108 protein-coding genes, 1 tRNA gene and 1 pseudogene (2 of these 110 only partly in view) are annotated in these 111132 nt (G+C 67.8%); 36 read left to right on the forward strand and 74 right to left on the reverse strand.

Going from position 1 to position 111132, the window contains the following annotated elements; all coding sequences use genetic code 11:
* From V5F74_RS10040 to queD, 3 genes are all read left to right on the forward strand, one after another.
* On the forward strand, window positions 1-144 hold the 3' portion of the coding sequence (locus tag V5F74_RS10040; protein WP_197022912.1) for an alpha/beta hydrolase. The gene continues 1017 nt to the left of window position 1, outside the view; 144 of the gene's 1161 nt are visible here — the last part of the coding sequence; its start codon lies off the left edge, out of view; the stop codon is at window positions 142-144.
* Between the two features lie 85 nt (window positions 145-229).
* A complete protein-coding gene (gene queE, locus V5F74_RS10045; RefSeq protein WP_029555100.1) occupies window positions 230-865 on the forward strand; it encodes a 7-carboxy-7-deazaguanine synthase in 636 nt (211 codons plus the stop codon).
* Window positions 866-900: 35 nt separating this feature from the next.
* A complete protein-coding gene (gene queD, locus V5F74_RS10050; protein WP_029555099.1) occupies window positions 901-1257 on the forward strand; it encodes a 6-carboxytetrahydropterin synthase QueD in 357 nt (118 codons plus the stop codon).
* A gap of 7 nt (window positions 1258-1264) precedes the next feature.
* Here queD and V5F74_RS10055 read toward each other — a convergent pair whose 3' ends face one another.
* The 6 genes from V5F74_RS10055 to V5F74_RS10080 form a co-directional block, all read right to left on the reverse strand.
* The gene (locus tag V5F74_RS10055; RefSeq protein ID WP_081837404.1) at window positions 1265-1825 is read right to left on the reverse strand and encodes an NADPH-dependent FMN reductase; all 561 of its coding nucleotides are present in this window, start codon (window positions 1823-1825) and stop codon (window positions 1265-1267) included.
* Window positions 1826-1919: 94 nt separating this feature from the next.
* A complete protein-coding gene (locus V5F74_RS10060) occupies window positions 1920-3065 on the reverse strand; it encodes a DUF1513 domain-containing protein (RefSeq protein ID WP_245279246.1) in 1146 nt (381 codons plus the stop codon).
* Window positions 3066-3069: 4 nt separating this feature from the next.
* Window positions 3070-4161: an imelysin family protein gene (locus tag V5F74_RS10065; RefSeq protein WP_029555096.1), complete on the reverse strand. Its 1092-nt coding sequence runs from the start codon at window positions 4159-4161 to the stop codon at window positions 3070-3072.
* 48 nt (window positions 4162-4209) lie between these two features.
* A complete protein-coding gene (locus V5F74_RS10070) occupies window positions 4210-5457 on the reverse strand; it encodes a di-heme oxidoredictase family protein (RefSeq protein WP_029555095.1) in 1248 nt (415 codons plus the stop codon).
* Window positions 5458-5459: 2 nt separating this feature from the next.
* The gene (locus V5F74_RS10075; protein ID WP_394007759.1) at window positions 5460-6947 is read right to left on the reverse strand and encodes a multicopper oxidase family protein; all 1488 of its coding nucleotides are present in this window, start codon (window positions 6945-6947) and stop codon (window positions 5460-5462) included.
* A gap of 24 nt (window positions 6948-6971) precedes the next feature.
* On the reverse strand, window positions 6972-8246 hold the full coding sequence (locus tag V5F74_RS10080; protein ID WP_029555093.1) for an imelysin family protein: 1275 nt from the start codon (window positions 8244-8246) through the stop codon (window positions 6972-6974).
* A 514-nt stretch (window positions 8247-8760) separates the two neighbouring features.
* Between V5F74_RS10080 and V5F74_RS10085 the strand changes: the two genes are divergently transcribed.
* Together V5F74_RS10085 and V5F74_RS10090 are read left to right on the forward strand one after the other, a co-directional pair.
* Entirely contained in the window at window positions 8761-9627 is an 867-nt protein-coding gene (locus tag V5F74_RS10085; protein WP_250168207.1) for an FTR1 family iron permease, read from the forward strand.
* 133 nt (window positions 9628-9760) lie between these two features.
* Window positions 9761-10237, forward strand: coding sequence for a winged helix-turn-helix domain-containing protein (locus V5F74_RS10090; RefSeq protein ID WP_394007761.1), 477 nt, complete (start codon window positions 9761-9763; stop codon window positions 10235-10237).
* Here the strand turns inward: V5F74_RS10090 and modC are convergent.
* The 4 genes from modC to V5F74_RS10110 all read right to left on the reverse strand — a co-directional run bounded on the left by modC (window position 10131) and on the right by V5F74_RS10110 (window position 13658).
* Window positions 10131-11345 (reverse strand): molybdenum ABC transporter ATP-binding protein, encoded by a 1215-nt coding sequence (modC, locus tag V5F74_RS10095; protein ID WP_394007763.1) that lies wholly within the window; start codon window positions 11343-11345, stop codon window positions 10131-10133. The two genes, V5F74_RS10090 and modC, sit on opposite strands and share 107 nt — an antisense overlap.
* Window positions 11342-12034 (reverse strand): molybdate ABC transporter permease subunit, encoded by a 693-nt coding sequence (gene modB / locus V5F74_RS10100; protein ID WP_394007765.1) that lies wholly within the window; start codon window positions 12032-12034, stop codon window positions 11342-11344. The genes modC and modB overlap by 4 nt, the downstream gene beginning before the upstream one ends.
* Before the next feature lie 111 nt (window positions 12035-12145).
* Window positions 12146-12943: a molybdate ABC transporter substrate-binding protein gene (modA, locus tag V5F74_RS10105; protein ID WP_394007766.1), complete on the reverse strand. Its 798-nt coding sequence runs from the start codon at window positions 12941-12943 to the stop codon at window positions 12146-12148.
* 190 nt (window positions 12944-13133) lie between these two features.
* Window positions 13134-13658, reverse strand: coding sequence for a DedA family protein (locus V5F74_RS10110; RefSeq protein WP_029555087.1), 525 nt, complete (start codon window positions 13656-13658; stop codon window positions 13134-13136).
* Between the two features lie 451 nt (window positions 13659-14109).
* Between V5F74_RS10110 and V5F74_RS10115 the strand changes: the two genes are divergently transcribed.
* Window positions 14110-15753, forward strand: a complete 1644-nt coding sequence (locus V5F74_RS10115) for a DEAD/DEAH box helicase (RefSeq protein ID WP_394007768.1) — start codon at window positions 14110-14112, stop codon at window positions 15751-15753.
* 148 nt (window positions 15754-15901) lie between these two features.
* Complete coding sequence (gene infA, locus V5F74_RS10120; RefSeq protein WP_012115181.1) at window positions 15902-16177, forward strand: translation initiation factor IF-1; 276 nt, start codon at window positions 15902-15904, stop codon at window positions 16175-16177.
* Window positions 16178-16472: 295 nt separating this feature from the next.
* Here the strand turns inward: infA and V5F74_RS10125 are convergent, their stop codons facing one another.
* The 8 genes from V5F74_RS10125 to V5F74_RS10160 all read right to left on the reverse strand — a co-directional run bounded on the left by V5F74_RS10125 (window position 16473) and on the right by V5F74_RS10160 (window position 26889).
* Window positions 16473-18077, reverse strand: a complete 1605-nt coding sequence (locus V5F74_RS10125; protein WP_394007771.1) for a GMC family oxidoreductase — start codon at window positions 18075-18077, stop codon at window positions 16473-16475.
* A 20-nt stretch (window positions 18078-18097) separates the two neighbouring features.
* On the reverse strand, window positions 18098-20299 hold the full coding sequence (locus V5F74_RS10130) for an alpha-ketoacid dehydrogenase subunit alpha/beta (protein ID WP_394007773.1): 2202 nt from the start codon (window positions 20297-20299) through the stop codon (window positions 18098-18100).
* Window positions 20300-20436: 137 nt separating this feature from the next.
* The gene (locus V5F74_RS10135; RefSeq protein WP_029555083.1) at window positions 20437-21189 is read right to left on the reverse strand and encodes an SDR family NAD(P)-dependent oxidoreductase; all 753 of its coding nucleotides are present in this window, start codon (window positions 21187-21189) and stop codon (window positions 20437-20439) included.
* On the reverse strand, window positions 21186-22028 hold the full coding sequence (locus tag V5F74_RS10140) for a shikimate dehydrogenase family protein (protein ID WP_029555082.1): 843 nt from the start codon (window positions 22026-22028) through the stop codon (window positions 21186-21188). Before V5F74_RS10140 ends, V5F74_RS10135 begins: the two co-directional genes overlap by 4 nt.
* A gap of 16 nt (window positions 22029-22044) precedes the next feature.
* The gene (locus V5F74_RS10145; protein WP_024277923.1) at window positions 22045-22749 is read right to left on the reverse strand and encodes an ABC transporter ATP-binding protein; all 705 of its coding nucleotides are present in this window, start codon (window positions 22747-22749) and stop codon (window positions 22045-22047) included.
* On the reverse strand, window positions 22733-24589 hold the full coding sequence (locus V5F74_RS10150; protein WP_029555081.1) for a branched-chain amino acid ABC transporter ATP-binding protein/permease: 1857 nt from the start codon (window positions 24587-24589) through the stop codon (window positions 22733-22735). Before V5F74_RS10150 ends, V5F74_RS10145 begins: the two co-directional genes overlap by 17 nt.
* Before the next feature lie 4 nt (window positions 24590-24593).
* Entirely contained in the window at window positions 24594-25466 is an 873-nt protein-coding gene (locus tag V5F74_RS10155; RefSeq protein WP_024277925.1) for a branched-chain amino acid ABC transporter permease, read from the reverse strand.
* 193 nt (window positions 25467-25659) lie between these two features.
* Window positions 25660-26889, reverse strand: coding sequence for an ABC transporter substrate-binding protein (locus V5F74_RS10160; RefSeq protein ID WP_029555080.1), 1230 nt, complete (start codon window positions 26887-26889; stop codon window positions 25660-25662).
* 300 nt (window positions 26890-27189) lie between these two features.
* Here V5F74_RS10160 and V5F74_RS10165 point away from each other — a divergent pair, with 300 nt between their 5' ends.
* The 4 genes from V5F74_RS10165 to V5F74_RS10180 all read left to right on the forward strand — a co-directional run bounded on the left by V5F74_RS10165 (window position 27190) and on the right by V5F74_RS10180 (window position 30490).
* Window positions 27190-28173: an NAD(P)H-quinone oxidoreductase gene (locus V5F74_RS10165; RefSeq protein WP_394008890.1), complete on the forward strand. Its 984-nt coding sequence runs from the start codon at window positions 27190-27192 to the stop codon at window positions 28171-28173.
* The gene (locus V5F74_RS10170; protein ID WP_024277928.1) at window positions 28170-28931 is read left to right on the forward strand and encodes an SDR family oxidoreductase; all 762 of its coding nucleotides are present in this window, start codon (window positions 28170-28172) and stop codon (window positions 28929-28931) included. The genes V5F74_RS10165 and V5F74_RS10170 overlap by 4 nt, the downstream gene beginning before the upstream one ends.
* Before the next feature lie 8 nt (window positions 28932-28939).
* Window positions 28940-29680, forward strand: coding sequence for an SDR family NAD(P)-dependent oxidoreductase (locus tag V5F74_RS10175; protein ID WP_394007778.1), 741 nt, complete (start codon window positions 28940-28942; stop codon window positions 29678-29680).
* Between the two features lie 69 nt (window positions 29681-29749).
* Window positions 29750-30490 carry a FadR/GntR family transcriptional regulator gene (locus V5F74_RS10180; protein WP_394007780.1) on the forward strand — a complete coding sequence of 247 codons (741 nt, stop codon included), beginning with the start codon at window positions 29750-29752 and terminating at the stop codon, window positions 30488-30490.
* A gap of 369 nt (window positions 30491-30859) precedes the next feature.
* On the opposite strand, the gene V5F74_RS10185 is transcribed toward V5F74_RS10180, so the two are convergent.
* Window positions 30860-31903, reverse strand: a complete 1044-nt coding sequence (locus V5F74_RS10185) for a hypothetical protein (RefSeq protein WP_029555075.1) — start codon at window positions 31901-31903, stop codon at window positions 30860-30862.
* Window positions 31904-32001: 98 nt separating this feature from the next.
* Here V5F74_RS10185 and V5F74_RS10190 point away from each other — a divergent pair, with 98 nt between their 5' ends.
* Window positions 32002-32700: a TIGR00266 family protein gene (locus V5F74_RS10190; RefSeq protein ID WP_394007782.1), complete on the forward strand. Its 699-nt coding sequence runs from the start codon at window positions 32002-32004 to the stop codon at window positions 32698-32700.
* 119 nt (window positions 32701-32819) lie between these two features.
* Here the strand turns inward: V5F74_RS10190 and phnN are convergent, their stop codons facing one another.
* The 8 genes from phnN to phnG form a co-directional block, all read right to left on the reverse strand.
* Entirely contained in the window at window positions 32820-33413 is a 594-nt protein-coding gene (phnN, locus tag V5F74_RS10195; RefSeq protein ID WP_394007784.1) for a phosphonate metabolism protein/1,5-bisphosphokinase (PRPP-forming) PhnN, read from the reverse strand.
* Entirely contained in the window at window positions 33410-34546 is a 1137-nt protein-coding gene (locus V5F74_RS10200) for an alpha-D-ribose 1-methylphosphonate 5-triphosphate diphosphatase (RefSeq protein ID WP_394007786.1), read from the reverse strand. Before V5F74_RS10200 ends, phnN begins: the two co-directional genes overlap by 4 nt.
* Window positions 34547-34655: 109 nt before the next feature.
* The gene (gene phnL / locus V5F74_RS10205; protein WP_394007788.1) at window positions 34656-35444 is read right to left on the reverse strand and encodes a phosphonate C-P lyase system protein PhnL; all 789 of its coding nucleotides are present in this window, start codon (window positions 35442-35444) and stop codon (window positions 34656-34658) included.
* 95 nt (window positions 35445-35539) lie between these two features.
* Complete coding sequence (gene phnK, locus V5F74_RS10210; RefSeq protein WP_394007790.1) at window positions 35540-36316, reverse strand: phosphonate C-P lyase system protein PhnK; 777 nt, start codon at window positions 36314-36316, stop codon at window positions 35540-35542.
* Window positions 36309-37190 (reverse strand): alpha-D-ribose 1-methylphosphonate 5-phosphate C-P-lyase PhnJ, encoded by an 882-nt coding sequence (locus V5F74_RS10215; protein ID WP_029555069.1) that lies wholly within the window; start codon window positions 37188-37190, stop codon window positions 36309-36311. Before V5F74_RS10215 ends, phnK begins: the two co-directional genes overlap by 8 nt.
* A 29-nt stretch (window positions 37191-37219) precedes the next feature.
* Complete coding sequence (locus tag V5F74_RS10220) at window positions 37220-38416, reverse strand: carbon-phosphorus lyase complex subunit PhnI (RefSeq protein ID WP_394007792.1); 1197 nt, start codon at window positions 38414-38416, stop codon at window positions 37220-37222.
* 3 nt (window positions 38417-38419) lie between these two features.
* Window positions 38420-39019: a phosphonate C-P lyase system protein PhnH gene (gene phnH, locus V5F74_RS10225; RefSeq protein ID WP_394007794.1), complete on the reverse strand. Its 600-nt coding sequence runs from the start codon at window positions 39017-39019 to the stop codon at window positions 38420-38422.
* A complete protein-coding gene (gene phnG, locus V5F74_RS10230; protein WP_394007796.1) occupies window positions 39019-39519 on the reverse strand; it encodes a phosphonate C-P lyase system protein PhnG in 501 nt (166 codons plus the stop codon). The genes phnH and phnG overlap by 1 nt, the downstream gene beginning before the upstream one ends.
* Before the next feature lie 152 nt (window positions 39520-39671).
* Here phnG and phnF point away from each other — a divergent pair, with 152 nt between their 5' ends.
* Window positions 39672-40469: a phosphonate metabolism transcriptional regulator PhnF gene (gene phnF / locus V5F74_RS10235; protein ID WP_394007798.1), complete on the forward strand. Its 798-nt coding sequence runs from the start codon at window positions 39672-39674 to the stop codon at window positions 40467-40469.
* Window positions 40470-40529: 60 nt separating this feature from the next.
* Entirely contained in the window at window positions 40530-41171 is a 642-nt protein-coding gene (locus tag V5F74_RS10240; protein WP_394007800.1) for a pyridoxamine 5'-phosphate oxidase family protein, read from the forward strand.
* 201 nt (window positions 41172-41372) lie between these two features.
* Here the strand turns inward: V5F74_RS10240 and phnE (V5F74_RS10245) are convergent, their stop codons facing one another.
* The 7 genes from phnE (V5F74_RS10245) to V5F74_RS10275 form a co-directional block, all read right to left on the reverse strand.
* A complete protein-coding gene (gene phnE, locus V5F74_RS10245; RefSeq protein WP_374252926.1) occupies window positions 41373-42233 on the reverse strand; it encodes a phosphonate ABC transporter, permease protein PhnE in 861 nt (286 codons plus the stop codon).
* Window positions 42230-43114, reverse strand: a complete 885-nt coding sequence (phnE, locus tag V5F74_RS10250) for a phosphonate ABC transporter, permease protein PhnE (RefSeq protein WP_394007802.1) — start codon at window positions 43112-43114, stop codon at window positions 42230-42232. The genes phnE (V5F74_RS10245) and phnE (V5F74_RS10250) overlap by 4 nt, the downstream gene beginning before the upstream one ends.
* Window positions 43115-43358: 244 nt before the next feature.
* Window positions 43359-44267 carry a phosphonate ABC transporter substrate-binding protein gene (gene phnD, locus V5F74_RS10255; RefSeq protein ID WP_029555061.1) on the reverse strand — a complete coding sequence of 303 codons (909 nt, stop codon included), beginning with the start codon at window positions 44265-44267 and terminating at the stop codon, window positions 43359-43361.
* Between the two features lie 92 nt (window positions 44268-44359).
* A complete protein-coding gene (gene phnC / locus V5F74_RS10260; RefSeq protein ID WP_029555060.1) occupies window positions 44360-45172 on the reverse strand; it encodes a phosphonate ABC transporter ATP-binding protein in 813 nt (270 codons plus the stop codon).
* Between the two features lie 732 nt (window positions 45173-45904).
* A complete protein-coding gene (locus V5F74_RS10265) occupies window positions 45905-47164 on the reverse strand; it encodes an amidase (RefSeq protein WP_394008892.1) in 1260 nt (419 codons plus the stop codon).
* A gap of 221 nt (window positions 47165-47385) precedes the next feature.
* Complete coding sequence (gene glyA / locus V5F74_RS10270) at window positions 47386-48675, reverse strand: serine hydroxymethyltransferase (RefSeq protein ID WP_394007805.1); 1290 nt, start codon at window positions 48673-48675, stop codon at window positions 47386-47388.
* Between the two features lie 162 nt (window positions 48676-48837).
* Window positions 48838-50184: an L-serine ammonia-lyase gene (locus V5F74_RS10275; protein WP_394007807.1), complete on the reverse strand. Its 1347-nt coding sequence runs from the start codon at window positions 50182-50184 to the stop codon at window positions 48838-48840.
* Window positions 50185-50335: 151 nt separating this feature from the next.
* Here V5F74_RS10275 and V5F74_RS10280 point away from each other — a divergent pair, with 151 nt between their 5' ends.
* Window positions 50336-51385: a GlxA family transcriptional regulator gene (locus tag V5F74_RS10280; protein ID WP_394007809.1), complete on the forward strand. Its 1050-nt coding sequence runs from the start codon at window positions 50336-50338 to the stop codon at window positions 51383-51385.
* Window positions 51386-51405: 20 nt separating this feature from the next.
* Here V5F74_RS10280 and V5F74_RS10285 read toward each other — a convergent pair whose 3' ends face one another.
* From V5F74_RS10285 to V5F74_RS10300, 4 genes are all read right to left on the reverse strand, one after another.
* Window positions 51406-53673 (reverse strand): fibronectin type III domain-containing protein, encoded by a 2268-nt coding sequence (locus V5F74_RS10285; protein ID WP_394007811.1) that lies wholly within the window; start codon window positions 53671-53673, stop codon window positions 51406-51408.
* A 381-nt stretch (window positions 53674-54054) separates the two neighbouring features.
* The gene (locus V5F74_RS10290; protein WP_394007813.1) at window positions 54055-56100 is read right to left on the reverse strand and encodes an NAD(+) synthase; all 2046 of its coding nucleotides are present in this window, start codon (window positions 56098-56100) and stop codon (window positions 54055-54057) included.
* Window positions 56101-56330: 230 nt separating this feature from the next.
* A complete protein-coding gene (locus V5F74_RS10295) occupies window positions 56331-56822 on the reverse strand; it encodes a YciE/YciF ferroxidase family protein (protein ID WP_250166168.1) in 492 nt (163 codons plus the stop codon).
* A gap of 212 nt (window positions 56823-57034) precedes the next feature.
* Window positions 57035-57529, reverse strand: coding sequence for an RrF2 family transcriptional regulator (locus V5F74_RS10300; RefSeq protein ID WP_394007815.1), 495 nt, complete (start codon window positions 57527-57529; stop codon window positions 57035-57037).
* Window positions 57530-57665: 136 nt separating this feature from the next.
* On the opposite strand from V5F74_RS10300, the gene V5F74_RS10305 reads away from it, so the two are divergent.
* Complete coding sequence (locus tag V5F74_RS10305) at window positions 57666-58124, forward strand: carboxymuconolactone decarboxylase family protein (protein WP_394007817.1); 459 nt, start codon at window positions 57666-57668, stop codon at window positions 58122-58124.
* Between the two features lie 26 nt (window positions 58125-58150).
* Here V5F74_RS10305 and V5F74_RS10310 read toward each other — a convergent pair whose 3' ends face one another.
* On the reverse strand, window positions 58151-58543 hold the full coding sequence (locus V5F74_RS10310) for a DUF4180 domain-containing protein (protein ID WP_029555050.1): 393 nt from the start codon (window positions 58541-58543) through the stop codon (window positions 58151-58153).
* Window positions 58544-58644: 101 nt separating this feature from the next.
* On the opposite strand from V5F74_RS10310, the gene V5F74_RS10315 reads away from it, so the two are divergent.
* Window positions 58645-59190 carry a hypothetical protein gene (locus tag V5F74_RS10315; RefSeq protein WP_394007819.1) on the forward strand — a complete coding sequence of 182 codons (546 nt, stop codon included), beginning with the start codon at window positions 58645-58647 and terminating at the stop codon, window positions 59188-59190.
* Between the two features lie 399 nt (window positions 59191-59589).
* Here the strand turns inward: V5F74_RS10315 and V5F74_RS10320 are convergent, their stop codons facing one another.
* From V5F74_RS10320 to V5F74_RS10335, 4 genes are all read right to left on the reverse strand, one after another.
* Complete coding sequence (locus V5F74_RS10320) at window positions 59590-60294, reverse strand: uracil-DNA glycosylase family protein (protein WP_394007821.1); 705 nt, start codon at window positions 60292-60294, stop codon at window positions 59590-59592.
* A complete protein-coding gene (locus V5F74_RS10325; protein ID WP_394007822.1) occupies window positions 60236-60979 on the reverse strand; it encodes an MBL fold metallo-hydrolase in 744 nt (247 codons plus the stop codon). The genes V5F74_RS10320 and V5F74_RS10325 overlap by 59 nt, the downstream gene beginning before the upstream one ends.
* A 4-nt stretch (window positions 60980-60983) precedes the next feature.
* The gene (locus V5F74_RS10330; RefSeq protein ID WP_394007824.1) at window positions 60984-61595 is read right to left on the reverse strand and encodes a glutathione S-transferase family protein; all 612 of its coding nucleotides are present in this window, start codon (window positions 61593-61595) and stop codon (window positions 60984-60986) included.
* A gap of 98 nt (window positions 61596-61693) precedes the next feature.
* The gene (locus V5F74_RS10335; RefSeq protein WP_394007826.1) at window positions 61694-62185 is read right to left on the reverse strand and encodes a thermonuclease family protein; all 492 of its coding nucleotides are present in this window, start codon (window positions 62183-62185) and stop codon (window positions 61694-61696) included.
* Window positions 62186-62299: 114 nt separating this feature from the next.
* Here V5F74_RS10335 and V5F74_RS10340 point away from each other — a divergent pair, with 114 nt between their 5' ends.
* Window positions 62300-63379 (forward strand): sensor histidine kinase, encoded by a 1080-nt coding sequence (locus V5F74_RS10340; RefSeq protein WP_051678717.1) that lies wholly within the window; start codon window positions 62300-62302, stop codon window positions 63377-63379.
* A gap of 2 nt (window positions 63380-63381) precedes the next feature.
* Here V5F74_RS10340 and cobT read toward each other — a convergent pair whose 3' ends face one another.
* Window positions 63382-64404 carry a nicotinate-nucleotide--dimethylbenzimidazole phosphoribosyltransferase gene (cobT, locus tag V5F74_RS10345; protein WP_029555043.1) on the reverse strand — a complete coding sequence of 341 codons (1023 nt, stop codon included), beginning with the start codon at window positions 64402-64404 and terminating at the stop codon, window positions 63382-63384.
* Between the two features lie 117 nt (window positions 64405-64521).
* The gene (locus V5F74_RS10350; protein WP_394007829.1) at window positions 64522-65382 is read right to left on the reverse strand and encodes a hypothetical protein; all 861 of its coding nucleotides are present in this window, start codon (window positions 65380-65382) and stop codon (window positions 64522-64524) included.
* Window positions 65383-65584: 202 nt separating this feature from the next.
* Here V5F74_RS10350 and V5F74_RS10355 point away from each other — a divergent pair, with 202 nt between their 5' ends.
* The gene (locus V5F74_RS10355) at window positions 65585-66181 is read left to right on the forward strand and encodes a superoxide dismutase (RefSeq protein WP_024277967.1); all 597 of its coding nucleotides are present in this window, start codon (window positions 65585-65587) and stop codon (window positions 66179-66181) included.
* A 392-nt stretch (window positions 66182-66573) separates the two neighbouring features.
* Window positions 66574-68202 (forward strand): ArnT family glycosyltransferase, encoded by a 1629-nt coding sequence (locus V5F74_RS10360; protein ID WP_394007831.1) that lies wholly within the window; start codon window positions 66574-66576, stop codon window positions 68200-68202.
* 101 nt (window positions 68203-68303) lie between these two features.
* Here the strand turns inward: V5F74_RS10360 and V5F74_RS10365 are convergent, their stop codons facing one another.
* The 5 genes from V5F74_RS10365 to V5F74_RS10385 all read right to left on the reverse strand — a co-directional run bounded on the left by V5F74_RS10365 (window position 68304) and on the right by V5F74_RS10385 (window position 74887).
* Window positions 68304-69713 carry an esterase-like activity of phytase family protein gene (locus tag V5F74_RS10365; RefSeq protein ID WP_029555039.1) on the reverse strand — a complete coding sequence of 470 codons (1410 nt, stop codon included), beginning with the start codon at window positions 69711-69713 and terminating at the stop codon, window positions 68304-68306.
* Between the two features lie 95 nt (window positions 69714-69808).
* On the reverse strand, window positions 69809-70804 hold the full coding sequence (locus V5F74_RS10370; protein ID WP_394007833.1) for a zinc transporter ZntB: 996 nt from the start codon (window positions 70802-70804) through the stop codon (window positions 69809-69811).
* Window positions 70805-70911: 107 nt separating this feature from the next.
* Window positions 70912-72303, reverse strand: a complete 1392-nt coding sequence (locus tag V5F74_RS10375) for a M20/M25/M40 family metallo-hydrolase (RefSeq protein WP_394007835.1) — start codon at window positions 72301-72303, stop codon at window positions 70912-70914.
* Window positions 72304-72414: 111 nt separating this feature from the next.
* Window positions 72415-72846, reverse strand: coding sequence for an ANTAR domain-containing protein (locus V5F74_RS10380; protein WP_156026210.1), 432 nt, complete (start codon window positions 72844-72846; stop codon window positions 72415-72417).
* 289 nt (window positions 72847-73135) lie between these two features.
* Window positions 73136-74887, reverse strand: coding sequence for a helicase HerA-like C-terminal domain-containing protein (locus V5F74_RS10385; protein WP_394007837.1), 1752 nt, complete (start codon window positions 74885-74887; stop codon window positions 73136-73138).
* 226 nt (window positions 74888-75113) lie between these two features.
* Here V5F74_RS10385 and V5F74_RS10390 point away from each other — a divergent pair, with 226 nt between their 5' ends.
* The 4 genes from V5F74_RS10390 (at window position 75114) to V5F74_RS10405 (ending at window position 77538) form a co-directional block, all read left to right on the forward strand.
* Window positions 75114-75494 carry a hypothetical protein gene (locus V5F74_RS10390; RefSeq protein WP_394007839.1) on the forward strand — a complete coding sequence of 127 codons (381 nt, stop codon included), beginning with the start codon at window positions 75114-75116 and terminating at the stop codon, window positions 75492-75494.
* Window positions 75495-75584: 90 nt separating this feature from the next.
* Window positions 75585-75992: a DUF4332 domain-containing protein gene (locus tag V5F74_RS10395; protein ID WP_024277975.1), complete on the forward strand. Its 408-nt coding sequence runs from the start codon at window positions 75585-75587 to the stop codon at window positions 75990-75992.
* Window positions 75993-76108: 116 nt separating this feature from the next.
* Window positions 76109-76184, forward strand: a tRNA-Thr gene (locus tag V5F74_RS10400).
* 163 nt (window positions 76185-76347) lie between these two features.
* Entirely contained in the window at window positions 76348-77538 is a 1191-nt protein-coding gene (locus V5F74_RS10405) for a tyrosine-type recombinase/integrase (RefSeq protein WP_394007841.1), read from the forward strand.
* Window positions 77539-77593: 55 nt separating this feature from the next.
* Here V5F74_RS10405 and V5F74_RS10410 read toward each other — a convergent pair whose 3' ends face one another.
* The 9 genes from V5F74_RS10410 to V5F74_RS10450 all read right to left on the reverse strand — a co-directional run bounded on the left by V5F74_RS10410 (window position 77594) and on the right by V5F74_RS10450 (window position 87730).
* On the reverse strand, window positions 77594-79216 hold the full coding sequence (locus V5F74_RS10410; RefSeq protein ID WP_394007843.1) for a type I restriction-modification system subunit M: 1623 nt from the start codon (window positions 79214-79216) through the stop codon (window positions 77594-77596).
* A complete protein-coding gene (locus tag V5F74_RS10415; RefSeq protein WP_394007845.1) occupies window positions 79213-80337 on the reverse strand; it encodes an AAA family ATPase in 1125 nt (374 codons plus the stop codon). Before V5F74_RS10415 ends, V5F74_RS10410 begins: the two co-directional genes overlap by 4 nt.
* A 3-nt stretch (window positions 80338-80340) precedes the next feature.
* Complete coding sequence (locus V5F74_RS10420; protein WP_394007847.1) at window positions 80341-81606, reverse strand: restriction endonuclease subunit S; 1266 nt, start codon at window positions 81604-81606, stop codon at window positions 80341-80343.
* The gene (locus tag V5F74_RS10425) at window positions 81596-84625 is read right to left on the reverse strand and encodes a type I restriction endonuclease subunit R (RefSeq protein ID WP_394007849.1); all 3030 of its coding nucleotides are present in this window, start codon (window positions 84623-84625) and stop codon (window positions 81596-81598) included. Before V5F74_RS10425 ends, V5F74_RS10420 begins: the two co-directional genes overlap by 11 nt.
* Window positions 84626-84634: 9 nt before the next feature.
* Window positions 84635-84853, reverse strand: a complete 219-nt coding sequence (locus V5F74_RS10430; protein WP_394007851.1) for a type II toxin-antitoxin system Phd/YefM family antitoxin — start codon at window positions 84851-84853, stop codon at window positions 84635-84637.
* 129 nt (window positions 84854-84982) lie between these two features.
* Window positions 84983-86074: a tyrosine-type recombinase/integrase gene (locus V5F74_RS10435; RefSeq protein ID WP_394007852.1), complete on the reverse strand. Its 1092-nt coding sequence runs from the start codon at window positions 86072-86074 to the stop codon at window positions 84983-84985.
* Between the two features lie 16 nt (window positions 86075-86090).
* Window positions 86091-86516, reverse strand: a complete 426-nt coding sequence (locus V5F74_RS10440; RefSeq protein ID WP_394007854.1) for a hypothetical protein — start codon at window positions 86514-86516, stop codon at window positions 86091-86093.
* A 38-nt stretch (window positions 86517-86554) separates the two neighbouring features.
* Entirely contained in the window at window positions 86555-86761 is a 207-nt protein-coding gene (locus V5F74_RS10445; protein ID WP_394007856.1) for a helix-turn-helix transcriptional regulator, read from the reverse strand.
* Between the two features lie 102 nt (window positions 86762-86863).
* Complete coding sequence (locus V5F74_RS10450) at window positions 86864-87730, reverse strand: hypothetical protein (protein WP_394007858.1); 867 nt, start codon at window positions 87728-87730, stop codon at window positions 86864-86866.
* 467 nt (window positions 87731-88197) lie between these two features.
* On the opposite strand from V5F74_RS10450, the gene V5F74_RS10455 reads away from it, so the two are divergent.
* Window positions 88198-88863 carry a tyrosine-type recombinase/integrase gene (locus V5F74_RS10455; RefSeq protein WP_394008894.1) on the forward strand — a complete coding sequence of 222 codons (666 nt, stop codon included), beginning with the start codon at window positions 88198-88200 and terminating at the stop codon, window positions 88861-88863.
* Between the two features lie 18 nt (window positions 88864-88881).
* On the opposite strand, the pseudogene V5F74_RS10460 reads toward V5F74_RS10455, so the two are convergent.
* From V5F74_RS10460 to V5F74_RS10470, 3 genes and pseudogenes are all read right to left on the reverse strand, one after another.
* Window positions 88882-90051 (reverse strand): annotated as a pseudogene (locus tag V5F74_RS10460) (IS3 family transposase).
* Between the two features lie 134 nt (window positions 90052-90185).
* Window positions 90186-91595, reverse strand: coding sequence for a mandelate racemase (locus V5F74_RS10465; protein WP_394007860.1), 1410 nt, complete (start codon window positions 91593-91595; stop codon window positions 90186-90188).
* Between the two features lie 25 nt (window positions 91596-91620).
* A complete protein-coding gene (locus tag V5F74_RS10470) occupies window positions 91621-92475 on the reverse strand; it encodes an IclR family transcriptional regulator (RefSeq protein ID WP_024278050.1) in 855 nt (284 codons plus the stop codon).
* Between the two features lie 294 nt (window positions 92476-92769).
* Here V5F74_RS10470 and V5F74_RS10475 point away from each other — a divergent pair, with 294 nt between their 5' ends.
* From V5F74_RS10475 to V5F74_RS10500, 6 genes are all read left to right on the forward strand, one after another.
* Entirely contained in the window at window positions 92770-93813 is a 1044-nt protein-coding gene (locus V5F74_RS10475) for an NAD-dependent epimerase/dehydratase family protein (RefSeq protein WP_394007862.1), read from the forward strand.
* Between the two features lie 12 nt (window positions 93814-93825).
* Window positions 93826-94584, forward strand: a complete 759-nt coding sequence (locus V5F74_RS10480) for a hypothetical protein (RefSeq protein ID WP_394007864.1) — start codon at window positions 93826-93828, stop codon at window positions 94582-94584.
* Complete coding sequence (locus V5F74_RS10485) at window positions 94581-95420, forward strand: fumarylacetoacetate hydrolase family protein (protein WP_394007865.1); 840 nt, start codon at window positions 94581-94583, stop codon at window positions 95418-95420. The genes V5F74_RS10480 and V5F74_RS10485 overlap by 4 nt, the downstream gene beginning before the upstream one ends.
* A gap of 11 nt (window positions 95421-95431) precedes the next feature.
* The gene (locus tag V5F74_RS10490) at window positions 95432-96256 is read left to right on the forward strand and encodes an ABC transporter permease (RefSeq protein ID WP_051678713.1); all 825 of its coding nucleotides are present in this window, start codon (window positions 95432-95434) and stop codon (window positions 96254-96256) included.
* A gap of 224 nt (window positions 96257-96480) precedes the next feature.
* Window positions 96481-97521: an ABC transporter substrate-binding protein gene (locus V5F74_RS10495; RefSeq protein WP_394007868.1), complete on the forward strand. Its 1041-nt coding sequence runs from the start codon at window positions 96481-96483 to the stop codon at window positions 97519-97521.
* Window positions 97518-98342: an ABC transporter ATP-binding protein gene (locus V5F74_RS10500; protein ID WP_394007870.1), complete on the forward strand. Its 825-nt coding sequence runs from the start codon at window positions 97518-97520 to the stop codon at window positions 98340-98342. The genes V5F74_RS10495 and V5F74_RS10500 overlap by 4 nt, the downstream gene beginning before the upstream one ends.
* Before the next feature lie 143 nt (window positions 98343-98485).
* On the opposite strand, the gene V5F74_RS10505 is transcribed toward V5F74_RS10500, so the two are convergent.
* Window positions 98486-99349 (reverse strand): transglutaminase family protein, encoded by an 864-nt coding sequence (locus tag V5F74_RS10505; RefSeq protein WP_029555024.1) that lies wholly within the window; start codon window positions 99347-99349, stop codon window positions 98486-98488.
* A gap of 335 nt (window positions 99350-99684) precedes the next feature.
* Here V5F74_RS10505 and V5F74_RS10510 point away from each other — a divergent pair, with 335 nt between their 5' ends.
* The 5 genes from V5F74_RS10510 to V5F74_RS10530 all read left to right on the forward strand — a co-directional run bounded on the left by V5F74_RS10510 (window position 99685) and on the right by V5F74_RS10530 (window position 101155).
* A complete protein-coding gene (locus V5F74_RS10510) occupies window positions 99685-99897 on the forward strand; it encodes a cold-shock protein (RefSeq protein WP_024278065.1) in 213 nt (70 codons plus the stop codon).
* A gap of 205 nt (window positions 99898-100102) precedes the next feature.
* Window positions 100103-100231, forward strand: coding sequence for a hypothetical protein (locus V5F74_RS10515; protein WP_394007872.1), 129 nt, complete (start codon window positions 100103-100105; stop codon window positions 100229-100231).
* A 9-nt stretch (window positions 100232-100240) separates the two neighbouring features.
* Window positions 100241-100546, forward strand: a complete 306-nt coding sequence (locus V5F74_RS10520) for a hypothetical protein (RefSeq protein WP_051678712.1) — start codon at window positions 100241-100243, stop codon at window positions 100544-100546.
* Window positions 100547-100573: 27 nt separating this feature from the next.
* Window positions 100574-100837 carry a DUF1488 family protein gene (locus V5F74_RS10525; protein WP_024278067.1) on the forward strand — a complete coding sequence of 88 codons (264 nt, stop codon included), beginning with the start codon at window positions 100574-100576 and terminating at the stop codon, window positions 100835-100837.
* 96 nt (window positions 100838-100933) lie between these two features.
* The gene (locus tag V5F74_RS10530) at window positions 100934-101155 is read left to right on the forward strand and encodes a hypothetical protein (protein WP_029555021.1); all 222 of its coding nucleotides are present in this window, start codon (window positions 100934-100936) and stop codon (window positions 101153-101155) included.
* A 43-nt stretch (window positions 101156-101198) separates the two neighbouring features.
* On the opposite strand, the gene V5F74_RS10535 is transcribed toward V5F74_RS10530, so the two are convergent.
* The 11 genes in view from V5F74_RS10535 to V5F74_RS10585 are tightly spaced (at most 8 nt apart) and all read right to left on the reverse strand, a layout consistent with a single transcriptional unit that may run on beyond the window.
* On the reverse strand, window positions 101199-102014 hold the full coding sequence (locus V5F74_RS10535; RefSeq protein ID WP_394007875.1) for a MipA/OmpV family protein: 816 nt from the start codon (window positions 102012-102014) through the stop codon (window positions 101199-101201).
* On the reverse strand, window positions 102007-103392 hold the full coding sequence (locus V5F74_RS10540) for a sigma-54-dependent transcriptional regulator (RefSeq protein WP_024281175.1): 1386 nt from the start codon (window positions 103390-103392) through the stop codon (window positions 102007-102009). Before V5F74_RS10540 ends, V5F74_RS10535 begins: the two co-directional genes overlap by 8 nt.
* An 8-nt stretch (window positions 103393-103400) precedes the next feature.
* Window positions 103401-105137, reverse strand: coding sequence for a sensor histidine kinase (locus V5F74_RS10545; RefSeq protein WP_394007877.1), 1737 nt, complete (start codon window positions 105135-105137; stop codon window positions 103401-103403).
* Between the two features lie 5 nt (window positions 105138-105142).
* The gene (locus tag V5F74_RS10550; protein ID WP_394007881.1) at window positions 105143-105631 is read right to left on the reverse strand and encodes a DUF2147 domain-containing protein; all 489 of its coding nucleotides are present in this window, start codon (window positions 105629-105631) and stop codon (window positions 105143-105145) included.
* A complete protein-coding gene (locus V5F74_RS10555) occupies window positions 105619-106053 on the reverse strand; it encodes an EamA family transporter (protein WP_394007883.1) in 435 nt (144 codons plus the stop codon). Before V5F74_RS10555 ends, V5F74_RS10550 begins: the two co-directional genes overlap by 13 nt.
* Window positions 106050-107258: a GNAT family N-acetyltransferase gene (locus V5F74_RS10560; protein ID WP_394007884.1), complete on the reverse strand. Its 1209-nt coding sequence runs from the start codon at window positions 107256-107258 to the stop codon at window positions 106050-106052. The genes V5F74_RS10555 and V5F74_RS10560 overlap by 4 nt, the downstream gene beginning before the upstream one ends.
* A complete protein-coding gene (locus tag V5F74_RS10565; protein ID WP_051678709.1) occupies window positions 107248-108168 on the reverse strand; it encodes an alpha/beta hydrolase in 921 nt (306 codons plus the stop codon). Before V5F74_RS10565 ends, V5F74_RS10560 begins: the two co-directional genes overlap by 11 nt.
* Before the next feature lie 7 nt (window positions 108169-108175).
* Complete coding sequence (locus V5F74_RS10570; RefSeq protein WP_029555013.1) at window positions 108176-108541, reverse strand: EamA family transporter; 366 nt, start codon at window positions 108539-108541, stop codon at window positions 108176-108178.
* Window positions 108538-109461: an arginase family protein gene (locus V5F74_RS10575; RefSeq protein WP_051678708.1), complete on the reverse strand. Its 924-nt coding sequence runs from the start codon at window positions 109459-109461 to the stop codon at window positions 108538-108540. The genes V5F74_RS10570 and V5F74_RS10575 overlap by 4 nt, the downstream gene beginning before the upstream one ends.
* 5 nt (window positions 109462-109466) lie before the next feature.
* Entirely contained in the window at window positions 109467-110876 is a 1410-nt protein-coding gene (locus tag V5F74_RS10580) for an aspartate aminotransferase family protein (RefSeq protein ID WP_394007886.1), read from the reverse strand.
* Window positions 110869-111132, reverse strand: partial view of an HAD-IB family phosphatase gene (locus V5F74_RS10585; protein WP_394007888.1) — the final stretch only. It continues 411 nt past the right edge of the window; only the last 264 of its 675 coding nucleotides appear in the window; its start codon lies off the right edge, out of view — the gene reads right to left on this strand; the stop codon is at window positions 110869-110871. Before V5F74_RS10585 ends, V5F74_RS10580 begins: the two co-directional genes overlap by 8 nt.

Consider the following 111132-nt stretch of genomic DNA (forward strand, 5'->3'; position numbering starts at 1 on the left):
GCCATTGCCGGCGCCAAGGGCACCGCAACCGCCGATACCGTGCAATTGCAGGGCGTGCGCATCACCGGCCTCGATCCGGCTCGGGCAGCACAGTCGGCCGGCCCTGCGCTGCCGGCCACCGCCCAGCCGGCTCCGGCGCAATAGGGCCAGGCCGGCGAGCCTTTCGCGGATGTGCCATGCCCGGCCGGCGCTTCCCTCGCGGGCGCGTTCGGTCTAAAGGCGTCGCCTCATGGCCTATTCAGTCAAGGAAATGTTCCTCACCCTGCAGGGGGAGGGGGCGCAGGCGGGGCGTGCTGCCGTCTTCTGCCGGTTCGCGGGGTGCAACCTGTGGTCCGGGCGGGAGGAGGATCGCGCCGCCGCCCAATGCCGTTTCTGCGACACGGATTTCGTCGGCATGGATGGCGAGGGCGGTGGCCGCTTTGCCGATGCCGCGGCCCTTGCCGAGGCCATCGCCGCCGTCTGGGGACAGGCCGGCGCCGAGCGCCGCTTCGTCGTCTTCACCGGTGGGGAGCCGCTGCTTCAGCTCGACCCCGCCGCCATCGCGGCGGTGCATGCGCGGGGCTTCGAGATCGCGGTGGAGACCAACGGAACGGTTGCCGCGCCGGAGGGGCTCGACTGGATCTGCGTCAGCCCCAAGGCCGGAACCGAGCTGAAGCAGCGCGCGGGTCACGAGCTGAAGCTCGTCTTCCCACAGGCCGGGCTCGATCCCGCCGAGGTTGCGGGCCTCCCCTTCGCCAATTTCTTCCTCCAGCCCATGGACGGGCCGGATCGCCGCGCGAACACCGATGCGGCGGTGGCTTATTGCCTCGCCAATCCGCGCTGGCGCCTGTCCGTCCAGACCCACAAGATGATCGGAATTCCATGACCACCCCTGACACCCCGGCGGCGCTGCCCGGCCGCGTGCGGATCACCCAGGGCTTCACCTTCGAGGCCGCGCACTTTCTGCCCAACGTGCCGGAAACCCACCGCTGCCGGCGCGTGCACGGCCATTCCTATCGCGTGGACCTCGCGCTGGAGGGGCCGGTGGACCCTGTGACCGGCTTCGTGGTGGACTTCTTCGACGTGGAGAACGCCTTCGGCCCGCTGCTGAAGCAGCTGGACCATTATTGCCTCAACGACGTCGAAGGACTGGAGAACCCCACCGCCGAGATCATCGCGGCGTGGATCTGGACGCGGATGAAGCCGCTCCTGCCCACGCTCGCGTCCGTGCGGGTCTACGAGACGCCCATGTCCTACGCGGAATATTCGGAGGGCTGAGCGGGCCTCAGCCTGCGGCATCCCCCGCCTGCGCCTTCTTCACGAAGGTCGCGAAGGCGGCAAGCTGCTTCTTCACGAAGTCCAGCGTGCCCTGGTCCGTGACGATGCCGTCGGCGATCTTGGTGTGGGCCTGGGCGACCATCACCTCCGGCACGTTCATGACGTGGGCGTTGAGCGCCACCAGCACCTGCCGCAGGTGATATTGCGCGCGCCCGCCGCCCATGGTGCTGGGCGAGGCGGACATGATGAGGGTGGGCTTGCCGGCGAGCGGCTGCGGCTTCAGGCGCGAGAGCCAGTCGATCGCATTCTTGAGGCCGCCCGGAACCGAGTAATTGTATTCCGGCGTGACGATCACCAGCGCATCCGCCGCCGCGACCTTGGCGCCCATGGCCGTCACCGGGGCCGGGAAGCCTTCCGCCTCGATGTCCCCGTCATAGATGGGGAATTCCGCGACGGAGGGCAGAATCGTGAGCGTCGTCCCCTCCGGCGCGATGCCGGCCAGTGCGCGGGCGAGCGCGGCATTGAGGGACCCCTTGCGAACGCTGCCGACAAGCACGACCCAGTTCATCGCCATTCTCCCGCTGCCCGCCATGGGCTCGCCGGGGATAATGGCGCAAAACCGGGAAGGTTGCGTGAGCCCAGGTGAAAACCACCGGTGAAAATCAGCCGATCCGCACCATGTGGTTGTCGTAGCGCGGCCCGCCGGTGCGCCGCGCGGTGATGGCGACGCCCTCGGGCGCGGCCTTCACCACGATCACTTCCCCATAGCCGGACGCGGCCACGAACATCCCCGCCTCCGCACCGGCCGCGAGGCCGCAGCCATCGGTGAGGGGCACTGCGCCGATATAGCGGCCGTCCGCCTGCCACACGGCGACCTGGTTTCCGCGCGGGGTGGCGCAGGCGACGAAGCGGCCGGACGGGTCATAGGCGACCGAGCCCACATATCCCCGCAGCGCCCGCCACGCCTCGTCCGGCGCGTCGAAGGGGGTGAGCGCGCCATCGGCGGCGATGCGGAAGAGGAGGGGGCGGGCCTCGCCGTCCTTCAAGAGGTCCTGCGCCGCCACCACGGTGCCGCCATTGCCGTCGCGGGCGAGGTGGCGGAGCGACAGGCTGGCGAGGTCGGCGGAGAGCTTGCCTTCGCCGCGCACGGCGCCGGTTGTGGGATCGACGAGGGTGACGCCGGAGCCCGTCACCTCCGCGTCGCGCGCCTCCGGCGTGTTGGGCTCGATGCCGCCATTGGCGATGACGAGGGCGGCGCCCGAGCGCATGAGATCATGCGGGCCGTCGCCGCCGCTCGGCCATTCATCATGGATGGCAAAGCCGCCATCGACCGCGCGCACGGCGACAACGCCCCGGCCCATGGCGCGAACGCCGTCCGCGGGATGCTCGATCTCGTTGGTCAGAAGCAGCCGGCCGTCCGCCGTGAAGCGGCCATGGCCGGAAAAGACGCGGCCTTCGCCCGGCCCGAAGCGTGCGACCACGCCGCCCTTGCGGCGGTCGAACACGAGGGCGATGCGCCCCGGCCGCCGCCCCACCGCCACCGCGAGCGGGCCGACGGGGCTCGCCTCGATGCCATGCAGCCGGGCGTCGGAGGGGGCCTCCGGTGTGGCCGCGAAGCTGGTGTCGAGGCCGACTGCGGCGAACCCCTCGCCCACGCCCGCCGTCGCCAGCCAGCCCTCGTCCAATTCGGCGGCACGCGGGCCGCCCGGCAGGGCCGCAGCGGCGAGGAGCGCGGCGCCGCCGAGCAGCAGGCCGCGCCGGCCGATGAGCGGGGCGTGGTCGAGGCGGGCGCGCATGTCCGTCGCCATGGCCTCAGTCGCCATCGAGGGCGTTGAAGCCCAGCGAGATGCCGAAATAGGACGCGATGGGCTTGTAGACAGCGAGCTGCGCCGCCTTGAAGGTCTTGATGGTCGCGTGGATGCCCTGCGCGCCCGATGCGGTGGCAGCAGCGGCGCCGATATCGGCGGGCAGCTTGTCGGCGGCGGCATCGGCGGCGGTGGCGGCCTTGTTGACCACGAATTGCGGCCGGCTCGGCATCTGCGTGCCCACGGCGACGAGGAGGGCGTCGGCGCTGTGGATCATGTTCGCGGCGACGCGGCCGGAGCGGCCGGAGCGCCAGCTGTCGGCGACCGTCGGCTTGGCGTCCGCAGGGCTGGCGCCCAGCACGGGCAGCAGCTTGGTGTCGGTCACGCGCTGGTAGGCGCCGGACAGGTCGGTGAGGATCATGCCGGGCAGGGCGCCCACATCCGGGAACAGGGCGGGATCGCCCTTGCCGGAGACGATGGCGCCCAGCGCGCCGGAGGACTTGTCGCCCCACGCGGTGCGGATTTCGCCGGTGATGGTGGCGAGATTGTTGGCGATGGCGGTGCCGAGCGCGCAGCGCCGTGCCGCCTCGGGGCCTGCGACCAGCGCCTCGGCTGCGCCTTCCTCATAGAGCAGCCGCTCCAGCGCCGGCAGGCCCTGCACCGCCGCGCTCGACTGCATGAAGCGCTCGGGCGCGAGGCGGGCGGGATCGCTGTCGGCGATAATCTCGGACAGCCCGCGGCTGATGCCGTTGCGCCGGTCCGGGAAGAAGGAGATGCGGTCGGCCCGGAGCGACAGTGTGATGGGGCCGAAGGTGACGAACTCCACCGCGTTCCACGCATCCGCGGCCTTGCCATAGGCCTCCTTGAGCGGGGCCATGCCGGCCGCCGAGGGGGCGGGGCAGAAGGCGGCCCAGGCCTTCGCCTGCGCGGCGGTGGCGGCGGCAAGCGCATCGTAGCGCGGCAAAAGCCAGCCCTCGATGAGCGGCACGGGATCGAGCTTCGGATCGGCCGCAACGGCGGGGCCTGTCCCAAAAGCGAGCATGGCGGCGAGGGCCGCGCCAGCAAGGCGGAAGGAAGAACGGTGCGTGGCTTCAATCATGACGTCGATCCGCAATATCAGGCCCACACCGGCAGCGGCCGGCAAAAATCACAGGGAAGAAACGTACCGCACCAGCGCCGCCCTGTCCTTGGGCGGAAGCGCGCCGAAGCGCCGCTGGGCCGTCGCCGCCTCGCCGCCGTGCCAGGCAATCGCCTCCTCCACCGTGCGCGCGCGGCCATCGTGCAGCAGGCCGGTGTTGGCGGCGAGCGCATCGGAGAGGCCGGCGAGGGGCGCGGTGCGCCAATGCGAGGCGCCCACACCGGGCTCCGGCATGGTGTCGCCGAGGTCCGGGCCCATCTCGTGCAGCAGCAGATCGGTGTACATGCGGGCCGCGCCGCCGTCGGCAGTGGGCAAGGACGGCCGGTGGCACTGGGCGCAGCCGGTTGAGGCGAACAGCGCAGCGCCACGCTTGGCCTCGGCCTTGGGCAGGTCTTCCGGCTCGGGCTGGGGCAAAGAGGCGACATAGGCGACCACCCGGTCGAGCACCGCCGAGCCGATTTCCAGTGCGTCGTCCGCATCCCCGGAGGTGGCATTGGCATTGCCGTGGAGGGCCTGCCGGCAGGCGGTCTGGGTGGGCGTGCAATCGCCCCACGGCTCGGGGTGGAAGCGGTTGGAGAGGCCGAGATCGAGGAAGAAGGCTTCCGCCGACTGGCCGGCGAGGGTCGGCTGCGAGGCCTTCCAGCCGAAGCGGCCGATGGCTGTGCTGCCGTCGGCCTGCGTCACACGCCGCGCCATGCCCTTCACGCCGTCTTTGCCCTTCGCCTGCTCGCGCTCCACCGCGAGGATGGCGGCATCGGGCACAGCGGCGAGCGCCCCGCGGCCCTTGAGGTCCGGCCCGACGCGGAGAGACAGGCCGCTCGCGGGATCGAGCGGGCCATAGCCCAGCGCCTCGGGGTGGGGCTTGCGGGCGATGCGGCCGTCCGGCAGCGGCGTGTCGGTGACGCCGATCATCCCCTCGCTGGGAATGCCCGGCACCGCATCGATCTGGAACCGGCGGCCATAGACGGGATCACCGCTGCCGTCCGGCCGTCCGATCATCAGCACGAAGCCGCGCTCCGCCGTGCCCTTCTCCAGACGCGCGGGGGCGCGGCGGTCGGCGGGATGGCAGGTGGCGCAGGAGCGGGCATCGAACAGCGGGCCGAGGCCGTCGTCGCCCCGGGTCGAGGCGGGGGCAGGCACCCAGGGGCGCTTGAACAGGGCCTTGCCGATGGCGAGGTCCAGCTTGTCCAGGGTCTCGGCAGTGGCCGGCGTCGCGGAGAGGGCAGCGAGCAGCGCGAGGAAAAGACGCACGCGCATCCTCACACCACCCTGATCCAGCCCATGAGACCGGAATCCATGTGCTCCAGGATGTGGCAGTGGAACACCCAGTCGCCGCTGGTGGCGCGGAAGGCGATCTCCACCGTCTCGTTGGGCTCGGTCATGACCGTATCTGCGAGATAGGGCGGGATGTCCTTCTTCTTGGAGGAGGACAGCACGCGGAAGACGTGCCCATGCAGATGCATGGGGTGGACGTGCTTGGTGACGTTGGTGATGGAGACGACGTAGCTCGCCCCGTCCTTCAGCGTCGCCAGCGGCGGCGGCAGGCGCAGGTCCGCGCCGGCGCCCCAGGAATTGCGGTTGATGGCCCAGAAGGTCTTGCTGCCGACGCAGGCGGAGGCAATCAGCGCCTTGGCCAGCGGATCGTCCGGCGGCAGGGGATCGCCGCTCACGATGGGGCCGGCGGCGGTCTGCACGAGATAATCGATGCGGCTGGCGCGCTTCACGTCCGGCAGCGGCACCTTGGCGGGGGGCAGAGCCTTGGGGCGGAAGGCGGTTTTCTTGCGGCCCGGCTTGCTCCCGGGAGCGTCCACGCCGACCAGCGTGGTGAGCAGATAGGGCTCGGCGGTGCGATAGTCGTAGACCTTCACCTCCTCGCCGGGGCCGGGCATGCGCACATGCACGTCGATCCGCATGGCCGGGCCCATGCGCCAGATCTCGTTCGGCAGCTTGGAGAAGGGGAGGGGCGTCAGCGCCTGACCGTCGATGGCGATGATGGCCGCGTCTTCCGTCTCGCAGCCGAAATCGATGGTGCGCGTGGAATCGGCGACGATCACCCTGAGCCGCACGTCCCCATAGGCCGGCGCCTCGACGCGGGGCGGCACGATGGAGCCGTTGGTGGCGCGCACCGTGCCGAAGGTGCCGGCGGTGGAGGCGCCCTCATCGGTAAACATCTCCAGCCAGCGGCCGTCCTTTTCGTCGAGCCGCCAGTCCTTCACCACGATGAAATGCTCGGCATCGAAGCCGAGCTTCGCCTCGGCCGGATCGTCCACCACGAGCAGGCCGACGAGGCCACGGCCCACCTGGCCCGTCTCGTCGCAATGGGGATGGAAGAAGTAGAAGCCCGGATCGGGCAAGGGCACGTTGTAGGTGAACGTGCTGCCCGCCGGGATCGGCGCCTGGGTGATGGGCGAGACGCCATCCGAGAGATAGGGCACGCGCACGCCGTGCCAGTGGACGGTGGTGAGGTCCGGCAGGCGGTTCTCGAAATCCACCATCAGCCGCGTGCCCACCGGCGCGCGCAGGGTGAGGAAGGGCGTGCCGTTATAGGCGCAGAAGCCCTTCGTCACCGGCTTGCCCGGCCCCAGCAGCGGCATTTCCATTTCCGCCGCCGAGAGGGCGAGCCGGCGCACCGGCGCGCTCTTCGGCAGGGTGTCCACGGAGGCCGGCACGCGGCCGAGGGCGGAGGGGGCGAACCCCACCGCCCCCGCAGCCGCCGCGCCGGCCAGCAGCGCCCGACGCGAGATCATCGCGTCCGTCCCATCGTCATGGTCTCACTTCTTCTTCACGTTCTTCGGGTCGTCCAGGCTCTTGGAGCCTTCCATCTTGATCTGGAGCTTGAGGGCCGAGACGCCGCGCTCGATGGCGTGGGCCTGGGCCACGAGGGCGTCCACGCCGTCCTGGATCAGCTTGGCGCCCTTGGTGTTCCCCTCTTCCAGCATCTTGTCGTAGGTGATCTCGCCGGAATCCGCCACGTCCTTCAGGGCCTTGAGGGCGGCAAGGGCGGCAGCCGACTTGGCGTCGATCTCGTCGGCGATCTTCGGGTCGGCGGCGCGGATGAGGTCGGCGACCGAGGGGCCGGTGACCTTGGAGCCGTCCGGCTTCACGAAGGTGCCGTAATAGACGTCGCGGATGCCCACTTCGTCGTAATAGTGCGCGTTCTGAGTGTTGTTGGAGAAGCAGTCGTGCGCCTCCTCCGGATCATGGAGGATGAGGCCGAGCTTCATGCGCTCGCCGGCGAGCTCGCCGTAGGAGAGAGAGCCGAGGCCGGTGAAGATGGTGGCAAGGCCGGCCTTGTCGTTCTTCTTGATGAGCGCGGCGCGGGCCTTGCCCTTGGCGCCCCACAGGCCGGTCATCTCGTCGAGATCGGCGACCAGCGTCTGGGTGGCGACCTTGAGATACTCGCCGCGACGATCGCAATTGCCGTTGGTGCAGTTCTTCAGATCATAGTCGGTGTAGGGGCGCTGGCCCTGGCTGGGCGTCGCGTTGTGGAGGTTCTGGCCCCACAGCAGGAATTCGATGGCGTGCCAGCCGGAGCCCACGTTCGCCTCGACGCCGCCGGCCGAATTCAGCTCGTGCAGCAGCTTGGGCGTGATCTTGGTGACGTCCACCGTCTTCTTGCCGATGCGGATGGACTTCGAGGCGATCACATTGGCGGTGTAGAGCGGGTTCTCGTCGGACTTCTCGCCGTAGCTCTTCTTGTCCACGTAGTCGATCAGGCCTTCGTCGAGCGGCCAGGCGTTCACATTGCCTTCCCACTCGTCGACGATCTTGTTGCCGAAGCGGAAAGCCTCGGTCTGCTGGTAGTAGACGCGGGCCGCCTTCCACGCATCGCGCGCCTTGCCCAGGCTGTCGGCGCTGGGGGCGGCGAGGAAGGCGTCGATGGCCTTCTGCATGTCCTTGGCCGTGGCGGCGGACGAGCCGTACATCACCTCGGCGAGGTCGGCGTAGTGGACAATCACATCACGCGGCTTCGGCGCATCCGCGAGCACGGGGCTCGCGAAGGCTGCGACTGACGCGATGACGGCGCCGAGAAAATGCGCGCGCATCGACCTTCTCTCCTTGAAATTCGAAAACCGGAACCGGGGCCATTGCCCCATCGCGGCGGAGAGTATGAGCCGGGCCGATGGCGGGCAAGCGCTTGAGACAATAATGGAATTGTTCCATGTCCAGAGTGCGGGGCCTCGACTTGTCTCTCCCAAGTCAAAGCGACGCACCCCTTAGTAGAAGACGTTACGTCACTCTGTATCTGTGCGTCCTTGGGCCGTTTCGTCGCGCCCGGCTGCAAACGCTGGACACGGCGGGTTCGCGGGCCGGATGCCGGCGCCCTTGAACTATAGTCTCAATGGCCGCCGAGCAGGCACGCAGCTTTTCATTTGAACAATTCCAAACCTCTGCCGTTGCGGTGACATGGCCTGCCAGCGGGTGATAAGGTTTCGTCATATTCAATTGGTTTTCGTTCCGACGGCGATCTCTCCCGAAGGGCGAAGGCCACGAGGGCAGCGTTTATGCCCGCTCGTGCGTGCCGGCAGCGGCCGTCGGGGACAAAAAGGACAGGCCGCGATGATTGCCGCGCTTCTGATCGTTTTTCGTGAAGTCCTCGAGGCCGGCATCGTCACCGGCGTGGTGCTCGCCGCCTCCGAGGGCATCCGCCATCGCGGCCTGTGGATCAGCCTCGGCATTCTCGGCGGCATCGCCGGCTCTGCGGTCCTCGCCCTCTTCGCCGATACCATCGCCTCCACCTTCGACGGCTCCGGGCAGGACATCCTGAATGCCGCCATCCTCTCCGTCGCGGTGGTTATGCTGGTGTGGACGGTCGTCTGGATGGCGAGCCACGGCAAGCACATGGTCATGGAGATGCGGGAAGTTGGCCGCGACGTGAAGGAGGGGCGCAAGCCGCTCGCCGCGCTGGCCATCGTCGTCGGCATGGCCGTGCTGCGCGAGGGCGTGGAGATTGTGCTCTTCCTCTATGGCATCGCCAGCACGGGCGCCGATTCGCCCGGAGCGATCGTGCTCGGCGGTCTCGGCGGTCTGGCGGCGGGTGCTGCCCTCTCGCTGCTGCTCTATCGCGGCCTCGTGGCGATCCCGCTCAAGCATCTGTTCAAGGTCACGTCCGTCCTCATCACGCTGCTGGCCGCCGGCCTCGCCGCGCAGGTGGTGGGCATCCTGCAGGATGCCGGCTTCATCCAGTCGCTGGCGGAGCCGGTGTGGAATTCGAGCTGGCTGCTGGCGGACGACAGCGCGCTGGGCCGCGTGCTGCGCACGCTCATCGGCTACCGCGCCGAGCCCACGGGCATGCAGGTGATCGCCTATGTGGCGACGGTGGCGGTCATCCTCGGCCTGTCGGCCATCGTCAACGGCCGCCTCGCGTCGGCCCCGCGCCGGCAGAGCGCCGGCCGCTCGGCCGGCGGCCACGTTTCCCGCGCCTGAGTGCTCGACGCGCTTTCCGGTGCCCGCCGGCGTTTCCGCGGTCTCCGCCTTCCGGTATGCTGACGCGCGATGTTCCGGGCTCCGGGACACGCGGCGCAGGCGGAACGCCGGGCGGCATCCGAGGAGAAGCACCATGAGCGGCGGAACGAGCAGCAAGGACAGCCGCACCAAGGCCGGACAGGGCCGGGACGGCACCCGCCTGTTCCTGCGCGTGGACTTCGCCGACGGCCGGCGCCTCGGGCCGGGCAAGATCAAGCTGCTGGAGGCGATCCGCGAGCACCACTCTATCCTAGCCGCCGCCAAGGCCATCGGCATGAGCTATCGGCGTGCCTGGCTGCTGGTGGACGAACTGGACCGCATGTTCGAGCAGCGCGTGATCGTCACCTTCCCCGGTCGCCGGGGCGCCGGCACCGAGGTCACGGCCTTCGGCGAGCGGGTGATCGCGCTCTATCGCGCCATGGAGCGGCAGGCGGCGAAGGCCACCAGCGGGGCGCTGGACGAGCTCACGTCCGCCCTTGCGGCGGATTACCACCCGAAATCAGACGCAGAGCCGGGGGATCCTGAGGCGGATTCGCCGCTGGCCGGGCCGGCCGTGAAGCAGGCGGGCTGACGATCTCCGCGCCCGGTGAGTGGAAGCCCATCGGCCGGCTATCCACCGTCACCGCCTTGATCATCGCCCATACCTGCATGCCGGGCTCAAGGCCCAGGCGCAGCACGCTTTCCTGCGTCACCAGCGAGCTGAGGCGGCCGGCGGACAGCGCCAGTTCCACCTCGGAGAACGGGCCTTCCGCCCGGGTGATGGCGGAGATGGTGCCGGAAATCCGGTTCGTCACCGACACGTCCATGGGCCGCGACAGGGACAGGGACACGTCACGGGAGCGGATGCGCGCCCGCGCCGGTGCCCCCACCGGGCGGCCCACCAGCGGCACCCGCAATTCGCCGTCCGCGAACGAGACGGTGGAGAGGCCGAGGTCCGGGTCGTGCGCCGTCACCGTGCAGTCGAGGATGGTGCCGATGTCGAAGCGGCCGATCACCGGCAGCAGCTCGGGCCGCGACAGCACGTCGGCGAGGGGGCCGCAGGCGATGACCTTGCCGTCCGAAAGCGCCGCCACCGCGTCCGCAAGGCGCAGCACCTCCTCGATGGAGTGGCTGACATAGAGGATGGGCAGGTTCAGCTCGTCCCGAAGCCGCTCCAGATAGGGCAGGATCTCGCCCTTGCGCATCTCGTCCAGCGAGGCGAGGGGCTCGTCCATGAGCAGGAGGCGGGGCTGGGACAGGAGCGCGCGGCCGATGGCGATGCGCTGCTTCTCGCCGCCGGACAGGGTGTGCGGCCGGCGCTTCAGCAGGTGGCCGACGCCCAGCATCTCCACCACGGCATCGAACTGGATGGTGCGCGGCCGCCGGGTGCGGCGCTCGCCGTAGCGCAGGTTGTTCTCGATGGTCATGTGCGGGAACAGCCGCGCGTCCTGGAACACGTAGCCGACCGCGCGCTGCTCCATGGGCAGGTTGACGCCCGCCTGCCGGTCGTAGAACACCGTGTCGCCGACGCGGATATGCCCGCTGTCCGGCGTCAGCGAGCCGGCGACCATCTGGATGATCGTGGTCTTGCCGCAGCCGGAGCGGCCGAACAGGGCCGTCACGCCCCTCTCGGGCGCCCGGAGATCCGCCTTCAGGTGAAAGCCGGTGGAGCGGGCGAGGGAAACGTCGATCTCGATCATATCTGGCCCAGCGCCACGCGGATGCGCTTGTCCGCCATCTCCGCCAGCATGAGGGAGCCGAGGGCGAGGATCACCGACACCACCGTGAGGCGCAGCGCCATGGCGTCGCCGTCGGGCATGTGGGTGGCGCTGTAGATGGCAAGCGGGATGGTCCGCGTCTGGCCTTCCACATTGGAGACGAAGGTGATGGTGGCGCCGAACTCGCCCAGTGCCGAGGCCAGCGAGATCAGGCAGCCGGAGAGCACGCCGGGCATCATCAGCGGCAAGGTCACGGTGAAGAAGGCATCGAGCCTGCTGGCGCCCAGGGTCCGCGCCGCCGTCTCGATGCCCTTGTCGATGCCGCCGATGGCGAGGCGGATGGCGTTGACCGTGAGCGGGAAGCTCACCACCGCCGCCGCCACCGTTGCGCCCGCCGTGGAGAAGATCAGCGAGATGCCGAACCACTCGTGGAGATACTGGCCGAGATAGCCGCGATTGCCGAGGGTGATGAGCAGCAGATAGCCCACCACCACCTTGGGCAGCACGAGGGGCAAATGGACAATGCCGTCGAAGATGCCCTTGCCGGGGAATTCGAACCGGGCGAGCACCCAGCCAATGAGAATGGCCGGCGGCAGGCTGCAGAGGGTGGCCCAGAAGGCCACCTCCAGGCTCAGCCGCACGGCCGTCCATTCTTCGGGAGTGAGCAACATCTCGAACAAATCCGCCTGCGAAAAGGCCTCGCCTCGCTCCAGATCAGGCTCGGTCTTTTGCCCCCAATAAGCAATTCCCGTTCCGCTGCATGCTGCCCCGCGCCGGGCGGATCAGTTCACCGAGAAGCCGTACTTCTTGAAGATGGCCTTGGCCTCGGGGTTCTGGATGAAGGCGAAGAAGGCCTTGGCGGCGGGGGTGTCCTGGCCCTTCACGAGGGCGAAGGGGTAATCGACGGGCGGATAGCTGTCGGCCGGGAAGGTCGCGACGATCTTCACGTTCTTGGCGATGGCGGCATCGGTGGCATAGACGACGCCGTAGGGCACCTCGCCGCGCTCCACCAGCGCCAGCGCCGCGCGCACGCTCTCGGCACCGACGATGCGGGGGGCGATCTTGTCCCACAGGCCGAGATTGGTGAAGGCCTGCTTGGTGTAGACGCCCACCGGCACGCTGTCGGTGAGGCCGGTGGCGATGCGGCCGTTGGGGCCGAGGAGGGCGTCCACATCGAGGCTCTTGGAGATGGTCACCGGCTTCGCCTTGTCGGCGGGGGCGACCAGCACCAGCTCGTTGCCGAGCAGCTTCACGCGGGTGGCGGGCAGGGTCAGGCCCTTGCCGTCGGTATAGTCCATCCACTTCAGGTCGGCGGAGGCGAAGATGTTGGCGGGCGCGCCGGCCTCCATCTGCTTGGCCAGCGCCGAGGAGGCGGCGAAGGAGAACTTGATGGCGTCCTTGCTGCCCTTGGCCTCATAGGCCTTGGCGATGTCCTGCATCGCGTTGGTGAGGCTCGCGGCGGCGAACACGGTCACGGTCTCCTGCGCGGCCGCGGGCAGCGGCGCGGCGGCAAACGCCGAGAGGACGAGACCAACGATCAGGCGGCGGGAGGCAAGAAAGGAGGCGGGAAATCCGGACATGGCAATGGCACCTCGGCAATGGGCCTGTGATATGTCCATCGATATACAGGATGCCGCTGCGAGACAATAGGCCCGCCCCTTCCGAAGGGGCACCTGCGGGCCGAAAGCGGTTCAGGATACCGCCAAGGCGCTGGCGTGGGATCGTCTTTGCTGCAGTGCGGCATGAAGCCGCGCACAGGCCGTGGCGCGCTCAGAAGCCCATCAGCTTCAGCGCGGCGGCGCCGGGTGCGAGCATGGCGAAGGCCCACAGGCCGGCGCTCGCGACGTTGGCCACCTGGAAGTGGGTCTGGCGCATGGCCAGCACGCCCGCGATCAGCGGCACCACGGCGCGCAGGGGGCCGAAGAAGCGGCCGATGGCGACGCCCCAAATGCCGAAGCGCTGGAAGAAGTCCTCGGCGCGGGCCACGAGGTCCGGCCGGCGCGAGAGCGGCCAGAAGTCCTTCGCGCGCTCCTTGTAGTGGAAGCCGAACCAGTAGGAGACCGCGTCGCCCAGCGCCGCGCCTGCGGCGGCGGCGAGCCAGATGGGGAAGAAGTGCAGCCCCGCCGCCTCGATCAGCGCGCCGATGGCGAGCAGCAGAACGGTGGCGGGAATGAAGAAGGAGATCAGCGCCAGCGATTCCCCGAAGGCGAGCCCGAACACCACGGCCGGCGCGAGATAATGGTGCTGCTCGACGAAGGCGGTGGTGGTGGCGACGATGGCGGACAGATCGAACATGTCTTCTCCTGCCGCAAGGATCGGTGTCGCGGCTCCCGGGCCCAAGGCCCCGCCGCATTCTACTCCCGCGGCGCCTGCTGGTTCCTTACCTTCTGGACGCACATTCGGGCGAAATGGCGCCACGGGGCGCATCCGGCAGCAGACAAAGCTGCGCCTGCCCAACCATTCGCCTTGAAATCGTCACGGGTCTCGTCCATATGCGGTGCATCGCGCCGATGGAGGCAGTTGCTTTCCTCCCCTTAGCGCGCTCGGGCCGCGTAGCGGAGACCGCTGGAGCTTCGATCTGGACGACGCCGTGACATGGCGTTTCGTCGGTGAGGCATCGCAAGCGGCTTTGCCCGATATCATCTTTTGCCCTGGACACCCCTGGCCACGCGGGATGTCGAAATCCCGCGAGCCGCGCCGCGCCCAAAAGGCTGCGCCGGTGCCGCTCGCATATGAAAGTCAGAGCTTGACCTCTTTTTCGAGCCTCGGCCTTGCCGAGCCCATCGTTCGCGCCCTTACCGAAGCGAATCACGTCACTCCCACCCCCATCCAGGCTGAAGCCATCCCGCAGGTCCTCAACGGCCGCGACCTGATCGGCATCGCCCAGACCGGCACGGGCAAGACCGCTGCCTTCGCCCTTCCCATCCTCGATCGCCTCGTGCGCCATCCCCGCCGTCCGGACCCCAAGTCCGTCCGTGCGCTGGTGCTCTCGCCGACCCGCGAATTGTCCGGCCAGATCGTCGACAATTTCGAGAAGTTCGGCCGCCACGCCAACATCTCGGTCACGCTCGCCATCGGCGGCGTGCCCATGGGCCGGCAGATCCGGGCGCTGGCCCGCGGCGTCGACGTGCTTGTGGCCACCCCCGGCCGGCTCATGGACCTCGTGGAAAACCACGCGGTGAAGCTGGATCAGGTCGAGGTGCTCGTCCTCGACGAGGCCGACCAGATGCTGGACATGGGCTTCGTCCATGCCATCCGCGCCATCGTGCGCCGGCTGCCGCACAAGCGGCACTCGCTGTTCTTCTCCGCCACCATGCCGCCGGCCATCGCCGAGCTGGCGGGCGGCATGCTGCATGATCCGGTGCGCGTCGCCGTCACCCCGGTGGCCAAGACCGCCGACCGGGTGGAGCAGCGCGTCATCCACGTGGACAAGCCCAACAAGGGCCAGCTCCTCGCCGAGGTGCTGTCCACCGAGGACATCGACCGCGCCCTCGTCTTCGCCCGCACCAAGCACGGCGCGGACAAGGTGGTGCGCGTGCTCGCCAAGTGCGGCATCGCCGCCGAGGCGATCCACGGCAACAAGTCGCAGAACCAGCGCGACCGCGTGCTCCTCGCCTTCCGCGAAGGCAAGATCCGCACCCTGATCGCCACGGACATCGCCGCCCGCGGCATCGACGTGACGGGCGTCAGCCACGTCATCAATTACGACCTGCCCAACGTGCCCGAGAGCTACGTGCACCGCATCGGCCGCACTGCGCGCGCCGGCCGCGAGGGCATCGCCATCTCCTTCTGCGATCACGAGGAGAGGGCGTATCTCAAGTCCATCGAGCGGCTCATCAAGCTGCAGATCCCGGCCACCGACCGTCGCGGCGCAGGCATGCGCTTCAACATTCCCGATGCGCCGCCGATCGAGCTGGAGGAGCGTGACGAGACCGCCGAGCGCAACGATTTCATCGGTGGTCGCGGCGGCCGTCCCGGCCAGCGTGGTCCCCAGCGTTCGCGCGGTCCGCGTCCCGAGGGCGGGCGTGGCCAGGGCCAGCGCGCCGAAGGTCGCGAGCAGCGTGAGCCGCGCGGTGAGCGTCCGGCCGGCGAGGGCCGTCCGGCCCGTGCCGCCCAGCCGCGTGCCGAGCGTGCCGCCGAGGGTCATCGCAATGGCCAGGGTGCCGGCAACGGCGCTGGCCGTCGCGACGGCCAGAACCGCAGCGGTGAAGGCCGTGGCGCGCGTCCCCAGGGCGAAGGCCGTGGCGGCGAGCGGGCGGGCGATCGTGGCGGTGAGCGCGGTTCGCGTCCCGGCAACGATCTCGGCGGCCTCGGCTTCATGAAGGCGGTGTCCAACCGGGGCGAGCGTCCTGCGGGCCGCCCCGCCGGTGCCAAGCGGCCTGTGAACTGAGCATCCGCTCGCGCGTCACACTGCGTTGAACAGGACACGCCGGGTCTTTTTCCCGGGCCGGCGTGTCCCACCTATGGGAAATCGGGCGATTTTGTGAGATAAGCCCGCCAAATTCGTCCCGCGTCGCGGGACAGCTGGAGACGACTATATGGCGAAGGAAGAACTGCTGGAGTTCGAGGGGACTGTGACCGAAGTGCTGCCGGACGGCAATTTCCGGGTCCGGCTCGACAACGACCACCAGATCCTGGCCTATGCGGCCGGCAAGATGAAGAAGAACCGCATCCGCACCATCGAGGGTGACCGCGTGGTGGTGGAGATGTCGCCTTACGATCTCGATCGCGGCCGGATCAACTTCCGCCACAAGGCCGAGGGCAACGCCCCGCCGCCCGGCGCACGCCGTCAGCAGAATTTCCGCCGCCGCTGATCCCTCGGGATCGCGGACAGGGCGTTCGGCGCCGGCCGGGGAAATCCCCGCGCCGGCTTTTGGCGTTTTCCGGCGGGCTTCGCCGAGCCCGCGCGGCGCCTGAGCGAAGGCAACACAAAAGCTCCGCGCCGCTTATCCTGACCGTCATCGCCCGCCTTGTGCGGGCGATCCACCCCTCCGCCGGAGGGGTGCCTGGATGGCGGAAAGCCGAAAGGCGCAGGGGTGGATCCCCCGGACGAGCCGGGGGATGACGGCTCCGGACTGGAGCCGAGCGCGGCGCCGAAGCGCGGCGCGATCAGCCCCTGCCGTCCGCCTTGATAAGATCGGCCGCCTTCTCCGCAACCATCATCACCGCCGCCGCCGTGTTGGCGGAGACCAGCGTCGGCATCACCGAGGCGTCCACCACGCGCAGGCCGGAAAGGCCGACGACGCGCAGGTGCGGGTCCACCACCGCCTGCGGCCCGGTGCCCATGCTGCAGGTGCCGACGGGATGGTAGATGGTCTGCCCGGTGCGGCGGGCGAACTCCACGAAGTCCGCGTCGCTCCGGCAGTCCGGCCCAGGGTTCATCTCGAAGGCGCGGTAAGGGTCCATGGCCGTCTGCCCGACGATGTCGCGGGCGATCCGCATGCCTGCGGCAAGGCAGGCGCGGTCTTCCTCCACGGCGAGGAAGTTGGGTCGGATGGCTGGCGGCGTCAGCGGGTCGGCGCTCTTCGCATGGATCGAGCCCACCGAATGGGGCCGCAACTGGGTGACGCCGATGGTCATGCCCGGCAGATGGTCCAGCGCCCGGTCGGCGGCGTTGGCGTAGCTCGCGTGCATGAAGAAGTACTGCACGTCCGGTCCGGCGAGCCCCGGCCGCGTCTTCACGAAGCCATGGGCGAGGCCCGTGCCCAGCGTGAGGATGCCCTTGCGGGTGAGGAAATACTGCGCCACCGCCTTGGCGAGGGCGATGCCTCGCGTCTGCTCGTTGAGGGTGATAGGCTCCTTCACCCGCCAGTTCATGCGGGTGGCGAAATGGTCCTGATAATTGTTGCCGACGCCCGGCAGCGCATGGACCACGGGAATTCCCGCCGCTTTCAGCACGTCCGGATGGCCGATGCCGGAGAGTTCCATGAGATGGGGTGACTGGACGGCGCCTGCGGTGAGCAGCACCTCGCCCGCCGTGAACGCCGTCTCTTCCTTCCCATCCCGCCGATACACCACCCCCGTCACACGTCGCCCGTCCAGCACGAGGCGCAGGGCCTGCGCGTGGGTGATGACCTTGAGGTTGGGGCGGGAGAGGGCAGGGCGCAGATAGCCGTCCACCACGGTCCAGCGCCGGCCGCCGCGCTGGTTCACCTGATAGTAGCCGAAGCCTTCCTGATCCTTCCCGTTGTAATCGGGATTGCGGGGAAAGCCGGCCTCTTCGGCCGCCGAGAGGAAGGCCTCGGAGAGCACCGGCCGCTCCGTCACGCGCACGATGCTGATGGGGCCGTCCGTGCCGCGCACGCTGGGGTCCGCATCCGGCTCGTCGAAGCGCTCGAACTTCTTGAAATAGGGCAGGACGTCGTCATAGCCCCAGCCGGTGGCGCCGCGCTGGGCCCAGCCGTCGAAATCCTGCTTCTGCCCGCGCACGAAGATCATGCCGTTGATGAGCGTGGAGCCGCCGAGGCCCTTGCCGCGCGGCACCACGATGGGGCGGTCGTAGGTGTTGGGCTCGGGCTCGGTGTTGAAGCGCCAGTTGAAGGCGCTGCCCGACAGGAGCTTGGAGAAGCCGGCCGGGATGGGCACCCAGAAGCCCTTGTCGGTGCCGCCCGCCTCCAGCAGCAGCACGCGGCGGCGCGGGTCTTCCGAGAGCCGGGCGGCGAGGATGCACCCTGCGGTGCCGCCACCCACCACGATGTAATCGAAACTGTCCATCGTCTTCGATCCGAATGGGACTAGAGGGCGGCGCCGGGCATCCCCGGCAGCGGCGTGCCTTTCGCGGCCATGGTGACGGCGAGGCCCGCGATGACCTCTTCCTTGCCGGCGAAGGCGGCGCGCTCCAGCACCTTGGAGATGGTGGGCGAGGCGATCTTTCCGGTCACGCGCTGCACCGGCTGGTCCAGCCAGTCGAGGTAGCGGCGCTGGATCTCGTCGGCGAGGAAGCCGCCGTAGGAGGTGGAGAGGGAGCCTTGCTCCACGATCAGCACGTTGTTGGTCTTTCGGATGCTTTCGCCGATGGTGTCCCAGTCGAGCCCGGCCCGGTCGAGAGAGCGCAGGTCGATGATCTCGGCGTCGAGCCCCAGCTCCTCCACCGCCTCGCGGCTGCGGTGGACCATGGCGGAATAGGTGAGGATGGTGAGTTCGGCCCCGGGCCGCACCACCTTCGCCTTGCCGAAGGGGATGATGTAGTCGAGGTCGCCGTCGGGAATGGCGCCGGAGGTCTGGTAGAGGTCCACATGCTCGATCACGAGCACGGGGTCCTCGCAGGTCAGCGCGGCATTCATCAGGCCCACGTAGTCGAACGGGGTGGAGGGCGCGACGATGCGCCAGCCGGGGGAGGTGGCGAACACGCCCGCCGGGTCCAGCGAATGCTGGGAGCCGTAGCCCGTGCCCATGGCGATCTTGGTGCGCAGCACCAGCGGCACCGGAACATCTGCCCCGAACATGTGCCGCGCCTTGCCGATCTGGTTGAACACCGGGTCGGCGGCCACCCACATGAAGTCGGGATACATGAACTCGATGATGGGCCGGTAGCGCCGGTCCATGGCGATGCCGCCGGCGAGGCCCGCGAACGCGCCTTCGGAGATGGGCGTGCCCAAACAGCGGTCGGGGAAGGCGGCGGCGAGGCCGCGCGTGGCGCCGTTGGTGCCGCCCTTCAGCTTGTGGATGTCCTCACCCATGATGACGAAGCGCTCGTCCGTCTCGAAGCGGCGATGCAGCACGTCGGCGATGGCGTCCACGAACTTGCGCTCGGCGAGGCGGCCGCGATAGGTCGCCTCCTCCTCGGCGCGCTTGCCCGAGAGTTCGGAGAGATCGCCGCGGATGCCCTCGTCCACGAAGGACACGTCCGGCCACATGCCGGGCATCACCCGGCGCTTGTTGCCCACGGTCTCGACGATCTGCGCGGCGGCGTCGGCCATGGCGGCCTGCGCGCGTTCGGTGAGGGCGTCGAGATCATCCTGCTTGAGCACGCCGCGCGCCACCAGCGCCGCGCCGGTGCGCTTGATGGGATCGCGGGCGCGCCAGGAAGCCTCTTCCTCCTTGGTGCGATAGCCGAAGGCGGAGCCGGGCAGGGCGCCGTTCTGGTGGAAATAGCGGTAGACGTCTGCCTCGATCACCGCCGGGCCCTTGCCCGCGCGCATGATCTTCAGCGCTTCCTGCGTGGCGAGATGGACCGCCAGCGGGTCCATGCCATCCACCTTCCAGGAGGGAATGCCGAAGCCGGTGCCACGGCCGGAGAGGCGGGTCTCGCGGGTCGCCTCCTCCACGGTGGTGGCGACGGCATAGCCGTTGTTCTCGATGAAGAAGAGCAGCGGCAGGTCCCACGCGGCGGCGAGATTCATGGTTTCCAGCACCGCGCCGATGTTCACCGCGCCGTCGCCGAAATAGGAGATGGCCACGTCGCCCGTGCCCGCGCGCTTGTGGGCGAAGGCGGCGCCCGCCGCCAGCGGCACGCCGCCGCCGACGATGGCATTGGTGCCGATGGCGCCCGCCTCCCCCCAGCGCAGATGCATGGAGCCGCCGCGTCCGTGGCCGAAGCCGGGCTCGAGGCCGAGGATTTCGGCGAGCGAGCGGTGGAGCAGGGCGTGGGTGTCGTCGCTGAGCGGCGCGGTCGGGTCGAGGCCGGGGGCGACGTAGGCGAGGGCTTTCGCAAGGAACTGGTGATGGCCGCGATGGGAACCGTTGACCTGATCGGTGGGGCGCAGGCCCACGATGGAGCCGGCCGCGCCGCCCTCCTGGCCGATGGAGGAATGGGCCGGGCCGTGCACGAGGCCTTCGCCGGCCAGCTCCAGCACCTTCTCCTCGAAGGCGCGGATGAGCGCCATCTGTGCCAGCAGCTCCTTGAGCAAAGCCGGGTCGGCGGCGGCCCAATCGGCCTCCGTGGACTTCAGTTCGACCCAGGGCGCGGCGGGATGAAGGGCAATGGTCTCGGGCATCTCTTGTCTCCGTGCCGCGGCGTCCTCCTGCGCTCGGAGTGGCGTCGGGACCGTCAATTAAAACGTTTCATTTCGATGCTTCCGGCACCTGCCGGGAGCTGTGTTCAGTACGCCTGCGGCACCCGCCGCAGACGTGTTCAGAGGTAGCCGTAGGCGGTCCAGCCGCCATCGACGGCCATGACCTGACCGGTCACGGCGCTTGCCTGCTCAGAGGCGAGGAAAACGGCCATGCGGGCCACCTCCTCGGTCTCGATCAGCCGGCCCATGGGCGTGCGGGCCTTGAGCCTGTCGAGGTCGAGGCGGCCGCGCTGGGCGAGGTCGTCGAGGAAGGGGGTGCGCACGTAGCCGGGGGCGAGGGCATTCACCCGCACGCCCTCGCGCGCCCATTCGCAGGAGAGCGCCTTGGCCATCATGGCGACGCCGGCCTTGGAGGCGCAGTAGCCGATGCGCTCCGGCGCGGCGACGATGCCGTACATGGAGGCCATGAGCAGCAGCGAACCGCCGCCCTGCGCGATCATCCGCCGGCCGGCTTCCTGCGCGGTGAGGAACACGCCGGTGAGGTTGATGGAGATGACCCGCTCCCACTCCTCCTCGCTCACCGAGAGGGTGGGGGCATTCTGCGAGACGCCGGCATTGGCGAGGCAGATGTCCACCGGACCGAACCGCACCTCGGCGGCGTCGAATGCGGCCACAATATCGGCCTTGCGCGTCACCGAGCCCTTGACGGCGAGGGTCTCGCCCAGCTCTTCCGCGACAGACGCGGCGGCGGGATCGAGGTCGAGCAATACGAGGGAGGCGCCCTCTGCCCGGAAGGCCCGCGCCACGGCAAGGCCGATGCCCGAGGCGCCGCCGGTGATGAGGGCGCAGCGGCCCGTCAGAGCGCCCGTCACGAGGCTGCTCCCGAGGAATGCGAGATGAGCGCGCGCATGCCGAGGAAGTCGGCCATCAGATCGAGCTGGCACACCAGCATGGGCTTGCCGGGATGGGTGCGGCAGCCCTTCGCTTTGGCGGCGGCGAGGATGGCGGTTTCCTCCGGCTGCATGATGACTTCGGCGACGATCTGGTCGCTGGTCAGCCGCGATGCATCGAGCGGCAGGGCATCGCCCGCCTTCAGTCCCAGCGAGGTGGCGTTGGCGACGATGTCGTGGCCTTCAGGGTCGGCGGTGCCGATATCCACCGGCGCGCCCGGGAAGGCCTCGGCGAGGCGTTGGGCGAGGTCTTCCGCCTTGGCCCGCGTGCGGTTGGCGATGGTGAGGCGGGCGACGCCGGCCTCCACAAAGGCGAAGGCAATGGCATTGGCCGCCCCGCCTGCACCCGCGAGATAGACGCTCTTGCCCTTCGGATCGATGCCGGCCGCGATGAGCCCGCCGACGAAGCCCTTGCCGTCCAGCATGTCGCCGACCAGCCGCCCGTCTTCCTCCCGGCGCACCACGTTGCAGGCGCCGATGCGGCGGGCGCTGTCGGAGACCTCGTCCAGAAGGTCCACGATGGCGGTCTTGTGCGGCACCGTCACCACGAAGCCGCCGAGGCTCTTCATGGCCTTCAGCCCGTCCACGAGGCGCGGCAGTTCCTCGGACGAAACGTGGAAGGGCACCATCACGCCGTCGCGGCCCTCGCGCGCCATGAGCGCGTTGAGCATCTGCGGCGTCTTCACGTGATGGATGGGGTCCGCGAGGATGCCGTAGACCTTGGTGAGGCCGGAAATCTCGCGGGATGTCGGGGCGGTCATGGGCAAAGGTCCGGTCTCAGATGCCGAGATAGGCGGTCTTGATGTGCGGGTCGGCGAGCAGGCCCGCGCCGGTGTTCTCGATGGCGATCTCGCCGTTCTCGATCACATAGGCGCGGTCGGCGATCTTCAGCGCGTGGAACGCCTTCTGCTCCACGAGGAGAACCGTGGTGCCGCTCTTGCAGATGCGGTCGATGACGTCGAACATCTGCCCGACGATGATGGGCGCGAGGCCCAGCGACGGCTCGTCCAGCATCAGGAGCTTCGGCTTCGCCATCAGCCCGCGGGCGATGGCCACCATCTGCTGCTCGCCGCCGGAGAGGGAGCCGGCGAGCTGGGAGAGGCGCTCGCGAACGCGGGGGAAGATGTCCAGCACCTCCTCGAAGCGCTCCATCATCCCGGCGCGGACGTTCGGGTGGTAGCCGCCCATTAGCACGTTGTCGCGCACGGTCATCACGGGAAAGAGCTGGCGCGCCTCCGGCACCATGATGAGGCCGGAGCCGACGATCTCGTCCGGGCTCATGCGGTCGATGCGCTTGCCGTCGAACTCGATGGAGCCGGAGGTGGGCTTCACAAGGCCGGAAATGGTGCGCAGCAGGGTCGTCTTGCCGGCGCCGTTGGAGCCGATGATGGTGACGACCTCGCCCCGCCCCACGTTCAGCGAGAGGCCCTGGAGGATGACGGTCCGGCCGTAGCCGGCGGTCACGTCAGAGACCTTGAGCATGGACGAAATCCTCCCCGAGATAGGCCTCGATCACCCGGCGCTCGCGCACGACGGTCTCCGGCGCGCCCTCGGCGATCACCTTGCCGCTGTCGATGACGACGATGCGGTCCGAGAGGCTCATGATGGCCTGCATGTTGTGCTCGATGGCGATGACGGTGACGCCGCTGTCGCGAATGGCGCGCACCAGCTCCACCATCTTCAGCGTGTCGGACTGGCTCTGTCCCGCCATCACCTCGTCGAGGAGGAGGATGGTGGGTTCGGTGGCCAGCGTGCGCGCCACTTCCAGCCGCTTCAGGCCGCCGATGGGCAGGGTGCCCGCTTCCACGTCCTTGAGCTCGTAGAGGCCGACCGTGCGGGCGACGCGCAGCGCCACGGCGCGGGCGTCATCCACGGAGCGATGGCGCAGGAAGGCGCCGATCATGATGTTCTCCAGCACCGTCAGCTTGCCGAACGGCTGGACGATCTGGAAGGTGCGGCCGATGCCGAGGCGGGCGAAGGCGTCCGGCGTCTTCGGCTGGTGCCATTTGCCGTCCTGTCCCAAGAGTTCCACCGTGCCGGCATTGGGCGCGAGGAAGCCGGAAAGCTGGGCGAAGACGGTGGTCTTGCCGGCGCCGTTGGGGCCGATGACGCCGAGGATCTCGCCGCGCTTCAGGGTGAGGGACACGTTGTCGGTGGCCACCAGACCGCCGAAGCGCTTCACGAGGTTGGTCGCCTTCAGCACCGGCTCGCCGACCGTGCCGCCCACCAGCTTGGCGGCGGGAGCGACGGTCTCCGGCCGGGTCCGCCCGCCGCCGGGCAGGCGGTCGATGAGGCGGGTGACGAACGGGCCGAAGGTGCCCACCAGCCCGCCGGGCAGGGTCAGGGTGATGACGACCAGCACGGTGCCGTAGACGAAGCCGTGCAGGCCGTTGGCCGAGGCCCCGAGCCAGCCGCGGGCGAGTTCCGCCAATGGTACGACGAGAACCGTCCCGAGGAGGGGCCCCGCCACCGTCCCGAGACCGCCGATCAGGGCGAACATGGCGATCTCGATGGCGGTGGCGAGGGAGAACAGCGTCGCCGGCTCCAGGAACGTCATGTACATGGCGTGGAAGGTGCCGACCGTCGCTGTGAGCGCCGCCGAGATGGCGATGGCCCACAGCTTGACGCCGTTGATGTTGATGCCCGCCGCCTGGGCCGCGCTGTCGCGTTCGCGCACGGCAGTGAGGGCATAGCCGAGCCGCGAGTTGCGGATGGCGTAGCTGACCGCGAGCGACAGGAGCAGCAGGCCGAAGGCGATGTAGAGATAGTTGATCTTCTCGCGGAAGATCATCCACGGCCAGCCGATCTGGAGCGGCACCACGAGGCCGGCCGAGCCGCCGGTGAGGCCGTTGAAATGGATGGCGAGCAGCCGCACGACCTCAAGGAAGGCGATGGTCGCCAGCGAGAAGAACGGCCCGCGCAGCCGGAAGCAGGGATAGCCGATGCCAACGGAGACCAGCGCCGCCAGCGCCGCGCCGCCGATCATGCCGATCCAGGGCGAGAGGCCGAAGCTGTCCAGAAGCAGCGCTGCCGTATAGCCGCCGATGCCGTAGAACACCGTGTGGCCCAGCGAGAGCTGGCCGGCATAGCCGCCGAGGATGTTCCACGCGGTCGCCAGCGCCCCGAACACGCAGATGGTGACGAAGACGTGGATCACGAAGGTCGAGCCCGACCAGGCCGGGATGATGACCAGCAGCGAGAGCGCGAGGAGCGCGCAATAGACCCGCGGATTGGCGAGACGCGCGAGGAGGGAAGGGCCGCCGGAGGCCGCCGGCGAGGACTTCCCGGCGGTGGAGGCGGGCGAGGAGTCTTGAAGGCTCATCGGATCACTCCGTGCCGCGGCCGAGGCCGAACAGGCCGGTGGGCTTGAAGATGAGAATGGCGAGGAAGAGCGCGAAATAGACGACTTCCTTCAGGTCGGGGGCGATGTAGTAGCCGGAGAGGCTGTCCACGAGGCCGATGATCATGGCGCCGAAGAAGGCGCCGTACATGGACCGCATGCCGCCCAGCACCACCACCACGAAGGCGGTGAGCACGAAGTAGGTGCCGATGGTGGGCGTCACCGGATAGAGCGGCATCACCAGCGCCGCGGCGAGGCCCACGCAGCCGGCGCCGATGCCGAAGGCGATGACGTAGATCTGGTCCACCTTCACGCCCATGAGCAGCGCCGCGTTGCGGTTCTGCGCGGTGGCGCGGATGGCACGGCCGAGCGCGGTGGACTGCATGAACAGGTGCAGCCCGGCGACCAGCGCCAGGGCGCACACGAACATCACGAGCTGTCCCTTCACCAGGGAGAAGCCGCCCACCATCACCGAGCCCTGCGCGGCTGACGGGGGGATGGAATAGAGGTCCGCGCCGAACACCAGCAGCGCGAGGTTCACGAGCGCGGTGGAGAGGCCGACGGTGGCGAAGATCTGGATGTGCTCCTCGGCCCCCAGTAGCGGCTGGATGAGGAAGCGCTGCACCGCTGCGCCGATGGCGAACAGCAGGATCACGATGGGCACCGCGGCGGCATAGGGGTGCAGGCCGAACTTCGCGGCCAGCAGATAGGCGGCATACATGCCCACCATCAGGAACTCGCCATGGGCGAAGTTCACCACCCGCACGATGCCGAAGATCAGGGTGAGGCCGACGCTGATGATGGCATACATGCTGCCGAGCAATATGCCATTGAGCACCAGCTGGATAAGAACGTCCATCGCGCTTGGCTCCAGTGCGCAGGTGGGTGAGGCGTGCCGTCGGGGCGCAGCGAACCGGCGCCGCGCCGGGGCAGGGGCGCGGCTTCGGCCGAGGGCGCAGCGGGCTGCGCCGGTCCGGTGTCGAAGGGCCCCGCCCGGAGCCAGACCGGGCGGGGCAGGGCGGCGCGGGAGGTCCGCCGCCTCAGTTTGATGCTCAGTTGGCGCCGATGCCGGTCTTCATCTTGGCGACAGCGGCGTCCGTCGGGAACACGGTGACGAGGTTGCCGCCCTGCCACTGCATCAGGAAGGGCACGGCGCGGGTGTTCTGGCCCTGCTCGGAGAACTTGGCGCCCCAGCCGGTCGCGGTCTGGCCCACCGGGATGTCCACCGCGAGGACGGCGGCGCGCACCTTGTCGGCATCCGTGCTCTTGGCGCTGGCGATGGCGTCGAAGAACACCTTGGCGCCCATGTAGTTGGCGAGCGAGTGGCCGGAGCGCGGATCGATGCCGTACTTGGCCTTGTACTTCGCCGCGAACTCGGTGATGCCGGGCGCCGCCTTGGGGTTGGTGTTGTACTGGGTGAAGTCCACGTCGAGGGCGCCTTCCATGTTCTCCGCGCCCACGGCCTGCATGGTGTCACGGGTGGAATAGCCGCCGCCGGCGCCCATCACCGCCTTGGGCTTGTAGCCCTGGTCCTTCATCTGGCGGAAGAACAGCACGGTGTCGTTCTGGTAGGAGGTCTGGAGCACCACGTCGGCACCCGCGGACTTCAGGCGCAGGATGACCGGGGTGAGGTCCACCGACTTCGCCGAATAGGGCAGCACCTCGACCACGTTGAGGCCCTTCTCCTTGGCGCGGGCCTTCTGATAGCCGGAGACGGTCTGGCCGTAGAGGCTGTCCTCGTGGATGATGCCGATCTTGAGATCGCCGGGCTTGGTGTTGAGCGCCGGGGCGATGGCCTCGATGATCGAATCGACCATGCGGTTGGCGAAGTCACGCGCCGTGGCGTTGGTGCGGAACACGTACTTGAAGCCGCGCTCGGTGATGGGATCGGAGATCGCGCCCAGCTCGAAATAGGGGATGTTGGCGAGCTCGGTCACCTGCGTCGCCGCCAGCGACAGAGACGAGGAATAGGTGCCGAAGATGGCCGAGACCTTGTCCACCGAGGTGAGGCGCCGCGCCTCACCGACCGCCTGGTTGGGATCGACCGCGTCGCCCTTGATGAACTCGATCTTCTGGCCGTTGAGGCCGCCGGCCGCGTTGCGCTCTTCCACCGCCAGCTCGAAGCCGCGGAAGCTCTCGTCGCCGAGCAGCGCGAGGGTGCCGGAGAAGGGATAGAGGGCGCCGAACTTCACGGTGCCCTGGGCCGCTGCGGGCTGGGTCGCAGCCAGCGGCACGGCAGCAAGCATTGCGGCGGCAATCGCCGCCCGCGCAAACAACTTCATGGTTTCCTCCCTCCGCCGACCCCGGTTCGGGCCGGGCGATTCAAACCGTTGCTCGGGCACGGTTTTCGTGCCCTTCGGCTGCGGTCCGGCGTGGTGGCCGGTCCGTCTGGCGAGGCGGATAATGCAGATAACCAAGTTGCCTGACAAGTACGACCTATGTATTTTCCTCGCCGACCAGAACGCGCCGTGATGAGGGCGCCGCCGGGACCGGGCGCGGCCGCAAGGACCGCCGCCGACAGGTGCCGGAAAGCCTCGCAGAAGGCGCAAGGGAGGAAGCCGGTGGCAGAGATTTCGAGCACGATGCGACAGGTCCGCTTTGCGGGCGCTGGCGGTCCCGAAGTGGTGACGGTCGAGACGGCGGACGTGCCGCGTCCCGGCCCCGGGCAGGTGCTGGTGGAAGTGGTGGCGGCGGGCGTGAACCGCCCCGACTGCCTGCAGCGCGCCGGCAATTATCCCCCGCCCCCCGGCGCCACTGATGTGCCAGGCCTCGAGATCGCCGGCCGCGTGGTCGCGCTGGGCGAGGGCGTCACCTCGCCGAAGATCGGCGACGAGATCTGCGCGCTGGTGATCTCCGGCGGCTATGCGGAATACTGCATCGCCGAGGCGCCGCTGTGCCTGCCGATCCCGAAGCCGCTGTCGCTTCTGGAAGCCGCCGGACTGCCGGAGAACTATTATACCGTCTACGACAACGTCTTCACCCGCGGCGGGCTGAAGGCGGGCGAGACCATCCTCATCCATGGCGGGTCGAGCGGCATCGGTTCCACCGCTATCCAGCTCGCGCACCATGCCGGCGCACGCGTCATCGCCACGGCGGGTTCGAAGGAGAAGTGCGACTTCTGCCTCTCGCTGGGGGCCGATGCGGCGATCAATTATCGCGACACGGATTTCGTCGCCGAGGTGAAGGCGCTGACCGACGGGAAGGGTGTCGAGGAGATTCTCGACATGGTGGGCGGCCCCTATGTGGCGCGCAACCTCCAGGCCCTCGCGGTGGAAGGCCGCCTCGTGCAGATCGCCTTCCTCCAGCCGAGCGAAGTCACCATCGACCTCATGCCGGTGATGCTGAAGCGCCTGACCTTCACCGGCTCCACGCTCCGCGCCCGCCCGGTGCCGCTGAAGAAGGCCATCGCCGACGCCCTCATGCGGGACGTGTGGCCGCTGCTCGACGCCGGCAAGGTGAAGCCATTCATCCACGCCACCTTCCCGCTGGAACAGGCGCGGGACGCCCATGCGCTGATGGAATCGAGCGCCCATCTCGGCAAGATCATGCTGGAGACCGGCCGGTGAGCGCGCGGGTTGCTTTCGTCACGGGCGCCGGCCGAGGGATCGGCCGCGCCCAGGCGGATGCGCTGGCCGATGCGGGCCTCGCGGTCGCCTATGTGGACCATGATGCGGCGCTGGCGAACGAAGCTGCCGAAGCCGCCGTCGCCCGCGGCGTCGCCGCCATCGGCCTTGCCGCCGATGTCTCCGACTATGCCGCCGTCGCGGCCGCCGCCGAGGCTGCAACTGCGGCGCTCGGTCCGGTGGAGGTGCTGGTGAACAATGCCGGCATCTCGCCCAAGAGCGGGGCGGATGGCCGCCGCTCGGAGGCCTGGGAGATGCCGCCGGAGGAATGGCGGCGGGTGATCGACGTGAACCTCACCGGCGCCTTCAACTGCGTGCGGGCGCTCTCGCCCGGGATGAAGGCGCTGGGGCGGGGCCGCATCGTCAACATCGCCTCGGTGGCGGGGCGCACCTATTGCGACATCGTGGGCGTCCACTATGCCGCCTCCAAGGCCGCCCTCATCGGCTTCACCAAGCATCTGGCGGGCGAGCTCGGCCCCTACGGCATCACGGTGAACGCCATCGCCCCCGGCCGCATCGACACGCCCATGATGCGCGGCACCGCCTCCACCGCCAACGAGGCGGTGCGCCTCTCCACCCCGCTGCGCCGTCTCGGCCAGCCGGAGGAGGTGGCGGCGACCTGCGTGTTCCTCACCTCCGACGCCTCGGCCTTCGTCACCGGACAGGTGGTGGACGTGGCCGGCGGCTGGCTGATGACCTGAGGCGCGTGATGATCGACTTCACCGGCAAGACCCTGCTGATGACCGGCGCCAACGGGGGCATCTCGCGCGCCATCGCGCGGGTGTTCTTCGACCTCGGCGCCAATTGCGTGCTCACCGATCTCGACCATGCGGGCGTCTCCGCCTTCGCGGCGGAGCTGGACCCCACCGGCGCCCGCGTTCTCCCGCTTAGGCAGGATGCGGCGAAGCCCGAGGAGGCGGATGCCGCGCTCAAGGCGCTGGCGGAAAAGTTTGGCGCGCTGGACGTGCTCGTCACCTCCGCCGGCCTTTACCGCGAGCGGCGCGTGGCGGAGATGACGGATGAGTATTGGCGCACCGGCATCGCGGTGAATCTGGACGGGGTGTTCTACACCTGCCGCGCCGCCATCCCCCATTTCGCGGAGGGGGCATCCATCGTGAACGTCGCCTCCATGGCCGGGCACAGGGGCAGCGTCGGCCACGCGGACTATGCGGCGGCCAAGGGTGCGGTGCTGAATTTCTCGCGCACGCTGGCCCAGGAGCTGGCGCCGAAGGTGCGGGTGAATGCGGTGTCGCCCGGCCTCATCGACACGCCCATGGTGCGCCCGCTGATGGCGGCCAACGGCGGGGCGCTGCTCGCCAATACGCCGCTGAAGCGGCTGGGCACGGCGGAGGAGGTGGCGCGGGTCGTCGCCTTTCTCGCGTCCGATTGGGCGAGCTTCGTCACAGGCGAGACAGTGCATGTGAACGGTGGTCTTTATATTGCTAGCTGAGCCGTGGGGCGCCGCACCAGCAGCGGGCGCAACAACAACACACGGCCGCCGGAGGTGAGGGAACACAGGATGGCGGACCCCCGCGAAACGCCCCGCGCGATGCCCCGCGACATTCTCGGCCGCGCGCCCTCGCTCGCCGACACGCTGGCCCAGCGCCTGCGCGAGGAAATCGCCTCCGGCCGTCTCCAGCCCGGCGAGAAGCTGCCCACCGAGCACCAGATGTCGGAGACCTACGGCGTCAGCCGCCCCATCGTCCGCGAGGCGGTGGGCCGGCTGAAGCACGACGGCCTCGTGACCAGCCGGCAGGGGGCGGGGGCCTTCGTCGCCGATCCCGGCGCCGCCTCGTCCTTCCGGCTGGAAATCGCCGATCTCAGTGACCGTGCGGAGATGAGCGCCATCGTAGAACTGCTGATGGCGGTGGAGGCCAACGCCACCGCCCACGCCGCCGTGCGCCGCACGCAGGACGACCTCGGCCGCATCCAGACCCAGCTCGACGCCATGCAGGCGGCGGTGTTGCGCGGCGAGCCGGGGGTGGACGAGGACATGGCCTTCCACCGCGCCATCGTGGAGGCCACGGGCAATCCCTATTTCCGCGACCTCTCCCAGTTCCTCGACCACCGGGTGCGCCATTTCATCCGCACCGCCCGCGCCAACACCGCCCGCCTTGGCGGCCTCGCACAGGCGGTGCAGGACGAGCACGTGGCCATCTTCTCCGCCATCGAGCGGCAGGACGCCCCTGCCGCGCGCGCGGCCGCCGAGGAGCACCTGCGCAACGCCGCCACGCGGCTCGCGCTCTATCTGAAGCCGTGAGCCTGTCCCGGAATGGGACGGGGCGTCGGGCGGGACAGGGATGGAGGGGGAACGGGCCGTGACCGAATCAGGCGGCGGCCGGTTTTCGGGATTTGTTCGTCCCCTTCTGTGCTGGCTGTCACCTCCTGACTTTGCAGGCCGTCATGCCCGGGCTTGTCCCGGGCATCCACGTGGAGCGGCTGGGAACCTGCCTTCGCACGGTGTCCTCTCGGCCCGACGTGGATGGCCGGGACAAGCCCGGCCATGACGGTGATACGGCGCGTGCATGTGTCCCAGAATGGGATGATCGATATCCCACCCCGCGCACGCAGCACGAACAGGGCGTGACCGAATCGGACGCCGCCCGGTCTTCCGGCTTTGTTCGCGCCCCTATCGCCCGACCGCCCGGAACCCGGCCTCCCCCGCGTCGGCATCGAAGAGATAGTCGAAGGCATTCAGCGCCCGCACGGTGGTGTTGACGAAGGGCGGCCGGTCGCCGCGGCCGACGAGGATGACGCGCTCCGGCGTCACCGGATTGCTCCGATCCCCGACCGTGAAGCTGTAAGCCGGGGCCGGCTGGCCCGCGCCGGGGGAGATGGCGAGGCTGGCGCCGTCCGCCACCACCCGCCCGCCGCGCAGGCCGGGCACGGCGAGGCCGTCCGTCTGCGCCGGCGGCAGGGTCAGGTACATGATGGACACCCCGGTATCGAGCAGCAGCGTGCCGCAGGCGGCGGGGGCGCGGGCGTTGAGGGAGAGGCAGGCGGGAATGGGCTGCCAGTCGCCGGTGGCCGGGTCGGCTGCGAGCTTCACCTTCTGAAAGCCCGCGCCGGTGTCCTTCGCCAGTCCCACCTGCACGCCTCGCCGCGTCACCACATAGCCGCGCTTGAAATCGGCCGTGCCCGTCCCTGCCTGCCCCATGCCGGCCACGTTGAGGAAGGGGTTGCGCCCCGGCCCCGCGCCCGGCTGGCGATCCTTGGCGCGGGCGAAGCCGATGCCGAGCATGGAGACCCGGCGCGGCGCATCCATGGGCCGGCATCTGCGGGCATTGCGCAGGCAGTCGATGCGCGTCACCGCCAGCACCGGGATGGGCTGGGTGGTGACGCTGGTGCCGTCCGCCCCGGCCACAGTCACCGGCACCATCACGTTCACCCCGCGCATGATGCGGCCGGAGGAGGTGTAGGTGAGCTCGCCCGGCCCCAGCGGCGTCAGCTGGTCGAAGCCGGGGATGGCGCTGGCCGAGACCACCACGCCGGTGGAGCCGGTATCCATGATCGCGCGGCGCGCCGGGCCGCCATTGATGGAGAGCGAGAGCGTCGGCGGGCGCAGGATGGGCGCGCCCTCGGCCGGGGCGTTGAGATAGGGCAGGACGGCCGGCTGCTGCGCGAAAGCGGGCGTGGCCAGCAGGGAGAGGAGAATGAGCGTGGCGGCGCGCATGGGCTTTTCCTCAGCTTGTTTCAGGCTTGGCCGGAAGGCTTGCTTGCGTGGGCCTTTCCTCACCCTAATCTCGGTGCGGCCTTACCGGGAGAGATAACATGCGCCACGAGATTTCCGGAACAACGCTGCCCGTGCTCACCTTCACGCTGGCGCCGGGCGAGACCGTGCTGGCCGAGACGGACCGCCTCTCCTGGATGACGTCCAACGTCGCCATGCGCACCACCACGGCCACCGGCGGCTCCACCGGCTTCTTCGGTGCCATCGGCCGCGCATTGGGCGGCGGCGGGCTGTTCATGACGGAGTTCACCGCCGAGGGCGGGGAGGCGCTGGTGGCGTTCGCCGCCACGGTGCCCGGCAGCATCTTCGAGATGCAGGTGGCGCCGGCGCGCGGCTATCTCGTCCACCGCCATGGCTTCCTCGCCGGGGCGCCGACGCTCTCCCTCGGCGTCGGGGTGCAGCAGACGCTGGGCGCCGGCGTGTTCGGCGGCGATGGCTTCATCCTCCAGCACCTCACGGGCGAGGGCTCGGCCTTCATCGAGCTGGGCGGCGAGATCGTCAGCTACACGCTGCAGCCGGGGCAGGACCTCCTGGTGCATCCCGGCCATGTGGGCATGTTCGAGGACAGCGTCGCCTTCGAGATCACCACCGTGCGGGGCGTGAAGAACATGCTGTTCGGTGGCGACGGCCTCTTCCTCGCCCGCCTTGCCGGCCCCGGCACGGTGTGGCTCCAGTCGCTCACCCCGTCCAAGCTCGCCCACGCGCTCCAGCCCTATCTGCCGGCCGGCGAGCGGCGGTAGGCCGCCTGCCGTCAGCCCCGGTCCTTGACCGGGGCCAGGCGGGCCCGTTCAGGCGCCGCGCGGTTTTTGGCTGGGTTGCCACGCTCAGGCGCCGCGCGGGCTTTTGGGGGAGGCCCCGGTCAGGCGACCGCGACCAGCTCCTCGGCGATGAAGTCCACGAGGCGCGCGCCGCCCTCGGCGGGCGTGACCACATTGTCGATGGTGAGGTCCGGGGCCACGTCCAGTTCCGGCGCGCGGGCGAGGCGTTCGGCGATGTCGTCGGCGCTCTCGCGGCCGCGCATGGCAAGGCGGGCGGCGCGCACCGGCACCGGCGCCGTCACATGCACCACCCTCACCCGCGCGAAGCGGCGGCGGGCTTCCGGCAGCGTGGCGCGGGAGCCGTTGGCCACCACGACGCCGCCCTGGGCGATCACCTCCGCCACCTCCGGGCCGAGCGCATAGGAAAGGCCGTGCGCCCGCCAGAACAGGGGAAAGCGCCCCTCGGCGAGCAGCGCGTCGAACTCGGCTTCCGACAGCGTGCCGTGCGCCTCCCCCGTGCCCGAAGGCCGGGTGACGAGGCGGCGGGCGAACAGCACCCGCGGGTCGCCGGAAAAGCGCGCGCGCGCGATGTCGATGAGGGTGTCCTTGCCGGCACCGGAGGGGCCGACCACGAGGAGCAGGGTGCCGGGGCCGAACCTGTCGCCAGCCTTTGCGCCGGCCGCATCTTTCGTCATGCCACGCGCCGTCCTTCCCGCCACACGCCCTTCACCACCGGCATGTCGCCGGCCAGCGCCACCCGCACGAGGTCGGCGCGGCGGCCAGCCGTGATCTCGCCGCGATCGGCAAGGCCCGCCACCTCGGCCGGGGTCTTGGTGATCATCCGCACCGCTTCCGGCAGCGCAATGGACGGCACCCGGTGGGTGAGGTCGAAGGCCGCCCACAGCAGGGACGAGGGCACATAGTCCGACGAGAGGATATCCAGCCGCCCGCCGCGCGCCAGCGATTCCGCCGAGACGTTGCCGGTGTGGGAGCCGCCGCGCACCAGGTTCGGCGCGCCCATCAGCACGCGGATGCCGGCCTCGTGGGAGAGGCGCGCGGCTTCCTCGGTGGTGGGGAATTCGGCGATGGCGACGCCGTCGCCGATGGCCTCGGCCACATGCTCGGGGGTGCCGTCGTCATGGCTCGCGACCACGCAGCGGTGCGCGTGGGCGAGCGCCACCAGCCCGGCGCGGTTCTCGCGGGCGTAGCGTTCGTGGAAGTCGAGCCGTGATGAGACGATCACGTCCATCTCCTCGGCGCTGATGCCGCTCTTCTTCATGTAATAGGAGCGGAACTGGTCGATGGTCGCAAACTGCCGCTGGCCCGGCGTGTGGTCCATGAGCGAGATCAGGTGCACGGGCGTTTTCTTCAGGATCGCCTCGGCGTCCTGAACCACCGTGTCGGTGGGCACCTCGCACCTGAGGTGGATGAAATGGTCGGCGCGCAGCGCATCGGCGGCGCGGGCCGCCTCCAGCGCGGCGATGAGGAGCGGCGCGTCGCCGTCCATGCCCACCGCCTTCTTGTCCGGCCACACGCGCAGCGAGTCGAACACGGTGGTGATGCCCGAGGCGGCGATCTGCGCGTCGTGGGCCAGCATGGCGGCAAGGGGGTTCCAGCGCACCTTGGGGCGGGGGGCGAGGTGGCCCTCCACATGGTCCGTGTGCAGCTCCACAAGGCCGGGGAGGAGATAGTCGCCCTCCATGTCCTCGGCGCCGGCCGGCACCACGCCGCTCCCGATGGCGGAGATGACGCCGTCCGTGACACTCACGTGGCCGGACACGATCTCGTCGGCGAGGACGAGGCGGGCGTTGGCGAAAACCTGTCTCATGAAAGGGGCTCCGGGATCAGTCCAGCGGCCCCGGTCTTGGACCGGCGCCGAGGGGGCGCTCAGGCGCCGCGCGGGCTCGACCCGCGAGCCGGGCTCGCGGGCGTGGGGATCAGGCTTCGAAACGGGTGACATCCACCACCCGGTCGGCGACGGCCTCGCGCGTCTCGGCATCGTGGAAGATGCCGAGCAGGCCCGCGCCCGCCGCCTTCTTCTCATTGATAAGGTCGATCACCACCTGCCGGTTGGCGGCGTCGAGCGATGCGGTGGGCTCGTCCAGCAGCAGGAGCGGCTGCGAGCTGATGAAGCCGCGCGCCACATTCACCCGCTGCTGCTCGCCGCCGGAGAAGGTGGCCGGCGGCAGGCTCCAAAGCCGCTCCGGAAGATTGAGCCGGGCGAGGAGGGTGCCGGCGCGGGCCTTGGCGGTCTCTTCACCCACGCCTTCTGCGCGCAGCGGCGCCGCCACTACGTCGAGGGTGGAGACGCGGGGGATAACCCGCAGGAACTGGCTGACATAGCCGACGCGGGAGCGCCGGAGCGCCAGCATCTGCCGCGGCTCGGCGCCCGCCACCTCGGCAAACGCTTCGCCATCGGCGATGCGCACCGAACCGGCGTCGATGCGGTAATTGCCATAGACCATCTTGAGGATGGAGCTTTTCCCCGCCCCCGACGGCCCCCCCAGCGCCACGCACTCCCCGGCGCGGACGTCGAAGGTGACGCCGGAGACCACGGGAAGGGTGAGCCCGCCGCGCAGGTGCAGGGTGAAGCTCTTGGCGAGGTTTTCGACGCGGAGGAGGGGGCTGTGCGTGTCCCGGACCAGCGACGGCGTAGCCGGAGCGCCGAGCCGGGACCCAGCGCAGGACTCCTGCGCAGCAGGCAAAGCTTGAGCGGTGGTTGGCATGGAAGCGCCTTCGGCGGAATGTTGCGCTGGGTCCCGGCTCGCGTTCCGCGCCACAGGTGGCGCTGCACTTGGCCGGGAAACGAAAGTCTCGTTCATCATGCCGCAAGCACCGAGGAGACGAGGAGCTGGGTGTAGGGCTCGCGCGGGTCGTCGAGCACCTGGTCGGTGAGGCCCTGTTCGATCACGTGGCCGGACTTCATCACCATGATGCGGTGGGAGAGCAGCCGCGCCACCGCGAGGTCATGGGTGACGATGACCACCGCGAGGCCGAACTCCTCCACCAGCTGGCGGATGAGATCGAGCAGGCGCGCCTGCACCGACACGTCGAGGCCGGAGGTGGGCTCGTCCATGAAGACGAGGCGGGGGCGGGTCACGAGGTTGCGAGCGATCTGCAGGCGCTGGCGCATGCCGCCGGAGAAGGTGCGCGGGTCGTCGTCGATGCGCTCGGCGGCGATTTCCACGCGCGAAAGCCAGTCGGTGGCCTCGCTGCGGATGTTCTCATAGTGGCGCCAGCCGACGGCCATCAGCCGCTCGCCCACGTTTCCGCCGGCCGAGACCGCCATGCGCAGGCCCTGCTCGGCATGCTGGCGCACGAAGCCCCAGTCGGTGCGCAGCAGCAGCCGGCGCTCGGCCTCCGAGAAGGTCGCGAGATCACGCGTGGCGCCGTCCCGCATCCGGTAGGTGACGCTGCCGGCGGAGGGGGCCAGCTCGGTGGAGAGGAGGCCGAGCAGGGTGGACTTGCCGGAGCCGCTCTCCCCGACGATGGCGAGCACTTCGCCCTCGTGCAGGGTCAGGTCCACGTCGCGGCAGCCGAGGCGGTGGCCGTAATATTTGGCGAGGCCGCGGGCGGTGAGGAGCGGCGCGTCAGTCATGGGCAGCCTCCTGGTAAGGCGCGCTCATGGTCCCCGTGTGCCCTTCCGCCTGGCGGGTGGAGCAATGGTCGGTGTCGGAGCAGACGAACATGCGCCCGCCCTTGTCGTCGAGAATCACCTCGTCGAGATAGACGCCGGTCGCCCCGCACAGGGCGCAGGGTTCCTTGAAGGCCTGCACCTTGAAGGGATGGTCCTCGAAATCCAGCGACACCACCTGCGTGTGGGGCGGGATGGCATAGATGCGCTTCTCGCGCCCGGCGCCGAATAATTGCAGGGCCGGGCTGTCGTTCATCTTGGGATTGTCGAACTTGGGGATGGGGGAGGGGTCCATCACGTAGCGGCCCTCGACCTTCACCGGATAGGCATAGGTGGTGGCGATGTGGCCGTGGCGGGCGATGTCCTCGTAGAGCTTCACCTGCATCAGGCCATAATCGGCCAGCGCATGCAGGCGGCGCGTCTCGGTCTCGCGCGGCTCCAGATAGCGCAGCGGCTCGGGAATGGGCACCTGGAAAACGATGGTCTGCCCGGCCTTCAGCTCCGCCTCCGGGATGCGGTGGCGGGTCTGGATGATGGTGGCGTCCTGCGTGCGCGTGGTGGTGGCGACGCCGGCCGTGGTCTCGAAGAAGGTGCGGATGGCCACCGCATTGGTGGTGTCGTCCGAGCCCTGGTCGATCACCTTCAGCACGTCGTCCGCGCCGAGGATGGCCGCCGTCACCTGCACGCCGCCGGTGCCCCAGCCGTAGGGCATGGGCATCTCGCGCGAGGCGAAGGGCACCTGATAGCCGGGAATGGCGATGGCCTTCAGGATGGCCCGGCGGATCATCCGTTTCGTCTGCTCGTCGAGATAGGCGAAATTGTAGGTGATGGCCGGCATGGAAGAGGCCGGCGCAGTGGCGGGCGCGTTCATTCGGCGGCCTCCTTCAGGTCATCGGCGCCGGGAGCGATCTCAGCCTCCGCGCGCATGCGGCGGATGAGGTCGAGTTCGGCCTGGAAGTCCACGTAGTGCGGCAGCTTCAGATGCTCCACGAAGCCGGTGGCCTGCACGTTGTCGCAATGGGAGAGGACGAATTCTTCGTCCTGCGCGGGGGCGCTCTTCTCCTCGCCCAGCTCCTTGAAGCGCAGCGATCGGTCCACCAGCGCCATGGACATGGCCTTGCGCTCGGACTGGCCGAAGACGAGGCCGTAGCCGCGGGTGAACTGGGGCGGCTCGGTGGCCGAGCCCTTGAACTGGTTCACGCTCTGGCACTCGGTGACGGCGATGTCGCCCAGCGGCACCGCAAAGCCCAGCTCTTCCACGGGAAGGCTCACCTCCACCGTGCCGAAGCGGATCTCGCCGACGAAGGGATGGGTGCGGGCATAGCCGCGCTGGGTGGAATAGCCGAGCGCCAGCAGGAAACCCTCGTCCCCCCGCGCCAGCGCCTGAAGGCGCAACGGCCGGTCGGCGGGGAAGGAGAGAGGTTCGCGGGTGAGGTCGCGCGGCGGCGTGCCGTCATCGGCCGGGGAGGGCTCGATGAGGCCTTCGCCGCCGAGGAGGTCGGTGACGCGGGGCATGGGGGTATCTCCCCTCTCCCCTTGCGGGAGAGGGGCCGGGGGTGAGGGGTGTGATCCATCCGTGGGAACAGCGCCCAGCTCCCGGAGCCCCTCCCCCTCACCCCAGCCCTCTCCCGCGAGGGGAGAGGGGGCTTCGGCGGCCCTTGTTGCCAGCCGCTCGTCCATGAGGCGGTGGGTGTAGTCGAAGGTAGGGCCGAGCACCTGCCCGCCGGGCAGGTCCTTGAAGGTGGCGGAGATGCGCCGTTCGATGCGCATGGCGCCCGTGTCCACCGGCACCGAGGCGCCGAAGCGGGGCAAAGTGGTGCGGAAGGCGCGGGCGAGGAAGATGGCCTCGATCAGGTCGCCCCGCGCCTGCTTGATGGCGAGGGCCGCCAGCTCCCGGTCATAGAGGGAGCCCTCGGCCATCACCCGGTCCACGGCGAGGGAGAGCTGGCCGGCGATCTGGTCAAGCCCGATCTCCGGCACGCTCTCCTCGCCGCGCCGCTTCTTGGCGAGCAATGCGTGGGCATTGCGGATGGCGGCCTCGCCGCCCTTGACGGCCACGTACATGGATCAGTCCTCCATCACGGGCTTCACCGTGCGCGGCAGGCCCAGAACGCCCCCCGGCGCGGTGAGGATGAGGTCGATGCCGAGCGGGTACAGCGCCCGGTTGGCGGCGAGCCGCGCCGGCAGGTCGGACGGCAGCGGCGCGGCCGAGAAGCTGCGCCGGCCGTTGATGCCGGGGCCTGCGATGGTGATCGCGCCGGTGCCCAGCTCCGCCACCTGTACGATCAGCGTCGCCGAGCGGTCCGGATAGTCCGGCTCGCCCTGTGCGAAGGCGCCGAAGTCGGGCAGCGCAGCCGCGTCGGCGATGAACGCGAAGCGGGCGGCGGCGGGGTCGTCGACCACCGGCGCGCCGGTGTGGAAGCGCAGGAAGGCGGCCACGGCCGGCGCGGCGGAGAGCGCGGCGTCGAGGAACACCGGTGTTTCATAATCGAGCAGCGCGAGGGCGCAGGCGGCGGCCTCGCGGGAGAGCGGCGCGGGCGGCTCGAGGTCGCTCGCCAGCGGCACGGGAAGACCCGGCTCGGCCATGGCGCGCATCACGGCGGTAAAGCTGCGCTGGGCGTCGTGCACCGGATCGGCGAAGCCGGCGGCGAGGGCAGTCACGGCCATCAGTCTTCTCCCCGCGTCATGGTGAAGAAATTGACCTTGGTGGCCTCCGTCTCCTCCGCCGCACGCGCCGCCTCCACCGCGAGGCGGCGCCGCACGGGGGTGAGCGCGTCGGTGACGGCGAGGCGCAACGCCGCGTCCTGCCACAAAGCGTCGAGGATGGCGGCGGCCTCCGCCTTCGCCGGGTCGCGGCCGAGCAGATAGGAGACGCCGGTGGCACCGCCCGCGAGCTGCACGGCGGCGCGGGTCACGGTCGCCTCGCCCAGATTGAAGGGGGCGCCGTCGCCGCCGGTGCGGCCCTGCACCATGATGAGGCCGGCCTCCGCCGGGCGCAGCCTTTTCAGCTGCGGCAGCGGCTGGAAGCGCTCCACTGCGGCCTGAAGCTCGGCGCGGGTGGCGCGGGCATAAAGGCCCATCATCACCTCCCGCGCGGCCTGCTCGGCGGCGGGGTCGGGAACGGCGGCGATTTGCGGCTCGGTGATGTGCGGCGGTTCGGACCTCACGGGCGGTCTCCAGATGTCCCTGACCCTGGCGCAAACGGGCGAACCCTGCCGCGGGGCCTTGCTGGACATGGTTTGTATAATAGTCTATACAAATGCGCAAGAAGGTATCTGCGCCCTTTGCGATTTCGCGGGGCGGACGTGGAGAGGCAGGAATGTCTGGTGCGCCGCGCAGTCTCGCCGCCGATGGTCACAGCCCGATGACGGAGGACGAGGCATCGCCAGCCGTGCCCTCCGTCGCGCGGGGCAGCGGCGTCACTTTGTGGCGGCAGATCGCCGAGAAGCTGGAGGCGGACATCCTCGCCGGCACGCTCGCGCCGGGCGTGCGCCTGCCGGTGGAGGCCGAGCTGGCCGAGCGGTTCGGCGTCAATCGCCACACTTTGCGCCGCGCGCTCTCCCATCTCTCCGAGGCCGGGCTCATCGAGGCGACGGCGGGGCGGGGCACCTTCGTGAAGGAGCCGCCGCTGCGCTATCCCATCGGCGCGCGCACCCGCTTCTCCGAGATCGTGGCGGCGGGCGGGCGCGAGCCGTCTGGCCGGTTCCGCGGCTCCACGGTGGAGGCGGCGGATGCGGACGTGGCGCGCGAGCTGCAGCTCGCCATCGGCACGCCGGTGCTGCGCATCGAGACCACCCACGAGGCGGACGGCGTACCCATCTCCTGCGGCTCTGCCTGGTTTCCCGCCGCCCGCTGCCGCGACCTCGATCTCATCTATGAAGCCACCGGATCGCTGACGCGGGCGCTGGCGACACTGGGCATCGAGGATTTCCGCCGCCGCGAGACCCGCATCACCGCCCGCCCCGCCAATCCGCGCGAGATGGACATTCTCTCCCTCGCCCCCGGCCGCGCGGTGATGGTGCTGGAGCGGCTGGACGTGGAGGCCAGCGGCGCGCCGCTGCAATGGGGCCGCTCCTCCTTCGCCGCGGACCGGGTGCAGCTGGTTTTCAAGCCCTAGGTGCTTGCGTCAGCCCAATCGTTTGCGCGAGAAATAGGTATCCGAAGGAGGTCCTGCCCCATGGCCGTCGTCGCCGATGAAGCCGCCCTGCGCCGTCTCTATGGTGCTGCTGCCGGACGCAGCGTCGCCAAGCAGCTGGACCGGCTGGACCGGCACTGCCGGCACTTCATCTCGCTGAGCCCGTTCGTGCTCATCGCCACGGCCGATGCCTCCGGCGCCGCCGATGTCTCGCCGCGCGGCGATGTGCCGGGCTTCGTCGCGGCGCGCGAGCGCGACCTGCTCATTCCTGACCGGCCGGGCAACAACCGGCTGGATTCTCTCACCAACATCCTCGCCACCGGGCAGGTCGGCCTGCTCTTCCTCATTCCCGGCGTGGACGAGACGCTCAGGGTGAACGGCAATGCCTTCATCCATGACGACGAGGAGCTGACGCGCCTCTTCACCGTCGGCGGCAAGCCGCCGCGCACGGTGCTGCGGGTGGAGGTGAAGGAGGCCTATCTGCACTGCGCCAAGGCCTTCATGCGCTCGCGCCTGTGGGAGCCGGAGGCGCAGGTGGAGCGCACCCAACTGCCCACCATGGGCGAGATGCTGCGCGACCAGATCGCCGCCAAGGACGCGGCCGGCGCCGCCTCGTCCTTCGCAATTGAGGCGCCGGAGAGCCAGGAGCAGATGGTCGCGCGCTATCGGGAGATTCTGTACTGAGGCGCCGCCGTGACTTGTCGGGTTGTCATGCCCCGGCTCGTCCGGGGCATCCACCCCTCCGCCGAGCCGGGTGTCTGAACAACCGCACACCCCTCCGGCCCCGAAGTGGATCCCCCGCACAAGGCGGGGGATGACCAAAGCAAAGGGCGGGGGAGCGGAGGAAAGGGCCCGGGTCCGTCCCGAGGCGATCTGCCCGCGCGTTCACCCGATGCGGGATTTGCCGATGATGGCGAAGCGCAGGCGGGAGGAGATGAAGTCGATCACCGCCACCATGATGAGCATCATCAGGACGAGAAACGACACCTTCTGCCATTCCAGCACGCGGATCTGCTCCGCGAGATGAAGGCCGAGGCCGCCCGCCCCGACGATGCCGACGATGGTGGACTGGCGGGCGTTGGATTCGAAGTAATAGAGCAGCTGGCTCGCCAGCACCGGCAGCACTTGCGGCAGCATGCCGAAACGCACCGCCTCCACGGGTGAGCCGCCGGTGGAGACGACGCCCTCCACGGGCTTCCGATCCAGCGCCTCCACGGCCTCCGAGAACAATTTGCCCAGCTCGGCGAAGCTCGCGGTGGCGATGGCGAGGATGCCGGCGAACGGGCCGAGGCCCACCACCGTCACATAGATCAGCGCCCAGATGAGGCGATCCACGCCGCGCACGGTATCCAGCACGCGGCGGACGGCGAAATGGGCGAAGATGTTGGGAATGACGTTCTTCGCGGCGAGGAAGCCGAAAGGAAAGGCGACGATGGCGCCGCCCAGCGTGCCGAGGAAGGCGATGGCCAGCGTCTCGCCGAGCGCGTGCATGTAGAGCGGCAGCTGCGTGCCGGGATCGGGCGGCATCATCAGCGTGACGAAATGCGCGAGCTGCGCGATGCCGCTGCCGAGCCGGTCGAAATTGAAGCCGAGCTGCCAGAAGCCGAAGGCGGCGATGCCGGCGAACACCGCGATGATCACGCCGACGCGGACCCGCGTGTTGATGGGCGGCGCGACGAGGTGCGGATGGGCGGCGGCAAGGCGCGCGCGCTCGTCTCCGGAAAGGCGGATGCGGGCCCGGCTCATCGCTGGCCTCCAAAGCCGAGCAGGCGGTGGCGCACCTGCTCGGTGACGAGATCGATGATCATCACCGCCGCGATGATGAGGAGGAGGATGGCGGAGACATCGGAATAATAGAACTTGCGGATGGCCTCCACGAGGTCCTGCCCGATGCCGCCGGCACCGACGAAGCCCATGATGGAGGCTTCCCGCACGTTGATCTCGAAGCGCAGCAGGCCGTAGGAGGCGAAATTGGAGAGCACCTGCGGCACCACGGCGAAGCGCACGGTGGTGAGCCAGGAGGCGCCGGAGGCGGTGGCGCCTTCCACCGGCTTCATGTCGATGTTCTCCACCACCTCGGCGAACAGCTTGCCCAGCGCGCCCATGGTGTGGATGGCCAGCGCCAGCACGCCCGGCAGCGGGCCGAGCCCGAAGGCCACCACGAACAGCAGCGCGAACACCAGCTCCGGCACCGTGCGGCAGAATTCCAGGAAGCGGCGGGCGCCAAGGCGGATCCACGGGCTCTTCACCAGATTGGCGCTGGCGAGGAAGCACAGGCAGAAGCCGCCGATGGCGCCGATGAGCGTGCCGAGATAGGCGATCAGGATCGTATCCAGCAGCAGCTTCAGCCAATGGTCGAGGTTCCAGTACCACTCGGACAGATCGGCGCCGAGGGTGTCCCAGTGCAGGACCGGCGTGATGCTCCAGAAATAGTTCGGCAACCGATCCGCGTGGGCGAAGAACACGTCCGGCTTCACCTCGCCCATCCAGGCGGCGAGCACGGTGCACACGGCGATCACGCCGAACATGATCAGCGTATGCCGCCGCCGCGCCCGCACCGCCGCATCGTAATGGGCGATCAGCGGGGCGATCTGCTCGTCGGGCAGCCGGGTGATGGCGTGGGACACGTGGGCTCTGCCTGTTCCTTCCCTCCACCCTTACGGGAGAGGGGCCGGGGTGAGGGGGGCGTCTGGGCGCAGGATGTGATGGGCGCCGTCCGCGCCTCAGGAGCCGCCGTCATGGCCGGGCTTGTCCCGGCCATCCACGTCCCGCGGCCGGGAAGCCACCGCGGAACATCGCGCATGCGGCCCGACGTGGATGCCCGGGACAAGCCCGGGCATGACGCGCGCTCTTCGCCGGGAGGCGTCAGCCTCAGCTCTTCTTCTTGCGCAGTTCGTCGACGAACTTGTTCAGCTCGATGATGCCCACGTAGGATTCGTTGTCGATGGGCTGCCAGAGCTGGCTCTTGCCTTCATAGATCTTGTCAAAGGCGGCCTTGTCGTTCTTCTCGATGGAGAAGAAGGCGTCGCGGATCTTGGCCTTCAGGTCGGCCGGCAGGTCCGAGAGATAGGCGTAGGGCGAGTTCACGATCTGGTCGGACTTGAAGATGATGCGGAAGTCGCCGTACTTCGCCATCCCCTTGCGCTCCATGCGCCGGAGGTTGGACTCGTTCTCGTCGTTCCACCAGTTGAAGGCGGCGTCGCAGGTGCCCTGCTGCACGCCAATCACCGCGTTCTCGTGCGAGCCGGCGTAGACCACCTTGCCGAAGAAGTCGTCGGGCTTGAGGCCCATCTTGTTCAGGGCGAAGCGCGGCACGTTGTTGCCGGAGGTGGAGTTGGGATCGACGAGGCAGAGGTTCTTGCCCTTCAGGTCCTCGATGGACTTGTAGGGGCTGTCGGCCTTCACATAGAGCACCGAGTGATAGCCCTTGGTGCCGTCCGCATTCACCTCGATGGCGAAGGCGTCGATCTTGGCGCCGGTCATCAGCGCGCGGGCGAAGGAGGAGGGACCGTAATAGGCCATGTGGATGTTGCCGGCGCGCTGGCCTTCGATCACCGCGGCATAGTCGTTGGCGACGCGCAGCGTCACCTTGGTGCCGAGCTGCTTGGTGAGATAGTCCATGAGCGGCTGGTAGCGATCGGTCACGCCGCTGCCGTTCTCGGCGGGGATCACCGCGAACACCAGCTCGGGATACTTTGCCTTCCAGTCCTGCGCGGCGGCGGCGCCGGCGGACATCACGAGCGCGGCGGCGGCCGCGATCAGGCTACGACGGTTCAGCATGTCTCGTGCTCCTGTCGGACGAAATCGAAACTGGGCAAGCAGGGTCGGCCGGCCCGCGGTCGCGGTCGCGGGTCGGCGCGGAAGGCACGCGCTCAGGCGAGCGCGGCCGCTTCGGGGATGCCGTCGTCGGCGGCGACGGGACGCCGCGCGGGCGTGTCCATCACCTCGCCGGCCTCCAGGCCGTAGAGATCGTGCGCCACCTGCTCGGTCAGCGCCGCGGGCGCGCCGTCGAACACCACGCGGCCCTGCGCCATGCCCACGAGGCGGTCGCAATAGGTGCGGGCGAGGTCGAGCGAGTGCAGGTTGCACAGCACGGTGATGCCGAAGTGCTTGTTGATGCGCAAAAGCGCATCCATCACGATCTTGGTGTTGCGCGGATCGAGCGAGGCGATGGGCTCGTCGGCGAGGATCAGCGCCGGCTCCTGCGCCAGCGCGCGGGCGATGGCGACGCGCTGCTGCTGGCCGCCGGAGAGGCTGTCGGCGCGCTGGGCGGCAAGGGGAGCGATGTCGAACTGGTCGAGGGCGGAGAGGGCGATGGCCCGGTCATCCGCGCTCCAGCTCTTGGTGAGGGCGCGCCAGGCGGGAACGGTGGCGAGGCGGCCCATGAGCACGTTGGTCAGCACATCCAGGCGGCCGACCAGATTGAACTGCTGGAAGATCATCGCCGCCTCGGCGCGCCATTGGCGCAGCGCGTGGCCCTTGAGGGCGGTGACGTCGCGACCCTCGAAGGAGATGCGGCCGGAAGAGGGGTCCTGCAGGCGGTTGACCATGCGCAGCAGGGTGGACTTGCCGGCCCCGGATCGGCCGATGACGCCCACGAAGGCGCCCTGGCCGATGGCGAGGTTCACGTTGGATACGGCCTCCTTGTCGCCGAAGCGTCGGGTGAGGCCCTCGATCACCAGCATCCGGAGGCTCCCAGAGCACGCGCCGGCCCGCTTGCAGGGCAAGCCGGCCGGACAGCGCGGTCTCGATCACTGGCCGGCGGAGAATCGATCAGCCTGAGCCGAGGCGATCCACACCAGCGCGTCGGGAGGTTGGATAGCGCGGCTCCGCAACACCCATGTGACGATGCTGCGCCAAGCGCTGCGCCGTTCGGCCAAGGCGCCGTCAACGGTCGCGTCTCCGCGACTGTGACAGGCGGTTTGTGACGGCGCGCGCGGTCGTGCCCGCGGCGATGTCAACGACGTGTCATGAAGGGCAGGCAGAAGGGGCGGCGGTATCCGGTGGCGCGACTGCCCGTGTTTCCGGACCTGGAACGAGTGGCGCCGGGGAGGTTGGCTCCCCGGCGCCTTCGATCGACCGGACCCCGGTTATTGCTGTTCTCGGGTCCCATGAGGGCGGTGGCGGGTCCTGACCTCAGACCAGACCGAGCAGCACAGCGCCAACGAAGCCGAAGGCCGCGCACGTCTCGATCACGGTGAGGAGATGGCCAAGTGTCACCTTATGCCTCGCAGGGTCGATCTTGAGAGAACTTTAACAAACTCTCAAAATGCGGAAAGAGGTAAGTTGTGCTGCATCGCCGCTGCAAACTATTGCAGCGCATGACTTTCCGCAGTGCGGCGCGCGCCAAGTCACGCCCCCTTCTACGCTTTCCCTTCCGCTGCGGCGCACGGTCGGCTGCGGTGGAATACTGCATGTCAGGCGGTAATGGCGGCTTCCACGAGGCTCGCGACGGCCAGCGCCTGCCGATCCCGCCCGAAACGCCCCACCACCTGCACACCCACGGGCATGCCGTTGGCGGCGGAGAGCCCAGCCACATTGATCGCCGGGCACCCCATCAGCGTCCACAGCCGATTGAAGATGGCCGAGCCGGTGGTGGCGAATCCCTCCGGCGCGGGGCCGGGGGCGGAGAAGGTGAGGATGGCATCCACCTCCGCGAACACGTCCCCCAGCGCATGCCGCGCTCGCTTGGCGGTGCGTCGCGCGCCGTCATAAAGGTCGGGCGGAATGGCGCGGGCGGCTTTGAGATGGCCGCGCAGCAGGGGCGAGAGCCGGTCGCCGTCATAGTCCAGCTCGTCGCCGAGGGAGAGCGCCGCCTCGAAATCCTGCACCGTGCCGTGGATGGCGTCGGCCGCCTCCAGCGCCTCGGGCAATTCCAGATCGAAGATGCGGGCGCCCCTTGCCTCGGCGGCGCGGGCGGCGGCCTCCAGCGCGGCATGGGCGTCGGGCGAGGCGGCGCTGGCGCGGGCGGTGCGCACGATGGCGATGCGCGGCGCTTCGGCGGTCTCCTCGCCGATGTCGAGGCCGCGTCCGGCGATGGCATCGGCCGCGAAGGCCACGTCGCGCACCCGCGCGCCGAACAGGCCAACGGTGTCGAGATGCCAGGAGAAGGTCTTCATGCCCAGCGTCGGCAGCAGGCGGAAGGTGGGCTTGTAGCCGGTGACGCCGCAGAAGGCGGCCGGGCGGATTACCGAGCCGCCGGTCTGGGTGCCGAGCGCCAGCGGCAGCATCCCCGCCGCCACCGCCGCAGCCGAACCCGCCGAGGAGCCGCCGGGGGAGAAGGTGAGGCGGCGCGGATTGCGCGTGCGCGTCGGCTGGAGGAAGGCGAATTCGGTGGTCTCGGTCTTCCCCACGACGACGCCGCCGGCGCGGCGCGTCATGGCCACCACCGGCGCATCCGTGCGCGGGCGGTAGCCGGCATAGATGGGGCTGCCGTAGGTGGTGGGCATGTCCCGGGTGTCGAGAATGTCCTTCACCCCCACCGGCAGGCCGGAGAGCGGCGTCGCGGCGAGGCCGGGCGCGCGGGCGGCGGCGCGGGCCGAATCGAGATCGAGCGTCACGAAGGCCCCGACCTCGCTTTCGTGCGCGGCGATGGCGGCGGCGACCTGCTCAAGCACGGCTTCAGGCGTGGTGCGGCCGGAACGGATATCGGCGGCAAGATCTCGGGCGGAAAGCAGGCTCATGCGCTCACTCTGCGGCATCCATGGGCCGCCACCATGCGCAACCCCCGCCGCCGACGCAATGGCGGGGCGAGGGCGCTCCACGGCTACCCTCGCTCCCATTGCGGGGGGCGATTCCGCCGACAGGGGACGAGCCGCCGCTTTCGGGAAAGGCCCGCCCCCCCCACCCCCGGCCCCTCTCCCGCGAGGGGAGAGGGGAGGAAACGGTGCATCGCCCCTCACATCCCCGCATACAGGGGGAAGCGGGCGCAGATGTCGCGCACGGTCGCGCGCGCCGCGACTTCGGCCTTGCCGTTGGCTTCGGCGCCGTTGGCCGCGAGGCCGGTGAGCACGTCGGCGATCAGGTCGGCCACCGTCTCGAACTCGGCGACGCCGAACCCGCGCGTGGTGCCGGCGGGGGTGCCGAGGCGGATGCCGGACGTGACGGCCGGCTTTTCCGGATCGAACGGAATGCCGTTCTTGTTGCAGGTCAGGCCGGCCCGCTCCAGCGCCGCTTCCGCCGCCTTGCCGGTGACGCCGAAGGGCCTGAGGTCCACCAGCACCATATGGCTGTCTGTGCCGCCGGAGACGATGGCCGCGCCGCGCTGCGACAGCCGGGCCGCCAGCGCCCGGGCATTTGCGACCACCTGCGTGGCATAGGCGCGGAACTCGGGCGTCAGCGCCTCGCCGAACGCCACCGCCTTGGCGGCGATCACGTGCATCAGCGGGCCGCCCTGCAGGCCGGGGAAAACAGCCGAATTGAGCTTCTTCGCCAGCGCCTCGTCATTGGTGAGGATCATGCCGCCGCGCGGGCCGCGCAGGGTCTTGTGGGTGGTGGTCGTCACCACATGGGCGTGGGGGAAGGGGGACGGATAGGCCCCGGCGGCGATGAGCCCGGCATAGTGGGCGGCATCCACCATCAGCAGCGCGCCCACCTGATCGGCGATGGCGCGGAAGCGGGCGAAATCGATGATGCGCGGATAGGACGAGCCGCCGGCGATGATGAGCTTGGGCTGGTGTTCCCGCGCCAGGCGCTCCACCGCCTCGTAGTCGATCAGGGCGGTGGCCGGCGCGACACCGTAGCCGATGGCGTTGAACCATTTGCCGGAAAGGGTGGGCGGCGCCCCGTGGGTGAGATGGCCGCCGGCCGCCAGCGACATGCCGAGCAGGGTATCGCCGGGCTTCAGCACCGCCATCAGCACGGCGGCATTGGCCTGCGCGCCCGAATGGGGCTGCACATTGGCAAAGCCCGCCCCGAACAACGCCTTGGCGCGGTCGATGGCGATCTCCTCCACCACGTCCACATGCTCGCAGCCGCCGTAGTAGCGCTTGCCCGGCAGGCCCTCGGCATACTTGTTGGTGAGCACCGAGCCCTGCGCCTTCAGCACCGCCTCGGACACGATGTTCTCGGAGGCGATCAGCTCGATCTGATCCTGCTGGCGCCGAAGCTCCGCGCGGATGGCATCGAACACGGCGGCGTCGCCGGACGGGGCGGGGGAGACCGGGGAAGGGGAGAGGTGGAGGGTCATGGGCGGTTTCCTCGTTTGGGGGTCATTCGGACGCAGATGTCCCTCTCCCGTCGCGGGAGACGGGGGTGGGCATGGGGGCTTCCCCGGTTTTCCCGGCGTCATGGCAAAGGGCGCGGACACCCCTCGCCCCGCCCCTCTTCCGCATGGGGAGAGGGGGGCGGCTCAGCACTCCGGGACGTTCACCGCGAGACCGCCTTGGGAGGTCTCCTTGTATTTGGACTGCATGTCCGCCCCGGTCTGGCGCATGGTCTCGATGACCTGATCCAGCGAGACGAAATGCACCCCGTCCCCCCGCAGCGCGAGGGAGGCGGCGGCGATGGCCTTGTTGGCGCCGAAGGCGTTGCGCTCGATGCAGGGGATCTGCACCAGCCCGCCGATCGGGTCGCACGTCATGCCGAGATGGTGCTCCATGGCGATCTCGGCCGCATTCTCGATCTGCGCCGGGCTCGCCCCCAGAACTGAGGCGAGCCCGGCCGCGGCCATGGCGGCGGCGGAGCCGACTTCCCCCTGGCAGCCCACCTCCGCGCCGGAGATGGAGGCGTTGCGCTTGATGAGCGCGCCCACCGCCGCGGCGGTCAGCAGGAACGCGCGCAGCTGGGCGTGGGTGGTGTCCGGGCAGATGTCGCGCACATAGCGCAGCACCGCCGGTACGATGCCCGCCGCGCCATTGGTGGGGGCGGTGACGATGCGCCCGCCGGCGGCATTCTCCTCGTTCACCGCCATGGCGAAGACCGAGACCCAATCCATGATCTCGTGCGGCGGGCGGCGATTGGCGTGGCGGTCCGCCTCCAATTGGTCGCGGATCGCCTTGGCCCGCCGCCGCACGCGCAGGCTTCCGGGCAGGGTGCCGTCCTGTGCGAGGCCGCGATCGATGGAGGCGAACATGGCGGCGAGGATCGCGTCCAGCTTCTCCTCCACCTCTTCCGCCGGGCGCAGCGCGCATTCATTCGCCATCTGCAGGCCGGCGATGGTGAGGCCCGTGCGGGCGCAGGCGGAGAGGAGTTCGGACGCCGTGGCGAAGGGGTGGGGCACCTCCACCGCCTCCGGCTCGCGCGGCTCGCCCTCGGCCACCACGAAGCCGCCGCCGATGGAATAGAAGACCCGTTCGTCGAGCCGCGCGCCGTCCGCGTCATAGGCGCGAAAGCGCATGGCGTTGGAATGCAGCGGCATCAGCGTGTCGAAATCGAAGATGAGATCGGCCTCGGGATCGAAGGCGATGCGGGCGCCCTCCACCTCGATGGACTTGCGGATGAAGAGCCGCGCCACCAGCGCCGGCACGTCGTCCGGGTCCAATGTCTCCGGCCGCGCGCCCATGAGGCCGAGCGCGATGGCCCGGTTGGAACCGTGGCCCTTGCCGGTCCAGGCCAGCGAGCCGAACAGCTCGGCGGTGATGCAGGCGGTGCCAGCGGGGAGCGCCTCCCGGAAGCGGCGCGCCGCCACCATCGGCCCCACGGTGTGGGACGAGGACGGCCCGATGCCGATCTTGAACAGGTCGAACACGCTGGTCATCCGTCTCCCTCCGGGAACGGTGCAATTATTCTACCGCTTTTTCAAATACTTGTCGCGCGTCACTTGACCCGCATCCAGGGCGGGGCGAAGCTTCATCATGCTTGCCGGCGGGGGCGCCTGCTCGTCCCCTTGCGACTTTCGTCTGGAACAGATGCGACACGTTCTTTCCACCCGTCCCGGCCCGTCCGCCAAGCTCAGGGTGGGGTTCGTGCTGCTGCCCAACTTCACGCTGACGGCTTTTTCCAGCTTCGTGGACATGCTGCGCCTCGCCGCCGACAAGGGCGACCGCTCCCGCCCCATCGACTGCTCCTGGCAGGTGATGAGCCCGCATCTGCGCCCCGTCCGCTCGTCCTGCGGCATCGACATCCAGCCGACCGCGGACCTCTTGGACCCGAAGGCGTTCGACTACATCGTGGCGGTGGGCGGGCTGCTGCGCGGGGTGCCGGCGCAGGCCGACCCTCTGGCGGCCTATCTCAGGCGCGCGGCGGCGGCGGGCGTGCCGCTCATCGGCGTGTGCACCGGCTCGTTCCTCCTGTGCCGGCTGGGGCTCATGGCGCAGCGCAAATGCTGCGTGAGCTGGTATCACTACCGCGATTTCCTAGACGAATTCCCCACCCTCGTGCCGGTGGCGGACCAGCTGTTCGTGGTGGATGGCGATCGCATCACCTGCTCCGGCGGTGCGGGCGTGGCGGACCTTGCCGCCCGCCTCGTCACCGAGCATCTCGGCGCTGCCACGGCCCAGAAGGCGCTCAACATCCTCCTCATCGACCGCCCCCGCGCGGCCGAGAGCGCCCAGCCCGCCCCGCGCCGGGCGGAGGGGACGGTGGACGACGCGCGCGTCTCCCGCGCCCTGCTGCTGATGGAGCAGAACCTCGCCGAGCCTTTGGCCATCGCCGACATTGCGGACGCCCTCGGCGTCGGCGTGCGGCAGCTGGAGCGGCTGTTCGCGGACCGCCTGCGGGAAAGCCCGCAGGAGAGCTATCTGGCGCTCAGGCTGCGCCATGCGCGCTGGATGCTGGCCAACACGCGCTTTTCCGCCGCCCGCATCGCCGCCGACCTCGGCTTTGCCGACGGCTCCCATTTCGGCCGCGCCTTCAAGGCCCGCTTCGGCGCCACCCCCGCCGCCTTCCGCCGGACACTGTCGCCGCGCTCCGAGCGGAGCGAGGGCGACGGCGAGGGGCGGGTGTTCGAGACGCCGTAGGCGGCCGTCTTCCGCACCTATCAGACGGTCGCGAAGATCTTGGCGAAGTCCCAGTCGTGCTGGGCCACGCCGCTGTTGTCGTAGGTCATGTGGCCGACCACATCCCCGTGGTCGCGGCCGAGGGACCACATGGCGAGCGAGGCGATGTGGTCGTTGCCATCCGCAAAATCCACCAGCTGCTGCGCATCCTGCAGGGTGAAGACCTCGCTCTGCACGTCGTTGATGCCGACCATGGGGGTGATGCCCACCTTGGCGTCGATGCCGAGATCATGCAGCTGGGCGATGGTGGCTTCGGCGGCGTCGATGGCATCCTGCCCCATGTCGCCGGAATCAATCCCCGCGCCGTAGTTCATCACCATGAGGTTGACGGTGTCGATCTCCACTCCGGCGGCATGGGCGTCGGCCAGCAGCTTGATGTCGTCCTGCGTCAGGCCAGTGGGGAGCGCCGGCAGGGTGAAGGAGACCGAGAGGTCGGGATTGGCCTTCTCCAGCGCCGCGAGCGCCTCGTTGCGCAGGGCGTTGGCGGCGTCGTTGGTGAGGGCGTCGCCCTCCACGTCGAAGTCGAGGGACTTCACGCCGTAGGTGTCGATCACCGACTGGTAGGCGGCGGTGAGCGCGGTGGCATCCGTGTAGTAGAGCGCCGGCTCTTCCCCATGACCGCCACCGAAGGAGATGGTCACGTCCACGCCATGGGCCTTCAGATCCTGGACCACCGAGGCGACCGAGCTGCCGTCGGCGAGCGTGTTCCCGGAGCCGAGTCCGGCCCAGCCGATCTCGTTGCTCCCGGTGCCCACCACGAAGGCGAGGGTGACGGCGTGGATGCCGGCCTCGCTCACGTCCTGCATCAGGTCCGCCGCGCTCGAGACCACGGAGAGGTCCACGTAGGGCGAGAACACCTGATGGTCCGTCGCATCGGTGCCGACGGGATCGGTGGTGACGGAAATCGCCAACGAGGGGTGCGAGGCGCCGGCCTCGTCCACGGCAACGATGCTGAACTTGTAGGGCGTGTCCGCGTCCAGCCCCGCCACCTTGAAGCTGCGCTGGTCGGTGGTGCCGATCAGCTCGCCGTCCTGATAGATGGCGTATTGTGAAACCGTGCCGACGCCGAACACCTCCGCCGCATCCCAGGTCAGGGTCACGGAGGTCTCGGTGGTGGTGGCGGCGTGGACATCCTGCGGCGTCTCGGGGGCCACGGGGGTGAGATCGGAGTAGCCGACCCTGGTCCAGACATGGCCGGAGCCGGTGGGGCCGTAATCGTGCTCGGGATCGCTGCCGAGGGTCCACCACTTGGCCTCGTAGACCACATGGCCCACCGTGACCTGATCGCCCGCCGTATAGACCGTGTCGGAGGACCAGTCCGGCGCCTCGATCACCTGGGGCGGCGTCGCGCCCGTCGTGCCGCTGCCGGTCGTCTCCCCCTTGGCCTCGGCGATGGCCTCGGCCCAGGCATCGGTGACGAAGCTGGTCTTGCCGATGATGTCGTCCGGCGTGAGGTCGGCGAGGGTCACGCCCTCGAGGGTGATGGTCTGCTGGTTGGCGGCGAAAATGATGACGAGGGAGCCGTTCACCTCGGCCAGCGAGAAATCCTGCGGCTGGAGCCAGCCGAAATCGAGCTTGTCGTGGGCGGGGTCGAAGGAGATCACCTGCTGCGTGTTCCACTGCCAGCCCACCCCGTAGGTGGTGCCGTCCGTCGCGCCGGCTGACGTGGCAAGGCTGGCCTTGGCGCTCACGCTGCCCGTGGTATCGGCGGCGGTGAGGGCGCCGCTCCACTCGGCGAGGAGCGCGCCGTCGGCACCCTTGATGTTGCCGATGGAGAGGTCTGCGAGGCTGACGCCTTCGAGGATGTAGGTCTGCTGCGACTTGGGCAGGAAGATCACCACCGAGCCGTTGGCCTCGGCAATGGCGACGTCGCCCGCCGTGAGGCCGGAAAAATCCAGCGTGTCGTGCTTGGGATCGAAGGTCAGCACGGTGTCGGTGCCGTGCGCCACGGAGATGATGTCGTTGACGCCGCCGGTGATGGCGTGGCTCGCGGCAAGGGCGTCGCTCCACTCGGCGAACATCGAGGCATCATGGCCGGTGACGTTGGCCAGGGAGAGGTCCGAAAGGGAGACCCCCTTCAGCGTGTAGCTGTGGTTGTTGCCGGGCAGATCGATGACAACCGACCCGTTGACCTCGGTGATGGTGAAGCTGTCAGCGCCGATCCAGCCGAAGTCGAGCGTGTCGGTTGCCGGATCGAAATCGATGGTGTCGTGGGCGCCCCAAGACCAGTTGATCGCGACGGTTGCCATGCAGCCCTCCACAGGTCTTCCGCCGTGACGGCGGCAGAGGCTGAGCATAGCCCGGCCGCGCGCCAGCGACAGTGCAAAGTGCCGTCAAACGACGAATAACATCTTGATAAATATCAGGAAATTCGTCGCAAAATGCGAAAACAATGGGGTCACGAAAGTGCGGCCGGTTGTCTGTTGCGGTCCCGCTATTTCAGGCTGAAGCATGACCTGAGCCGTAGATGACACACGCCCGCGGACGACCAGCCGGCCGCCCCGGGAGCGCCTTCGGGCTTTCCGGGTCTGCAATTGCGCCTTTGGCCATTCCGGCGTGGGGCGCGGCCTCCGAAGGTTCGCGCGGTGCGCGGTCTCACGGTGCAAGGACGGGAGACGGGCCGGTTCCCGCTACGCCTCCGGGACGTTGCGCTCCAGCTCGGCGAGCCACACGCCCGGCCCGCTGTCGGAGGGCTGGCGCCAGTCGCCGCGGGGGGAGAGGGAGCCGCCGGAGGAGATCTTCGGCCCGTTGGGCAGCGCCGAGCGCTTGAACTGGCTGGTGAAGAAGCGCGAGAGGAACACCTTCATCCAGCGACGGATCTCGGCGAGGTCATAGGCCCGCTTCTCGCCCTCGGGGATGCCGCGCGGCCAGCGCCCCGCGTCCCTGTCCGCCCAGGCGTGCTCGGCGAGGAAGGCGATCTTGGACGGCGGAAAGCCGTAGCGGGTCAGGTAGAAGAGCGTGAAGTCCTGGAGCGGGTAGGGGCCGATGATGCTCTGGGTGGACTGGATGGTGCCCCCCTCGGTGGCCGGCACCAGCTCCGGGGAAATCTCGGTTGAGAGGATGGCGTGGAGGATGCTGGCCGTCTCCTCGCTCACGTCGCCGGAGGCGGCGACAAAGCGGATGAGGTGCTGGATCAGCGTCTTCGGCACCGAGGCGTTGACGTTGTAGTGGGACATCTGGTCCCCGACGCCATAGGTGCACCAGCCGAGCCCCAGCTCGGAGAGATCGCCGGTACCCACCACGAGGCCGCGATGGTGGTTGGCGAGGCGGAACAGATAATCCGTCCGCAGGCCCGCCTGCACATTCTCGAAGGTCACGTCATAGGCCGCCTGCCCCTCCGCGAAGGGGTGGCCGAGATCGGCCAGCATCTGCCGCGCTGCGGGGCGGATGTCGATCTCCTCGGCGCTTACGCCCAGCGCGCGCATCAGCGCCCAGGCGTTGCCCTTGGTCTCGTCGGAGGTGGCGAAGCCCGGCAGGGTATAGGCCAGCACGTTGGAGCGGGGATGGCCGACGCGGTCCATGGCGCGCACGGCGACGATGAGCGCCTGCGTGGAATCAAGGCCGCCCGAGACGCCGATCACCACCCGCGACATGCCTGTCGAGGCGAGGCGCTGGGCGAGGCCCTGCACCTGGATGTTGTAGGCCTCGTAGCAGTCTTCCGTGAGCCGCGCCGGATCGTTGGGCACGAAGGGGAAGCGCGCCACGTCGCGCGCGAGGCGCACGGGCTCGGCGGGCGGCTCGTAGGCGAATTGGGCGGTGCGGAAGGGCGGGGCGCTGTCGCGCTCCAGCCGCGCGCACTCCCCAAACGTGTTCACCCGCATGCGCTCCTGCCGCAGGCGGCCGAGGTCGATGTCCGCCACCGCCATGGTCGCGTCGGGGGCGAAGCGCTCCGCCTCGGCGAGGGTGTCGCCATATTCGAAGATGGCGGCGTGGCCGTCCCAGGCGAGATCGGTGGTGGATTCCCCCGGCCCCGCCGCCGAATAGGCATAGGCGGCGACGCAGCGGGCGGATTGCGAGCCGCACAGCAGGCGGCGGGATTCCGCCTTGCCGATGGTGATGTTGCTGGCCGAGAGGTTCAGCAGCACTTCCGCGCCGGCGAGCGCGGCCCGCGTGGAGGGCGGCAGGGGCACCCACACGTCCTCGCAGATCTCCACATGGAAGGTGAACGGCACCTCCCCTTCGGACCGGAACAGGAGGTCCACGCCGAACGGCACGTCTTCGCCCAGCAGGCGGATGAAGCCGCCGTGCTCGTCGAGGCCGGGGGTGAAGTGGCGGCGCTCGTAGAACTCGCGGTAGTTGGGCGGGTAGCTCTTCGGCACCACGCCGAGGATCACCCCGCCATGGATCACCACCGCCGTGTTGTAGAGCCGGCCCTGATGGCGCAGCGGCGCGCCCACCGCCAGCACGGGGGAGAGGTCCTGCGAGGCGGCGACGAGGGTCGCGAGCGCGCCCTCCACCGCATCCAGCAGCGGGGCCTGGAACAGGAGGTCATCGATGGCGTAGGAGGACAGACCCAGCTCCGGGAAGAGCATCAGGGCGACGCCGTCCTCATGGCCTTGGGTGGCCATCTCCAGCGTCTCGGCAACGGCGAAGCTCGGGTCCGCGACGGCTCCGCGCGGCACGCAGGCCGCAATGCGCAGGAAATCGTGGCGGTAGAGGCAGCGGAAGTCTCGCATCGCGTCCCTGTCGTCCCGGGTCCGCGCGGTGGCGCGGGCAGGACTCTCCGGTGAATCTCGATCCGGAGCATAGGGCGCGGGGCGGCGAATGCCAGCGCAAGGACGCCCCCTCTCATGAAGCCGGCACCCGCCGGAGCGGGCCGCTCTTTCGTGACATCCGGCACCCGCCGGAGCGGGCCGCTCTTTCATAACATCCGGCGCCCGCCGGTGCGGGCGCCGGGTGGGCCGCGTCAGGCCGCCTTCTTGTTCACGTCGGCGGAGGCGAGGCGGGTGAGGAGCTGGTCGGTCTCCTTCTCTTCCTTCAGGGTCGCCTCCAGCAGGGGTACCGCATCGGCGAGGCCGAGCTGGGCGGCCCAGGTCTTCAGCGTGCCGTAGCGGGCGATCTCGTAATGCTCCACCGCCTGGGCGGCGGAGAGGAGGCCGGCATCCAGCGCGTCGGTGCCGGCGAAGTCCTCCATGATCTCCTTGCCCTCGTCCACGATGCCGACGATGGCCGGGCAATGCTTGCCGCGCGCCGCCTTCCCCATCATCTCGAACACCTGCTCCAGGCGCTCGATCTGGCCTTCCGTCTGCTCCTGATGGGTGAGGAAGGCGGCCTTCAGCTCCTCGGACTGGGCCGATTTCGCCATCTTGGGCAGCGCCTTCAGGATCTGCTTTTCCGCGTAATAGATGTCCTTCAGCGTCTCGGAGAACAGATCCTGCAAAGTCTTGGACTGTGCCATGGGACGTTTCCTTTCGGTTGGCGTTGTCGCCGGTTGTTCTGGTGTCGCCGGCCCAAACCACCCCGCCGCGCCGCCGCATGCGCCGGCGCGCATCCATCCGTGGGGCTACGGGTGGAACGGTGGTCTGTCCTTGGGCGATCACCCGCGCAAAAACGCACCGGGCTGCGAGCACAACGGGCAAGCGGTGGCGAAGTTCCGCAGTGTCGCGGCGCCTAGCGCTGGGCCTCGCGCACGAAGGCGGCGATGGTCTTCTGGCTCTCGGCGTCGATCAGCGCCGCGCCATCCTGCGCGAGATCGGCGAGGGTCTGCGCGCGCAGCGACTGGCGCCACAGCTCTTCCGCCGCCAGCATCCGGCGCTTGATGAAGCAGTCGGTCTTGTAGGCGCAGCGGTCCTTGGACTTGCCCGGGCCGCGCCGGCGGATTTCCTTGCAGGTGAAGGCGGGCTCTTTGCCGTCGATGGCCTCCACGATGTCGAGCAGCGTGATCTCGCCTGGGCGCCGCGCCAGCCGGTAGCCGCCGCGCGGGCCGGGCAGGGCCTCCACGAGGCCGGCCTCGGTGAGGGCGCGCATGTGCTTGAGCAGGTAGCTCTCGGAGAGGCCGTGCATCTCGGCGAGGCTCTTGCCCGGCAGCACCTTGCCCGGCTCCAGCCAGCACAGCACCAGCGCGCAGTGCAGCGCCGCCTCCACCCCGTCTCCCAACCGCCTCATGCGCGCTCCGGATGCTGCCTCGGGCCCACCACCAGCCGGCCTCTTTCCTACCTCGATAATCATCGATATAATATGTCCATGATTCTCAGCCAGAGGCTGGCGGGATCGCAAATCCGAGAGCAGACAGGAGAGAGGCATGGAACCCAGGATGAACGTGGCCGAGGCCGCCCCCGCCCTTTATGCCGCGGTGCGCGCGCTCGACGGGGCGGTGATGAAGTCGGGGCTGGAGAAGCGCCTCCTGCATCTGGTCAAGCTTCGGGCCTCGCAGATCAACGGCTGCGCCTATTGCATCGACATGCATGTGAAGGAATCGCTCGCCGACGGCATTCCCGCCCAGCATCTCCACATGCTCACCGCGTGGCGCGAATCGCCCCTCTATAGCGCCCGCGACCGGGCGGCGCTGGACTGGATCGAGAGCGTGACGCTCATCGCGCAGACCGGCATTCCCGACAGCGCCTATGCGGCCGTGACGGCGGAATTCTCGCCCGAGGAGATCGCCAAGCTCACCATCGCCATCGGCACCATCAATGTGTGGAACCGCATCGCGGTCTCCTCGCGCATGCTGCATCCGGTGGATCGCCCCGCTGCCGCCTGAGGCGAGACCGCCGGCGCGCGGGGAGGCTATCCCCGCGCGGCCGTACCCTTGAGGCGCTCGGTCAATTCCTCCACCGTCCCGACGAACCAGAGGCTCTCGCCGCCATTGGCCTCGCGCACGAAGTCGCGCAGTGGCCCGCTCACCGCCAGATGGGCCGAGATGTCGCCGATGACGGCGACGCGCAGGCGATAGTTCACGAAGCGCTGGGTGATGCGCCCCGCAAGCCCGCTCGCCAGCCGGAAGAAGTCCGGGCTGAGGCGCGCCGCCGGAATGGCAATGAGCTCCGCCCCCTCGCCGAACGCCGTGCCGAGCAGATCGTCCGTGTCGCCCTCGCTGGCGATGGGTGCCGCGTCGGCCGCGCACAGGAGCACCCGCAGCCCGCTGATTTCGGTCACGACATCGGTGCTGGGAATACGCATGGGACTTCCGTTGCGTTCGGGTGGATGATCCGAGCAGATTGAATCGATCCAGCGGGTGCACGTCCAGAGGGTGCGCGCGGCGCGAGGCGGGAGAGACCGGGATGGTGGACAATCGCACGGCGGGTGGCGCAGCCACGGACGCGAGCGCAGGCCGCGACTTCTGGCTGCGCGAGGGGCCCTATCTCGCCATCCTCGCCCTTACGGTTGGTGGCGTCGCCTATGTGGCGATGACCCGTCGGCCGCTGGTCACGTTCTGGGAATTCGTGGCGGTGGCGAGCTGCGCGGTGGGCATCTTCGCCGGCTGGCGGCGCGCGGCGCTGAAAGAGCAGCGCGTGCGGCTGGTGGTGACGCAGATCCTCCACTGGGGCGCCTTCCTTGCCGCCATGAACCTCGTGTTCCTGCCGAGCGTGCAGGCGGTGGCGGATGCGGATTCCACCAGCCTCATCGTGCTGCTGCTGCTAGCGCTGGGCAGCTTCGTGGCGGGCGTGCACACCCAATCGTGGCGCATGGGGCTGAACGGCGTGTTCATGGCCCTGTGCGTGCCGGCCGTGGCGTGGCTCGACCAGTCCGCCCTGTTCGTGGCGCTGGTGGGCGCCGCCGCCGTGGCCGCCGCCGGCTTCATCCTGTGGGCGCGCCTGCGGATTTGAGGAGGGTCTCCGCACCGGCGACGGCGCCGCCGGCACCTTCGTTCCCCGGACAAGCGACACCGAAGGTGGAGCGCCGATCCGGGGACCAGCGCAAAAAGTCCCGCGCAGCGGGACGAAGCCTGAGAGCGGTGGGATTCGGAAGTGTCTTCGGCGGCCCCTTGCGCTGGGCCCCGGCGCGCATTCCGCTGGCGCTGCATGCGTCCGGGGCGCGAGGGCGGTTATGGGGCGGCCCCCCTCTCCCCTCGCGGGAGAGGGGACGGGGGTGAGGGGGCTGGCCGCGCAGTCCCGGTGCTGGGGCAAATGGGGCAATACCCCTCACCCCAGCCCTCTCCCGCAAGGGGAGAGGGCGTGCGGCCTGCGCAAAGGCGTGGCCGTCGTTCTCCTGGAGCGCCCGCCCACTCAGCCCCGCCCGAGCGCCCTCGCGATGTCCGCCTGAAGCTGGGGCAGCAGCTCGGCCTCGAAATAGGGGTTCTTCTTCAGCCAGCCGGTGTTGCGCCATGAGGGGTGGGGCAGGGTATAGGCCGCCACCGGCTGGGCGAGCGTTTCCCCCGCCGCGCGCACCGCCCGCCAGTTGGCCACCGTCTCGGTGAGGCTCGGCTTCAAATGCGCCGCGAGGCCAAGGCGGGCGAGGTGATAGGCCTGCGCCGGCCGCCCCACGGCGAGGATCAGCCGGAACGGCGGCAAAGTGGCGAACAGCGTGTCGTGCCAGGTGGCGACGCATTCCCGCCGGGGCGGCAGGTCGCCCCCTGAGGCATCCTGCCCCGGAAAGCAGAAGCCCATGGGGGCGATGGCGATGTGGGCGGCATCGTAGAAGGTGTCCTTGTCCACCCCCATCCAGGCCCGCAGCCGATCGCCCGAGGCATCGGTGAAGGGCAGGCCCGAAAGGTGCACCTTCGTCCCCGGCGCCTGGCTCGCCACCAGGATGGAGGCGGTGGCGGACACACGCAGCACCGGTCGCGGCGTGTGCGGCAGGGGCGCCCCGCGCGGCGTCTCCCGGCACACCCGGCAGGCGCGGATGCGCGCGACGAGCGCGTCGAGGTCGTCCTCAGATGTCGCGCTCAAGCCCGTCCTCGGCCACGGTGAAATGGGCCTTGTCCACCTCATCCCGCCGCGCCCACATCTCGTCGCCCATATGGGTGAGCAGGATGTGCTTGGCGCCCAGAGCCTCCCGCCTGGCGGCGATGGTCTCGTAGGCCATGTGGCCGTGCGGACTGCCGGCGAAGGCGAAGCACTCGCAGATGAAGAGGTCGGCGCCATGGGCGATGGGCAGGAGCGCGTCCGTCCACTCCGTGTCGCCGGAGAAGGCGAGGGTGCGCTTGCCGTCCGAGACCCTGAGCGCGGTGGAGGGCGCGCCCGAGCCGTGGATCACCTCGGCGGTGGTGAGGGTGAAGGGGCCGTGCCGAGAGGTCGAGCCGGGCTCCACCTCCTTGACCTCGAAGTCGAACCGCCAGGCATTGCTGGCCATCTTCGGGAACAGCACCTCCATGGCCGCGTCCATCCGTACCTTGGTACCGGGTGGGCCGATGATGGTCAGCGACTCGCTCCGGCGGTGGACGAACTGGCCGTCGAGCAGGAGGAACGGCAGGCCACCGAAGTGATCGCCATGCAGATGGCTGATGAACACCTGCCGAACCGCACTGGAATCCATGCCGAACCGGTGCATTTGAACGGGTGAACTCGCACCGAAGTCGAGGGTTGCGACATGCCCGTCCGTCTCGATGCGGTAGCAGGAATTTCCCCGCCCGCCCGAGCCGAACGCATCGCCGCAACCCACCACCTTTAGCTTCATGATTTCAAGCCTTTGCACTCGGCCGCTGGGAGACGACGTCGTACCAGCGCTTGAGGTGGGTGTGGTGCTCCGGCACCTCGGTGCGGATCACCCGCAGGAAATCCACCGCCACCAGCATGGTGATGTCCGCCACCGAGAAACGGGAGCCCGCCACGAATGCCCGGTCGGCCAGCTGGTCGTTGAAAAAGCCGAGCGCGGCCAAGACCTTGGGCTTGTTCGCCTCGCCCCATTCCGGCACCTGCGGCACCTCCATCTGGGCCATGGCCGGGTTGAGATGCCGCAGCACCATCATGATGGGATAGAACAGATCCAGCTCCACCCGCCGCTGCCACATTTCCACCAGCCCCTGCTCCTGCGGCGTGTGGCCGAACAGGTTGGGCTCGGGCTGCAAGGCCTCGAAATAACGGCAGATCGCCATGGTTTCAGCGATGGCGGTGCCATCGTCCAGCACCAGCAGGGGCACGCGCTGGCGGGGATTGAGGCCGGTGAATTCGGTGCTCTTGTGCTCACCCTTGCCCAGGTCGACGGGCACCAGCGGGACGGAAATTCCCTTTTCCGCCAGGAAGATGCGAACCCGGCGCGGGTTCGGCGCCCGGTTGGTGTCATAGAGCTTCATGGCGGCGCGTTTCCCCTGTCGTGACATTTATGGCCAGCGAAAAACCATGCCTGCGGCGACCGCGCAAGGTCCGCTCGTTCCGTCCGCCCGTTCCGCGTTCAGGGCGTGCGCGGATGCGCGGTCCGGTAGTCGGCGGGAGGCTGGAAGCTGCCCGCCCACAGGCCCCGCCGCGCCGTCCGGGCCTCCGCCTCCTCGCCTTGGTAGGCCTTGCCCAGATAGGCGACGGCCAGTCCTTTCTGGACCATCAGCGCGGCGATGTCGGTGCCGCCGACAGTGCAGAAACCGAGTGGCCGCCTGTATTTGTCGCGCTTCTCGGCCCGGCAGGATACCGGGCCGCCGGCCAGCGCCTCTTCGAGCGCAGCCCGCGCCGCCTCCCCGCAGCGCCACGGGCGGCCGTCGCTCTCGCAGGTCTGGCGCAGCTCCGGCGCGTCGATGCCGGCGAGGCGGACGTGGGTGCCGGCAATGTCCAGCGTGTCGCCATCCACCGCCTCGGCACGCCCGTCCAGATGCTCGGCGCGCGACAGCATTTCCACGGCGGCGGCGAGCACGGCGAGGATGACGGCGGCGCGCAAAATATCGAACAGACGCATAGGGTTGAACGATCCGACCTCGGTTGCGCGATGGGCGTCGCACGTTTGGCCGGGAGGATGGGGCGGGGGCGTTAACCAATCGTTAACCTACCTGCCGCAGGAGTCGGGACCAAGGTGACGTCACGCAGGGTCGTCGATTCCACCGACACTCCGACCGCGAAGGGCTTCCGCCGCATGTCCGGCCCCCTCTGCCTCCCGCTCGGCAACGCCGCGGCCTCCCAACCGGAGCCGGCGCAAGCGGGGGAGGGATTCGCGGCGCCGACGGTCACGTCCAAGGCCTTGATCCTGCTGGCGATCCTCGCCTCTGGTGGTCTCGCTCTGGCGGGTGGTCTCGCCGCGGGGCTTGCGGGTGCGATCCTGGGCGCCGCAGGCGCGGCCTTCGCCTTCATGCGCGTGGCAAAGCATGTCCGGCGCCTCGATGCGGAGCGGGCAGCCGCCGAGGCGCGGGCCCTGGCCGCCGAGGCGGAAAGCCGGCGGGTGGTGGCGGAAAGCCTTGCGAAATCTCGATTTCTCGCCGAGATGAGCCACGAGCTGCGCACCCCGCTCAACACCGTGATGGGCTTTTCCGAGATGATGGCGGAGGAGGTGCTCGGCCCACACCGGGTGCCCGCCTATGCCGGCTATGCCCGCGACATCCACGGCGCCGGCCGGCACCTGCTGGCGCTCGCCGACGACCTGCTCGACCTCGCGCGCATCGAGAGCGGGCACCGCACGCTGGTGGAAACCCCGGTGCGGCTCGATGTGCTGGCCGAAGACTGCCTGGCGATGATGCGCCCCCTCGCGGCGGAGCGGCGCCTCAGTCTGTCCCTGGAACGGCTTGGCACGCCCCGGCTGTGGGGCGATGAGAGGGCGATCCGGCAGATCGCCCTCAACCTCTTGGCAAATGCGGTGAAATTCACGCCCCTGGAGGGGCAGGTACGGCTCGTCGCGGCCGTGGACGCAAAGGGCGGTGCCGTCCTTATCGTCGAGGACAGCGGACCGGGCATAGCCGACAGCGAGCTGCCGCTGGGCGGCGCCCATGCCCGCGAGAGCCGGCTCGATCTCGCAACCGGCCGTGGCGCGGGCCTCGGTCTCGCAATCGCCCGGGGGCTCGCCGCCCTGCATGGCGGGGAGCTGGAGCTTTCCCGCCGCGCCGGAGGCGGAACGCGGGCGCGCGTGACGTTCCCGCCCGCCCGGACCTTGCGAGGGGCCTGAGTTCAACCCTCTGAGACGCCGGCCTCGGCGAAGGTCGCCATGCCGCGATGGCACGCCACGGCGGCCTTCACCACGCCGATGGAGAGCGCGGCGCCCGAGCCTTCGCCCAGCCGCATGCCGAGATCGAGGAGGGGCACGAGGCCGAGCCGGTCCAGCAACTGGCGATGGGCCTTCTCCGCCGAGACATGGCCGGCGAGGCAATGGTCGAGGGCGGCCGGGTTCAGGGCGTGAAGCACGGCGGCAGCTGCCGTCACCACAAAGCCGTCCAGCACCACCGGCACCTTTTCGTGCCGCGCGGCGATGATGGCGCCGGCGATGGCGGCGATCTCCCGCCCGCCGAGGCGGCGCAACACTTCCAGCGGATCGGACAGGTGGTCCTTGTGGAAGGCGACGGCGTCGCGCACGGCGGCGATCTTGCGCTCCAGCACCTCGCCGGAGGCGCCGGTGCCGGCGCCCACCCATTCCTCCGCCGTGCCCCCATAGAGGCCGTGGCAGATGGCGGCGGCGACCGTGGTGTTGCCGATGCCCATCTCGCCGAGGCAGAGCAGGTCCGAGCCGCCGGCAATGGCCTCCATGCCGAAGGCCATGGTGGCGGCGCAGGCCTTCTCGTCGAGGGCGGCGTTCGTTGTGATATCAGGGGTCGGATAGTCGAGCGCGAGGTCGAACACCCGCAATCCGGCGTCGAAGGTGGCGCAGATCTGGTTCACCGCCGCCTTGCCGGCGGTGAAGGTGGCCATCATCTGCTTGGTCACGGCGCCGGGATAGGGCGAGACGCCGCGGTCGGCCACGCCGTGGGTCGCGGCGAACACCGCGACCATGGGGCGATTGACCGTGGGCATGGAATTGCCCTGCCAGGCGGAGAGATGGGCGGCGATGGCTTCGAGCCGCCCCAAAGCGCCCGGCGGCTTCACCAGCTGTTCCTGCCGGGCGATCGCCGCCTCGCGGGCGCCCTCGTTGGGGCCGGGCAGGGTGGCGACGAGCTGGCGGATGTCGTCGAAGGGCGAGCCGGTATCTTGCGGGAACATCGGACGGAATGACCTCTGGGCGCCGGCTTCGCCGGGCGGGGAACGCTGCCGCTCAATAGAGCGGGCGTCCCGATCCGGCAAATCCGCTCCGCCGCCCGGCGGGGCGACGGGTGCCGCTCAGCCGCCCTGCTGGGCCTGGGCCACGTGGTCGCGCAGCTCCTGCAGCGAGGCGAAGCGGACCACGCCGGTGGGCAGCTCGGCCTGGATCGAGCCGTCCGAATAGAGGGTGTAGGCCATGCCGCCGACGATGCCGGACTTCAGGATGCGCGGTTCGTCGGGCTCGCGGGCGGGGGCCGGCGCGGGCACCGGAGGCGGCGTCTCGGGGGCGGCGCGGGCCGGGCGGGGCGGCGGCTCATAGCCGGTGCGCGGGCGGGGCGGCGCAGGCGGGGCGGCCGGCGCCTCCGGGGCGGGCTCGGGACCGCGCTGAAGCCGCTGGCGTCGGGCCTCGACCATCGGGTCGGCCGGCTGGCCGGCCTCCGGGGGAGGAAGCAGCGGGGAGGGGCCGGCGGGTCGGCGCGGCGCGGGCGGGCGGTCAGTTTGGCGCTCGGGTTGGCGCTCTTGCTGGCGCTCGGGGGCGCGCTCTTGCGGACGCTCCTGCGGCCGTTCGGCCGCGCGGTCACGGGCCGGAGGCGCTGCGGCCTCGGCGTCCGCCTCCTCGGGGGAGAGCAGATCATCCACGGAGAGGCGCGGCGTCGCGCTGCGGCCGGCGCGGGCGGAACGGGCCGCCGGCTGCGCTGCGGCTTCCTCGGCCTCGGCCTCCCCGGCCGGATAGGAACGCTCGATCTGCCGGGTCAACCGGTCAAGCTGGCGCAGCACCAGCCCCATGGCGGTGATGACAAAGCCACCCGAGGCGGCGACGGCGCCGGTGGTGATGAGGGTATTGCCGAAGGCCGAGACGTAGATCGTCACCCCGAGGCCGATGACCGCAAGCCCGGCCAGAGCGATAAGAACGCCGAGAAGGACCAGGAACCACCACATCTCGCACCCCGCTTCCGCATGCCGGCCTCAGCCGGTCTAATCAAAGGTGGTACCTCGGCGCGAAAATCGGCCGCTTCAAGGTTGTTTGATGGCGAGCACGACCCTATCTAGGTCCACGCTCGGACATGTCGTATACCCGGTATGGCACCGGGGCAGCGATTTCGCCCCGGGCGAAATGCCGGATAGATTGCGGAGATGTTTCATGTCCTTCACGCTGCCCGACCTGCCCTATGCCTATGACGCGCTTGCGCCGTACATGTCGCGCGAAACGCTGGAATACCATCACGACAAGCACCATCTCGCTTATGTCAACAATGGCAACAATCTCCTAAAGGGAACTGAATTTGAAGGGAAAACCCTTGAGGAGATCGTCGTGGGCTCGTTCGGCAAGAACGCCCCGCTCTTCAACAATGCCGGCCAGCACTACAACCACCTCCATTTCTGGAATTGGATGAAGCCCAACGGCGGCGGCCCCATCCCCGGTGAGATCGAGAAGAAGATCATCGAGGACATCGGCTCGGTCGAGAAGTTCAAGGAGGACTTCATCGCCGCCGGTGTCGGCCAGTTCGGTTCGGGCTGGGCCTGGCTCGCGCTCAAGGACGGCAAGCTCGTCGTGCTGAAGAGCGCCAATGGCGAGAACCCGCTGGTGCAGGGCGCGACCCCGATTCTCGGCGTCGACGTGTGGGAGCACTCCTACTACATCGACTACCGCAACCGCCGCCCCGACTACCTGAAGGCGTTCGTCGACCACCTGATCAACTGGGACTACGTGGCCGAGCTTTACGGCAAGGCCGTCTGACGGTTTCCCTCCCGGGCCTGCGCCTCCTTGGAGCGCGCGGGCCCGCATGGGGTATGCGGGGCGGGGGCAATGCCCGGATGCAACTCCGGCGCGCAAGTGCCCATCTAAGACGCGGCGGCTGCGTTTTTCTTTTCCCGCCAGTGATCGACTCTGCCTCCCAAGAACATTTAGCCGCTTAACCTTACCATTGGTCAGCGACGCTGCCGTAATTGCTCCCGAAGCTGCCTTAATTTTTTGCAACCTACAGCATAATTTTGTTGCGATCCTCCTCTACTCCATCTTAGCTGTGATCCGCGTAGCCATCTGCGGTATTATGGTGGCGTATCGCGCTGGGGGCCCGGGAGCGATCCTGGAATCGGCGCGACAGGAGTTGGGTTCGGGATCCTCCATCAATGTCGTTCCTCGATATCGAACGTCGGCCGGGCGCGATTGCGGACGCCTGCGCCCTTGTCCTGATCGCGGGTGTGGCGGTCATCGCCGCCCTCACCTTCTCCGACTACGGCCTCGGCTGGGATGACTTCACCCACTCCCAGTATGGCGATCTGCTCTATTCCTATTTCTCGTCAGGGCTGACGCACCGGAAGGTCTTTTCCTTCGTCAACCTCTATTACTACGGCGGCGGGTTCGACCTCGCCGCAGCGGCCCTCGCCAAGGCGCTGCCCTTCGTCGATGTCTTCGACATCCGCCGGCTTCTGGGGGGCTTGGTCGGCGTCATCGGCTTCGTGCTGGTGTGGCGGGCTGGCCGGCGGCTCGCCGGGCCCTGGGGCGGCGTTGCCGCCGTCGCGCTGCTGATGATCTGCCCGCTCTATTACGGGCACATGTTCATGAATGCGAAGGACGCGCCCTTCGCCGTCGCCGTGGCCGGCGTGCTCTATGCCTGCATTCGCGCGTTCGATGAATTCCCGCAGCCTTCGCCGCGCACGGTGACGCTCTTCGGCCTGTTCCTGGGCCTGGCCATCGGCACGCGCGTCCTCGGGCTGCTCTGCGGCGTGTATCTGGCGGCGGCCATCGCCTTTGTGCTGGCTGTGGAATGCGTGCGCCTCGGGATCAAGCCGGCGCTGCTGCGCACCCTGCGCTTCACCGGCCTGCTGATGCTGGGTCTGCCGCTCGCCTATTTCGTGCTGGGCATCGTTTGGCCCTGGGGCGTCGCGGAACCGCTCAATCCGCTCGTGGCCCTGAAATACTATTCCCACTTCTGGGAAGTTCCCTGGCGCGAGATGTTCGAGGGCAGGCCCATCCTCGTGCCGGACATGCCGCGCACCTATGTGCCGACGCTCTTCTCCGTGCAGATGCCCGAGCTGTTCCTCGGCCTTGCGGTGGGCGGCGCGGCGGGGGCGATTGTCTCGGCGTTCGTGGGCAAGCATACGCCGGCGAAGCGCGCCCGGCTGGTGCTCATCGTGACTGCGGCGGCCTTCCCGGTGCTGCTGACCGTCGTCACCCGCCCGGTGATGTACAACGGCATCCGCCACTTCGTGTTCGTCACTCCTGCCCTGGCGCTGCTCGGCGGCTACGCCGCATCCTGGCTGTGGCAGAAGGCGCAGGGGCTTCCGCGCCTCGCCCGGGGCGCCCTGGCTGCAACGTTCGCGGTGGGTCTCGCGGTGCCGGCGGTTGATTTCCACAACCTGCACCCTTATGAATATACCTACTACAACCATTTCGTCGGCGGCATCAAGGGCGCGGACGACCTGTTCATGCTCGATTACTGGGGTCTTGCCTTCAAGCAGGCCACGGAGGAGCTGGACGAGTATGTGGAACAGCACCGGCGCACGCTGCCGCAGGGGCGCAAGCTGCGCGTGGCCGTCTGTGGTCCGCACTTCGCCGCCGCCGCGGAGCTCGGTCCGCGCTACGAGACGACGTACGACAGCAAGAACGCGGACTTCTATATGCGTCTCGGCGAGTTCTACTGCGCCGACGTGAAGGCGCCGCTGCTGGTCAAGGTCGAGCGCGAGGGCGTCACCTACGCCACCGTCTACGACGTGCGCGGCCGGCCCTTCCCGAGCGTCTTCGCGGCCGGCCAATAGGCCGATCCACCCCACGCGATCCGCCAATCGCGAATCGAAAAGGCCGGGCTCGCGCCCGGCCTTTTGCTTTCGTGCGCCGGCTGTGAGCCGCCGCACCTTGCTCACTTGGCGCCGAGCAGCTCCGGCACGCTGAGGAGGACGAACTCGTTGTCGTCGTTCTTCTGCGGGCTGCGGCCGGCCGAGTAGGGCAGGTTGTTGTCGTTGCCCACCACGATCTCGGTGGGGCTCACCATCACCACGTCCTCGATGGTGAAGAAGGGCAGGTCGAGAACGCCTTCGGTGCCACCCTGCTTCGCCTTGCCGTTCGGATCCTTGATGGCGAGGAGGTCGATATAGCCGACCTTGCGCACCGTCTGGCCGGCGGTCTCGGGCGAGAAGGCGATCTTGTAGACGCGCTTGAACTGCGCCGGCTTGTCGAAGCAGGAGGGCTCGGCCTTGCCGGCGGCGCAGGCCTTGAAGCGGGAGCCTTCCAGGCTGTCACGCTCGATGACGAGGCCGTGGGTGTCGTCGATCATGTTGAAGTCGCCGATGGCGTTGCCCGCCACAGCCAACGGATACTTCCACGAGCGGCCGGTCCATTCGCGCTTGCCGAGATCGAACTCGACGATGCGCAGCACCTCGGCCTCGCCCACCTTCTCCTTGCCGCCGGCGGCCGCATCGAACAGCGGGCCTTCGAGCAGGGCGTAGAGCTTCGTCTTGTCCGGGGAGAGCGCCATGCCCTCGAAGCCCTTGGAGCGATAGACGTTGAACGCCACCTTGCCGTCCGGCGCGCCGGGCGTGGTGACGGCCGGGTGATCGGGTGAGCGCACCACCTTGCCGTCCACCTTGGTCTCGAACACCGCCTTCACCTTCCCGTCGAGGTCGGTCTCGATGAGGAAGGGGCCGAACTCGTCGCCGAACCACAGGCTGTCACCCACGCGCTGGATCGATTCGAGATCGAAGTCCGAGCCGGTCAGGTAGCGCGTGGCGGTGCCTTCCATCGTGATCGGGTAGGGCACCTTGCGGTCCGGGTCGCTGATGAAGATGGTCTTCAGGCGCTCGATGGTGCCAGCCTTGAAGTCCATCTTCAGCCGGTGGGCGGTCAGCATGGCGTCCGGCGAGTTGGCCTTGGAGCCGAAGCCGTTGTCGGTGAGCACCAGGAACGTCCCGTCGCCCTCGGAGACGATGCCGGAGAAGCCCTGCACCGGCTGGCCCTGGAACGGCAGGGAAAGGCCGGTCTCGCGCGGGGCGGACGCGTTGGACAGGACGCTCACGCCCTTGACGCTGCCGATGGCATCGATGCGCACGCGGTCGGCGCCGGTGAACTTGCCCGACGTCTTGAGCGCATCCGGCGCGTCGGCGGGGGCGGGGACGAAGGTCGCGGCCGGCAGGACCACGTGGCCGGCGAGGACGGCCGGGAAGGCGGAGCCTTCCGCGGCCTTGTCCTGGCTGGACTTATCCTGGGAAAGAGCCGGCGAAACAAACGCGGCTCCGGCGAGCAGCGCGAGGGCAAAGCATTTCAGGGTGCGCATGGGAAACCTCCAAAGGTCCGTGCGCACCGCATCTGCGGCATCATCCTTGACGCAGCGGCGACAGCCCCGCGAACTTTGCATGACCTAGAGGAAGATCAGATCCATCTCAGCCGGCGGAAGCTCCACAGGAGGATGAAGCCGAGCAGCAGCAGGAACACCGAGAGCGCCCAGAAGGCGGCGGGATCGCTGCTGCCGGGAATGCCGCCCACATTCATGCCGAACATGCCCGAGATGAGCGTCATGGGTGCGAACACCACCGTGACCACGGCGAGCACCAGCATGGACTTGTTCATCTGCTCGGCGCGTGCGTCCACCATCTGGTCGCGGATGACGGCGGCGCGCTCGCGCACGCTGTCCAGCTCCTCGGAGAAGCGGGCGACGCGGTCGGCGGCATCGCGCAGGCGGTTCCTGTCCTTGGGTCCCATCCAGGGGTCGTCTTCCAGCGCGAAGTGATTGAGCGCCTCGCGCTGTGGCGCGATGTGGCGGCGCAGCTTGATGGCCACCCGGCGCAGCACGGCGAGCTTGGGCAGAAGCTCGGACGTCTCCGTGATGAGGACGGCGTCCTCAAGTTCGTCGGCCTCCTCGATCAGCGTCGTCACCACCGCATCCACCCGTTCCACGAGGCGCATGGAGAGATCCGCCACGAACTCGCCCTGGGAGCGCGGGCAACGGCCACGGCCGAGCGCATCCTCGAAGTCGGCGATGGCGGAGAGGAAATCGTGCTGCACCGAGACGATGCGCCGGGCGTCCACCCACAGGTGGACGGTGATCAGCTCCTCCGGCAGCGCGTTTCGCTGCAGGTTGATGCCGCGCAGGGAGAGCAGGGCACCATCGGCGAACATCACGCAGCGCGGGCGACACTGGTCCTCCGCCATGCTCTCCAGCGCCGGGGCGTCGAGACCGACATCCTGCCGCAGCCAGGTTTGCGACATCCGGGGCAGATGACGAAAATGCAGCCAGATGAAGCCGCCGTCGGGGGCGGTGGCCGACACGGCCTCCTCCGGCTTGATGCGCCCGGCGCCCCCTTTGCCGTCGAACCACCACGCCGAGACGAGGCCCTGCGTGTCGATGGTGGAGGCGGGAGAGGCCATGGCAGGTTCCGTCGCTGACGTATCGTGCCCTTCCTCGCACGATTGCACGACGCGAAAAAGTCTTGGCGTTGCGTCAGCTCACCGCTGCGCGTGTTTGCCTGGCGCAGCTAACGCCGCGCGAGGGCGTCGAGAATCCGCACCCAGCTTCGCGTGCCCTTGTGGAACGACGTGAGGTCGTACTTCTCGTTGGGCGAGTGGACGCGGTCGTCGTCCAGGGCGAAGCCGATCAGAAGGGTGTCCACGCCCAGCCGGTCCTTGAACTGGCCCACCACGGGGATGGAGCCGCCCGAGCCGATGGTGACCGGAGCGACACCCCACTCCGCCTCAAGTGCCCCGGCGGCGTGGCCGAGGTCCGGGCTCTCCGGCGGCACGAGGAAGGCGCGGGCGCCCTCGCCCCAGTGGAAGACGGCCCGGCAATCGGCGGGCACGCGCGCCGCCACGAAGGTTTCGAAGCCGGCCCGCAGCTTGGCCGGGTCCTGGTCCGCCACGAGGCGGAAGGAGATCTTGGCGGTCGCCCGCGCGGGGATGATGGTCTTTGTGCCGGCCCCGGTATAGCCGCCGAACATGCCATTGACCTCGAAGGTCGGCCGCGACTGGATCTGTTCGATCACCAGCCGGTCGCTCTCGCCGGCCGGGACCGAGAGGCCGACCGGCTTCAGGAAGGCTTCGGCGGTGAGCCCCAGTTCCTGCCAGCGGGCGCGGACTTCGGCGGGCGGCTCGCGTACGTCGTCGTAGAAGCCGGGCAGCGTCACCCGGCCGTCGGCGTCATGGGCGTCGGCGAGGATCGTCGCCAGCACATGGATGGGGTTGCGCGCGGCGCCGCCGAACAGGCCGGAATGCAGGTCCCGGTCGGCACCCTCGATGGTCAGCTCGGTGTGCAGGATGCCGCGGAGCGAACTGGTGATGGAGGGGGTGCGCTGGTCCCACATGCCGGTGTCGCAAACGAGCGCGAGATCGGCCGAAAGCTCGCCCGCATGGGCGGCGAGGAAGCCGGGGAGGTTGGGCGAGCCGCATTCCTCCTCGCCTTCCAGCAGAACGGTGACATCCACCGGCAACGCGCCGCGGGTCGATCGGAACGCCCGGAGCGCCTCGAGGAAGGTCAGCACCTGCCCTTTGTCGTCGCAGGCGCCGCGGCCGACGATGGTGCGCCGCCCGTCCGGCGTGGTGCCGAGGCGCGGCTCGAACGGAGGGGTTTCCCACAGGTTCAGCGGGTCCACCGGCTGCACATCGTAATGGCCGTAGAACAGCACGCGCCGCGATGCACCGGTGTCTGTGCGGGCGACCACCACCGGATGGCCGGCGGTGGGATGGACGACGGCGGTGAAGCCGAGAGCCTCAAGCTCTCCCGCCACCCAGTCCGCCGCGCTCCGGCAGGCGGCCGCGTGGGCGGGGTCGGTGGAGATGGACGGAATCCTGAGGAAGTCGAACAGACGCTCCAGCGCCCCGTCGAGCCCCGCATCCACCGCCTTCAGAACCGGATCGAGTTCCGTTGCCGCCATCTCGCCCTCCGCCAGCGCACCCTCTGTCACGGGTCGCGATGGACCCGGAATCGCTGGGATGCTGGCGGTAGCGGGACCGTCTGGCAAGGTGCCAGACGGTCAGGCGCCGGATCAGCTGGCGGTGACGAGATCGGCGGGCGTAGCGATCACTGCAGAAGCCGGGCGCCCTAGACGGCGCGCGCGCTGGAGGACCGAGCCGATGCGGCGATAGAGCAGCCGCGGCGCGACGGGCGTGCCGAGCGCGGCGTCATAGCCGGTCCGGCCGGCGATGCGCACGAGCTGCTGCGCCGGAACTTCGGCAACGAGCACGGCAGGAATGCCGGCACCGAAGCGGAAGGGATTGGTGGGGGCATCCTCGGGATCGTCCACCTGCACCACGAGCACATCGGCGGTGCCCTGGGCGGAAGGATCGGTCACTTCGTCGATGGACGCGACCTCGCGCACGGATCCGACCCCGAGGGCGGACAAAGCGAGGCGCGTCGCCTGGCGACGTTCCATATTGGCATCAAGGAGGACGATGCGGGCAGTGGGTAACACCTTCATGAGGCGCTCCAGGTCATGGCGCGCCTCGGTCCCCATCCGCACGGGAAGAAGGCTCGGGCACGCGTGGTGAGCATCCCTGCCGACGCGACCCCGCAATCCCGCCGACACTCTATGACACTACCGCTAGGAGTCTTCTGACGCAACACTTTCGACGCCGCGACCGTTGAGCTGCCCTGCCGGACCGCCGCGATCGCGGCCACGCTGCCGTTAGGTACCGACGGACGGTGCGACAACACCTTGAGCCGTGCTGCGGCCGGATCGGCCCGGCGCAGAGGCCATCACCCGCCCGTCACCGTTTGCTGATGCTGCCCAGAATGCCTCTCAGGATGGCTTTTCCCAGCTGGGAGCCGACCTGAGTCGCCACCGAACGCGCCACCTGCCGCACCACCACTTCGGTGGTGGACATGCGCGTGCTGGGCCGGGTTCCGGTGGAGCCGGTACCGGCGGTTCGCCCGGTGGGGGAGGGGACGCGCGGCGTCGGCGCACCCGTAGCGGTTCCCAGGACGCCGCCCAGGATGCTGTCGAGAATGCTGCCGCCGGAGGACGGCGCGGCGTCCTCCGGCTCCGGCTGGGTCTTTTCCTCAGCCCGCGCCTGCAGCATCTCGAAGGCCGATTCGCGATCCACCGGCGTGTCGTAGAGGTGCCCGACCGGGCTTTTCGCCAGAATGGCCGCGCGCTCGGCGGGTGTGAGCGGCCCGATGCGGCCGGAGGGCGGCCGGATGAGCGTGCGTTCCACCATGGAGGGAATGCCATTGCCCTCGAGCATGGACACCAGCGCCTCGCCCTTGCCCAGCTCCATGATGGCCTTTGCCGTGTCCAGGTCCGGATTGGGACGGAAGGTCTCAGCGGCCGCCTTCACCGCCTTCTGGTCACGGGGGGTGAAGGCGCGCAGCGCGTGCTGCACCCGGTTGCCGAGCTGGGCGAGAACCGTCTCCGGCACGTCGAGCGGGTTCTGGGTGACGAAATAGACGCCGACGCCCTTGGAGCGGATGAGCCGCACCACCTGCTCCACCTTCTCCAGCAGCGCTTTGGGCGCCTCGTTAAAGAGGAGGTGGGCCTCGTCGAAGAAGAAGACGAGCTTGGGCTTGTCCGGGTCGCCCACCTCGGGCAGGCGCTCGAACAGCTCCGAGAGCAGCCAGAGCAGGAAGCAGGCATAGAGGCGCGGCGAGCCCATCAGCTTGTCGGCGGCGAGGATGTTGATGGTGCCGTAGCCGGAGCGGTCCACCCGCATGATGTCGGCGATGTCGAGCGCCGGCTCGCCGAAGAACTTGTCCGCGCCCTGGTTCTCCAGCACGAGGAGCTGGCGCTGGATGGCGCCGACACTCTGCGCCGAGACGTTGCCGTAGGTGGCCGTCAGGGTCGCCGCATTGGCGGAGACGTGGGCCAGCATGGCCCTCAAATCCTTCAGATCGAGCAGCAGCAGTCCCTGCTCGTCGGCGATGCGGAAGACGATGTTGAGCACGCCTTCCTGCGTGTCGTTCAGGCCCATCAGGCGGGCGAGCAGCAGAGGCCCCATCTCGGAGATGGTGGCGCGCACCGGGTGGCCCTGCTCGCCGAACATGTCCCAGAAGATCACCGGGAAGCTGTCGGGCGTGTAGGTGATGCCCACCTCCTCGGCGCGCTTCAGCAGGAAGTCCTTGGCCTCGCCTTGGGTGGCGACGCCGGAGAGGTCGCCCTTGATGTCGGCGGCGAACACCGGCACGCCGGCCCGCGAGAAGCCCTCCGCCAGCACCTGCAGCGTCACCGTCTTGCCGGTGCCGGTGGCGCCGGTGACGAGGCCGTGGCGGTTGGCGAGGCGCAGGGTGAGATATTCGTCCTTGGACTTGGCGTGGGTCGCCGCCGCCTCGCTGCGGCCGAGGAAGCTGCGTCCCACGAGGATGCGGCCGTCGGATTCGGGCGCCGGCGCCCGCCCGCCGGACGGCGCTGCGGACGAGGTTCTCGGAACTGACGTGCGGCTCCAGGGGCCGGCCGGCGGCGCGGCACCGGCCGGGGCGCTCTGTTCAGGGCTCGTCCCGGAATTCGTCCCTGGGCTCTTGACCATGGCGGTGTCCTCACTCGCGGCACGTGGTCCAGCCGAATCGCGCGTTCGGGTCCGGCCGCGGCATCGGGGAGTTTTCGCCCGCCTTCGGGATGCGGGCAAGTCCGTTGCAGCGCCGCTCGCGCTTGAGGGCGCCGGCCTGCGCTGGCGGCCGGCCACGCTTGCGAAAGTGCGCCATGCCCGGCAATCTCACGCCAGTCTCGCCTGCGATGCGGCGCAAGGAGATGGCATGGACGAGTTGATTGCGCGTCTGACCGAGCGTGTCGAAGTCAATGGCCCGACGGCCGAGGCCCTGGTTGCCATCGTCATCCAGTTTCTCGCGCGCGAGGCGCCGGCCAGCGCCATGGCGCCCCTCTACGAAACCCACCCCTGGGCTAAGGCGCTCGCTGATGCCGCGCCGCGCGAGGACGCCACCGCCCAGTCCGAGCGGCATTTCGGCGGCATGGCGCGTCTGATGCAGGTCGCCGACCGCATGATGGCCCATGGTCTCACCATGCCGCAGGTGCAATTGGCCGTCCGCGAGACCGTGGCCTATGCCCGCGAGACTGTTGGCGCGGAACCCGTGAACCTGCTCGTGCGCTCGGTGCCCGGCCTGACCCATGTGGTGTGACGGCTAGGGTCTCGGGGCAGTTGACTCGGCCCACGATTGTGGCCTGATCTTGCTGCCGGCATGCACAAGCCGGGTTCGAAGGGGGGTCGCATGTCCTATCCCATCATCGAGATCGAAGGCGTCGGCGCGGTCTATGCGGAGAAGCTGAAAGCGGCCGGGATCACAACCACCGAGGGGCTGCTGGAGAGGGCCAAGTCGCCCAAGCTGCGCAAGGAGCTCGCGGCGGCCACGGGGATCGACGAGAGCCGCGTCCTCAAATGGGCCAACATGGCCGACCTGATGCGCATCAAGGGCGTGGGCGAGGAATATTCCGAGCTGCTCGAGGCGGCAGGCGTCGACACGGTGAAGGAACTGAAGACCCGCGTGCCGGCCAACCTCACCAAGGCCATGGCCGAGGCGAACGCCAAGCGCAAGCTGGTGCGCGCATTGCCCACCGAGAGCATGGTGGAGAAGTGGGTGGCGCAGGCCAAGGAGCTGCCGCCCGTGCTCACCTACTGAGCCTGTCCCATCCCACACCGGCCGCACCGGACCGACCGCCGGTGCGGCGCGCGTGGGGATGCGTTGCGGCGGACCCTTGAAAACCGCCCGTCCTCCCCGTAATAGAGGGCGCGCGTGCCGCGGTAGCTCAGCTGGTAGAGCAACGCATTCGTAATGCGTGGGTCGGGGGTTCGAATCCCTTCCGCGGCACCACCTGCCTCTCCGATGACATCCGGCACAGTCCGATAAGCGTTGAAAATCAAAGGTTTTGGCCTTTGATGCGTCCGGTCTCGTCCGCCGTGATCCCGTTGCATCCGGAGAAATTGGGGGTATCGTTGGGGGTATCGGTCGCCACCCCCAAACGCGATACCCCCAAATGCCGCTCACCGACATTGCCCTTCGCAACGCCAAGCCGGCGGAAAAGCCCTACAAGCTTGCCGATGGCGGAGGCCTTCACCTCTTAGTCACGCAGAACGGCTCGCGCCTTTGGCGATTGAAGTACCGCATCGACGGCAAGGAGAAGCTCCTTTCCCTTGGCCCCTACCCCACCATCCCGCTCGCCATGGCCCGCGAGAAGAGGGAGGAGGCAAAGCGACTGCTCGCCGATGGCGTCGATCCATCTGCGGCGAAGCGCGAGACACGGCGCGTGGAAGCAGTGGCCGTGGGCGACAGCTTCCGTACGGTGGCCGAGGAGCTTCTCGCCAAGATGGAGCGCGAAGGCCGGGCCTTGCGGACCCTGGAGAAAGTCCGCTGGCTCCTCGGCCTCACCTATGACGATCTCGGCGCGCGTCCCATCGATGCGATCCGCGCCGCCGACATCCTGCCCGTTTTGCGCCTCGTGGAAGCGCGCGGGCGGCACGAGACGGCCCGGCGGCTACGCTCCACCATCGGCATCGTCTTCCGGTATGCCATGGCCACCGCGCGCGCGGAAAGCGATCCAACCTCCGCGCTGCGCGGCGCCCTCACCGCTCCCACCGTTACCCATCGTGCCGCCATAACCGAGGCGGTGGCGCTCGGCGCACTCCTGCGCGCGCTCGACGCCTTCGACGGGCAGCCGACCACCCGCGCGGCGCTGCTACTCCTGCCGCTGCTCTTTCCTCGTCCCGGCGAATTGCGCGCCGCCGAATGGAGCGAACTCGACCTCGACAGCGCCGTCTGGACGATCCCGGCCGCGCGCATGAAGATGCGCCGCCCCCATCGCTTGCCCCTGCCCCGGCAGGCGGTGGAGATACTGCGTGGCCTTCATCCCCTCACCGGGCGCGGGCGTCTCGTGTTTCCCAGCGTGCGGACGGTGCTGCGCCCCATATCGGAAAACACGCTCAACGCCGCCTTCCGCCGCATGGGCTATGGGAAAGACGAAGTCACCGCCCACGGCTTCCGCGCCACCGCCTCGACGCTGCTCAACGAAAGCGGACAGTGGAATGCCGACGCCATCGAGCGCCAGCTCGCCCACGTGGATGCCGATACGGTCCGCCGCGCCTATGCGCGCAGCGAGCATTGGGAGGAGCGGGTGCGGATGATGCAGTGGTGGGCGGATCGGCTGGAGGGGTGGAAGGGGGAGGGGTGAGCCATCGCAGACCTTCGCAACCTCCGTATTGCGGAACCTCAATGGGCCTGTGTTTTCACTCTGCCCCCGGTAGGGGAGGCAGACCCAATTCAATCAGGAAAGCGTTGTGCTTCGCCGTCGACTCCCGGATCTGGTTCTCGATCTCGACCAACGCCCTTTGCGTGGCTGCCAGATCGATCTCCTCCTCGCCAACAGCGGTGCTGATGTAGCGAGAGATGTTGAGGTTATAGCCCTCCTCAGCAAGTCGCTCCATGCTCACACGCTTGGAGTAGCGGTCCTCCTCTTTGCGGAACTGGTAGGCCTCGATGATCTTTGCGATGTACTCTTCTGTGAGCTGATTCTGTCGTTTGCCTTTCGCAAAATGCTCAGCCGCGTTTATGAAAAGCACATCATCAGGCTTCTTACACTTCTTGAGAACAAGGATGCAGACTGGTATCCCGGTTGAATAGAACAGGTTGGCAGGCAATCCGATGACCGTGTCGATATGACCATCCTTCAGCAGCTTGGTGCGGATGCGCTCCTCTGCCCCACCTCGGAACAACACCCCGTGTGGAAGGATGATGGCCATGACGCCGTCATCCTTCAGATAGTGGAAACCGTGCAGCAGGAAGGCGAAGTCCGCCGCCGACTTCGGCGCCAGCCCGTAGTTTTTGAACCGCACGTCGTCGCCCATCGCCTCAGTCGGGTCCCAGCGCAAGCTGAAGGGCGGGTTGGCCACGATGGCATCGAAGGACGGCTTCTTGGCGGGATTCAACTCACGCAGGATGTCCCAGTCATTGGTCAGCGTGTCGCCGTGGTAGATCTCGAATTCGGTGTCTTTCACGCCGTGCAGCAGCATGTTCATGCGCGCGAGGTTGTAGGTGGTGATGTTCTTTTCCTGCCCGTAAATTCTGCCGATGCCGTGCGGCCCCATACGCTTGCGCACGTTCAGCAGCAGTGAGCCGGAGCCACAAGCGAAATCGAGCACGCTCGCGAGCCGGTCTTTCTTTCCGGTTGCGGGCTCCTGGCTGTCGAGCGTCACGATAGCGGACAGGATGTCTGACACCTGTTGCGGGGTATAGAACTCGCCGGCCTTCTTGCCCGAACCGGCGGCAAATTGGCCGATCAGATATTCGTAGGCGTCGCCCAGCGCATCCACATTGGAGGAGAAGTTGGCGAGCCCTTTGGCGATCTCGGTGATGATTGCGCAGAGTTTGGCGTTGCGATCAGCGTATGTCCGGCCGAGCTTGTCAGAGCCGAGATTGATTTCCGAGAACAGACCACCGAACGTGCTCTGGAACGACTCGTTTTCGATATATTTGAAGCCCGCCTGCAGGGTATTCAGCAACTCGCCGTTCTGGGTGCGCGCCATATGGGCGATGCTGGTCCAGAGGTGCTCCGGCTTGATGACATAGTGCGCCTTGAGGCGCATCTGATTTTCAAAAGCCGCGACATCATCGGGGTTGTGTGCGTACCACACAGATAGAGGCGAGCGCCCGCCATTGCCGATCGTGTTGGGATCGGGGTAGTCACGCCCAAGCTCCTTCTTCGCGGCCACCTCGTAGTTGTCGGAGAGGTAGCGCAGAAAGAGGAAAGACAGCATGTAATCGCGGAAATCGTCTGCGTTCATCGCTCCGCGCAGCTGGTCGGCGATATTCCAGAGCGTCTTTCCCAGCTGCTTTTGGATTTGGTCGTTCATTGTGCTTCCTGTGCATCCTCGGGGAACAAGGCTGGGCTGAATGGATGCAGCGTAATGAACTGCTTCAGAAGCCTGCCGAAGTGCTCCTTGTTCTCGGGTATCATCTCGCGGGGCTCATATAACGAGTAGTCACCATGGCTCATCAGGTCGATAACCCGTTTGTAGATCGTCTCGTTTGGATCGTCCGCTTCCGGCTTGATGCAGTCGTGCCATTTGGCATAACCAAAGAAAGCGGCGGTCTGCTCCATAACCCGGCGCAACATATTGAAATGATGAGTATACAGCGCCCCTGATTTCTGCGCCTGGTGCATCTCGATCAGTGATGCCAGATGGTAAAGAAACGGCGTGCTGTCGGTCTCTTGGACCTTGAAAGTCTGCCCGCCCGCCTGCTTTTTTCGGGTCAGGAAGTACATCCGTGGCTTCTTCATCTCATTACAGAGTACGTTGAAAAACAGCACGTGATGCGACGACACAACGACCCGAATGCGGTTCGGCGCGTCCTTTAACATCTGTGAAAGGTGATTGGCGACCATCACAGCGTTGGATTCATCCAGCGAAGAGATGGGATCGTCTATGTATACATAGCGGACCCACGTGTAAGCCTCGGCCTCGTCAAGGGCGAGTTGAACGATGGCCAGGAAGAAGCACCAGATGAAAATGTTCTCTTCGCCGCGGGAAATCTTGATGTCTTCCACCGTGGCAGTGGTGCCAGCCGTTTCCACCACCCTCGAAAAACTGACCGCCCATTCCGTCGTATCGATCCTGAAGTCGAAATCGGCATAACGGTTCAGCAGAGGGCGGATACGGTTGTCCATCTCCAACTCGCCCAAGCCCGCGAAAAAGCGCGAATTGCTGTTGATCTTCAGCACGCGCGCACGGTCGTTGGCCAGATCGTTGTCCCAAAAGAAAAGGTCTTCGGTGAACGCGTTGAAATAGAGCGTGTCCTGCACTGTCGTCTCGCCATCAGCGCTCACCACCTTGCCGAGGTCCTTGAACGCGGTCGACAACCGAGTCTTGCCAGTACCGTTATAGGCATAGATCAGAATGGACTTCTTCACCTCGAGCTCGTCTCGCAGGTGCCGCGCCAGCGCGGGCAGATCGTCAAAAGTGGCGTCTGGCACAGGTCAACCCTCTCCGAACTCTGGAAAAAGCTGCTGCGTCAGCCCTTTCTTGTGGGTCTTGAGCGTGTCGAGCTTTCGGGTCTCGGCGGCGATGAGGTCGTCGAGGGAGGTGAGGCAGTCTGCGATGCGCTGTTGTTCCGGGGGCTTTGGAACAAAGAATTTATACTGAAGGAACTGCGAGCCATTTATTGAATTGATAGTCGCCCCAAGGTCGGCAGCGACCTGCTTCTGATATCTCGAAGTCTGAAAAAGCTGAAAGGCGAACTTCGGCGCCTTGGAGCGGAAAACGGTCATGAATGCGCCGTGGGTGCAGAGCGGCATTTCGTCTGGAATGAGAGCCGTCTTGCCGATTAAGGCTGTTGAACCATTCCGAACGCAAACCAGAATGTCATTCGGTCTCGAAAGGTTCGCTGCCATTATGTTCGGGTCAACGTAGACACAATCCTTCAGATCGATTTTCCCGCCCTGGATGTTTGACGAGCGCAGGACCAAAAGGCCCTCCTCCTGAACGTCATCAGGGCTGTAAGTTAGTCCGGAAACAAGGTTGCCCAGCGTGCTGAGGCGAACCTCCTTCCACTCACCCGTTCCCTCGAACTCGGGGAAGCGGAGGCGGGGGTGGGTTTCGCCTTCCTGGGGGAAAAGCTGCTGCATCAGGCCCTTCTTGTAGGCCCTCAGCGCCTCCACCTTCTGCCCCTGCCCGGCGATCAGCGCGTCTGCAGACGCTAGGCAGTCGGCGATCTTCCGTTGTTCCAGCAGCGGTGGGAGCGTGACCTCAGACGCAAGAAAAATTTCAGGGTGGATGCGCTTCGCTACGCGACTCCCGTCCGCTGCCTCCCCGACCCTCCGATAGAAGCCTTTCCGTTTCACATATTCGAGAATGAACGCTGGGCTAAGGTCCGAGGAGATGTCAAAGCATGGCAAGTCCGCAGTCGACTCATAACCATCGAGCTCGTCGGGGATAATCCCGAATGCTTGATTGAGGAAGTCGAGTTTGCTATAGATCAGCTGCCCAGCTTTACGCTCGAAGTATTGTGTGTTTGCACTGCCTTGAACTGCCTCGTTCTTTGCGAATACGCCGCCGCCCCAAAGCCGAACCGTGATCTTCCTCGCGACGTCTCCTTTGCTGCCGGGAAGGCGGCTTTCGGACAAAAAACGACCAAGCCGCTTTAGTTTCCACGCCCCCGCTTCCTGAAACTCCGGAAACCGCAGCTGGGGCACCAGGGGCGCCCCACGGACAGTCGCGGCAGACGATTTCACATCACTGCTCATATGCGCTCAGCCCCGAAATCTCGCGGCCACCAACGCGCTTCAGCAGCAGCGGCATCAGGTCGGCCATAAGGTCCAGCTCCTTCACCCGGCGCGCTTTCCAATTTAGGCCTAGGGGCTCCATCAAATCCGTCAGCGCTTCGCCATCAAAGATCATCCGTTGCAGGATGCCATCGACGAAGTCATGAAGCGCCTCGGCGGCGAGACCGTGCTTGCCCGCAATGCCTGCCAGCTCCGCCGCGTTCTTCTCCGCCTTGAAGCGGCTGTAGCCCTCGCGGATGGCCTTTTCGCTTAGGCCCTCGCCCGCCTTGAGGGTGTTGATATAGGCCGCGATATCCTCGCGCTCGTCCATGAACTTGGCGTCGGACTGGATCAGGCCGATCAGCTCCTCGGGGCTCATCTTCTGCTTGCCGGGGGTCGCCTCGGAATAGCGGGCGATCAGGCCCATGATATAGTCGTAGTCGATGACGGCGGAGGCAAAGAGGACAAACTCGAAATCGAGCTGGTCCGCTTCCTGGCTCGGCTTGTCCGCACCCTTACCCTGCTGAGCCCGAAGGCGCTGGGCTGTTTCCAGATAGGCTCCGCGGAAACCAAGAAGGCTCTGGCGGGGCAGGACCTGTTCGATTGTGCTGCGGTTCTCGTCCGTCAGGTCTGTGTACTGGTCCAACTGGGTCTTGAGCCGCTGGACCTCCTTGAAATGCTCGATGAACGCCGCGCGGGCCGCGTCGCCCTTGAGGTTGGGCACTTCCTCAGGTGCGCAGCTGAGCCCTTGCGACCCCATGAAGGCGTCGAGCTTTTGCACCGCGCTTTCCAGTTTCTGGATAACCACAGGGGCCTTGTCCACCAGCCAGATTTCGCGGGCCTTGTCGGCAGCAGCCTCGCCCGAGAACAGCGCGATGGCGGCATCGACGGCCCCCTGCTGCTGGCGGAAGTCGAGGATGTTGCCATAGGGCTTAGTGGCGTTCAGCACGCGGTTGGTGCGCGAGAAAGCCTGGATCAGACCATGATGCTTCAGGTTCTTGTCGACGTAGAGGGTGTTCAGGAACTTGGAGTCAAAGCCAGTTAGCAGCATGTCGACGACGATCGTGATGTCGATCTTGTGGTGCGGCTGATTGGGGTAAGCCTTGCGCAGGTCGGCATCCGGCCATTGCTGGTCTTTGATGCGCTTCTGCACGTCCTGATAATACAGGTCGAATTCGCCGGTCGTGTGGTTGGTGCCGTAGCGGGCATTGTAGTCGGCAAGGATGGCCTTCAGCGCCTCCTTCTTCTTTTCCGGTTCGTCTTCGTTGTCTGCCTTCTCTGTCGGCAAATCCTCCTGGATCTGCTTGACATCAGGATCGCCCTCGGCAGGTGGGGAAAAAACACAGGCAATGTTCAGAGGCCGGAAGCTGGGATCGGCCGCCAGCTTGTCGACCTGCACGGTCTCGAAGAGGGCGTGATACTCAATCGCATCATTGATCGACGATGTGGCGAGTAGGGCGTTGAACCGCCGCTGACCGGTGGCTTGGTCATGCTTGGAGAGGATCGCCTCGATCACCGCCCGCTTGGCCAGAGGTTCTCCCGGCTTGGGCATGGTCTTGCCTTGCGGCTTGAAATAGTCGACGTGGAACCGAAGGACGTTTCCGTCGTCGATGGCATTCGTGATCGTGTAGGTGTGAAGGCGCTGCTGGAATAGATCTTCCGTCGTCTTCATGCTGGCCTGCGTGTCTTCGATCTTCTGCTGGGCCGCATTCTGATCGAAGATGGGCGTTCCGGTGAAACCAAAAAGCTGGGCGCGCGGGAAGAACTCCTTGATTGCCTTGTGGTTTTCGCCGAACTGCGATCGGTGGCATTCGTCAAAGATGAAGGCGATGCGCTTGTCGCGCAGGGGCTCCAGCTGTTCCTTGAAGCTCTTCTTGCCGTCCTTCTTCTGCTGTTTGTTGCGCTTGCTGTTTTCGTCCAGCGCGAGACCTAGCTTCTGGATCGTGCAGACGATGACCTTGTCGGTGTAGTCGTCCGAAAGAAGGCGGCGCACCAGGGATGCGGTGTTGGTGTTTTCCTCGACGCAGCCTTCTTGGAACCTGTTGAACTCCTCGCGCGTCTGCCGATCCAGATCCTTACGGTCCACGACGAAGAGGCACTTCTCAATGTCGGGATTATCCTTCAGCAGCGTTGACGCCTTGAAGGAAGTCAGCGTCTTGCCGCTGCCGGTGGTGTGCCAGATGTAGCCATTGCCGCAGTCTTGCGCGATGGAGTCGACAATCGCCTTCACCGCGTAAACCTGATACGGCCGCATCATCAGGAGCTTCTGCTCGCTTGCGACCAAAACCATATATCGGCTGATGGTCTGGCCGAGCGTGCATTTGACGAGAAAAGTGTCGGCGAAACTATCGAGATGGACAATTTTCTTATTGTCGACGTCGGCGAACTCGTAGACCGGCAGGAAACGCTCTTCAGCGTTGAAGGCGAAGTGGCGCGAATTGTTGTTCGCGAAATAGAATGTTCTATCGCGGTTGCTGACGATGAAAAGCTGAAGGAAGCACAAAATTGTCGTTGTATAACCGTTTCCGGGGTCGTTCTTATATTCGACGATCTGCTCCATGGCACGGCGTGGGCTTATGCCGAGGGCTTTCAGCTCGATCTGAACGACCGGCACGCCGTTGATCAGCAGAATGACATCGTACCGATGATGGCTGTTGTCCGTATTGATGCGAAGTTGGCTGACCACCTCAAACGAGTTCTTGCACCAGTCATTAATGTTGACGAGGGTGTAGTTGAGCGGCGTTCCATCATCACGTGTAAAGCTGTTGCGCTCACGAAGGATGCGGGCGGCAGTGAAGACATCCGGCGTGACGATCTCGTCGATCAGGCGGGCGAATTCGGAGTCGGTGAGGCTGACGCGATTAAGAGCCTCGAATTTCGAACGGAAATTTTGGTCGAGAGTTGCTCGGTCGCGAATGTCCGGACGATGCTCATACTTAAGATCGCGGAGCTTGTTGACCAAGGTCGCTTCTAGATCGCGCTCGGGTGTGACCATTGCCATAAATGCAGCTCAGTTCTCTTCAGTGCCGGTTGGATGGGTTGCCTTGCTCTTGGTCAAATTCCTGTCCTCGCCACCCACGTAGCCGACTTTCAATCTCTCATATTCCTCAACTGCCATCACCACTACGACTGGCCGACCATGCTTAGCGACCAAAACCGGTTCGGCGCGAGCCATGTCGATAAGTCGGCCGAAGCCGTACTTCGCGTCTTTGGCGCTCAGGATTTTCATGGCGCGATTCCGAACATTCAATGTGCAGTTTGGCCAATTTGGCCGATAAGGCAACGGTGCGCTTTGGAAATGGTATGCGGGGTGTCTGCCATTCAGTGACCATTCAAGGACCGCTCCTGTGGCATCTTGTTACCGCCTTAGCTTCGCCAGCGTTGCAATGGCTGCCTTGATCTCCCCTTCTGCGATCTCCCGCCCCTCCCCAATCCCCCGCATCACCTCCCCCTGCCGATGCACCGGCAACGTGCCATAGCTGGTGAAGGTGGTGAGGGCGTCCTCGTGGCCGAGATTCTGCGACCACGCCTTGAAGGCTTCAGGCGGCAGCTGGAGCTTGTAGGCGAGTTGCACGAGGGTGTTGCGGAAGCTGTGCGGGTTGGCATAGGGCAGGCCCGCCGCCTCGAAGGCGGCGCGGACCACCTTGCGGACCGGACCGGCGCTGGTCCAATGCTGCCGCGCCAGCCCTACCGCATGGAAGCCACCGGCGGCATCGATGCCGGTCTCGGTGGCGGGAAACAGGGGATCATTCTCGCCCCAGAGCTTCTCGGTCCGCAGGAACCGCACCCATTCGGCGACGATGGCCTTGATGTCGTCGCCCACCGGGAAAAAGAAGGTGGTGAAGGTCTTGGCTCGCTTGGTCGCCACGTCGCGAGCGTCCTGCTCCAGCCGGCTCGCGGCCACATCGAGGTGCTTCAGCTTGAAGGTGACGAGCGCGCCGTCACGGGCGCCGGTGAGGATGAGGAAGGCGATCAGCGCGCGGTCGCGCTTCTCGATGTCGGTTTCCGCCGGCATCCGCTCCAGCACCGCCCGCACCTGCTCAAGGCTGGGCACGGGACGGTCGCGGCGCGCGGTGGCGGTGCGGGTGTCGCGCGCGGTGGGGGTGAAATAATCCGCGTCGGCCGGCGTCAACACCCGGCGATAGCCCGGCTCCATGGCGAGCCACGCGAAGAACCGCTTGAGGGCCGTCAGGATCGAGGTGACGGTGGCGGCGCTGAGCTTCTCACCGGTGCGGGCGTTCACCGCCTTGGCGAGGTGGTCGCGGAAACCCTTGGCCTGCTCGATGTGAAACCGCTTGAAGTCACGGTGGGATGTATAATGCTCGAAGCGATGGAGTGCTTCAGCCGTAGCGGAGATAGAGGCATCGCTGCGGCCAAGGGCGAGGCGCTGGAAATCGAGATATTTGCGCTTGATCCGCTCATTCGGGCGCCTGGATTTCGGGCTGGGCATTTCGGTCTCTCTCAAGTCATGATTGAGCATGGGGATTGTCATCTCGGTTACGCGCGGATGGCCCCTGCAAAATCTTCACGTCCAGATCGCCCGCAGCCGTCCGCCAGCGCGCCATGGCCACCGCCCGGTGCATGAGCGCACCGCAGTTGGGGCACAGCCCCTGGAGGGCGCCGAGCCGGTCGGTGCGCGGCACCAGATCGACCATGTCCCCGGCGGGGCGGACAGCCTCGCGGCAGCGGAAGCAATAGAAGCGTCCCGGTCCCGTCGGGCGCTTGCGGGACACCCGGCGCTCGCAGAGGAAGGTGCGGACGTCGGCACCTGCGAGGATCGCGGGGCGGTGCGCGTCGGCCACCGGCAGGCCCTGCTTGATCCACAGGCGCACCGTGTTCTTGTGGACCTTCAGGGCATCCGCCACCTGCTCCACCGTATAAGGCAGATGCATATGGATACGCCGCGGGTTGATCCGGCTCATCGCCATCGTCAGCGCGCGCCCGTCTCGATCAGGGCGCGGATGTCTTCCACGCGCCAGACGGTGACGCGCGGGCCGAGCTTCAGGGGCTTGGGGTAGCGCCCGGTGCGGACCCCTTCCCACCAGGTGGACTTGGACACGGGGATGGGGCCGGCGGGGCCGAGGATGGCGGACAGTCGCAGGAAGCCGGTGTCGGGGAGAGGGCGGTTGTGCAGCATGGTGGGCCTCGATCCGTTGCGATGGGACCAAGACCTAGAAAGGCCAGCGCGGGCGGTGGCCGAACGCGGCGAACGTGAAACCGAATTCGGCTTCGGCCGGTGCTATTCGGTTTGCGAGGGGGGCAGTTCCTCGGCGGCTTCCTTCAGCCACTTGCGGACCGTATCGACGTCGATGTCGATGCCCAGCTCGTGCAAGTCGTTCATTATGTTTGACGGTGCAGGGCCGCGCGCGGCAGCCGGGTCATAACGATACTTCTTCACTGCCATGCCGATGATGAGCTTCAGGCAACTCGATCGCTCCCGCTGAGAGAGGGCCTTGGTCGCGCTGGTGTTGTCAATCTCGGCCTTCAGGCGCTCCATCTCGGCGCGAGTGGCGTTTTGCTGCTCTGTCTCGGCGGCGTGGGCGGCTCGCCAATCCTCGGCGGGATCGGGGGCAGCGTGAAGCGCAGAGGGAAGCCCAATGTCGTGCGCGCGTGCCCATTGGACGAAATCGAGAGGGCGGATGGGAAACGACAGATCTCTCGCCACCGCGGCGCGCTCGACCATTTCCCGCCGACGGGAAAATTGGAAGGCGAACGGGGACGATCGCACGTAACCTCTCACATCCGACCATTTCACCACTTCGGGTGCGCGGTCGAGGCTCAACGCTACGGCTTCCTCAAGTGTCCAGAGCGGCATTCTAGACCAATAGGCGTGATCCGCCTTTGCCGATCGCAGATTGAATGACCGACCGGCTTCGGTTTCGGCGTCATGCTTGGCCTGGAGTTCGCGATAGGCCTTATTGTATCGGCTTTGCAGCTCCGTTTCCGGCAGGGCCTCCAGTTCCCCCTTCAAAGCTCGGTACTGGACCGCCCGCTCTTTCGTCAGCTGGACTCGGCCGTCTTCTAGGCGATTTTTGGGATCGCGCACCTCTGGGAACTCCAGATCGAGCAGAAACTCGATCCGATTGGCCTCTGGAATGCGGACCATCTTTGGCACCTGGAGCGATAAGCGACGCTCGTGCATAATGCCCGGAAAAGGGCGCGCGCACTCCCCTGTGGATAAGCCCATCAGAACTGCACTGCGCGGAATTGGGGGTATATTTGGGGGTATTGTTCAATTTCGCATTTTATAAATTAGAATGATATAAAGCACTTATTGACTTAATGCGGCGCCCTTCCGCGCACCATTCGACCATCTACTGACGTCGATCGGCGTCGAAAAATAGAACAAAATCAACCGGTGCCCGGCCCCGAGCGTTGCGGGGCGTCGATGGTCGTCTGTTGGCATCCGAGTTTGTTGGCATCGGCGACTGCCAACAAACTCGGATGCTAACACGATGCCCCTGTCGGACGTTGCTGTCCGCACTGCGAAGCCCCAGCCAAACCCTGTGAAACTGTCGGAGCGGGAGCACAAGGCCGGTTCGGATGATCGCCAAGGTGACTTGACTGCTCAGCATCGCGCGCGCCGAGCTTGGGACGCGTCCGATCTCGGAAATCACAGCTGCCGAAGTGCTCAAAGTCCTGAAATCGGTCGACGAACGAGGAAATCACGAGACGGCAAAGCGCCAGCGCGCGACGATCGGCTGCGTCTTCCGATATGCCATTGCCACTACCCGTGCCGAGAACGACCAGACCTATGCGCTCAAGGGCACACTTACTGGGCCGACCGTAACGCATCGCGCAGCCATCACGGATCCGAAGGGTCTTGGCGCGTTGCTCCGCGCGATTGATAGCTTCGATGGGCAACCGACCACGCGCGCGGCTCTTCGGCTTATGCCCATCCTCTTTCCACGGCCAGGTGAACTGCGCATGGCGGAGTGGAGCGAATTCGATCTGGAGAAGGGAGAGTGGACGATCCCTGCATCTCGCATGAAGATGCGGCGGCCCCATCGCAGCCCACTTCCTCGACAGGCTATTGAAATCCTGCGCGAGCTGCACGCGATCACTGGTCGCGGTAAGCTCCCATTTCATTCCGTGCGGACCGTCCTTCGCCAGATCAGCGAGAACACCCTCAATGCCGCTCTTCGGCGCCTGGGCTACGCGAAGGACGAAGTCACGGCCCATGGCTTCCGCGCCACTGAGGTGGTCCCCATTCGCCGGACATTTTGGCGGCTTCGCTAAGCTTGGTTCTGGTGTGTGTCACGCCGCCATGTCGATGCCGTCGCAGGCCATGTGGACCTCCTCCGGCGTTCTGCCGCCGAGAGCCGAGTGGGGCCTCGTACGATTGTAGTAGGTGATCCATCGGCCGATCCCGGCCCGCGTCTCGGAACCGGTTTCGAAGGCGTTGAGGTAGATGCACTCGTATTTCAGCGACCGCCAGAGGCGCTCGATGAACACGTTGTCCATCCACCGGCCGCGGCCATCCATGGAAAGCCGTACGCCGGCGTCCAGCAGCACCTGGGTGAACCGCGGGCTGGTGAGCTGGCTTCCCTGGTCGGTATTGAAGATGCTCGGCCGCCCGAACCGGGACAAGGCCTCCTCCCGCGCCTCGATGCAGAAGTCCACCTCCATGGTGTTGGAGAGGCGCCATAGCAATCCGGGACGGATTGCGTGCGCAATCCTAAGGACAGGACCCTGCGACTGTGCCAGTCCATGATGGCGACCAGGTACAGGAACCCGCGCCGCATCGGGATGTAGGTGATGTCGGCGCACCAGACCTGGTCTGGCTTGTCGATCGTCATGGTCCGCAAGAGATAGGGAAAGATGCGGTGCTGCGGGTGCCGCACCGTGGTCTTCGGTCGCTGGTAAATGGCGGCCAGGCCCATGCGGGCCATGAGGCGCCGCACCCGCTTGCGCCCGACCTCGTGCCCCTCCCGGCGTAAATGGCGGACCATCTGTCGCGAGCCGTACCACGGTGTCTCGAGGAACTGGCCGTCGATCGCCCGCATCAAGGCGAGGCTCTCAGCGCTTTCGGTGCGCGGGCCGCCGTAGAAGGCCGACCGGCTGATGCCGACCAGCGCGCACTGGCGTGTGATCGGCAGCTGAGGGTGATCCGGTTCGATCATGTCGCCTTTCGCCCTCACGCTCAGCGCCCGGAAGCCCGACGCAAAAAATCCCGTTCCACCACAAGCTGGCCGATCTTCGCGTGGAGTTGGTCGATCTCGCTCTCACGGGCAGCATCGGCCGCTTCCGCCTTGCCGGAAACACCGTCGCCATCCCTTCGACGGCCTGCTTCTTCCAAGCGTTGATCATGGTCTGGTGGACGCCGTGCTTCGCTGCCAGCTGGGCCACCGTCTGTTCCCCGCGCAGCGCCTCCAGGGCCACCTTCGCCTTGAAATCCGCTGAATAACGCTTCCTCTTCCCGGTCATCGGGCTCGTCCTTCCGTCAGGCCGAACCAAGCTTAACTCCCTGTCCGGATTTCGGGGACCACCTCACTGGACGGCTGACGCGCGGGCCGGGGCGAACGTGAAACTGCTGCGGCCCCTCCAGTCGGGGGGCCGCATCAACCCATGACGGGGGGGACGCCCACCGCAAAGCCTTGGCAATCCAGCGATTTCAGCCGCACGGCCCCATCGGCGACGGCGAGGCGGACAGGCCCGCCAGGGGGGCGGTGATAGAGGTCGGCGTGGGCGGCGAGGAAGGCGGCCTGCTCGTCCTCCGGGGCAAAGGACATGCCGTCGAGGTAGTGGTGGCCGTTGCGCTCCACATGGGTGAGGCCCAGGAGGGATACGAGGGCGAGGTCCTGCTGGGTGCTGATGCCGGCCCAGGTGCAAAGGTCTTCTGCGGAAAGGAAAAATCGGCTTTCGCCCAACTCCGCATTGGCCTTGGCGATGCGGGCGGCGTTGAGGATGGATTTGTAGAAGCCCTTGCAGGTCTTGCTGGAAACACCCTGATATCCCAATGAGATAGCCTGGGGAAAGGCATCCAGTGTGGCGTCCGATTCGTCGATCATGACGGGCTTGAGGGCGGCCAATGCCCCCACCTCCCGGTGCAGCGCGACGGCGCGGCGGATGGGTTGCTCGATATAGAGGGTGGAGGCGCAAAGCCTTGAAAGGGCTGGTGTTTCCGACATACGCCGCCACAGTTCGACGATGCCGTCCACGTCCGAATACTGCTCGTTTCCGTCCAAAGTGGCGTGATACTGGGCAGGGCCGGCATCCAGCACGGCGGCGATGCGGGTGAGGCGGTCGAGATCGGCGGCGATGTCGCCGCCCGCCTTCAGCTTGTAGAAGCGGCAGCCGTAGGTTTTGACAACATCCTCAAGGGTTTGTGGCAGGCCATCGGCCGGACCTTCGAGCGGGTCGGAGGCCGTGAGGGCGTCCACCATGCCCACCGTGTGGCGCACGCCGATGGTATCCTGCGGCCGCAGATTGCCCAGGAATTGGGCGATGTCGAAGCCCTGGAGGTCCTCCGTCAGGCCGGAGCTAACGGTGATACCCGCCACATTGCCCCGGATCATCTGCGAAAACGACATCCCCAGCATCCGCCCGGTGGCGTCGAGGATGGCCCGGTCCACCAGTGCCGGACCGTAGGACGCGACCAGCGGATTGAGGCCCAGCGCGGCACAGCGCGCCTGCTGCTCCCGATAGACCGCCGCGGAGAGGCCGAACGGGGTGTCGGCGGGCAGGCCGGAATAGAGATCCAGCGCTATCTTCAGCGCCGTGCGCAGCTGCTCCACATTGTCGTCGTCGGAGAGCGCGGGGTTCTTGTCGAACCATTTGGGCAGAAGGCATTCGGCAGCGATCCCCACCGCGCCGCGCCCGTCCGTCGCCTCGATCCGCACCGTCAGTTCGGCCTGCCGGACCTCTCGCAGCGTGGCGACGCCGAAGCGGAACGGCATCCGCAGCTTCGCCGCGCGCTCGCGCAGGTTCGCCTCGGCCAGCCGCATACGCGGCGCCGCGTTCGCTCCCATGATTTTATCCTTTGAATTGAGGTGGTTATTCCACCATGCGCGGGAAGGCGCCGCTGCGGGCGCGGGCCTCCAGCGGCCAGGTCTCGCCCAGGCGGCGGGTGGTCGCCATCACGAAGGAGCCGCAGCTTTCGAGATCCGCCCGGCTCATGCGGTTGGTGGGGGCGGCGAGGCTCACCACGCCCACGCATTCCGGCGCACCGCCGAGGGTCGAGGCAAGAATGGGGGCCGCCACGGCGCCCACGCCCAGCTCGTTCTCCTCATAGCTCAGCGCGAAGCCGCGCCGCGCCACCTCCTCCAGCTCCGCGCGGATGTCGGAAATGGAGGTCTTGGAGTAGGCGGTGGAGGCCTCTATCCCCTGATGCATCAACAGCTTGAGCGCATCGGCAAAGGGCAGGGTCGAGAGCCACGCCTTGCCGGTGGCATGGGTGTGGAGGCCGATCTCCAGCGTGTAGTTGGGATCGATGCGCAGCGACCTCTTGCTGCCCGCAAAGGATTGCACCCACACGATTCTCTGCCCGCCCGGCTCGACGATGGCGAGGCGCACCAGCTCGCCGGTCTCCTCCGCCAGCTGGCGGAGCGCGGCGGAGCACTGGTCCAGCAGCCGGCTGGTCTGGAGGTGGCGCAGGCCGAGATTGCTGATGCGGTAGGTGAGGTAATAGCGCTGGGCCCGCTCGTCGCGCCACACCAGCATCTGCGACTCCAGCGTATTCAACAGCTTGGAGACGATGGCCTTGTTGAGGTCCAGGCGCCGCGCGATCTCGGCCAGGGGGAATCCATCCACGGAATCGGCCAGCATCCCGATGATGTCGAAGGCGCGCTCCACGGAGACGATGGTCTCGTCGATCTTTTCGGGACGGGCCCCGGCCGCAACTTTCGCCATCTCATCTACCCTTCGACGCACCACGCCTTCACTGATAACGATGTTATCCATGATTTCGAGCGTGGCAAGGCCAGATAGGCGCTGAAACAGCGGACTTCCTCTGAAAATACCCGCTTGACTCCGACTTTGGACGAATCTAGCCCTATAGATATGGGTAACGGCGTTACCCAATAAATGAGCAGGCCGGCACCCGAACCCCTCCATGTTCGGTGCGGTTCAGGCCCCGGTTCGGTGCGGTTCACCCCACCGTTCAGGTGCCATTCGAGGCCTGTCAGCAAAAATGGGAGCGGATTCGTGAGTGAACGCCTGACCTTCGACACCGTGCCGGACCTGATCGAGACCGAGGAGCAGCTCGAGGAGCTGGTCTCCCGTCCCACCCAGGGGCTGGTGGACGACTTCGCCACTTTGGACGGGGACATCATCGTTCTGGGTGTCGCCGGCAAGGTCGGCCCCTCCCTCGCCCGCATGGCCAAGCGCGCGGCGCCGGAGAAAAGGGTGATCGGGGTGGCGCGCTTCTCGGAGGCTGGGTCCAAGGAGGAGCTGGAGGGCTTCGGCATCGAGACCATCCGCTGCGACCTGCTGGATCAGGAGGCGGTGGCGCAACTGCCCAAGGTGAAGAACGTGGTCTACATGGCCGGCAAGAAGTTCGGCACCAATGATGACCCCTCCTTCGCCTGGGCCATGAACACCATGGTGCCCGCGACCGTCGCCTCCCACTTCCGCGACAGCCGGATCGTCGCCTTCTCGACCCTGTGCGTCTATCCGTTCGGCGTCGTCGCCCATAACGGCTGGGACGAGCGGGTGCAGCCGCGCCCGGTGGGGGACTATGCGAACTCCTGCGTCGGTCGCGAGCGGGCGTTTGAATATGGTTCCCACGTGCATGGCACGCCGGGCCGCCTCGCCCGGCTGAACTATGCCATCGACCTGCGCTATGGCGTGCTGCACGACATCGCCAGCTGGGTCCATCGCGGCGAGCCGATCCCCATCCGCACCGGCCATGCCAGCGTGATCTGGCAGGGGGATTCCAACGCGCAGATCCTGCGCTGCCTGAAGCACTGCACGGTGCCCACCAGCCCCATCAATATCGGCGGGCCGGAGCAGGCGAGCGTGCGGGCCATCGCCCATGCCTTCGGCGAGAAGTTCGGCAAGGCGCCCATCTTCGAGGGCGAGGAGGAGCCCACCGGCTGGGCCAACAGCACCTACCAGGCCCAGCGCCTGTTCGGCTATCCCAACGTGCCGCTGGCCCGGATGATCGACTGGGTGGCCCACTGGGTGGAGAAGGGCGGCGCCATCTACGGCAAGCCCACGCGGTACGAAGTCCGCGACGGCCTCTTCTGAGGGGCCGGCGCCATGACAAGCGAAGATCCCCACCCCGCCCCCAGCCCGGCCCTCGGCTTCATGGGCTTCTGGGCCGACATCGATGCGGACTACGAGCTGCGCTATCAGGAATGGCACAATTGCGAGCACATGCCGGAGCGGGTGGGGATTCCCGGCTTCATCGAGGGGCGGCGCTATCGCGCCGTCCACGGCAGCCCGCGCTTCTTCATGTGCTATGTCACGGATGGTCCCGAGGTGCTGGGCAGCCCGGCCTATCTCGCCGCGCTGAACCGCCCCACGCCCTGGACCAGCGAGTCCCTCACCCACTTCCGCAATCCGGTGCGCTCGCTCTATCGGAACCATTGCCGGGTGGGCCGCGCGGGGGGCTATGCCCCCTACATCCTCCAGCGTCGCTTCGACCATAAGGCCGATGCCGCGACGCTGGCGGGAATGGTCCGCGCGGTGGTGGCGGAGGACACGTCCGGCACACTGTCGGGCGGGCTCTATGAGGTGGACGAGGCCATTTCCGGCATCATGACGGCCGAGCGCCGCATCTATTCCGGCGGGCCCGGGCGCCAGCAATATCTCTTCACCATCGAAGCCCTCGACCGCGACCAGGCGGAGGTGGCCGGGCGCCGGCTCGACGCCCTGATGACCGAGGGCGCCAGCGAGATCAATCCCGGCCTCTATTGGCTGGAGAACCGCATCCAGTCCGCAGACCTGCGCCGGCCCGTCGCCGCGCCGGTGGCGGCAACTGCGGACACCCGCATTCCCGAAAGGCTCACCCCATGAAGCTCCTGCGCCATGGCGCGGCCGGCGCCGAACGGCCCGGCCTCCTCGCCGCCGACGGCACGGTCCGCGACCTCTCCGGTGTCGTTGCTGACATCGACGCCGCCTTCATCGCCGATCCCGCCCGCCTCGACGCGCTGAAGGCGGTGGACCCGCTTTCCTTGCCCGTGGTGGAGGGGGAGGTGCGCCTCGCACCGCCCTTCACCGGCATCGGCAAGATCGTGGGGGTCGGCCTCAATTATCACGACCACGCCCGCGAATGCGGCCTGCCCATTCCCGAAGAGCCCATCCTCTTCATGAAGGCCACCACCTCGCTCTGCGGCCCCTTTGATGCCATCCGCCTGCCGGAGGGCTCGGAAAAGACCGACTGGGAGGTGGAGTTGGGCGTCGTCATCGGCACCACCGCCCGCAAGGTGTCCGAGGCGGACGCGCTCGACCATGTGTTCGGCTATTGCATCGCCCATGACGTGTCCGAACGCGCCCACCAGCTGGAACACGGCGGCCAGTGGACCAAGGGCAAAAGCCACGACACCTTCTGCCCCATCGGCCCCTGGCTGGTGACGGCGGACGAGGTGGGCGACCCGCAGGCCCTTGATCTGTGGTGCTCGGTGGATGGCGAGATGCGCCAGAACAGCTCCACCAGCGACATGATCTTCAAGGTGGCGGAGATCGTCTCCTACGTCAGCCGCTTCATGACGCTGGAGCCCGGCGACCTCATCATCACCGGCACGCCGGCAGGGGTGGGGCTGGGGCTGAAGCCGCAGGTCTATCTCGCCCGCGGGCAGGAGGTGCGCCTCGGCATCGCCCGCCTCGGCGAGCAGCGCCAATCCGTGGTCTGAGGAGGCATGCCATGACCGACACCCTTCTCGTCCAGTCCACGCGGGCCAACGTGCTGTCCAAGCTCATGAGCATGGATGCCATCCGCCCGCTCATCCTGGTTGCGGTGATCCTGGTGGGGTGGGATCTGGCGGTGCGCCTGCTGCGCATTCCGCCCTATCTCATCCCCGCGCCGACCTTGGTGATCGAGCAGGTCATCGCCCAGTGGCCCATGCTGCTGCGCGAGACGATGCCCACCCTCACCGCCACGCTGGGCGGCTTCGCCCTGAGCGCGCTGGTGGGCATACCGCTCGCCATGCTCATCGCCTCCTCGAAGACGGTGGAGAGCTATCTCTACCCCCTCCTCGTCTTCTCCCAGTCGGTGCCGAAGATCGCGGTGGCGCCGCTGTTCGTGGTGTGGTTCGGCTTCGGCGTGCTGCCGAAGATCATCTCCGCCTTCCTGCTCGGCGTCTTTCCGGTGGTGGTCTCCACCGTGCTCGCCTTCAAGAGCGTGGACAAGGAGATGATCGACCTTGCCCGCTCCATGCGCGCCGGGGGCCTGCGCACCTTCATCCGCATCCGCCTGCCCCATGCCTTGCCCGGCATCTTCTCGGGGCTGAAGGTCGCCATCACGCTCGCTGTGGTGGGCGCGGTGGTGGGCGAGTTCGTCGGCTCCAACTCGGGCATCGGCTACGTGCTGCAGGTGGCGAACGGCAATTTCGACCTGCCGCTCATGTTCGCGGCCCTGTTTGTGCTCTCCATGATGGGTGTGATCCTCTTCATGGCGCTCGATGCCATCGAGCACTTCCTCATCCCCTGGCACGCCTCGCGCAGGCCGGACCCCAACAGCGGGACGTGAGGGCTCGCGCCCTCCCGCCGTTGGTCGGGAAATAAACGGCCGTCATGGCCGGGCTTGTCCCGGCCATCCACGTGGAAAGGCCGGGAGCACCCGCCCGGCTTCGGTCCCATCGGCCCGACGGGGATGCCCGGGACAAGCCCGGGCATGACGAAAGCGAGAGACGCCCCAAGCAAAGACGCACCACGACGACCCAAGCAAAACCAGAAAAACCGGTGGAGGAAACCATGATCTCGCGCAAGATCTCTCGAAGGACATTCGCCACGCACCTGTTATCCGGCGCTTTCGCCCTCGGCCTCGCCACGGCATCCACGCTGCCGGCGGCCGCGCAGGCGGGCAAGACACCGGAGAAGACGCCGGACAAGGCGGTGCTGATGCTCAACTGGTACGTCTATGGCGAGCACGCTCCCTTCATCCTCGGCCTCAAGAAGGGCTATTACGCGGAAGAAGGCATCGACCTCGACATCCAGGAAGGCCGCGGCTCGGCGGTGACCATCCAGGCGGTGGGCGCCGGCACGGCGACCTTCGGCCTCGCCGACATCGGCGTGATGATCAAGGCGGTGGCCAAGGGCGCGCCGGTGAAGACCATCGGCGTGCTGCTCCAGCGCACGCCCGGCGCGGTGGTCGCCCCCGAGGGCAAGATCAATGGCCCGAAGGACCTGCCCGGCAAGACCATCATGTTCACGCCCGGCGATGCCGTGACGCCCATCTGGCCGCTGTATCTGAAGAAGCTCGGCATCCCCGAAGGCGCGGTGAAGATGGTGGCGGCGGACGCGCAGGCCAAGCTGAACGCCGTGGTGAACAACCAGGCCGACGGCCTCATCGGCTTCACCACCGAGCAGGGCGCGCGCCTGCCGGATATCATGAACAAGCCTGTGACCATGCTGCGCTACACCGATGCGGGGGTGAACCTCGTCTCCCTCGGCATCGTCGCCAACACCGACACCCTCACCAAGCGCGCCGACATGGTGAAGCGCTTCATGCGCGCCACCACCCGCGCGGTGGAGGAGGCGGAGAAGAACCCCAAGGCCGCCATCGACATCCTCATGGAGGCCTATCCCAAGATCGGCCTGCCGGACGCGCAGCTGCGCAGCCTGCAATATTCGCAGGCGCTCTACCGCGCCTCCGACGACAAGAGCACCCGCCCCTTCCGCATGAACCCGGCGCTGATGGACGAGAGCCTCGAGATCCTCACCCAGTACGGCGGCCTCGACCCCTCCGCGCGCAGCAAGGCGCAGGATTACTTCACGCTGGAGTTCCTTCCGTGAGCGCTGCCCTGCACAGGATCGACACCCTCGCCCCGCGCGCCGAGGCCTCCGGCACCCATATCGCCATCTCCGGCCTCACCAAGACGTACAAGACGCGCGGCGGCGCGGTGCCCTCCCTCAAGCCCATCGATCTCAACATCTCGAAGGGCGAGTTCGTGGCCATCGTCGGCCCCTCGGGCTGCGGCAAGAGCACCCTGCTCAAGCTGGTCGCCGGGCTTCTGCCGGCCACCAGCGGCACCATCACCATCGGCGGCGTGAAGGTGACGCAGCCGCCGGACGGGGTGGGCATGGTGTTCCAGAGCCCGGTGCTGCTGCCCTGGCGCACGGTGCGCGACAACGTGCTGTTGCAGGTGGAGATGCGCGGGCGGCCCGTCGCCGCCTATCGCGAGGCGGCGGCGCGCCTCCTCCACACCGCCGGCCTCGACGGCTTCGAGGAGCGCTTTCCGTGGGAGCTGTCCGGCGGCATGCAGCAGCGCGCCGCCATCTGCCGGGCGCTGGTGCACGATCCCGAAGTGCTGCTCATGGACGAGCCCTTCGGCGCGCTCGACGCCATGACGCGGGAGAAGATGAACGCCGAGTTGCAGCGCATCTGGTACGAGACGCGCAAGACCGTGCTGCTCATTACCCATTCCATCCCGGAGGCGGTATTCCTCGCCGACCGGGTGGTGGTCATGTCCAGCCGGCCGGGCAGCATCGAGGCCATCTACGACATCGACCTGCCCCGCCCGCGCGACCTCTCGGTGATGGGGGAAGGCCGGTTCGTCCGCTACACCCAGGAGATCCGAAAGCACTTCTTCGCCCAGGGCGATCTGGACCACTGAGCGATCCGGAGAGACACGGCGCCCGCCCCACACGGCGGGCGCTTTTTTTGTTACGCGCCTCTCTCGTCAGGCGATTGGGGCCATGCGGTGGATCACCTTGTCGGCGATCAGCGCGCCTCCCCCCGCCGCGGCGCCCCGTCCCGTCAAGACGTGACGTGGACGTCCACCGTCATGCCCCCGAAGGCGGAGCTGTCCCCGACGAAGCTGCCCTGCACCGGAATGGCCTGGCGGATGTCGCGCACCACTGCGACCGGGATGAGATTGAACCCGCCCATGCTGCGATTGGTGGGATCGAACGGAATCCAGCCTGCTCCGGGCACGAACACTTCCGCCCATGCATGGGTGGAGCCCATGCCCTGAGACCCCACGAAAGTTCCGGCCGGGTTGTAAAGGTAGCCCGACACGATGCGCGCGCCGAAGCCGAGGCTGCGGACCGTCTCCACGAACAGCACCGCGAAATCGCGGCAGGAGCCCCAGCCGCGATCGAGGGTTTCCGTCGGCGATTGCGTGCCCTCCTCGTCGCGGCTCTGATAGGAGATCTGCCGGGAAACGCCGGCGCTCAGATCCTTCAGCAGCGAAAGGGTGTCGGTGGAATTCCCCCGAACGAAGCCCATCGCCCAGCTCCGCAACCGTCCGCTGGCATCGGGAAACTGGGGGACCGCCAGCGCGCCGAGATCGGTCCATTCGTCGGCGGAATAGCTGAACGGAAAGGACGTGGCAGTGCCCGCGATGGCGAACACCGGCCACGGCACGGCATCGAGCTGGAGTTCTGTCGTACTCTCGATGACCAGTTGATCGCCGGACGTCGAGAAGTTTGCGGTGGCGACCGCGTTGCCGAAGACATCCTGAGCCCAGTCCACCGTTGCCGCGGGGGTCAGCAACAGCTGGTTCGACGTCACCCGAAGGTCGCGGCTTTCCCGGGGGCGGAGCATCAGTCGATGCGGTCCGAAGGTCACCGGCCGATGGAAGCGATAGGTGGTGGTGTGGCGGATCTGGAGAGGGATCAAGGGCGCTCCGTGGGGCTCTGCCGCGCTTGAGCGTCTGGCCAGGCTGCGCAAACAAAAGCGCACCTGGCGAGCCTGAGGTCAGGTCTGCTCAAAGGGGGCTGGGCCATCAGCTTAGCACATGGGCGGGCTACCGCCTTGTTGAATTGATTGACGTATAAATAATGTTGCACACTCGCGAATATCGGAGCATAGTGATCCGGTCGATACAAAGCCTGATCAATTGGTTTTGCGCAGATTTGTATTTTGCGCCCATCCAGAAATTCTCGCCAGAAAATGCGATGTCGACGACTGGCCATGGGCCGGTGAGCTAATTATCGAAATTGAGAGGGTTTCCCATGACTGAGGGAACCGTGAAGTGGTTCAACGCCCAGAAGGGCTTTGGATTCATCGCTCCTGATGCGGGCGGCAATGACGCGTTCGTCCATATCAGCGCTGTCGAGCGCTCCGGCCTTGGCGAGCTGCGCGAAGGCCAGAAGGTGGGCTTTGAGCTCGTCGCCGATCGCAAGAGCGGGAAGATGTCCGCGGACATGCTCAAGGATCTGAGCTGACCTGATGGCCGGCAGCCCGAGTCTTTCAGGACTGCCGGACTGATCATTGTTGCCGAAGGCTGACCGCGGATGTACCGGCAGCTCCGGTGGTGATGTGCCATTCCTTTGCCGAGCAGAGCGCCCGACGCCCTGTGGCCCTTGATGGTCGCAGGGCGTTTTTCGTTTCGCCGGCAGGATCGACCCACGTGCCCGAGAGGAGACGGCCATGGCCAAAGGACAGATGCGCGGCAATCGCGAAACCAAGAAGCCGAAGAAGGTCAAGGTGCCCGAGCCGCCGACATCGTTCGTGAAGGGGTCCCCCGTATCCTTGGGTCCGCCCAAGAAGAAGGGCTGAGGTGCTGTCATGAACGTCCGCACCCGTGAAACCACGGTCACGTTCGATCACGCCTTCCACCTCAGCGATACGGACGGCGACCTCCCGGCGGGAACCTACCGTCTCGTCATCGACGAGGAGCAGCTTCTCGGCGTCTCATTCCTGGCCTACCGGCGCATGGCGACGATGCTGCACACGCCCGCCCTCGCGGCGCCTCCGGGGCGAAGCAAGTGTCTTTCGGTGAATGCCGCCGAACTCGATGCCGCCGTGTTGAAGGACCAGCAGACATCCGCGAGGGCGCGTGAAGCTCCTTCGACGGACGCGCTCCTCCTTTGACGGACGGGCCGCAAACAGGAGGCTTCCATGACCCTTCAGTTTCCCAACGCGAGCCGCGTCTTTGATCCCGTCAGGCGCTGCGTGACCTTCTGGGGCCACGATTCCGCGTTCGAGATCGCGTTCCACCTCGACGCCGATGTGCTGACGCGGTTCAGTCCCCAGAGCGGCCAGGACGAGGCGGCCTCCCTGCGCACCTTCGACACCAACCGGCAGCGGATCGAGCGCGCCGCAAGCGGTGTGTATGCGCGGCGGCGGCAGAGCTTCCACCGCCTGTCCACGTCCGACTTCTAGGGCCCACCATCGGCCGGCGCCCCGGCCCCCTTCGCGCGATCGCACGCGAGCGGCGCGTCGCACGCCGTGCCTCCGGCAAGAAAGGCGTTCGATCGCATGAACAAGGGCCTCCACATCGTTTTCCAGTCGCTCGACGCGGAGCACGTCCTCGCCCGGGTCATCTGGCGCGAGCAGGACAGCGGCGGCGGCAGCCTCACGCTCGAGATTCCTGTCCGCAACAGCGCGGCCGCTCCCAAGAGCCCCGAGCAACTCCAGGCCGACGCCCGCGCCCTCGCCGTCCGCTTCGCCCGGGCCTTCGCGGACACCATCCAGGATTAGTGCTGTGTCCCGCCCGTCAGGAGACCGCACGCGAAGCTGCGTCTCAAGGCCCCAACACGAACGAATGCTCGAACCCCACCCCGATGGTGATCTGGTTGGGGCTTCCGGACAGTGTCGTCACGGGGCTCGCCGCTGCGGCGCCCGCCAAGCGCTGGTAGCTGCCGTAGAGGGTCGTCGTCCAGTCCGGCGACACCTCATAGGACAGGGACGAGGTGAGGCCGACGGACTTGATGCCGCCATCGGGCGCGTAGGCGGCGATGTGGCCGTTCAGCGCCGCGGCGAGGGGCGAGACACCGAACTCCGTCTGCATCAGCGCGCTGTCGGCCAGCGACAGGCGCGGCCCGATGGACCAGGTGAACAAGCCCTGCTTCTGCACGACATCGGCTGAGAGATTGGCGGCAAGGCCGCCGGAGCTGCCGAGGCCCTGGAGCACCTCCACGCGGGTCCGCAATATGCCGGCTATTGGCCAGTATTCGGCGAATCCGCCGCCCTCCAGCGCCCAGGAATAGCCCGGCAGTCCAGGCAGGACGCCGCTCGGCCGCCCCTCGCGGATGCCCGCGAGCGGGCCGAGGCTGAAAGCGCCGAGATTGAACAGGCTGAAGCCGAAATTGTCGTCGGGCGCGCCGAAAGTCGCCGGTTCGTCTGCGCGCCGGATGTCGAACGAGGGTGAGAAGAACGGCCCGAACGTCCGCGCACCGTCAAAGGACGGCCCCAGACTGAAGCTGCCGCCAAGCGTGACGATCCACGCGTCGGCTGCGGCGGATGTGGACGAAGCCGTGCCGGCGTCCTGCGCCTGCGCCCCACACGACGGGGCCGAAACGGCCAGCATCAGGAGGAGTGCGGGAAGCGGCCTAGCCATCGCCGGCTCCAGCCACCTTGTCGATCTTGATCGCAAGCTTCTTGATGCGATGCCAGAGGCTGCGCTCGGTAATGCCGAGCTTCTCGGCGGCACGGGCCTGCACGCCGCCGCTGTCCTTGAGGGCCTTCAGCACGAATTCGCGTTCGATGCGGGTCAGCTCGCCGTCGAGATCGCCGTTGAGCGTGTGAGGCTGTGCATCGGCTTCGCCGGTCGCCTCGAACAGCAGCAGGTCACTGGGACCCACCAGATCGCCCCGCGCCACGATGGCCGCCCGCTCCATGCAGTTCTGCAACTCTCGCACGTTCCCCGGCCAGCGGTAGCGCGTCAGCAGGGCCTGCGCCTCGGGGGACAGGCCCTTGATGCGCTTGCCCATGTCGCGTGCCGCGGCGGCAAGGAAATGGTCGGCGAGGAGCACGATGTCGTCGCTGCGCTCGCGCAGCGGCGGCAAGGGGATGGGGAAGACCGCGAGGCGGTAGTAAAGGTCCATGCGGAAGGTACCGGCCGCGATCTCCTTCTGCAGATCCTTGTGGGTGGCGGCGATGATCCGCACGTCCACCGATACGCTCTTGCTGCTGCCCACAGGTTCGAAGCTCTGCTCCTGCAAGGCGCGCAGCACCTTGGCCTGAACCGGCAGGGGCATGTCGGCGATCTCGTCGAGGAAGAGCGTGCCATGGTCAGCGGCAGCGAAACGGCCTTCGCGGGCGCCGGTGGCTCCGGTGAAGGCGCCCTTCACGTGGCCGAACAATTCGCTCTCGATCAGGGTCTCCGGAATGGCGGCGCAGTTGACCGCGACGAAGGGCAGGTCGCGCCGTGGGCTGTTGTAGTGGATGGCCCGGGCCACAAGCTCCTTGCCGGTGCCGCTCTCGCCCAGCAGCAGCACGCTGGCGCGGCTCGGCGCCACCTCCGTGACTTGGCGCAGCACGTCGCGGAAGGCCGGGCTGTCGCCCACCAGATTGTCGAAGCGGTAACGTCCCTCCAGCTCGGAGCGCAGCCGCGCATTCTCGCTTTCCACGGCCTTGAGCCGCAGCGCCCGCGCCATGGTGGCGACCACGTCGTCGAGGTCGAGGGGCTTGGCCACATAGTCGAAGGCGCCGTCCTTGACGAGATCCACCGCGCCCCGCACCGAAGCATAGGCTGTCATGATGATGACCGGCAGGTCGGGCCGCTCCTGCTTCAGCGCCTTCAAGAGGTCGCTGCCGCCCCGCCCGGGCATGCGCAGGTCGCTCAGCACCAGGTCCACCGGCTGGCTGGCGCAATAGGCGAGCGCCCTGGCGACGGTGTTGGTGGAAACGGCTTCGAAGCCGCGCTCGGCGAGGGCTGCCTCCAGCACCTCCCCGTGGCGGACCTCGTCGTCGACGATGAGTATCTTCGCGGCCATACGCGGCATCACCCCTGTTTGCCGAGCGGAAGGCGGATGGTGAAGATGGCGCCACGCTCCGGTGCGTCGGCACACGTCACCTCGCCGCCATGCACCTCCACGGTGGACCGCACGGTCGCGAGCCCGAGGCCGGTGCCGTTCACCTTGGTCGTCACGAAAGGCTCGAAAAGGGTGGCCCGCACGTCTTCCGGGATGCCCGGGCCGTTGTCCTCCACATGGAGGACAACCGCATCCGCCTCGAGCTCCGCACGCACGATGATGTGGCCGCCATCGCCGGCGGCGTCCATGGCGTTGATGATGAGGTTCAGCAGCGCCTGGTGCAGCAGATCCTTGTCGCCCTGGATCGGCAGCGGGTGGTCCGGCAGGCGGGCGATGAGGCTGATGTTGCGGCGGCTCAGCTCCGGCGCCACGAAGTCGAGGGCCGGCCGGACGATGAAGGTGACGAGATCGAGCGGGACCGCGGTGCATTGCGGGGGCCGGGCATAGTCCAGCAGATCCTTCACCAGCCGGTCGATGCGCTGCACCTCGTCGAGGACGAACATCATCAGCCGGTCCTCGCCGGGCGCCATGGGGGTCTTGCGGCGCACCAGCTCCGCCGATGTCTTGATGATGCCGAGCGGGTTGCGGATCTCGTGGGCGATCACCGCCGCCGCCTGCCCGAGCGTCGCGAGCTGGGCCCGGTGGCGCGTGGCGGTCTCCCGGTCGCGCAGGGTCTGGAGCTGCTCGGTCATCGCATTGAAGCCGCTGGCCAGCGCCTCGATCTCGCGCCCGCCGGTCTCGCGCACGCGGATGGCATAGTTGCCCTCGGCCACCGCGCGCACGCCGCGGGTGAGGTCATGCAGGGGGCGGCTCATGCGCCGCGAGATGCTGAAGCCCACCAGCAGCGACAGCACGCCCGCGACCGCCGCCAGGGCGCCGAAGAGCGAGACGGTGCCGAGGCGTTCGAACGTCGCCGACGTGCCGTTGAGCCGGCAGGCGATGATGCCCACGAGACGTCCGCTGTCGTCGCGAAGGGCGCTGAACGCCGCCGCCGGCCCCAGGCCGAAGCTGCGCCTCTGGATGGCGAGGGGCGCGCCGGCGCTGAGGGCCGCCAGCGACTCCGGCGGCACCGGCAGCGGGGTCCGCCTGAGGTCTTCGAGATCGCGCAATTCACCGCCCTCGGTCACCTCGATCAGGTGCAGGTCGAGCGAGCGGATGGTCTGCGGGGCGGTGAAGAACTGCTCATCCAGCAGATTGGCGATGAAGAGGAAGCCCGCCTGGTCGCCGATGCGCACCGGCTGGACCGCTCCGACCATCATGGCGCGGTGCCCGCCCTGCCGGACGAAGAAGATGGACGCGACCGCCTTGAGCGGCAACGGCTGCATCAGTTCCAGGTCGCCGGTCGAGAACAGGACCGTGCCGTCCGCCGTGTAGAGGCGCACGAAATCATAGCCCACGGTGGTGAGCAGGTCGGCGAACGGTGCGATGGGCTCGGTGCCGCCCCGTGACACGGCGGCGGCGACGACGGCGGTGGCGCGCTGGGCCTCCTCGCGGCCCTCCGCAGCCTCGTTGGCCATGAAGGTCGCGATCTCGCCGATCCACTGCTCCACGTTGCGCTCGAACGTCACCGAGATGACCTCGGCGGCGATGAAGCTCGCCACCAGCACGGGCGGCACGCTGACCATGACGAAATAGAGGGTGAGCCGCAGCTGCAGGGGCAGCAGCGACCACCAGTTCAGCCAACGCGAACCGCGCCGTCGCGTCATACGTCCTAGGACCTCTTGTTCCCGGCGCTGGCCTTCAGGGTGGGCGCGGCGTCGCAGCGTTGCAGCGTGGCGGCCGCGCGGTGCCAGTGGAGGGCACGGCCGAACGCCTTGATCCCAATGAAACCTGTCACGACGATGGCGTCGGCGCCGTCCGGCGCGATGGCCACGGAATAGCGTGCGCCGGCCTCCGGATCGTAGATCCAGCCGCCTTCCCAACCGTCACTGCCCGGCGCAACGCCGGACATCACCTCCATGCCGCAGAGGGGGCGATCGCGCAGGGCCAGGTCGGCATTGTTCTCGTCGCGCACCGGCTGCGCATGCGCGTCCAGCGGGGACTTCAGCCACACGATGCGTCCGCAGAGCGCGTCGCCGCATGGCGCGATCTCAACGGCACCCTCGCCATCCTCGGTCATCCAGACGCCGGTGACGTCCGGCGCGGCTGAGGCCGGGGTCACCAGACCCAGCGCCAGGAGGCCGGCGATCAGGTTTCGCATCGGGTCAGCTCCGGTTTCGCAACGGCCTCCGCCTCGACTTCGGCATCTTCCCCATGGCCGACGAGCGCGACGCCCACGAGGATGAGGCCGATGCCGGCGGCGGTGCGCGCGTCCACCGTCTCGCCGAACGCGAGCCAGGCGAACAGCGGCACGCTCACATAGCTCAGCGCCGTCAGGGGGAAGGCGCGGCTGAGGGCGGTCGTGCGCAGCACCAGCATCCACAGCACGTAGGTCGCGAAATAAAGGCCGACCGCCAGCCACGCGAACGCGGTTCCGGCTGCGGCGGCGAGGAAGTCCAGCCCCAGCGGAATGTCGCCGATGGCCTCGGCGGCGCCCTTGAAGGCAAGCTGGGTCGCGGTGTCCACGGCGAGGAAGACGGCGACGAGGATCAGGGGCGCAACGGTGGCGGGACGCAACGTCATCGCGCGCCCTCCCTGCCCAGCCGTCGCAGGTCGGGGTCCCAGCGGGGGAAGGCCAATAGTGGGGCGGCGAGGCGCAAGACCGCATGGAGTGCCCGGTTGCGATGCTTCACCAGATGCGTGCGCGGCTCCAGCGCGCTGCCGAAGCGCAGCTTGGACGCATAGGCGGTCTGCCCGGTCTGCAGGTAGCGCCGGCCGATGCGCTGGCAGAAGCGCACGTTTTCCAGCCAGCTCAAGGCGTAGAGATCGTGCGCGGGGCCGAGCGGATAGGCCATGCCGAGGAACTTGTCGATCACCCGGTCGGGCTCGACGAACAGGAGGTTGAAGGCAGCAAGCTGCCCGCCCACCCGATAGCAGGCGAAGACCGCATCGGTGCCGAGCGCCCGCGACACGGTTTCGAAATAGCCGTCCGGCAAATCCTCGAAATCACCGTAGCGCACCTGGCTGCGGGTGCGGGTGGCCTCATAGAGGGCGCGCACCTCTCCTTCCATGCCGGTGAGGGAGGTGCGCCATTCCACCTCCACCCGCTCGGCCCGCTTCATCTTGCGCCGGAGATCCTTGCGGGTGGCCGGCGAGAGGCGGGCGAGATAGCCATCGAGATCGCCGGTGCCGTCGAGATCCAGCACGGCGACCGGCAGGCTCTCCACCGCGAAGTAGCGGGCGGCGGCCAGATGCGGCGCCAGCAGCGCCAGCTCGCGCGGGGCAAGATCCTTGAACACCACGAGCCCGGTGCCGCGCCGCGCCGCCTCCGCCTCGACAGCGGCGATGAGGCCTGCGACGGCCTCCGCCCGGCCGGCCTCACACAGGCGCGGGTTCAGCGCCACCGGGCAGGCGTCGGTAAAGGTCGAGCCGACGCCGAGCATCCGCCATTCCAGGAGACCGGGCGCGCGGCGCGCGAGGCGATCGCAGAAGGCGGCCAGAGGTCCGTCCTGCAACGGGGTGTCGAGCCGGTATTTCAGGGCGAACAGCGGGGCCGCTGCGGCAAGGCCCGAGCGGTCGCCCACGCTGACCGCCGCCAGCTCAAGGGCGGCCGGCGGGGAGGTCTCACAGGCCGCGAGATAGGCCCACCCCTCGCTTTCGGGCGGGCGGGCGGCCTTCCAGGCCGTGGCGTCGATGCCGGCCATGCCGGACACCATGCGCACGAGCGGGGCAACCGGCGCGCGGGCCGTTTCCCCGGGCCAGTCGCCGACCAGGGCATCATGCGACATGCGCCACCTGTCCCTGAGGAGGCTGTGTGTGGGGGGCCTGTGTGTGGGGGGCCTGCCGTTCGGCACGGCCGGCCGTCGCGCGGCGCGGCTCGCTCGCGGGTTGGCGCAGCGGCGCCTCCACCACGCCCTGGATGAAGGCCGAGATCCGGTCGGTGACGAGATGGCGCTGCCGGTCGAGGGTGACGAGGTGGTAGCTGTCGTCGAGTACCAGGCAATCCACGGTGCCGCCGAGGCGGCGTTGCAGCAGCACGGCGTTGTTGAAGCTCGCCACATCGTCGTGGCGGGCATGGGCGATGAACACGGGCTGGCGAATGCTGCCGAGCTGCGGCTTCAGCACCCCCACCAGCCGCCACAGCTGCCGCAACGCCGCGGAGGGCGTGCCGAGGCTGCCGGCATCGGTATCGCCCAGCCGCATGGCGCGCACGATCACGCTGCGGATGCGCTCATCCTTCAGGCCGTAGGGCTCGCGCTCCACGAAGCGATAGCGCCGGCCCAGCGGGGTGTTGATGAGCAGGCGCAGCAGGAAGCCGTAGCGGGGGATGGACCAGCCGTCATAGCGCAGGGTCGGCGCCAGCATCACCACGCCGTCCACGCTCTCGGGATTGCGCGCGGCGAGCAAGGCGGCGAGCAGCGCGCCCATGGAGAGGCCGCCCACGATCACCTTGGTGCAGCGCGCCTCCAGTGTCGCGAGGGCGGCCGCGGCGCTGGCGTACCAGTCCTCGATCGTCGTCGCCGCCAGCTCCGCCTCGGTGCCGCAATGGCCGGCGAGCTGGCAGCACAGCACGGTGGCGCCGGTGGCGGCGAGCCGCCGCGCCACCTCGCGCAGTTCCACCGGGGTGCCGCCGAGGCCGTGGATGAGCAGCACCCCGACGGGGCCGCCTTCGATCATGATGCTGCGGTCGAGAGGCATGGGTTTCTCACAGGCTGGATGCGACGAGGGCGACACCGGCGGTGACGAGGGCGGCCCCGGCGTATTGCCGCGGCGCGATCCGCTCGCCGAGCCACAGGCGGCTCGCCACCGTGACTCCGAGGATGTTGAGGCTGGCGACGGGAAAGGCGATGGCGAGCGGCACCAGCGCGAGGATGCGCGTCCACACCAGGAACTCGATGGCGTAGATCATCAGCCCCGCGATCAGCCATGGCTCGGCCACCAGCCTCAGGGCGAAGCGCCCGGCGCCGGTGCTGACGGCCGGAAGGCGGTCGGCGCCGCGCTTGAAGGCCAGCTGCCCGGCCACGTCGCAGGCGACGGAGGCGGCGAACAGGGCGACGAGGGACACGCTCATTGCAGGATGTCCCCCATGTGCCGGAGGATGCGGCCGTTGGTGACGCCGTTGACGGCGTTGGCATTGCCGTGGGGATCGCGCCGTTGGTCGCGGTCCAGATAGGCACAGAGGGCGCGGAGCGCGCCGTTGTCGCCCTCCGGCGAATAGTCGCCGCACACGTCCATGCCCAGAACCGGGCGGTGCTCGGCGAAGACGGTGATGGCCTGAAGCACCTTGTGGAGGGGGAGCCGGCCCTGATCCCAGTTGGTCACCGCCTCGTCCCGGCTCAGCACATCCTTGTCGAGGGTGATCCAGAGCGGCGTGTGCGGCAGTTCGGCGGCGATGGCCTCCACCCGTTCCGCGAAATCGCCGTCCTCGAGGCCGTCCCAGCGCAGGCCGTCGGCACCGATCCCCGCCGCGCCGCGCACGCTCGCGACCTCGAAGCCGGGTCCGGCATAGAAGGTGGCACCGGCCGCCAGCGGATGCATCTGAAGGCGCCCGGAGCGCAGGAGCGGCAGATCCGCGCCCTTCAGCTGCGGCGCGCTTAGATCGGAGCTGCACGGGCCCAGCGTCACCACCCGCGCCACGTTCCGCTGTTCCAGAAGGCGGCTCACCCACGAGCCGCAATTGAGCGTGCGGGGAAAGCGGGTCCAGTCCGGATGGTTGTCGAAATGCACGACGCTGACCGGCTGATCGAAGCGCGACACCAGAAGGTGGCTCAGATGATGGAAGTCGCCCGAGCCGTAGAAGCAGATCTCGCCGCGCGTCGGCGGGCCGAGCCGGTCGGCCAGCGTCCTGAGCGCGCTCCGGCCCGCCAGAAGGCGCAGCCGGGGCGCAAGGTCGCGGGCAAGGAACAGGTCGGCGTCACAGCCGGGCAGGCCGGCCATGACCTCGTCCTGCACAGTGAGCGCACCGTCCAGATCGATGACCTTGATGCGCATGGTGCTCACCGGGGCGTCACGCGGGTGAACAGCTGGTCCATCAGCGCCAAGGCGAGGTCGATCTCGGCGTGGCTGATGGTCAGCGACGGCGCCAGCGTGATGACGTTCTTGTGGTAGCCGCCGATGTCCAGCACCAGCCCGAAACGCTCGACGCCATGGACGAGATCGCCCTTCAGCGCCTCATCCACCATGCGGTCGACGATGGCCTTGGAGGGGGTGAAGCTGTCGTGCGGCTCGCAGATCTCCACCCGCAGCGCGAGGCCAAGGCCGTCCACGTCGCCGACGATGGCGTGCTTCGCCTTCAGCTCGTTCAGGCCGTCGAGGAAACGGGCGCCCTTCTCGGCCACGGAGGTGGCGAAATCCTCCTCCTGCATCATGCGCATGGCCTCCAGCGCCACCGCGGTGCCGAGCGGATTGGCATTGAAGGTCGAATGGGTGGAGCCGGGCGGAAACGCCTGCGGATTGATGAGCGCCTCGCGCGCCCACAGGCCGGACAGGGGATTGAGCCCGTTTGTGAGGGCCTTGCCGAACACGATGATGTCCGGCGCCACGCCGAAATGCTCGATCGACCACAATTTTCCGGTGCGGTAGAAGCCCATCTGGATCTCGTCCACCACCAGCAGGATGCCGTGGCGGTCGAGCACCTCCTTCAGCTCCGGGAAGAAGTTCGCGGGCGGGATGACATAGCCGCCGGTGCCCTGGATCGGCTCCACATAGAAGGCGGCGTATTCGCACTTGCCGGCCTTGGGGTCCCAAACGCCGTTGTATTCGCTCTCGAACAGACGGGCGAACTGCTGCACGCAGTGGTGGCCGTATTCCTCCTTCGTCATGCCGCGCGGGCCGCGGAAATGATAGGGGAAGGGGACGAAGTGGGCGCGCTCGCCGAAATGCCCGAAGCGGCGGCGATAGCGGTAGGACGAGGTGATGGCCGAGGCGCCCAGCGTCCGGCCGTGGTATCCCCCCTCGAAGGCGAACATCAGGCTTTTGCCGTCGCAGGCGTTGCGCACCAGCTTGAGGGAATCCTCTATGGCCTGGGCGCCGCCCACGTTGAAATGCACCCGCCCCTTGTGCCCGAAACGCGCCAAGGCGCCTTCGGCGATCTCGGCGGCGAGCTCGATCTTCTCGCGATGCAGATACTGGCTCGCCACCTGGGGCAGGCGATCGAGCTGGCGGCGCATGGCCTCGTTCAGACGCGGATTGGCATAGCCGAAATTGACAGCCGAGTACCACATCTGAAGATCAAGGAAGGCGCGGTCCTCGTCATCATAGATAAACGACCCCTCGCACCGCTCGAATATCTTCGGCTCCTGGGTGTAATGGACCGTATCCCCATGAGAGCAATAGGTCTCCTCCAGTTCACGCAGGCGGGTGCGCTCGGCGACGGACGTTGCGACTTCGGTCTGGCGATCAAGCATGGATGTCCTCGAACATGAGACGGGAGGGGGCCGCATGGCGGCGCGCCCGGAGCGGGTCCAGGAAAGCCAGGGCGTCGGCGAAGCCTGAAATTGCGCGGTGAGGGATGCCCTCGGCGACGCAGAAGGCAGCAAGCGAACCCTTCGCCAGGACAAAGTCGGCGCGGCTGGCAAGGCAGAAGTCGGATCGCCCGTCGCCCACCAGCACCACCCGGCGATTTGCGGGCACGGCGGCGCATTTGCAGGTGCCGCTTGGGCA

Source organism: Xanthobacter aminoxidans, assembly GCF_043193615.1.
GTDB classification, from domain to species: Bacteria; Pseudomonadota; Alphaproteobacteria; order Rhizobiales; family Xanthobacteraceae; genus Xanthobacter; species Xanthobacter aminoxidans.

What these genes read in the sequence shown, in the direction of transcription:
- V5F74_RS10140 (WP_029555082.1), bottom strand. Translation starts at nt 22,028, where the DNA reads ATGACCGCCCCGACATCCCGCGAGATTTCCGGCCTCACCAAGGTCTAC.
- V5F74_RS10215 (WP_029555069.1), bottom strand. Translation starts at nt 37,190, where the DNA reads ATGCCGGCCATCACCTACAATTTCGCCTATCTCGACGAGCAGACGAAA.
- V5F74_RS10565 (WP_051678709.1), bottom strand. Translation starts at nt 108,168, where the DNA reads ATGCCTCTCGACCGCAGCATCATGATCGAAGGCGGCCCCGTCGGGGTG.
- V5F74_RS10075 (WP_394007759.1), bottom strand. Translation starts at nt 6,947, where the DNA reads ATGATCTCGCGTCGGGCGCTGCTGGCCGGCGCGGCGGCTGCGGGGGCG.
- V5F74_RS10280 (WP_394007809.1), top strand. Translation starts at nt 50,336, where the DNA reads ATGCGACACGTTCTTTCCACCCGTCCCGGCCCGTCCGCCAAGCTCAGG.
- V5F74_RS10310 (WP_029555050.1), bottom strand. Translation starts at nt 58,543, where the DNA reads ATGCGTATTCCCAGCACCGATGTCGTGACCGAAATCAGCGGGCTGCGG.
- V5F74_RS10315 (WP_394007819.1), top strand. Translation starts at nt 58,645, where the DNA reads ATGGTGGACAATCGCACGGCGGGTGGCGCAGCCACGGACGCGAGCGCA.
- V5F74_RS10380 (WP_156026210.1), bottom strand. Translation starts at nt 72,846, where the DNA reads ATGAAGGTGTTACCCACTGCCCGCATCGTCCTCCTTGATGCCAATATG.
- phnC (WP_029555060.1), bottom strand. Translation starts at nt 45,172, where the DNA reads ATGCTGGTGATCGAGGGCCTCACCCGACGCTTCGGCGACAAGGAGGCC.
- V5F74_RS10530 (WP_029555021.1), top strand. Translation starts at nt 100,934, where the DNA reads ATGAACAAGGGCCTCCACATCGTTTTCCAGTCGCTCGACGCGGAGCAC.
- phnL (WP_394007788.1), bottom strand. Translation starts at nt 35,444, where the DNA reads ATGCCAACCACCGCTCAAGCTTTGCCTGCTGCGCAGGAGTCCTGCGCT.
- V5F74_RS10540 (WP_024281175.1), bottom strand. Translation starts at nt 103,392, where the DNA reads ATGGCCGCGAAGATACTCATCGTCGACGACGAGGTCCGCCACGGGGAG.
- V5F74_RS10070 (WP_029555095.1), bottom strand. Translation starts at nt 5,457, where the DNA reads ATGCGCGTGCGTCTTTTCCTCGCGCTGCTCGCTGCCCTCTCCGCGACG.
- V5F74_RS10360 (WP_394007831.1), top strand. Translation starts at nt 66,574, where the DNA reads ATGTCGTTCCTCGATATCGAACGTCGGCCGGGCGCGATTGCGGACGCC.
- V5F74_RS10275 (WP_394007807.1), bottom strand. Translation starts at nt 50,184, where the DNA reads ATGACCAGCGTGTTCGACCTGTTCAAGATCGGCATCGGGCCGTCCTCG.
- V5F74_RS10535 (WP_394007875.1), bottom strand. Translation starts at nt 102,014, where the DNA reads ATGGCTAGGCCGCTTCCCGCACTCCTCCTGATGCTGGCCGTTTCGGCC.
- V5F74_RS10350 (WP_394007829.1), bottom strand. Translation starts at nt 65,382, where the DNA reads ATGTGGTGGTTCCTGGTCCTTCTCGGCGTTCTTATCGCTCTGGCCGGG.
- V5F74_RS10405 (WP_394007841.1), top strand. Translation starts at nt 76,348, where the DNA reads ATGCCGCTCACCGACATTGCCCTTCGCAACGCCAAGCCGGCGGAAAAG.
- V5F74_RS10525 (WP_024278067.1), top strand. Translation starts at nt 100,574, where the DNA reads ATGACCCTTCAGTTTCCCAACGCGAGCCGCGTCTTTGATCCCGTCAGG.
- V5F74_RS10570 (WP_029555013.1), bottom strand. Translation starts at nt 108,541, where the DNA reads ATGAGCGTGTCCCTCGTCGCCCTGTTCGCCGCCTCCGTCGCCTGCGAC.
- V5F74_RS10465 (WP_394007860.1), bottom strand. Translation starts at nt 91,595, where the DNA reads ATGGGAGCGAACGCGGCGCCGCGTATGCGGCTGGCCGAGGCGAACCTG.
- V5F74_RS10430 (WP_394007851.1), bottom strand. Translation starts at nt 84,853, where the DNA reads ATGAAAATCCTGAGCGCCAAAGACGCGAAGTACGGCTTCGGCCGACTT.
- V5F74_RS10110 (WP_029555087.1), bottom strand. Translation starts at nt 13,658, where the DNA reads ATGTTCGATCTGTCCGCCATCGTCGCCACCACCACCGCCTTCGTCGAG.
- V5F74_RS10425 (WP_394007849.1), bottom strand. Translation starts at nt 84,625, where the DNA reads ATGGCAATGGTCACACCCGAGCGCGATCTAGAAGCGACCTTGGTCAAC.
- V5F74_RS10480 (WP_394007864.1), top strand. Translation starts at nt 93,826, where the DNA reads ATGACAAGCGAAGATCCCCACCCCGCCCCCAGCCCGGCCCTCGGCTTC.
- V5F74_RS10160 (WP_029555080.1), bottom strand. Translation starts at nt 26,889, where the DNA reads ATGAAGTTGTTTGCGCGGGCGGCGATTGCCGCCGCAATGCTTGCTGCC.
- V5F74_RS10495 (WP_394007868.1), top strand. Translation starts at nt 96,481, where the DNA reads ATGATCTCGCGCAAGATCTCTCGAAGGACATTCGCCACGCACCTGTTA.
- V5F74_RS10435 (WP_394007852.1), bottom strand. Translation starts at nt 86,074, where the DNA reads ATGCCCAGCCCGAAATCCAGGCGCCCGAATGAGCGGATCAAGCGCAAA.
- V5F74_RS10080 (WP_029555093.1), bottom strand. Translation starts at nt 8,246, where the DNA reads ATGCGCGCGCATTTTCTCGGCGCCGTCATCGCGTCAGTCGCAGCCTTC.
- V5F74_RS10290 (WP_394007813.1), bottom strand. Translation starts at nt 56,100, where the DNA reads ATGCGAGACTTCCGCTGCCTCTACCGCCACGATTTCCTGCGCATTGCG.
- phnE (WP_374252926.1), bottom strand. Translation starts at nt 42,233, where the DNA reads ATGAGCCGGGCCCGCATCCGCCTTTCCGGAGACGAGCGCGCGCGCCTT.
- phnN (WP_394007784.1), bottom strand. Translation starts at nt 33,413, where the DNA reads ATGACGAAAGATGCGGCCGGCGCAAAGGCTGGCGACAGGTTCGGCCCC.
- V5F74_RS10370 (WP_394007833.1), bottom strand. Translation starts at nt 70,804, where the DNA reads ATGGCCTCTCCCGCCTCCACCATCGACACGCAGGGCCTCGTCTCGGCG.
- V5F74_RS10410 (WP_394007843.1), bottom strand. Translation starts at nt 79,216, where the DNA reads ATGAACGACCAAATCCAAAAGCAGCTGGGAAAGACGCTCTGGAATATC.
- queE (WP_029555100.1), top strand. Translation starts at nt 230, where the DNA reads ATGGCCTATTCAGTCAAGGAAATGTTCCTCACCCTGCAGGGGGAGGGG.
- V5F74_RS10300 (WP_394007815.1), bottom strand. Translation starts at nt 57,529, where the DNA reads ATGAGGCGGTTGGGAGACGGGGTGGAGGCGGCGCTGCACTGCGCGCTG.
- V5F74_RS10085 (WP_250168207.1), top strand. Translation starts at nt 8,761, where the DNA reads ATGATTGCCGCGCTTCTGATCGTTTTTCGTGAAGTCCTCGAGGCCGGC.
- modA (WP_394007766.1), bottom strand. Translation starts at nt 12,943, where the DNA reads ATGTCCGGATTTCCCGCCTCCTTTCTTGCCTCCCGCCGCCTGATCGTT.
- V5F74_RS10390 (WP_394007839.1), top strand. Translation starts at nt 75,114, where the DNA reads ATGGACGAGTTGATTGCGCGTCTGACCGAGCGTGTCGAAGTCAATGGC.
- modB (WP_394007765.1), bottom strand. Translation starts at nt 12,034, where the DNA reads ATGTTGCTCACTCCCGAAGAATGGACGGCCGTGCGGCTGAGCCTGGAG.
- V5F74_RS10520 (WP_051678712.1), top strand. Translation starts at nt 100,241, where the DNA reads ATGAACGTCCGCACCCGTGAAACCACGGTCACGTTCGATCACGCCTTC.
- V5F74_RS10555 (WP_394007883.1), bottom strand. Translation starts at nt 106,053, where the DNA reads ATGACGTTGCGTCCCGCCACCGTTGCGCCCCTGATCCTCGTCGCCGTC.
- V5F74_RS10060 (WP_245279246.1), bottom strand. Translation starts at nt 3,065, where the DNA reads ATGGCGACGGACATGCGCGCCCGCCTCGACCACGCCCCGCTCATCGGC.
- V5F74_RS10220 (WP_394007792.1), bottom strand. Translation starts at nt 38,416, where the DNA reads ATGTACGTGGCCGTCAAGGGCGGCGAGGCCGCCATCCGCAATGCCCAC.
- V5F74_RS10295 (WP_250166168.1), bottom strand. Translation starts at nt 56,822, where the DNA reads ATGGCACAGTCCAAGACTTTGCAGGATCTGTTCTCCGAGACGCTGAAG.
- phnK (WP_394007790.1), bottom strand. Translation starts at nt 36,316, where the DNA reads ATGACTGACGCGCCGCTCCTCACCGCCCGCGGCCTCGCCAAATATTAC.
- V5F74_RS10510 (WP_024278065.1), top strand. Translation starts at nt 99,685, where the DNA reads ATGACTGAGGGAACCGTGAAGTGGTTCAACGCCCAGAAGGGCTTTGGA.
- V5F74_RS10440 (WP_394007854.1), bottom strand. Translation starts at nt 86,516, where the DNA reads ATGCATCTGCCTTATACGGTGGAGCAGGTGGCGGATGCCCTGAAGGTC.
- V5F74_RS10185 (WP_029555075.1), bottom strand. Translation starts at nt 31,903, where the DNA reads ATGCGCGCCGCCACGCTCATTCTCCTCTCCCTGCTGGCCACGCCCGCT.
- phnH (WP_394007794.1), bottom strand. Translation starts at nt 39,019, where the DNA reads ATGGCCGTGACTGCCCTCGCCGCCGGCTTCGCCGATCCGGTGCACGAC.
- V5F74_RS10065 (WP_029555096.1), bottom strand. Translation starts at nt 4,161, where the DNA reads ATGATTGAAGCCACGCACCGTTCTTCCTTCCGCCTTGCTGGCGCGGCC.
- V5F74_RS10365 (WP_029555039.1), bottom strand. Translation starts at nt 69,713, where the DNA reads ATGCGCACCCTGAAATGCTTTGCCCTCGCGCTGCTCGCCGGAGCCGCG.
- V5F74_RS10180 (WP_394007780.1), top strand. Translation starts at nt 29,750, where the DNA reads ATGGCGGACCCCCGCGAAACGCCCCGCGCGATGCCCCGCGACATTCTC.
- V5F74_RS10190 (WP_394007782.1), top strand. Translation starts at nt 32,002, where the DNA reads ATGCGCCACGAGATTTCCGGAACAACGCTGCCCGTGCTCACCTTCACG.
- V5F74_RS10325 (WP_394007822.1), bottom strand. Translation starts at nt 60,979, where the DNA reads ATGAAGCTAAAGGTGGTGGGTTGCGGCGATGCGTTCGGCTCGGGCGGG.
- V5F74_RS10130 (WP_394007773.1), bottom strand. Translation starts at nt 20,299, where the DNA reads ATGCCCGAGACCATTGCCCTTCATCCCGCCGCGCCCTGGGTCGAACTG.
- cobT (WP_029555043.1), bottom strand. Translation starts at nt 64,404, where the DNA reads ATGTTCCCGCAAGATACCGGCTCGCCCTTCGACGACATCCGCCAGCTC.
- V5F74_RS10395 (WP_024277975.1), top strand. Translation starts at nt 75,585, where the DNA reads ATGTCCTATCCCATCATCGAGATCGAAGGCGTCGGCGCGGTCTATGCG.
- V5F74_RS10155 (WP_024277925.1), bottom strand. Translation starts at nt 25,466, where the DNA reads ATGGACGTTCTTATCCAGCTGGTGCTCAATGGCATATTGCTCGGCAGC.
- V5F74_RS10305 (WP_394007817.1), top strand. Translation starts at nt 57,666, where the DNA reads ATGGAACCCAGGATGAACGTGGCCGAGGCCGCCCCCGCCCTTTATGCC.
- infA (WP_012115181.1), top strand. Translation starts at nt 15,902, where the DNA reads ATGGCGAAGGAAGAACTGCTGGAGTTCGAGGGGACTGTGACCGAAGTG.
- V5F74_RS10330 (WP_394007824.1), bottom strand. Translation starts at nt 61,595, where the DNA reads ATGAAGCTCTATGACACCAACCGGGCGCCGAACCCGCGCCGGGTTCGC.
- modC (WP_394007763.1), bottom strand. Translation starts at nt 11,345, where the DNA reads ATGATCGAGATCGACGTTTCCCTCGCCCGCTCCACCGGCTTTCACCTG.
- V5F74_RS10125 (WP_394007771.1), bottom strand. Translation starts at nt 18,077, where the DNA reads ATGGACAGTTTCGATTACATCGTGGTGGGTGGCGGCACCGCAGGGTGC.
- V5F74_RS10145 (WP_024277923.1), bottom strand. Translation starts at nt 22,749, where the DNA reads ATGCTCAAGGTCTCTGACGTGACCGCCGGCTACGGCCGGACCGTCATC.
- V5F74_RS10285 (WP_394007811.1), bottom strand. Translation starts at nt 53,673, where the DNA reads ATGGCAACCGTCGCGATCAACTGGTCTTGGGGCGCCCACGACACCATC.
- V5F74_RS10550 (WP_394007881.1), bottom strand. Translation starts at nt 105,631, where the DNA reads ATGCGAAACCTGATCGCCGGCCTCCTGGCGCTGGGTCTGGTGACCCCG.
- V5F74_RS10515 (WP_394007872.1), top strand. Translation starts at nt 100,103, where the DNA reads ATGGCCAAAGGACAGATGCGCGGCAATCGCGAAACCAAGAAGCCGAAG.
- V5F74_RS10485 (WP_394007865.1), top strand. Translation starts at nt 94,581, where the DNA reads ATGAAGCTCCTGCGCCATGGCGCGGCCGGCGCCGAACGGCCCGGCCTC.
- V5F74_RS10580 (WP_394007886.1), bottom strand. Translation starts at nt 110,876, where the DNA reads ATGCTTGATCGCCAGACCGAAGTCGCAACGTCCGTCGCCGAGCGCACC.
- V5F74_RS10385 (WP_394007837.1), bottom strand. Translation starts at nt 74,887, where the DNA reads ATGGTCAAGAGCCCAGGGACGAATTCCGGGACGAGCCCTGAACAGAGC.
- V5F74_RS10445 (WP_394007856.1), bottom strand. Translation starts at nt 86,761, where the DNA reads ATGCTGCACAACCGCCCTCTCCCCGACACCGGCTTCCTGCGACTGTCC.
- V5F74_RS10055 (WP_081837404.1), bottom strand. Translation starts at nt 1,825, where the DNA reads ATGAACTGGGTCGTGCTTGTCGGCAGCGTTCGCAAGGGGTCCCTCAAT.
- V5F74_RS10200 (WP_394007786.1), bottom strand. Translation starts at nt 34,546, where the DNA reads ATGAGACAGGTTTTCGCCAACGCCCGCCTCGTCCTCGCCGACGAGATC.
- phnF (WP_394007798.1), top strand. Translation starts at nt 39,672, where the DNA reads ATGTCTGGTGCGCCGCGCAGTCTCGCCGCCGATGGTCACAGCCCGATG.
- glyA (WP_394007805.1), bottom strand. Translation starts at nt 48,675, where the DNA reads ATGACCCTCCACCTCTCCCCTTCCCCGGTCTCCCCCGCCCCGTCCGGC.
- V5F74_RS10090 (WP_394007761.1), top strand. Translation starts at nt 9,761, where the DNA reads ATGAGCGGCGGAACGAGCAGCAAGGACAGCCGCACCAAGGCCGGACAG.
- V5F74_RS10355 (WP_024277967.1), top strand. Translation starts at nt 65,585, where the DNA reads ATGTCCTTCACGCTGCCCGACCTGCCCTATGCCTATGACGCGCTTGCG.
- V5F74_RS10165 (WP_394008890.1), top strand. Translation starts at nt 27,190, where the DNA reads ATGCGACAGGTCCGCTTTGCGGGCGCTGGCGGTCCCGAAGTGGTGACG.
- V5F74_RS10240 (WP_394007800.1), top strand. Translation starts at nt 40,530, where the DNA reads ATGGCCGTCGTCGCCGATGAAGCCGCCCTGCGCCGTCTCTATGGTGCT.
- V5F74_RS10175 (WP_394007778.1), top strand. Translation starts at nt 28,940, where the DNA reads ATGATCGACTTCACCGGCAAGACCCTGCTGATGACCGGCGCCAACGGG.
- V5F74_RS10375 (WP_394007835.1), bottom strand. Translation starts at nt 72,303, where the DNA reads ATGGCGGCAACGGAACTCGATCCGGTTCTGAAGGCGGTGGATGCGGGG.
- phnD (WP_029555061.1), bottom strand. Translation starts at nt 44,267, where the DNA reads ATGCTGAACCGTCGTAGCCTGATCGCGGCCGCCGCCGCGCTCGTGATG.
- V5F74_RS10420 (WP_394007847.1), bottom strand. Translation starts at nt 81,606, where the DNA reads ATGAGCAGTGATGTGAAATCGTCTGCCGCGACTGTCCGTGGGGCGCCC.
- V5F74_RS10560 (WP_394007884.1), bottom strand. Translation starts at nt 107,258, where the DNA reads ATGTCGCATGATGCCCTGGTCGGCGACTGGCCCGGGGAAACGGCCCGC.
- V5F74_RS10470 (WP_024278050.1), bottom strand. Translation starts at nt 92,475, where the DNA reads ATGGCGAAAGTTGCGGCCGGGGCCCGTCCCGAAAAGATCGACGAGACC.
- V5F74_RS10335 (WP_394007826.1), bottom strand. Translation starts at nt 62,185, where the DNA reads ATGCGTCTGTTCGATATTTTGCGCGCCGCCGTCATCCTCGCCGTGCTC.
- V5F74_RS10450 (WP_394007858.1), bottom strand. Translation starts at nt 87,730, where the DNA reads ATGGTCCGCATTCCAGAGGCCAATCGGATCGAGTTTCTGCTCGATCTG.
- V5F74_RS10490 (WP_051678713.1), top strand. Translation starts at nt 95,432, where the DNA reads ATGACCGACACCCTTCTCGTCCAGTCCACGCGGGCCAACGTGCTGTCC.
- V5F74_RS10575 (WP_051678708.1), bottom strand. Translation starts at nt 109,461, where the DNA reads ATGCGCATCAAGGTCATCGATCTGGACGGTGCGCTCACTGTGCAGGAC.
- V5F74_RS10545 (WP_394007877.1), bottom strand. Translation starts at nt 105,137, where the DNA reads ATGACGCGACGGCGCGGTTCGCGTTGGCTGAACTGGTGGTCGCTGCTG.
- V5F74_RS10320 (WP_394007821.1), bottom strand. Translation starts at nt 60,294, where the DNA reads ATGAGGTGGACAAGGCCCATTTCACCGTGGCCGAGGACGGGCTTGAGC.
- V5F74_RS10150 (WP_029555081.1), bottom strand. Translation starts at nt 24,589, where the DNA reads ATGAGCCTTCAAGACTCCTCGCCCGCCTCCACCGCCGGGAAGTCCTCG.